The sequence below is a fragment of the Pseudomonas sp. KNUC1026 genome, assembly GCF_021650705.1.
Taxonomy (GTDB): Bacteria; Pseudomonadota; Gammaproteobacteria; order Pseudomonadales; family Pseudomonadaceae; genus Aquipseudomonas.
Map to the genome: position 1 here is coordinate 917,121 of NZ_CP087138.1, position 111,927 is coordinate 1,029,047.

At 62.2% G+C, this 111,927-nt stretch carries 99 protein-coding genes and 19 pseudogenes (2 of these 118 running past the window's edge); 60 read left to right on the forward strand and 58 right to left on the reverse strand.

The window, feature by feature from the left end:
* The 3 genes and pseudogenes from vapC to LN139_RS03960 form a co-directional block, all read right to left on the reverse strand.
* Positions 1-352: pseudogene (gene vapC / locus LN139_RS03950) on the reverse strand (type II toxin-antitoxin system tRNA(fMet)-specific endonuclease VapC); it reaches 61 nt to the left of the window's first position.
* Positions 352-581: pseudogene (gene vapB / locus LN139_RS03955) on the reverse strand (type II toxin-antitoxin system VapB family antitoxin). Before vapB ends, vapC begins: the two co-directional pseudogenes overlap by 1 nt.
* A gap of 84 nt (positions 582-665) precedes the next feature.
* Positions 666-1,940, reverse strand: coding sequence for a glucarate dehydratase family protein (locus LN139_RS03960; protein ID WP_236358851.1), 1,275 nt, complete (start codon positions 1,938-1,940; stop codon positions 666-668).
* Positions 1,941-2,041: 101 nt separating this feature from the next.
* Here LN139_RS03960 and LN139_RS24690 point away from each other — a divergent pair.
* The 5 genes and pseudogenes from LN139_RS24690 (at position 2,042) to LN139_RS03980 (ending at position 5,225) form a co-directional block, all read left to right on the forward strand.
* Positions 2,042-2,938, forward strand: a pseudogene (locus tag LN139_RS24690) (LysR substrate-binding domain-containing protein).
* A gap of 89 nt (positions 2,939-3,027) precedes the next feature.
* Positions 3,028-3,449 (forward strand): annotated as a pseudogene (locus LN139_RS25390) (PAS domain-containing protein); the annotation flags it as partial.
* Positions 3,450-3,567: 118 nt separating this feature from the next.
* Positions 3,568-4,128 carry a hypothetical protein gene (locus LN139_RS25395; RefSeq protein WP_442964462.1) on the forward strand — a complete coding sequence of 187 codons (561 nt, stop codon included), beginning with the start codon at positions 3,568-3,570 and terminating at the stop codon, positions 4,126-4,128.
* A pseudogene (locus LN139_RS25400) lies at positions 4,118-4,618 on the forward strand (methyl-accepting chemotaxis protein); the annotation flags it as partial. The gene LN139_RS25395 and the pseudogene LN139_RS25400, both read left to right, overlap by 11 nt.
* A 27-nt stretch (positions 4,619-4,645) precedes the next feature.
* Positions 4,646-5,225: pseudogene (locus LN139_RS03980) on the forward strand (tRNA-uridine aminocarboxypropyltransferase).
* Here LN139_RS03980 and LN139_RS03985 read toward each other — a convergent pair.
* The 7 genes and pseudogenes from LN139_RS03985 to LN139_RS04010 form a co-directional block, all read right to left on the reverse strand.
* A pseudogene (locus LN139_RS03985) lies at positions 5,213-5,865 on the reverse strand (HAD family hydrolase). The pseudogenes LN139_RS03980 and LN139_RS03985 overlap by 13 nt on opposite strands.
* Before the next feature lie 189 nt (positions 5,866-6,054).
* Positions 6,055-6,426 carry a TOBE domain-containing protein gene (locus LN139_RS25405; protein ID WP_442964410.1) on the reverse strand — a complete coding sequence of 124 codons (372 nt, stop codon included), beginning with the start codon at positions 6,424-6,426 and terminating at the stop codon, positions 6,055-6,057.
* A 195-nt stretch (positions 6,427-6,621) separates the two neighbouring features.
* A pseudogene (locus LN139_RS25410) lies at positions 6,622-7,009 on the reverse strand (ABC transporter ATP-binding protein); the annotation flags it as partial.
* A gap of 39 nt (positions 7,010-7,048) precedes the next feature.
* On the reverse strand, positions 7,049-7,852 hold the full coding sequence (locus LN139_RS03995) for an ABC transporter permease (protein ID WP_236358855.1): 804 nt from the start codon (positions 7,850-7,852) through the stop codon (positions 7,049-7,051).
* Positions 7,839-8,680, reverse strand: a pseudogene (locus LN139_RS04000) (ABC transporter permease). The gene LN139_RS03995 and the pseudogene LN139_RS04000 overlap by 14 nt, the downstream one beginning before the upstream one ends.
* A gap of 146 nt (positions 8,681-8,826) precedes the next feature.
* Positions 8,827-9,886, reverse strand: a pseudogene (locus LN139_RS04005) (ABC transporter substrate-binding protein).
* A gap of 94 nt (positions 9,887-9,980) precedes the next feature.
* Positions 9,981-11,357, reverse strand: coding sequence for an aldehyde dehydrogenase family protein (locus tag LN139_RS04010; protein WP_236358858.1), 1,377 nt, complete (start codon positions 11,355-11,357; stop codon positions 9,981-9,983).
* 105 nt (positions 11,358-11,462) lie between these two features.
* Here LN139_RS04010 and ptrR point away from each other — a divergent pair.
* Positions 11,463-12,316, forward strand: a pseudogene (ptrR, locus tag LN139_RS04015) (putrescine utilization regulator PtrR).
* On the opposite strand, the gene LN139_RS04020 reads toward ptrR, so the two are convergent.
* Positions 12,306-13,148, reverse strand: coding sequence for a DMT family transporter (locus LN139_RS04020; protein ID WP_236358860.1), 843 nt, complete (start codon positions 13,146-13,148; stop codon positions 12,306-12,308). The pseudogene ptrR and the gene LN139_RS04020 overlap by 11 nt on opposite strands.
* 243 nt (positions 13,149-13,391) lie before the next feature.
* Complete coding sequence (locus LN139_RS04025) at positions 13,392-14,165, reverse strand: NAD(P)H-dependent oxidoreductase (protein WP_236358861.1); 774 nt, start codon at positions 14,163-14,165, stop codon at positions 13,392-13,394.
* Between the two features lie 88 nt (positions 14,166-14,253).
* On the opposite strand from LN139_RS04025, the gene LN139_RS04030 reads away from it, so the two are divergent.
* On the forward strand, positions 14,254-15,150 hold the full coding sequence (locus LN139_RS04030) for a LysR family transcriptional regulator (RefSeq protein ID WP_236358863.1): 897 nt from the start codon (positions 14,254-14,256) through the stop codon (positions 15,148-15,150).
* Between the two features lie 52 nt (positions 15,151-15,202).
* Here the strand turns inward: LN139_RS04030 and LN139_RS04035 are convergent, their stop codons facing one another.
* Both LN139_RS04035 and LN139_RS04040 read right to left on the reverse strand, forming a co-directional pair.
* Positions 15,203-15,550: a hypothetical protein gene (locus LN139_RS04035; RefSeq protein ID WP_236358865.1), complete on the reverse strand. Its 348-nt coding sequence runs from the start codon at positions 15,548-15,550 to the stop codon at positions 15,203-15,205.
* A 67-nt stretch (positions 15,551-15,617) separates the two neighbouring features.
* Complete coding sequence (locus LN139_RS04040; RefSeq protein ID WP_236358867.1) at positions 15,618-16,694, reverse strand: AbrB family transcriptional regulator; 1,077 nt, start codon at positions 16,692-16,694, stop codon at positions 15,618-15,620.
* Between the two features lie 208 nt (positions 16,695-16,902).
* On the opposite strand from LN139_RS04040, the gene LN139_RS04045 reads away from it, so the two are divergent.
* Positions 16,903-18,060: an ATP-binding protein gene (locus LN139_RS04045; RefSeq protein ID WP_236358869.1), complete on the forward strand. Its 1,158-nt coding sequence runs from the start codon at positions 16,903-16,905 to the stop codon at positions 18,058-18,060.
* A 122-nt stretch (positions 18,061-18,182) separates the two neighbouring features.
* Here the strand turns inward: LN139_RS04045 and nadE are convergent, their stop codons facing one another.
* The 3 genes and pseudogenes from nadE to LN139_RS04060 form a co-directional block, all read right to left on the reverse strand.
* Entirely contained in the window at positions 18,183-19,010 is an 828-nt protein-coding gene (nadE, locus tag LN139_RS04050) for an ammonia-dependent NAD(+) synthetase (protein WP_236358871.1), read from the reverse strand.
* A gap of 21 nt (positions 19,011-19,031) precedes the next feature.
* Positions 19,032-20,226, reverse strand: a pseudogene (pncB, locus tag LN139_RS04055) (nicotinate phosphoribosyltransferase).
* A 2-nt stretch (positions 20,227-20,228) separates the two neighbouring features.
* A complete protein-coding gene (locus LN139_RS04060) occupies positions 20,229-20,870 on the reverse strand; it encodes an isochorismatase family protein (protein WP_236358874.1) in 642 nt (213 codons plus the stop codon).
* Positions 20,871-20,953: 83 nt separating this feature from the next.
* Between LN139_RS04060 and LN139_RS04065 the strand changes: the two genes are divergently transcribed.
* Entirely contained in the window at positions 20,954-21,625 is a 672-nt protein-coding gene (locus LN139_RS04065) for an NUDIX domain-containing protein (RefSeq protein WP_236358875.1), read from the forward strand.
* A gap of 51 nt (positions 21,626-21,676) precedes the next feature.
* Here LN139_RS04065 and LN139_RS04070 read toward each other — a convergent pair whose 3' ends face one another.
* From LN139_RS04070 to LN139_RS04095, 5 genes are all read right to left on the reverse strand, one after another.
* Positions 21,677-23,842 carry a TonB-dependent receptor gene (locus LN139_RS04070; protein WP_236358877.1) on the reverse strand — a complete coding sequence of 722 codons (2,166 nt, stop codon included), beginning with the start codon at positions 23,840-23,842 and terminating at the stop codon, positions 21,677-21,679.
* Between the two features lie 167 nt (positions 23,843-24,009).
* Positions 24,010-26,550 (reverse strand): M10 family metallopeptidase C-terminal domain-containing protein, encoded by a 2,541-nt coding sequence (locus LN139_RS24695; protein WP_268944816.1) that lies wholly within the window; start codon positions 26,548-26,550, stop codon positions 24,010-24,012.
* Positions 26,551-26,721: 171 nt separating this feature from the next.
* Positions 26,722-27,429: a hypothetical protein gene (locus LN139_RS04085; protein ID WP_236358879.1), complete on the reverse strand. Its 708-nt coding sequence runs from the start codon at positions 27,427-27,429 to the stop codon at positions 26,722-26,724.
* 2 nt (positions 27,430-27,431) lie between these two features.
* Positions 27,432-28,040 (reverse strand): hypothetical protein, encoded by a 609-nt coding sequence (locus LN139_RS04090; protein ID WP_236358881.1) that lies wholly within the window; start codon positions 28,038-28,040, stop codon positions 27,432-27,434.
* A gap of 1,036 nt (positions 28,041-29,076) precedes the next feature.
* Entirely contained in the window at positions 29,077-29,286 is a 210-nt protein-coding gene (locus tag LN139_RS04095) for a DUF6124 family protein (protein ID WP_236358883.1), read from the reverse strand.
* A gap of 704 nt (positions 29,287-29,990) precedes the next feature.
* Here LN139_RS04095 and LN139_RS04100 point away from each other — a divergent pair.
* A protein-coding gene (locus LN139_RS04100; RefSeq protein ID WP_442964345.1) for an IS5 family transposase occupies positions 29,991-30,844 on the forward strand; the annotation gives its coding sequence in 2 pieces (ribosomal slippage) (positions 29,991-30,332 and positions 30,335-30,844; 852 coding nt in all).
* Between the two features lie 393 nt (positions 30,845-31,237).
* Here the strand turns inward: LN139_RS04100 and LN139_RS04105 are convergent.
* On the reverse strand, positions 31,238-32,503 hold the full coding sequence (locus LN139_RS04105) for a hypothetical protein (protein ID WP_236358885.1): 1,266 nt from the start codon (positions 32,501-32,503) through the stop codon (positions 31,238-31,240).
* A gap of 330 nt (positions 32,504-32,833) precedes the next feature.
* Here LN139_RS04105 and LN139_RS04110 point away from each other — a divergent pair, with 330 nt between their 5' ends.
* From LN139_RS04110 to LN139_RS04125, 4 genes are all read left to right on the forward strand, one after another.
* Entirely contained in the window at positions 32,834-33,472 is a 639-nt protein-coding gene (locus LN139_RS04110) for a patatin-like phospholipase family protein (protein ID WP_236358887.1), read from the forward strand.
* On the forward strand, positions 33,469-33,774 hold the full coding sequence (locus tag LN139_RS04115; RefSeq protein ID WP_236358889.1) for a hypothetical protein: 306 nt from the start codon (positions 33,469-33,471) through the stop codon (positions 33,772-33,774). The genes LN139_RS04110 and LN139_RS04115 overlap by 4 nt, the downstream gene beginning before the upstream one ends.
* Positions 33,775-33,787: 13 nt before the next feature.
* Entirely contained in the window at positions 33,788-34,681 is an 894-nt protein-coding gene (locus LN139_RS04120; RefSeq protein WP_236358891.1) for a nucleotidyltransferase domain-containing protein, read from the forward strand.
* Between the two features lie 197 nt (positions 34,682-34,878).
* On the forward strand, positions 34,879-35,193 hold the full coding sequence (locus tag LN139_RS04125) for a hypothetical protein (protein WP_236358893.1): 315 nt from the start codon (positions 34,879-34,881) through the stop codon (positions 35,191-35,193).
* 26 nt (positions 35,194-35,219) lie between these two features.
* On the opposite strand, the pseudogene LN139_RS04130 reads toward LN139_RS04125, so the two are convergent.
* From LN139_RS04130 to LN139_RS04145, 4 genes and pseudogenes are all read right to left on the reverse strand, one after another.
* Positions 35,220-35,851, reverse strand: a pseudogene (locus tag LN139_RS04130) (4'-phosphopantetheinyl transferase family protein).
* Positions 35,848-39,888, reverse strand: a complete 4,041-nt coding sequence (locus LN139_RS04135) for a Pls/PosA family non-ribosomal peptide synthetase (protein WP_236358895.1) — start codon at positions 39,886-39,888, stop codon at positions 35,848-35,850. Before LN139_RS04135 ends, LN139_RS04130 begins: the two are co-directional and overlap by 4 nt.
* 609 nt (positions 39,889-40,497) lie before the next feature.
* Positions 40,498-40,836 (reverse strand): hypothetical protein, encoded by a 339-nt coding sequence (locus tag LN139_RS04140; protein ID WP_236358897.1) that lies wholly within the window; start codon positions 40,834-40,836, stop codon positions 40,498-40,500.
* Positions 40,837-40,889: 53 nt separating this feature from the next.
* Complete coding sequence (locus LN139_RS04145) at positions 40,890-41,564, reverse strand: hypothetical protein (protein WP_236358899.1); 675 nt, start codon at positions 41,562-41,564, stop codon at positions 40,890-40,892.
* Positions 41,565-41,878: 314 nt separating this feature from the next.
* Here LN139_RS04145 and LN139_RS04150 point away from each other — a divergent pair, with 314 nt between their 5' ends.
* Positions 41,879-43,138, forward strand: a complete 1,260-nt coding sequence (locus LN139_RS04150) for an IS256 family transposase (RefSeq protein WP_236355438.1) — start codon at positions 41,879-41,881, stop codon at positions 43,136-43,138.
* A 442-nt stretch (positions 43,139-43,580) separates the two neighbouring features.
* Here LN139_RS04150 and LN139_RS04155 read toward each other — a convergent pair whose 3' ends face one another.
* Both LN139_RS04155 and LN139_RS04160 read right to left on the reverse strand, forming a co-directional pair.
* Positions 43,581-44,162 (reverse strand): hypothetical protein, encoded by a 582-nt coding sequence (locus LN139_RS04155; protein ID WP_236358900.1) that lies wholly within the window; start codon positions 44,160-44,162, stop codon positions 43,581-43,583.
* Complete coding sequence (locus LN139_RS04160) at positions 44,135-44,611, reverse strand: hypothetical protein (RefSeq protein ID WP_236358901.1); 477 nt, start codon at positions 44,609-44,611, stop codon at positions 44,135-44,137. The genes LN139_RS04155 and LN139_RS04160 overlap by 28 nt, the downstream gene beginning before the upstream one ends.
* A 304-nt stretch (positions 44,612-44,915) precedes the next feature.
* On the opposite strand from LN139_RS04160, the gene LN139_RS04165 reads away from it, so the two are divergent.
* The 8 genes from LN139_RS04165 (at position 44,916) to LN139_RS04200 (ending at position 50,161) form a co-directional block, all read left to right on the forward strand.
* A complete protein-coding gene (locus LN139_RS04165) occupies positions 44,916-45,644 on the forward strand; it encodes a GNAT family N-acetyltransferase (protein ID WP_236358902.1) in 729 nt (242 codons plus the stop codon).
* A 98-nt stretch (positions 45,645-45,742) separates the two neighbouring features.
* Positions 45,743-46,531 (forward strand): nucleotidyltransferase domain-containing protein, encoded by a 789-nt coding sequence (locus tag LN139_RS04170; protein WP_236358903.1) that lies wholly within the window; start codon positions 45,743-45,745, stop codon positions 46,529-46,531.
* Between the two features lie 79 nt (positions 46,532-46,610).
* Positions 46,611-46,982, forward strand: a complete 372-nt coding sequence (locus tag LN139_RS04175; RefSeq protein WP_236358904.1) for a hypothetical protein — start codon at positions 46,611-46,613, stop codon at positions 46,980-46,982.
* Between the two features lie 33 nt (positions 46,983-47,015).
* Positions 47,016-47,552: a DUF4303 domain-containing protein gene (locus LN139_RS04180; protein ID WP_236358905.1), complete on the forward strand. Its 537-nt coding sequence runs from the start codon at positions 47,016-47,018 to the stop codon at positions 47,550-47,552.
* Positions 47,553-47,586: 34 nt separating this feature from the next.
* The gene (locus tag LN139_RS04185; RefSeq protein WP_236358906.1) at positions 47,587-48,051 is read left to right on the forward strand and encodes an Imm26 family immunity protein; all 465 of its coding nucleotides are present in this window, start codon (positions 47,587-47,589) and stop codon (positions 48,049-48,051) included.
* A 32-nt stretch (positions 48,052-48,083) separates the two neighbouring features.
* Positions 48,084-48,719: a suppressor of fused domain protein gene (locus LN139_RS04190; protein ID WP_236358907.1), complete on the forward strand. Its 636-nt coding sequence runs from the start codon at positions 48,084-48,086 to the stop codon at positions 48,717-48,719.
* Between the two features lie 7 nt (positions 48,720-48,726).
* Positions 48,727-49,404 carry a hypothetical protein gene (locus LN139_RS04195; RefSeq protein WP_236358908.1) on the forward strand — a complete coding sequence of 226 codons (678 nt, stop codon included), beginning with the start codon at positions 48,727-48,729 and terminating at the stop codon, positions 49,402-49,404.
* Positions 49,405-49,465: 61 nt separating this feature from the next.
* Positions 49,466-50,161 (forward strand): hypothetical protein, encoded by a 696-nt coding sequence (locus LN139_RS04200; protein WP_236358909.1) that lies wholly within the window; start codon positions 49,466-49,468, stop codon positions 50,159-50,161.
* 72 nt (positions 50,162-50,233) lie between these two features.
* Here the strand turns inward: LN139_RS04200 and LN139_RS04205 are convergent, their stop codons facing one another.
* Positions 50,234-50,665 (reverse strand): DUF2628 domain-containing protein, encoded by a 432-nt coding sequence (locus LN139_RS04205; RefSeq protein ID WP_236358910.1) that lies wholly within the window; start codon positions 50,663-50,665, stop codon positions 50,234-50,236.
* A gap of 341 nt (positions 50,666-51,006) precedes the next feature.
* Here LN139_RS04205 and katB point away from each other — a divergent pair.
* Positions 51,007-52,534: pseudogene (gene katB / locus LN139_RS04210) on the forward strand (catalase KatB).
* Positions 52,535-52,592: 58 nt separating this feature from the next.
* Complete coding sequence (locus LN139_RS04215; protein WP_236358911.1) at positions 52,593-53,135, forward strand: ankyrin repeat domain-containing protein; 543 nt, start codon at positions 52,593-52,595, stop codon at positions 53,133-53,135.
* 66 nt (positions 53,136-53,201) lie between these two features.
* Here the strand turns inward: LN139_RS04215 and LN139_RS04220 are convergent, their stop codons facing one another.
* From LN139_RS04220 to LN139_RS04235, 4 genes are read right to left on the reverse strand one after another with little or no spacing between them, the layout of a single operon-like run.
* Positions 53,202-54,470, reverse strand: a complete 1,269-nt coding sequence (locus LN139_RS04220; RefSeq protein WP_236358912.1) for a lactonase family protein — start codon at positions 54,468-54,470, stop codon at positions 53,202-53,204.
* 13 nt (positions 54,471-54,483) lie between these two features.
* Positions 54,484-55,827 (reverse strand): MFS transporter, encoded by a 1,344-nt coding sequence (locus LN139_RS04225; protein ID WP_236358913.1) that lies wholly within the window; start codon positions 55,825-55,827, stop codon positions 54,484-54,486.
* Between the two features lie 57 nt (positions 55,828-55,884).
* On the reverse strand, positions 55,885-56,622 hold the full coding sequence (locus LN139_RS04230) for a transporter substrate-binding domain-containing protein (RefSeq protein WP_236358914.1): 738 nt from the start codon (positions 56,620-56,622) through the stop codon (positions 55,885-55,887).
* A 3-nt stretch (positions 56,623-56,625) separates the two neighbouring features.
* Positions 56,626-57,678: an Ldh family oxidoreductase gene (locus LN139_RS04235; RefSeq protein WP_236358915.1), complete on the reverse strand. Its 1,053-nt coding sequence runs from the start codon at positions 57,676-57,678 to the stop codon at positions 56,626-56,628.
* A 132-nt stretch (positions 57,679-57,810) separates the two neighbouring features.
* On the opposite strand from LN139_RS04235, the gene LN139_RS04240 reads away from it, so the two are divergent.
* Positions 57,811-58,701 (forward strand): LysR family transcriptional regulator, encoded by an 891-nt coding sequence (locus LN139_RS04240; protein ID WP_236358916.1) that lies wholly within the window; start codon positions 57,811-57,813, stop codon positions 58,699-58,701.
* Between the two features lie 9 nt (positions 58,702-58,710).
* Here LN139_RS04240 and LN139_RS04245 read toward each other — a convergent pair whose 3' ends face one another.
* The gene (locus LN139_RS04245; RefSeq protein WP_236358917.1) at positions 58,711-59,997 is read right to left on the reverse strand and encodes a sigma-54 interaction domain-containing protein; all 1,287 of its coding nucleotides are present in this window, start codon (positions 59,995-59,997) and stop codon (positions 58,711-58,713) included.
* A 248-nt stretch (positions 59,998-60,245) separates the two neighbouring features.
* Here LN139_RS04245 and LN139_RS04250 point away from each other — a divergent pair, with 248 nt between their 5' ends.
* The 8 genes from LN139_RS04250 (at position 60,246) to LN139_RS04285 (ending at position 67,205) form a co-directional block, all read left to right on the forward strand.
* Positions 60,246-61,124 carry an MBL fold metallo-hydrolase gene (locus LN139_RS04250; protein ID WP_236358918.1) on the forward strand — a complete coding sequence of 293 codons (879 nt, stop codon included), beginning with the start codon at positions 60,246-60,248 and terminating at the stop codon, positions 61,122-61,124.
* A 31-nt stretch (positions 61,125-61,155) separates the two neighbouring features.
* Positions 61,156-62,427, forward strand: a complete 1,272-nt coding sequence (locus LN139_RS04255) for an NAD(P)/FAD-dependent oxidoreductase (RefSeq protein ID WP_236358919.1) — start codon at positions 61,156-61,158, stop codon at positions 62,425-62,427.
* 28 nt (positions 62,428-62,455) lie between these two features.
* Positions 62,456-63,247 carry a sulfite exporter TauE/SafE family protein gene (locus tag LN139_RS04260; protein WP_236358920.1) on the forward strand — a complete coding sequence of 264 codons (792 nt, stop codon included), beginning with the start codon at positions 62,456-62,458 and terminating at the stop codon, positions 63,245-63,247.
* Positions 63,248-63,278: 31 nt separating this feature from the next.
* Positions 63,279-63,713 carry a YeeE/YedE family protein gene (locus LN139_RS04265; protein WP_236358921.1) on the forward strand — a complete coding sequence of 145 codons (435 nt, stop codon included), beginning with the start codon at positions 63,279-63,281 and terminating at the stop codon, positions 63,711-63,713.
* A 2-nt stretch (positions 63,714-63,715) separates the two neighbouring features.
* Positions 63,716-64,132: a DUF6691 family protein gene (locus tag LN139_RS04270; protein WP_236358922.1), complete on the forward strand. Its 417-nt coding sequence runs from the start codon at positions 63,716-63,718 to the stop codon at positions 64,130-64,132.
* 108 nt (positions 64,133-64,240) lie between these two features.
* Complete coding sequence (locus LN139_RS04275; protein WP_236358923.1) at positions 64,241-65,368, forward strand: ABC transporter substrate-binding protein; 1,128 nt, start codon at positions 64,241-64,243, stop codon at positions 65,366-65,368.
* On the forward strand, positions 65,365-66,432 hold the full coding sequence (locus tag LN139_RS04280; protein ID WP_442964379.1) for a FecCD family ABC transporter permease: 1,068 nt from the start codon (positions 65,365-65,367) through the stop codon (positions 66,430-66,432). The genes LN139_RS04275 and LN139_RS04280 overlap by 4 nt, the downstream gene beginning before the upstream one ends.
* The gene (locus LN139_RS04285) at positions 66,432-67,205 is read left to right on the forward strand and encodes an ABC transporter ATP-binding protein (RefSeq protein ID WP_236358924.1); all 774 of its coding nucleotides are present in this window, start codon (positions 66,432-66,434) and stop codon (positions 67,203-67,205) included. The genes LN139_RS04280 and LN139_RS04285 overlap by 1 nt, the downstream gene beginning before the upstream one ends.
* Positions 67,206-67,328: 123 nt before the next feature.
* Here the strand turns inward: LN139_RS04285 and LN139_RS04290 are convergent, their stop codons facing one another.
* Complete coding sequence (locus LN139_RS04290) at positions 67,329-67,823, reverse strand: REP-associated tyrosine transposase (RefSeq protein WP_236358925.1); 495 nt, start codon at positions 67,821-67,823, stop codon at positions 67,329-67,331.
* Positions 67,824-68,017: 194 nt separating this feature from the next.
* Here LN139_RS04290 and LN139_RS04295 point away from each other — a divergent pair, with 194 nt between their 5' ends.
* Positions 68,018-68,728, forward strand: a complete 711-nt coding sequence (locus tag LN139_RS04295; protein WP_236358926.1) for a helix-turn-helix transcriptional regulator — start codon at positions 68,018-68,020, stop codon at positions 68,726-68,728.
* Positions 68,729-68,813: 85 nt separating this feature from the next.
* A complete protein-coding gene (locus tag LN139_RS04300; protein ID WP_236358927.1) occupies positions 68,814-69,185 on the forward strand; it encodes a VOC family protein in 372 nt (123 codons plus the stop codon).
* On the opposite strand, the gene LN139_RS04305 is transcribed toward LN139_RS04300, so the two are convergent.
* Genes LN139_RS04305 through LN139_RS04315 form a run of 3 tightly spaced genes read right to left on the reverse strand, consistent with a single transcriptional unit; the run spans position 69,182 to position 72,343 of the window.
* Positions 69,182-70,360: a vWA domain-containing protein gene (locus tag LN139_RS04305; RefSeq protein WP_236358928.1), complete on the reverse strand. Its 1,179-nt coding sequence runs from the start codon at positions 70,358-70,360 to the stop codon at positions 69,182-69,184. The genes LN139_RS04300 and LN139_RS04305 overlap by 4 nt on opposite strands.
* Before the next feature lie 13 nt (positions 70,361-70,373).
* The gene (locus LN139_RS04310; RefSeq protein ID WP_236358929.1) at positions 70,374-71,219 is read right to left on the reverse strand and encodes an AAA family ATPase; all 846 of its coding nucleotides are present in this window, start codon (positions 71,217-71,219) and stop codon (positions 70,374-70,376) included.
* Between the two features lie 47 nt (positions 71,220-71,266).
* A complete protein-coding gene (locus LN139_RS04315) occupies positions 71,267-72,343 on the reverse strand; it encodes a DUF748 domain-containing protein (RefSeq protein WP_236358930.1) in 1,077 nt (358 codons plus the stop codon).
* 126 nt (positions 72,344-72,469) lie between these two features.
* Here LN139_RS04315 and cysK point away from each other — a divergent pair, with 126 nt between their 5' ends.
* Together cysK and LN139_RS04325 are read left to right on the forward strand one after the other, a co-directional pair.
* Complete coding sequence (gene cysK, locus LN139_RS04320) at positions 72,470-73,441, forward strand: cysteine synthase A (protein ID WP_236358931.1); 972 nt, start codon at positions 72,470-72,472, stop codon at positions 73,439-73,441.
* Positions 73,442-73,549: 108 nt separating this feature from the next.
* Positions 73,550-74,488, forward strand: a complete 939-nt coding sequence (locus LN139_RS04325; RefSeq protein WP_236358932.1) for an aspartyl/asparaginyl beta-hydroxylase domain-containing protein — start codon at positions 73,550-73,552, stop codon at positions 74,486-74,488.
* A 109-nt stretch (positions 74,489-74,597) separates the two neighbouring features.
* Here the strand turns inward: LN139_RS04325 and argC are convergent, their stop codons facing one another.
* Positions 74,598-75,539: an N-acetyl-gamma-glutamyl-phosphate reductase gene (gene argC / locus LN139_RS04330; protein WP_236358933.1), complete on the reverse strand. Its 942-nt coding sequence runs from the start codon at positions 75,537-75,539 to the stop codon at positions 74,598-74,600.
* Positions 75,540-75,689: 150 nt separating this feature from the next.
* Between argC and LN139_RS04335 the strand changes: the two genes are divergently transcribed.
* From LN139_RS04335 to LN139_RS04375, 9 genes and pseudogenes are all read left to right on the forward strand, one after another.
* On the forward strand, positions 75,690-76,004 hold the full coding sequence (locus LN139_RS04335) for a hypothetical protein (protein WP_236358934.1): 315 nt from the start codon (positions 75,690-75,692) through the stop codon (positions 76,002-76,004).
* A gap of 72 nt (positions 76,005-76,076) precedes the next feature.
* A complete protein-coding gene (locus LN139_RS04340; RefSeq protein ID WP_236358935.1) occupies positions 76,077-76,289 on the forward strand; it encodes a hypothetical protein in 213 nt (70 codons plus the stop codon).
* A 259-nt stretch (positions 76,290-76,548) separates the two neighbouring features.
* On the forward strand, positions 76,549-77,787 hold the full coding sequence (locus LN139_RS04345; protein WP_236358936.1) for a D-mannose isomerase: 1,239 nt from the start codon (positions 76,549-76,551) through the stop codon (positions 77,785-77,787).
* Between the two features lie 204 nt (positions 77,788-77,991).
* Positions 77,992-78,519: a superoxide dismutase [Cu-Zn] SodC gene (gene sodC, locus LN139_RS04350; protein ID WP_236358937.1), complete on the forward strand. Its 528-nt coding sequence runs from the start codon at positions 77,992-77,994 to the stop codon at positions 78,517-78,519.
* A gap of 117 nt (positions 78,520-78,636) precedes the next feature.
* The gene (locus LN139_RS04355) at positions 78,637-79,845 is read left to right on the forward strand and encodes an aminotransferase-like domain-containing protein (RefSeq protein WP_236358938.1); all 1,209 of its coding nucleotides are present in this window, start codon (positions 78,637-78,639) and stop codon (positions 79,843-79,845) included.
* Between the two features lie 126 nt (positions 79,846-79,971).
* On the forward strand, positions 79,972-80,571 hold the full coding sequence (locus tag LN139_RS04360; RefSeq protein WP_236358939.1) for a porin family protein: 600 nt from the start codon (positions 79,972-79,974) through the stop codon (positions 80,569-80,571).
* Positions 80,572-80,635: 64 nt separating this feature from the next.
* A complete protein-coding gene (locus LN139_RS04365; RefSeq protein ID WP_236358940.1) occupies positions 80,636-81,313 on the forward strand; it encodes a response regulator in 678 nt (225 codons plus the stop codon).
* Positions 81,310-82,650 (forward strand): ATP-binding protein, encoded by a 1,341-nt coding sequence (locus LN139_RS04370; protein ID WP_236358941.1) that lies wholly within the window; start codon positions 81,310-81,312, stop codon positions 82,648-82,650. Before LN139_RS04365 ends, LN139_RS04370 begins: the two co-directional genes overlap by 4 nt.
* Positions 82,651-82,915: 265 nt before the next feature.
* Positions 82,916-84,232 (forward strand): annotated as a pseudogene (locus LN139_RS04375) (dicarboxylate/amino acid:cation symporter).
* Between the two features lie 173 nt (positions 84,233-84,405).
* Here the strand turns inward: LN139_RS04375 and LN139_RS04380 are convergent.
* Positions 84,406-85,509, reverse strand: a complete 1,104-nt coding sequence (locus LN139_RS04380; RefSeq protein ID WP_236358942.1) for an NAD(P)-dependent alcohol dehydrogenase — start codon at positions 85,507-85,509, stop codon at positions 84,406-84,408.
* Between the two features lie 154 nt (positions 85,510-85,663).
* On the opposite strand from LN139_RS04380, the gene LN139_RS04385 reads away from it, so the two are divergent.
* Both LN139_RS04385 and LN139_RS04390 read left to right on the forward strand, forming a co-directional pair.
* Complete coding sequence (locus tag LN139_RS04385; protein WP_236358943.1) at positions 85,664-86,539, forward strand: AraC family transcriptional regulator; 876 nt, start codon at positions 85,664-85,666, stop codon at positions 86,537-86,539.
* Complete coding sequence (locus LN139_RS04390; protein WP_236358944.1) at positions 86,536-86,913, forward strand: c-type cytochrome; 378 nt, start codon at positions 86,536-86,538, stop codon at positions 86,911-86,913. The genes LN139_RS04385 and LN139_RS04390 overlap by 4 nt, the downstream gene beginning before the upstream one ends.
* Positions 86,914-87,203: 290 nt before the next feature.
* Here the strand turns inward: LN139_RS04390 and LN139_RS04395 are convergent, their stop codons facing one another.
* The 9 genes and pseudogenes from LN139_RS04395 to LN139_RS04440 form a co-directional block, all read right to left on the reverse strand.
* Complete coding sequence (locus tag LN139_RS04395) at positions 87,204-88,196, reverse strand: succinylglutamate desuccinylase/aspartoacylase domain-containing protein (RefSeq protein ID WP_236358945.1); 993 nt, start codon at positions 88,194-88,196, stop codon at positions 87,204-87,206.
* A complete protein-coding gene (locus tag LN139_RS04400; protein ID WP_236358946.1) occupies positions 88,193-89,542 on the reverse strand; it encodes an MFS transporter in 1,350 nt (449 codons plus the stop codon). Before LN139_RS04400 ends, LN139_RS04395 begins: the two co-directional genes overlap by 4 nt.
* A gap of 176 nt (positions 89,543-89,718) precedes the next feature.
* A complete protein-coding gene (locus LN139_RS04405) occupies positions 89,719-90,009 on the reverse strand; it encodes a LysR substrate-binding domain-containing protein (protein WP_236358947.1) in 291 nt (96 codons plus the stop codon).
* 154 nt (positions 90,010-90,163) lie between these two features.
* A pseudogene (locus tag LN139_RS04410) lies at positions 90,164-90,634 on the reverse strand (LysR family transcriptional regulator); the annotation flags it as partial.
* Positions 90,635-90,682: 48 nt separating this feature from the next.
* Positions 90,683-91,318, reverse strand: coding sequence for a LysE family translocator (locus LN139_RS04415; RefSeq protein ID WP_236358948.1), 636 nt, complete (start codon positions 91,316-91,318; stop codon positions 90,683-90,685).
* Between the two features lie 210 nt (positions 91,319-91,528).
* The gene (locus tag LN139_RS04420) at positions 91,529-93,628 is read right to left on the reverse strand and encodes a TonB-dependent siderophore receptor (RefSeq protein ID WP_236358949.1); all 2,100 of its coding nucleotides are present in this window, start codon (positions 93,626-93,628) and stop codon (positions 91,529-91,531) included.
* 293 nt (positions 93,629-93,921) lie between these two features.
* Positions 93,922-94,938, reverse strand: a complete 1,017-nt coding sequence (locus LN139_RS04425) for a tetratricopeptide repeat protein (RefSeq protein WP_236358950.1) — start codon at positions 94,936-94,938, stop codon at positions 93,922-93,924.
* A 91-nt stretch (positions 94,939-95,029) separates the two neighbouring features.
* Positions 95,030-95,368 carry a low molecular weight protein tyrosine phosphatase family protein gene (locus tag LN139_RS04430; RefSeq protein ID WP_236358951.1) on the reverse strand — a complete coding sequence of 113 codons (339 nt, stop codon included), beginning with the start codon at positions 95,366-95,368 and terminating at the stop codon, positions 95,030-95,032.
* A 342-nt stretch (positions 95,369-95,710) separates the two neighbouring features.
* Positions 95,711-96,970: an IS256 family transposase gene (locus LN139_RS04440; protein ID WP_236355438.1), complete on the reverse strand. Its 1,260-nt coding sequence runs from the start codon at positions 96,968-96,970 to the stop codon at positions 95,711-95,713.
* 129 nt (positions 96,971-97,099) lie between these two features.
* Between LN139_RS04440 and LN139_RS04445 the strand changes: the two genes are divergently transcribed.
* Positions 97,100-97,534: a DUF1810 domain-containing protein gene (locus LN139_RS04445; protein ID WP_236358952.1), complete on the forward strand. Its 435-nt coding sequence runs from the start codon at positions 97,100-97,102 to the stop codon at positions 97,532-97,534.
* A gap of 319 nt (positions 97,535-97,853) precedes the next feature.
* On the opposite strand, the gene LN139_RS04450 is transcribed toward LN139_RS04445, so the two are convergent.
* The 3 genes and pseudogenes from LN139_RS04450 to LN139_RS04460 all read right to left on the reverse strand — a co-directional run bounded on the left by LN139_RS04450 (position 97,854) and on the right by LN139_RS04460 (position 101,152).
* Entirely contained in the window at positions 97,854-98,954 is a 1,101-nt protein-coding gene (locus tag LN139_RS04450) for a polyamine ABC transporter substrate-binding protein (protein WP_236358953.1), read from the reverse strand.
* A 12-nt stretch (positions 98,955-98,966) separates the two neighbouring features.
* Positions 98,967-99,998, reverse strand: a complete 1,032-nt coding sequence (locus tag LN139_RS04455) for a histone deacetylase family protein (RefSeq protein ID WP_236358954.1) — start codon at positions 99,996-99,998, stop codon at positions 98,967-98,969.
* Positions 99,999-100,158: 160 nt separating this feature from the next.
* Positions 100,159-101,152, reverse strand: a pseudogene (locus LN139_RS04460) (AraC family transcriptional regulator).
* 255 nt (positions 101,153-101,407) lie between these two features.
* Between LN139_RS04460 and LN139_RS04465 the strand changes: the two are divergent.
* The 6 genes from LN139_RS04465 to LN139_RS25090 all read left to right on the forward strand — a co-directional run bounded on the left by LN139_RS04465 (position 101,408) and on the right by LN139_RS25090 (position 106,108).
* The gene (locus LN139_RS04465) at positions 101,408-101,893 is read left to right on the forward strand and encodes an AAA family ATPase (RefSeq protein ID WP_236360262.1); all 486 of its coding nucleotides are present in this window, start codon (positions 101,408-101,410) and stop codon (positions 101,891-101,893) included.
* A 157-nt stretch (positions 101,894-102,050) separates the two neighbouring features.
* Positions 102,051-102,296, forward strand: a complete 246-nt coding sequence (locus LN139_RS04470) for a DUF3630 family protein (protein WP_236358955.1) — start codon at positions 102,051-102,053, stop codon at positions 102,294-102,296.
* A gap of 95 nt (positions 102,297-102,391) precedes the next feature.
* Positions 102,392-103,573 carry a T6SS effector BTH_I2691 family protein gene (locus LN139_RS04475; RefSeq protein WP_236358956.1) on the forward strand — a complete coding sequence of 394 codons (1,182 nt, stop codon included), beginning with the start codon at positions 102,392-102,394 and terminating at the stop codon, positions 103,571-103,573.
* Positions 103,570-104,550, forward strand: coding sequence for a hypothetical protein (locus LN139_RS04480; RefSeq protein WP_236358957.1), 981 nt, complete (start codon positions 103,570-103,572; stop codon positions 104,548-104,550). The genes LN139_RS04475 and LN139_RS04480 overlap by 4 nt, the downstream gene beginning before the upstream one ends.
* Positions 104,523-105,200 (forward strand): hypothetical protein, encoded by a 678-nt coding sequence (locus tag LN139_RS04485; RefSeq protein WP_236358958.1) that lies wholly within the window; start codon positions 104,523-104,525, stop codon positions 105,198-105,200. Before LN139_RS04480 ends, LN139_RS04485 begins: the two co-directional genes overlap by 28 nt.
* Positions 105,201-105,643: 443 nt before the next feature.
* Positions 105,644-106,108, forward strand: a complete 465-nt coding sequence (locus LN139_RS25090; protein WP_329611007.1) for a DUF6708 domain-containing protein — start codon at positions 105,644-105,646, stop codon at positions 106,106-106,108.
* Between the two features lie 244 nt (positions 106,109-106,352).
* On the opposite strand, the pseudogene lldD reads toward LN139_RS25090, so the two are convergent.
* Positions 106,353-107,490, reverse strand: a pseudogene (gene lldD, locus LN139_RS04490) (FMN-dependent L-lactate dehydrogenase LldD).
* A gap of 132 nt (positions 107,491-107,622) precedes the next feature.
* Between lldD and LN139_RS04495 the strand changes: the two are divergent.
* The 3 genes and pseudogenes from LN139_RS04495 (at position 107,623) to LN139_RS04505 (ending at position 109,544) form a co-directional block, all read left to right on the forward strand.
* Positions 107,623-108,497, forward strand: a pseudogene (locus LN139_RS04495) (LysR family transcriptional regulator).
* A 93-nt stretch (positions 108,498-108,590) separates the two neighbouring features.
* Complete coding sequence (locus tag LN139_RS04500) at positions 108,591-108,902, forward strand: cupin domain-containing protein (protein ID WP_236358959.1); 312 nt, start codon at positions 108,591-108,593, stop codon at positions 108,900-108,902.
* Positions 108,903-108,953: 51 nt separating this feature from the next.
* Entirely contained in the window at positions 108,954-109,544 is a 591-nt protein-coding gene (locus LN139_RS04505) for a hypothetical protein (RefSeq protein ID WP_236358960.1), read from the forward strand.
* Between the two features lie 15 nt (positions 109,545-109,559).
* Here LN139_RS04505 and LN139_RS04510 read toward each other — a convergent pair whose 3' ends face one another.
* Positions 109,560-110,045, reverse strand: coding sequence for a GNAT family N-acetyltransferase (locus tag LN139_RS04510; protein WP_236358961.1), 486 nt, complete (start codon positions 110,043-110,045; stop codon positions 109,560-109,562).
* 54 nt (positions 110,046-110,099) lie between these two features.
* Here LN139_RS04510 and LN139_RS04515 point away from each other — a divergent pair, with 54 nt between their 5' ends.
* Entirely contained in the window at positions 110,100-110,501 is a 402-nt protein-coding gene (locus LN139_RS04515; RefSeq protein WP_236358962.1) for a hypothetical protein, read from the forward strand.
* A 32-nt stretch (positions 110,502-110,533) separates the two neighbouring features.
* Here LN139_RS04515 and LN139_RS04520 read toward each other — a convergent pair whose 3' ends face one another.
* The 3 genes from LN139_RS04520 to LN139_RS04530 all read right to left on the reverse strand — a co-directional run.
* On the reverse strand, positions 110,534-110,911 hold the full coding sequence (locus LN139_RS04520) for a hypothetical protein (protein WP_236358963.1): 378 nt from the start codon (positions 110,909-110,911) through the stop codon (positions 110,534-110,536).
* Positions 110,912-111,140: 229 nt separating this feature from the next.
* Positions 111,141-111,575, reverse strand: coding sequence for a hypothetical protein (locus LN139_RS04525; protein WP_236358964.1), 435 nt, complete (start codon positions 111,573-111,575; stop codon positions 111,141-111,143).
* Between the two features lie 14 nt (positions 111,576-111,589).
* Positions 111,590-111,927: the 3' portion of a hypothetical protein gene (locus LN139_RS04530; RefSeq protein WP_236358965.1), read on the reverse strand. 190 nt of this gene lie beyond the right edge of the window; only the last 338 of its 528 coding nucleotides appear in the window; its start codon lies off the right edge, out of view; it ends in the stop codon at positions 111,590-111,592.

The following is a 111,927-nucleotide window of genomic DNA, read 5'->3' on the forward strand; positions in this document are numbered from 1 at the left end:
CGAACGTTGTTAGTCACGACCGTCAAGCCCAAAGATCTGGCATGACCAGCAATCATGTTGTCGAACGGGCCTATGGGTGTGCCAGCTTTCGCTAACTCTGCACGAAGCTGGCCGCTATGGCTGGCTGCGTGTCATCAAAGCTCAAGACCTCGAGCCGCGCTGCAAGGCCTTCGACAACCGCGAGGTTGCGCACAGGCAACTGAGACTTTTCGGCGCCGTAGAACAACTCCATCAGGGTGACGCTGCTGATGCACAGCTGCCCATGATGCTGATTGAAAAGCGCCCTCACGTGTTCCGGTTTGTTTTTGATGGTGAAAATGCAGATGTTGGTATCGAGCATGAACTTAAGCATCAGAATGCTTCACGCTCTTGCATGGCAGGCTGCTCACGGCTTTCCATGAAATCAAGACTTACAACGGGCTCCTGAACCACAGGTCCCAGCTTTCACCGGCAGGAGTCAAGATCCTCGTACGCCCGATTGCAACGATGTCTACGCGCTTGACGTCTTCTGGCAATGCCGCTGCCTTGGGCAGGCGAACGGCTTGGCTTCTATTACTGATGAATACGGCGCCTTGTTCCATTGTGCATTCCCTCGAACCTATTTATAGCCACAATGATCGAAGGCGTTGGTGGATATGTCAATGCCATATCCACTGCTTTGCCAATCAATACCTCGGCTTCACCTGCACCCAATCCGGCTTGTACTTGCGCATCTGCCGCACATCATCACGCGAGGTGATGCCGCAGCGCAGGTACTGCTCATGCAGCTTGGCCAGTTGCTCATGGTCCAGCTCCAGCCCAAGCCCCGGGGTGCTGCTGATCTTCACCGCGCCGCCGACGATCGGCAGCTTGCCGCCCTTGATCACTTCCTCGTCCGGCTCCTGCCAGGGGTAGTGGGTGTCGCAGGCGTAGTCCAGGTTCGGTGAAGCGGCTGCCACGTGGGCCATGGCCATCAGGCTGATGCCCAGGTGCGAGTTCGAATGCATGGATACGCCCAGCCCCCAGGTATGGCACATGTGCGCCAGCACCTGTGTGGCGCGCAGGCCACCCCAGTAGTGGTGGTCGGCGAGCACGATCTGCACGCTGTTGAGCTCGACGCTGCGGCGGAACTCGTCGAAGTCGGTCACCACCATATTGGTCGCCAGCGGCAGGCCTGTACGCTTGTGCAGCTCGGCCATGCCATCCAGCCCCGGGCAGGGATCTTCGTAATACTGCAACGCATCACCGAGCACCTCGGCCATGCGCACCGAAGTCTCCAGCGACCAGTTGCCGTTGGGGTCGATGCGCAGCGGGGTCTCGGGGAAGGCCTTGTGCAGCGCCTTGATGCAGTTCACCTCATGTTCGGGGTCAAGCGCGCCGGCCTTGAGCTTGATGCTCTTGAAGCCGTACTGGTCGATCATGCGCCGGGCCTGTTCGACGATCTGCTGCTCATTGAGCGCCTCGCCCCAGCGGTCGGCCGGGTAGGGCGCAGCCGATGTGCTCGGCGACTCGAAAAACAGGTACGCCGAGGACGGCACCTCGTCGCGGGCCTTGCCGCCGAGCAGGTCCACCAGCGGCACGTTCAGCGCATGGGCCTGCAGGTCGAGAAAGGCCACCTCGAAAGCTGCGTAGGCATTGCTCACCGCCTTGCTCGCGTGCGAGCCGGGGGCCAGTTCGGCACCGGCCACGCTCTGCGGTTTGTGCTGAGCGACTGCGGCCTGCACCACGGTGCGCAGCTGGTTGAGATTGAACGGGTCCAGCCCGATCAACTGATCCTTCACCGCGTTCTGAATCGCCAAAGCCGGCGCATCACCGTAGCTTTCGCCCAGGCCGATGTAGCCGTTGTCGCTCTCGATCTCGATGATCGAGCGCAGCGCGTAGGGCTCATGGATGCCACTGGCGTTGAGCAGCGGGGCATCGCGGAAGGCAATAGGGGTGACGGTAACGCGGGTGATTTTCATCGAAGGCTCCGGCAATTGTTGTTCTATGCCGGCGAGCATGGACGCCTGGATTGATCGCGTCTATTTCAGTTAGGCATGCAATTGATACCTGGATTGAATCAGTGTTCGAGCTCTCCCAACTGCGTTGTTTCACCACCGTCGCCACAGAACTCAACTTCCGCCGCGCAGCCGAGCGGCTGAACATGACTCAGCCACCGCTCACCCGGCAGATCCAGTTGCTCGAACACCAGATCGGCGCAGCGCTGTTCACCCGCAACACCCGCAGCGTGCGCCTGACCGCCGCCGGCCGGGCGTTCTTCCTGGAAGCGCGAGAGCCTGCTGGCCCAGGCCGAGATGGCCGCGCAGTCGGCGCGGCGTTTCGCCCAGGGCGACATCGGCTCGGTGGCCATCAGCTTCGTCGGCAGCGCCCGTGTACGTAGTTTTTGCCCAAGGTGGTGGCGCACGCTCGTGAGCGCCAACCCAACGTGCACATCGCGCTGCTGGAAATGAACACCGCCCAGCAGCACGAAGCGCTGCGTGCCGGCCGCATCGACCTGGGCATCGTGCGCTCGCCCTTGCAAGAGCCGGGCGTGTGCGGCGAGCGCCTGGTGCGCGAGCCCTTCGTGCTGGCGTTACCACGCGTGCACCCCGGCCGATGCCGATGAAATCGGCGTGCAGGCGCTGGAGGCGCAACCCCTTCCGATGTACTCGCACGACGCCTACGCGCCGTTCAACGAGCTGCTCACCGGCATGTTCCGCTCCGCCGGCGTGGCGCCTGCCTACGTACAGTGGCTGGGCTCTTCGCTGACGATGCTGGCGCTGGCGAACGCGGGCCTGGGCCTGGCCCTGGTGCCGCGCTGTGCGACCAACGTGGCGTTCCGCGAAGTGGTGTTTCGCGACATCATGCTGGAGGCAGGGTGTGCAGCGAGCTGCACCTGATCTGGCGCGACGACAACGACAACCCGGCCATGCGGCTCGCCGTCGGAGGCGATTCGAGACAGTTTCCAGCCAGGCGGTGAGCGTTAAAAGTGCAGCGCTCAGCTAAAATGCCCCTTTTGCCGGCTAGCCGGCATTTTTCGAAGGCCTTTTTTGCAAGGAAGCTCTGACCATGCGTACCAACCTGCCCGTCACCGATCAGGAGCGTACCTTCCACGCCGTACAGCGGTCGATCTCCACCACTGAGCCCCGACAGCCGCATCACCTTCTGCAACGACGCCTTCGTGACCCTGAGCGGCTTCACCTACGAAGAGCTGCTCGGCCAGCCGCACAACATCGTGCGCCACCCCGACATGCCCGCTTCGGTCTTCGAGCACATGTGGAGCACCCTCAAAGAAGGCAAACCGTGGATGGGCGTGGTGAAGAACCGCGCCAAGAACGGCGATTACTACTGGGTCAACGCCTACGTCACCGCTATCTACGAGCACGGCCGCATCGCCGGGTTCGAGTCGGTGCGCACCCTGCCCAGCCGCGACCAGGTGCGCCGCGCCACGGCACTTTGCGCTCGGCTGCGCGCCGGCAAAGGCGCAGCGGCAGCCCCGGCGCGCCTGGGCCACGGCCTTGCCGCCAGCGCCCCGTACCTGGCCACCGCTGCCGGCAGCCCTGGCCCGGTTGCGCCTGGCTGCCGCCGGCGGCGACACTCGGGCTCACCTTGCTGGGCGTGGCCGGTTGCGCCCGCGCTGCGCTGTTCCTCCCAGGGCCGCGCCGCGCGCGCCGCAGCCTGGCCGACCACCCCAAGGCGTTCACCAGCCCGCTGGTGGCGTTGACCTACAGCGACCAGCCCGGCGCCCAGGCGCAGCTGGACCTCGCCCTGTTCAGCGAAGAGGCCGGCTTGCAAACCGCGCTCACGCGCCTGGTGGACGCCGGCGAGAACGTGCGCCAGCGCGCCGCCGAGTCGTCGAAGCTCTTCCGGCAGCCAGGCCCCAGGCGCTGGAGCGCCAGCGCGGCGAAACCGATCAGTCACCGCCACCGCCGTCGCCGAAATGGCCGCCACCATTCAGGAAGTCGCACAGAACGTGCAGGCCACCGCCTCCGCCGCCACCGACGCCGACCGCCTGGCCCGCGCAACGGCAGTGGCCTTGCCAGCGAAAGCCTCGGCGCGATGCAGCAGATGGCCGAATCGGTGAGTGACATCGGCCAGGCGGTCGACGCCCTGGCCGAGCAGACGCCAGAGCGTCGGCAGCGTGGCCGACGTGATCACCGGCATGGCTGAGCAAACCAACCTGCTGGCCCTCAACGCCGCTATCGAAGCCGCGCGGGCCGGCGAGCAGGGCAGGGGCTTTGCAGTGGCGGCCGACGAGGTGCGCCAGCTGGCCTTGCGCACGCGCAGCTCGACCGAGCAGATCCACCAGATCATCACCAGCCTTCAGGAAGGCGCCGACCGCGCGGTGGCCGCTGCCGGGCGCGGTGAGCAGATCTCCAGCCAGAGCATGCGCAGCGTCGAAGCGGTCGAGCGTGCGCTGGACGGCATCACCGAGGCCCGCTGGCCCGCATGGCCGCCATGAGCGGGCAGATGGCCACCAGCCTGCGAACAGCAAAGCCACGTGGCCGAAGACATCAACCAGCAGATCGCCCGCATCGCCCAGCTGTGCGACGACAGCGCCAACCAGGCGCGCGGCAACGGCGCGCGCATCAGTGAGGAGCTGGAGCGCGGTCTATGGCCGGTTACCTGCACAGGCCTGGCCGAGCGCTTCAGCCGTTGAAGCCTTGGCCTGATCACGGGAGGGATAATGGCGCGGGTGTGCTGTGAACGCTGCGGGCGGCCCGAGGGGCACTGCCTGTGCGGGTTGATCCCGCATCTTCAAAGCCGCACGCGGGTGCTGGTGTTGCAGCACCCAAGCGAAGCGGGTCACGCGCTCAACACGGCGCGCCTGGCGGTGCTGGGTTGGCCAATGCCGAGCTTGTGGTAGGCGAGCGTTTCGAGCCTTCACTGTGGCAGCGGCCGGGTTACCGGGCGTGCCTGTTGTTCCTGGCGAGCCAGAGCCTTGCACCGAAGCCGATGAACGCCCTCGGCTGCTGATCGTGCCCGACGGCACCTGGCGCAAGGCGCGCTCGCCGCTGCACCTGAACCCCGAGCTGGCAGCGCTGCCGCGGGTCAGCCTCAGCGCTGGCGGCCCGTCCAGACTACCGTTCGCGCAAGGCGCCGGGGCCGGCGCGCTGGCCACCGTCGAGGCCATCGTGCAAGCCCTGGAGCAACTGGAGGCACCGGCACAGTTCAGCGACCTGCTCAAGCCTTTCGATGCGCTGATCGAAGGGCAGATTCGCGCGATGGGTGCCGAGACCTACGCGCGTAACCATCAGCGCCAGTGATGAATGGGCCAGCCGGCCTGTTCAGCGTGGGCGCGCAACACCGGATCAGGGTTTACCGCCTGCGGGTGGGCGACGGTTTGCAGCAGCGGCAGGTCGTTGCGTGAGTCCGAGAAAAACTGGCGCCTTCCAGGCTTTCGCCCTGTTCGGCCAGCCACTGCTCCAGGCGCGCCACCTTGCCTTCGCGGTAAGTGAGGATGCCTTCGGTGCGGCCGCTGTACACGCCATGGGCGATTTCGCAGTCGATCGCCAGCACATCGTCGATGCCGATCCGCGCGGCGATCGGCGCCACCAGAAACCGCGCCGTGGCCGAAATCACCAGAATGCGGTTGCCCAGGCTGCGGTGGTGGGCGATCACGCGGGTGGCGTCGCTATGAATCAGCGGCTCTATCACCTCCTCGACCCATGGCTCCACCAAGTGCTCCAGCTCCTCTTCGGTGCGGCCGATCATCGGCTCCAGGGCAAAGGCCATGAACTGCTCCATGGACAGCGAGCCTTCGTGGTAGGCGCGCATCAAGGCTTCGCTTCGCTCGACGAACGCGGCCGGGTCTACCCAGCCCAGCCGCGCCATCTGTTCGTTCCACAGCGCCGAGCTGTCGCCGTCGATCAGGGTGTCGTCCAGGTCGAAAATCGCCAAAGGCATAGAATCAAAGCTCCTTCCACGCCAGCGCGACGTTTCGCAAATACGACCAATGATATGCGAGTGGTTTTTGTGCCCAGGCAAGGCGCCGCGACGAGTCGTAGCCGGGCTACGGCGAGGAGCGGCAACGCAGCATGGGTGCAGAAAACGCCGCAGATTATGGTCGTTATTTGTGAAACACCACACTAGAGATCAGGCCACTTCGCGCAGCGCCGCCGGGTCGATCAGCAGGCGCACGCGGGTGCCATCAGCATACAGGTCCGAGGCCGCGCGGTTGAGCACATCCACCCGCAGTGTCACGCCATCGGCCTGCACCCGGTAGCGGATCACGTTGCCCAGGAGGCTGTGGCCGAGAACTTGCGCCTGGCCGTCGGGCTCCGGCACCAGGGTGATGGCCTCAGGGCGGATCGCCAATTGGCCGCTGGCCGGCCGGCCGAGCAGGCGGCTGGCGCTGGCGGCGTCGAGCAGGTTGTAGTTGCCGATGAACCCTGCGGCGAAGGCGTCCACCGGGGCGGTGTAGAGGCTCTGGGCATCGCCGCTCTGGACGATCTGGCCCTTGTTCATCAGCACGATGCGGTCCGACAGGGTCAGGGCTTCTTCCTGATCGTGGGTCACGAACAGTGTGGTCAGCCCCAGCTCTTGCTGGATGGCGCGGATCTGCTCGCGCAGGTGCCGGCGGATGCGCGCATCGAGCGCAGAGAGTGGTTCGTCGAGCAGCAGCAGGCGCGGCCGTGTCACCAGCGAACGGGCCAGGGCCACGCGCTGGCTCTGGCCGCCGGAGAGTTGATGCGGGTAGCGCCCGGCGAAGGTGTCGAGTTCCACCAGCGTGAGCGCCTCGGCCACGCGCTGGCGCCGCTCGGCATCGGCGACCTTCTGCATGCGCAGGCCGAAGGCGACGTTCTGCTCCACGGTCATGTTGGGAAACAGCGCGTAGCTCTGGAACACCATGCCGATGCCGCGTTGCTGGGGGCTCAGCTGCAGCGATGTCCTGGCCGGCCAGATGGATGCGCCCGCCGTCCACTGCCGTAAGCCCGGCGATGCAGCGCAACAGGGTGGACTTGCCGCAGCCGGAGGGGCCGAGCAGGGTGATGAACTCGGCCCTGGGCCACGCTGAGGTTGATGTCGGTGAACACGCTGGTGTCGCCATAGCGTTTGTGCAGGTCTGTTGACGCTCATGAAGCTCATGTCAGTGGCTGCCTTGGTCGCGGTTGAGGAAAGTGGCGAGCCAGGTCACCACCAGCACGAAGAAGAAGTAGGAAATCACCAGCGCGCTGTTGATGTGCCCGGTGCTGTTGCGCATGTTGTTCAGGTACACCTGCAGGGTTTCGTACTGGGTGCCCACCAGCAGGTTGGCGAACACGAACTCGCCGAACAGGAACGAGAACGACAGCAGCAGCGCCACCAGCAGCCCTTTGCGCAGGTTCGGCAACACCACCAGCAGCGCCGCCTTCAAGGGGCTGGCGCCCAGCAACTGGGCGGCGTCCATCAGGTCGCGCAGGTTGATCGCCTGCAGGTTGTTGGAGATGGCCCGGTACATGAACGGCAGCGCCACGGTGAAGTAGCAGCCGATCAGGATCCACGGCGTGCCGGTCATGGCCATGGGGCCTGAGCCATACAGCTGCAACAGGCCCACCGCCGAGACCACCGGCGGCACCGCGAACGGCAGCAGGATCAGCACGTTCATCAGCCCGTCCAGCTTCGGGAAGTGATAGTGCACCGCGAACAGCAGCGGCAGGATCAACAGCGTGGCCAGCACCAGCGCGCCTACGCACACCAGCACCGAGTGGCCGAATGCTGCGAGAAAGCGCGCATCGCTCCACAGCGCCAGGTACCACTTCAGCGTGAGCCCACTGGGCAGCACGGTGGCCGACCAACTGGTGGCCAGCGAGTAGAGCAGGGTGCCGGCCAGCGGCAGCAGCAGGATCAGGAACAGCAGCCACACCACTGTGCGGTGGTACAGCCGCGCGGCGCGGGTTTCAGCGTTTTGCATGGTAGCTCCTGCGCAGCATCCACTGATGCACCAGCGTCACCAGGGTCATCATCCCTACCAGGATGATCGCCAGGGCACTGGCCATGTTCGGGTCCAGGGAAATGTCGCCGGCCACCATCGCCGCGATGCGGATCGGCAGCACGTTGAAGTTGCCGGTGGTGAGCGCGTACACGGTGGCGTAGGCGCCCAGCGCGTTGGCCAGGAGGATCACGAAGGTGCCCAGCAGTGCCGGGCAAGCACCGGCAGGCCGATGTGCCACCAGTAGCGCCAGGTGCTCGCCCCCAGCAGCGCTGCGGCTTCACGCCAATCGGCGCGCAGGCCGTCGAGGGCGGGGTAGAGCAGCATCACCCCCAGCGGGATCTGGAAGTAGGTGTACACCAGGATCAGCCCGCTCTTGGAATAGAGGTTGAAATCCCCGAGCAGCCCGCTTTGCTTGAGCACCAGGGTGATGGCGCCGTTGAAGCCCAGCAGGATGATGAAGGCGAAGGCCAGCGGCACGCCGGCAAAGTCGCTGGTCATGTCGGCGAAGGCAGTGACGAAGCGGCGCAGGCGCGAATCCACCCGTGCCAGCGATACGCTGCCGATCAGCGCGATGGCCAGGCCCAGCAGGCTCGACCAGAGGCTGATCTCCAGGCTGAACTGCATAGCCTGGCGGTAGAACTTCGAGCCGAAGGCGCGGGTGAAGTTGGCCAGGCTCCAGGCGTCGTCCACCTGCACGCTGTGCAGGGCCACCCAGGCCAGGGGGGCTAACTGGAAGACGGTGAAAAACAGGGCAAAGGGTAGAAGGCACAGCAGTGCCCAGCCCTTGACGGGGGATTTGGTGTTCAAAGTGAGGTGGGCTCCGGCGGGTTCTGGAAGGGCGCGTCGCCCGCTACACGGCGTCCGGCAAGCCGGCCTCCCACAAAGGCTCACACTTACCCTTTTGGGAGGCCGGCTATGCCGGACGCCGTGTAACGGCGACGCCCCTGCTCAACTCACTTCATCTCGACGATAACCTGCTCGTTCCACTGTTGCGGCAGGGCCTTGGAGCTCTTCTCCCAGGCTTCGGCGTTCTGGATCGGCTTCACGTTCTTGTACTGCTCGTTGGGCAGCAGCTTGGCCTGTACATCTTCCGGCAACTTCAGATGCTCGGCGCGGATCGGCCGGGCATTGCCGCGAGCCAGGTTGATCTGCCCGGCGTCGCTGAAGATATATTCACGCGCAAGCTTGGCCGCGTTGGGGTGCTTGGCGTACTTGTTGATCACCGTGGTGTAGCCGGAGATCACCGAGCCGTCCGACGGGATCAGCACTTCGAAGCGTTTGGGGTCGATCTGTTCGCGGTAGCTCAGGCCGTTGAAGTCCCACACCACGCCCACTTCCACTTCACCCTTTTCCAGCGTCTGGATGGTCGGGTTGGCCAACGACAGCCGGCCTTGCTCGGCCAGCTTGGTGAACAGCGCCAGCCCCGGTGACCAGGTTGCTCTCATCGCCCTTGTAGGCCATGGCCGCAGCCAGCACGCCGTTGGCGGCCTGGGCTGCAGTGCTCACGTCACCGATGGCGACCTTGTATTTGCCTTTTTCCAGGTCATGCCAGCTTTTCGGTACGTCGTCGCCTTTGACCAGGTCCTTGTTGATGATGAAGGCGATGGTGCCGGTGTAGGCCAGCATCCAGTGGCCGTCCTTGTCCTTGGCCCAGTCGGGCACCTGGTCGAAGGTGCTGGGATGTACGGCTGGGTCACGCCCTTGGCCTTGGCGATCAGGGCCGAAGGCAGCGCCGACGTCACCGATGTCGGCGCTGGCGTTGTCTTTCTCGGCATCGAACTTGGCGATTTCCTGGGCCGAGCTCATGTCGGTATCCACGTGCTTGAGGCCGTAGAGGCGCGCCAGGTCGTCCCAGGTGCCTTTCCAGTTGGCCCAGCTGTCGGGCATGCCCACGCTGTTGACCTGGCCTTCTTTCCTGGCCGCGCTTTCCAGCGCCGAGAGGTCGGCGGCCATGGCCAGCGGGGAGAGGGCGAGGGTGGAACCGAACAGTGCAGCCAACAAGCGCTTATTCATCCGTTGCTCCTGGGGAAAAGGTCGTGAACCGGCGGACTTCTAGTTGAAATATAGCCGCCGGCTCTAAACCTAGGAGCGTAATGTGACGTTTGCGTTACCGCCGCCCCACCCACACGGTCTGCACGTTGCAGAATTCATGAACGCCGTAGCTGGACAGCTCTCGCCCATAGCCACTTTGCTTCACGCCGCCGACCACGATGCGCGGGTCTGATGCCGCGTTGCCGTTGATGAACACCCCACCGGTTTCCAGGCGTGCGGCCAAGGCTTCGGCGGCAGCTTCGTCCGGCCCCCAGATTGTCGCGCACAGGCCGAAGTCGCTGTCGTTGGCCAGCGCCAGGGCATGCTCGGCGTCACGGGCGGTGATCAGCGCCGCCACCGGGCCGAATAGCTCCTGGCGGAAGGCCGTCATGTGCGGTTGCACGTTGGCCAGTACCGTGGGGGCGTAGTAGTTGCCGTCGCCTGGCAGTGGCTCGCCGCCCAGCAGCAAAGTGGCGCCCTCATCGATCGAGGCCTGTACCTGGCCATGCAGCTCATCACGCAGGTCGTAGCGCGCCATCGGGCCGATGTAGTTCGCCTCTGCAGTGGGGTCGCCCACCCTGAGCGCGCGCACTGCCTCCAGGAACCTGGCCTGGAAGGCTTCGGCAATGCCTTGCTCGACGATCAGGCGCTTGGCGGCCATGCACACCTGGCCGGTGTTCTGGTAGCGGCCGACCACGGCCGATTGCACGGCGGCGTCGAGGTCGCAGCCTTCGAGCACGATGAACGGGTCGCTGCCGCCCAGTTCCAGGATGCACTTTTTGAGCACGGCCCCGGCCTGCGACGCGATGGCCGCGCCCGCCCGGCCGCTGCCGGTGACTGCAACTGCCGCGATGCGCGGGTCGGCGATGGCACGCGAGACGCCAGCGGGCTCCACGTTGATGACCTCGAAAGCGCCGGCGGGCAGGTCGGTGTGCTCGAACACCTCACGCAGCAGGTACGCGCTGCCCATCACGTTCGGCGCGTGTTCGAGCACGTAGGCGTTGCCGGCCAGCAGCATCGGCACTGCACCGCGCAGCACCTGCCACAGCGGGAAATTCCACGGCATCACCGCCAGCACCGTGCCCAGCGGGCGGAATTCCAGCCAGGCGCGCTGGCCGGCGACCGGTGCAGGTTGCGGGGCGAGAAAGGCCGGGCCGTGCTCGGCGTACCAGTCGCTCATGGCAGCGCATTTCTCGACTTCGGCGCGGGCCTGGGCGATGGGCTTGCCCATCTCGGCGGTGATCATTTGCGCCAGCGGTTCGAGGCGTGCGCGCAGGGCCTGAGCCAGTTGCTGCAGCACCTGCACGCGCTGGGCGACTGGAGCGCCAGCCCACTGGCGCTGCGCAGCGGCGGTGCCGGCCAGCGCAGCGTCGAGCTGGGCGTCGCTTTCGAACGGGTAGCGGGCGAGTTCTTCACCGCTGTGGGGGTTGCGGGAGATGGCGTAAGCGGTCATGGCGGGGCCTCCTGTGTGGCGATGAGGCAAGCCTAAGGCCGCTTGAGCTGTTAGTGATACTGAATAATACTGAGCGAAATATTCTTTCAGAGAGAATTAACGGCCGTGGACCTTTCCCAACTCGAAATCTTCCAGGCGGTGGCCGACAGCGGCAGCGTCAACGGCGCGGCCGAGCGGCTGCACCGGGTGCCGTCGAACGTGACCACGCGGCTCAAGCAGCTCGAAGCCGAGCTGGGCAGCGACCTGTTCATCCGCGAAAAAATGCGCCTGCGCCTGTCCCGGCCGGTGCCGGCTTTCTTGATTACACCCGGCGGATTCTGGCGCTGGTAGAGGAAGCGCGGCTGTCGGTGAGTGGCCAGGAGCCCATGGGCGTGCTGGCCCTCGGTGCGCTGGAAAGCATCGCGGCGGTGCGCATGCCCCAGGTGCTGGCGACCTTTCACCAGCGTTACCCAAAGGTCGAGCTCGACCTCTCCACCGGCCCCTCCGGCGAGCTGCTCGACGCCGTGATCGCTGGGCGCATGGCCGGGGCCTTCGTCGACGGCCCGGTGCACCACCCGGCGCTGGAAGGCTGCGCGGTGTTCGAGGAAAACCTGGTGCTGATCTCGGCGCTGGAGCACCCGCCGATTCGCCGCGCCAGCGAGGTGAACGGCCGCAACATCTACGCGTTTCGTGCCAACTGTTCGTACCGGCGCTCGTTCGAGGAATGGTTCATGCGCGACCAGGCAACGCCGGGGCGGATCTTCGAGATGGAGAGCTACCACGGCATGGTCGCCTGCGTGTCGGCCGGCTCCGGCCTTGCGCTGGTGCCGCGCAGCCTGCTTGAGACGATGCCGGCGCAAGCCTCGGTGCAGGTGCACGAGGTGGGCGGCGCCTTCAGCGGCATTCCCATCTGCCTGGTGTGGCGCCGGGGCCTGCAGACCCCGGCGCTCAGCGCGCTGGTGGCGCTGCTCAGCCCTTGAACACCAGCGCCAGGCCGCCCAGCACCCCGGCCATGCCCAGCAGCGCCAGCCCGCTCAGGGCATTGCCCAGCACCAGCCAGTCCAGCAGCGCCGTGACCACCGGCACCAGGTAGAACAGGCTGGTGACGTTGACCAGGTTACCGCTGCCGATCATGCGGTACAGCAGCAGTTGCGCGCCCACCGAAATGGCCAGGCCCAGCCACAGCATCGGCACGATGAAGCCCGCCACCCATTCCACATGGAACGGCTTGAACGGCACGCAGGCCAGGCACATCAACAGGCTGACCGCGTACTGCAACGGCAGCACCTGCGTCGGCGGCAGCGCCAGGCGCTTTTGCAGGATGGCGCCGCCGGTCATGCACGCCAGCGCCAGCAGCGCGAAGGCCACTCCTAGCCACGACAACTGCGCCTTGAGCACGCCCTGCAGTACCACCAGCGTCAGGCCCGCCAACGCCAGCAGCAGCCCCAGCCAGCGCAAGGCCGAAGCGCGCCGCTCCATCAGCAGCAAGGTAAGGATGGGCTGCACCCCCAGCACTGTGGCCAGCACGCCAGGGGTGATGCCGTGCTCCAGCGCCAGGAAGTAACACAGCGAATAGCCGCCGATCAGCAAGGCGCCGGTACGCACCACCGGCCAGCGCTGGCCCTTGGGCGGCAGCCAGCGGCGGTGAAACAGCGCGAGCAGCGCCAGCCCCAGCAGGGCGGCGGTAAAGCGCAAGGTGAGGATGGCGAAGGCCGAGCTGTGGTCAAGGCCCCAGCGGGAGAAGATCGCCGCGCTGCCCCACAGCAGCACGAACAGGGCAGTAGGGCCCCAGGTGTGGAGATAGGAACGCATGTGATACCTGCTTTGAAATCGTCCAGCTATACCCGCGCGCAGCTGTACCGCCTCGAATCAGAGGCTGGCGCGCGGGAACGGAGAAAGGGTCAGCGGCCCGAAGCGGGCGGCGCGACTGCGGCGATGGCCACAACGGCGCACTGAACGACCACGATCGACTGGGCGTTGGCAGGCATGAAGGGTTTCCGAAGGAAAGTGATGTGCCGGGACTGTAAGCCAGAAACCGCAGGCCCGGCAAGCACGTCAATCGGCCAGATGGATGCCGAAGCCTCCAGCGCCCGGCTTGTGCTCGGGCTTGAGCTCAAGCGCCGGAATCGCGTAATCGCCGCCGTTCTGCCGGCGGAAAGGGATCGGTGCGGCGCTGAACAGGCTGGCCAGGCGCTCGCCCAGTTGCGCTTCGATCTGCGCGAAGCGCGCCTCGTCCACGCGGCTGGTGCGATGCACCAGAAACGGCGGCAGCACGTCGAAGCCGGGGTAGTGCAACACGCCGTGGTGAATGGGGAACAGCAGGTCGTCGATCGGCCCGTTGATGCCGCGTGCGCTGTAATGGCTTTCCCAACCACCGGTGGTCACCAGCAGCATCGCGCGCTTGCCGGCCATCCGGCCTTCGCCGTAACGGTCGCCCCAATGCTGGTCGGAGTGCTCGCCCACGCCGTAGGCGAAGCCATAGGCGTAGACCCGCTCCACCCAGCCCTTGAGGATCGCAGGCAGGCTGAACCACCAGAGCGGAAATTGCAGGATCAGCGCGTCGGCCCAGTCGAGCTTGGCTTGCTCGGCGCTGATCTGAGGGTGCTGCTCGCCGCTGTCGAGGCCTTCGAGCGAGGCGAGCGAGGGGTCGAACGGGCCGTCGCCGGGCGGGAAGTCCTCGGCATCGAGGGTAGCTTTGAAGCCCATGGCGTAGAGGTCACTCACCTGCACGCTGTGGCCCGCCGCTTCCAGTTGCCGCACGGCGCTGCGCAGCAAGGCACCGTTGAGCGATTGCGGTTCGGGGTGGGCGAAGACGATCAACACATTCATCAGGCAGGCTCCTGTGGCAAAGATGCTGCAAAGGGTGCCAAGCGTGCTTATATAGCGGAAATGAATGGCTCAAATCCCAGGCATAACCGTGATTGATTTCGCAAGGCTCGACCTCAACCTGTTGCTCACCCTCGACGTGCTGCTCGACACCTTGAACGTGACCCGCGCCGCCGAGCGCTTGAACCTCTCGCAGCCGGCGGTGAGTGTGCAACTGGCGCGCTTGCGCGAGCATTTCGATGACCCGCTGTTGCTGCCCGGCCCACGCGGCATGCGCCCTACGGCAAGGGCGTTGGCGCTGGCCGACCCGCTGCGCGCAGCGCTCGAAGCCTTGGGCCAGGCGGTGGCGCCGAGCGCGCCGTTCGACCCGGCGCACGCCACGCTCACCTGGAAGGTCGCGGCCACCGACTACGGCGAAACGTGCCTGGTGCTGCCGGCCCTGGCCCGGCTGCGCGAGCAGGCGCCGGGCACGCGCCTGGCGATGCTGGAGCTCAACCCACCGCGCCTGGCCCAGGCGGCCGAGCAGGGCCTGCTGGACCTGGCCTTTCATACGCGCGAAGGCTCACCGCCCGGGCTGCACTGCCGTTCGCTTTTTCATGAGCGCTATGTGCTGGCGGGCCGCGCGGGCCACCCGGCTTTGGCCGGGACGCTCAGCCTGGAGCAGTTTGCGCAGTTGGAGCATGCAATCGTGTCGCCCGATGGCGGCGGCTTTGCCGGGGTGACCGACCAGGCACTGGCGAGCCTCGGCTTGCAACGCCGTGTGGTGCTGTCGGTGCCGCACTTTCTGTTCCTGCGCGCTGCGCTGATGCACACCGACCTGGTGGCCATGGTGCCGCTGCGCCTGGTGCAGGGTGAGCCAGGCCTGGCGCTCGCCGAGCCGCCCCTGCCGGTGCCGGGTTACGAGATGGTGATGCTGTGGCCGGAGCGGCTGCACCGTGACGGCGCCCACCGCTGGCTGCGTGAATGCATCCTCGCCGGGTTGCAGTAGCCCGCAAACACAACGGCCGCCTTGCGGCGGCCGTGTGCGGTGGCGAACAGGCTCAGACGAAACGCTGCCTGGCCTTGCCACGGGGCAGGCGGCTGCCGGTGCCGTCCAGGCGCTGCTGCCAGGCGGCGGCCACGCTGAAGCCGCCACTGCGGGCCGGGCGTGCCACGGCAGGCGCGGCTGCAGGCGCAGCTACGGGCGCCGCCACCGGGGCGGCTTTTGGCTTGCGCAGGTCGGCCAGTGTAGGGGTGGCCTTTTTGGCAGGCGCCGTTTCCTGTGGCTTGCCCAGCGACCGCTGGCAGCTTTTGCAGGATACGTCGGTGGCACTGGCGCTGGCGCTGAGGGTGGCGCTGCTGCGCCCGCAAGCGCTGTCCTGGCCGTTGGTTGAGTAGTGGATGACCAAACCGTGAATCTCCAAGGCGTTGAAACGGCGCGCATTTTTACATATTTCGCAGCAATTGGCAGACCGCTCAGCGTGTGATGCGAATAATCTGCCGCGCCACGAAGGCGCCAGTGAGGATCACCGCGAACAGGCGCAGCGTCTGCATGGCCAGCACCAGGCCGACGTCGGCGTGAATGTCGACTGCGATGATCGCCATCGAATCCAGCCCACCTGGGCTGGTGGCCAGGTACATGGAGAGAAAATCCGTACCCATCCAGCGCGCCAGCACCCAGGCCAGCGCCGCGCACAGCACTACCAGCGCGAGCGACCCCGCCAGCATCGCAGGCAGCCGACGCCATACGTAGGCGACCGTGGCGCGGTCAAAGCGCAGGCCGATGTAGCAACCGATCACGCCGTACGCCAGCGAGAGCAGCCAGCCCGGCAGGCTCACCGGCAGCACACCGGCCAGTTGCAGCCCGCCGCCGATCACCATCGGCACCAGCAGGGCGCCGGCCGGCACCCAGTTGCCCAGTGCCACCCCCACGCCCAGCACCGCGAGGTTGGCCAGCAGCACGCCGATGTGCGGTGCGGCCATCGCCATGGCGGTGCTGTGGCTGTCGCTGCCACCGCCATTGACCCCCAGCCAGCGGCTGATCAGCGCGCCTGCCATCACCACGCACACCACCCGCACGTACTGCATGGTGGCGACCACCCGTGGGTCGGCGCCGTGGTCTTCGGCCATCGCCACCATCGCCGAAGCTGCGCCCGGCGACGTGCCCCAGGCCGCGGTGCTACCGGGGATGCCGCCCAGGCGCACCATGCCCAGCGCCACCACCACACTGAGCAAGGTCGTGACCACTGTGGCGGCGACCATCGCCGGCCACGCATCGGCCACCGCACCCAGCACCGCCCAGGTCATCGAATGGGCCACCAGCAAACCCACGCAGCCCTGGCTCAGGCGAAACGCCTGGCGCGGCAGGCGCAGGTTCACACCGCTGACGCCAAAGCCGATGGCCACCAGCATGGGCCCGATGAATTGCCCGGCAGGCAGGTTGAGGTGATTGAGCAGTTGGCTGGCGCTTGCGGCCAGCAGGATCAAGGCGAGCCAGCGAACGCTGCTGGGCCAGGTACGAAGGGACAGCGATACGGCGGGGGGCAAGGGCATCTCCGAGCCTGGGTGAGGTCGGGGGCCAGGCTTGTGGGCAATTATCCGGGGGCTAACCGATTCGGTCTATTTGCAAAAAGGAATGGATTGATCGATTTGGGGAATGAATTTTGTGACATTTCCGAAATGCGTACCCATCGGAGGGCTCCCTATAATCACTCTATAATTGCTTTATAATTCTCTGTAATCGTATTTCGGAGTTCAGTCCATGTCCGCCACCTTCTACCATCGCCCGGCACTGGCAAGTCGGCTTTCCAAGCTCATCCTCAACGTTGCGGTGGGCAGCGCAGCCGGCTCCGGAGTTTTCCTGGCAGCCCCGAGGCGCACGGGCAAATCCACGTTCGTGCGCGAAGACCTGCGCCCGGCATTGGAGGAGGCCGGTGCTATCGTGCTGTATGCCGATCTCTGGAAAGACCTCACCAAAGACCCTGGCGCGGTGATCGTCGAGGCGGTGCGTGAAGCGGTCGGGCGAAGCGAGGGGTTCATCACTCGGCTGGCAAAGTCCGCCGGCATGGAGAAGGTCACCGTCGGGGGCCTCAACTTTAGCCTCGACAGGATCGGCCTGGGCAAGGACATCGACCTGACCAGCGCACTGGTGGCGCTCTCCGACGAGTCACGCAAGGTTATCGTGCTGATGATCGACGAGGCCCAGCAGGCGATCACCACAGAGCAAGGCGCCGCCGCATTGTTTGCGCTCAAGGCGGCCCGGGATGAACTCAACAGTTCCAAGCATCATGGGCTGCGTGTGGTGTGCACCGGTTCCAACCGGGACAAGCTGGCAATGCTGCGCAATAGCAAGGACCAGGCTTTTTTCGGCGCCTCCATGGTGGAGTTTCCGACGCTGGACCAGGCCTTCATCGACTGGTTCTGCGCCAATGTCGACCTCCCTGCGGCCCTGGACCCGGCCACGGTGTTCGAGCTGTTCGAGGAGTGCGGCTTCCGCCCGGAACTGCTGGGCGCGGCGGCAGACGAAATTCGCTTCGACTTCTCACTCGATCCCTCTCAAGTGGCCGTGCGCTTCGCAGAATGCGTTCGCGCGCAGGCCAATGAGCTTCAGGCCAATCTGAAAAAGGTCATTCATAGCCTGACGCCTGTTCAGTCGGCGGTGCTGCGGGTGATGAGTGTCAAGGGAGACGACTTCGCGCCTTTTGAAGCGCCGACCATGGCGCTCTATGCCAAGGCGATGCAGCAGGCGGCCGTCTCTGAGCAACAAGCCAAGGCTGAGATCTCCAATGTGCAGCAGGCACTGATCGCCTTGCAGGAAAAGAACCTGGTGTGGCGAGCCTCACGCGGGGTTTATGCCGTGGATGAACCGGTGACCGTCGAGTTGTTGCAGGCAGCAGGGATGCTGGAAGGACTGGATTGAGGCGTTTCGCCGGTTGCACGTCGCCCGGCGAGCCGGCCTCCCACCAAGGTTCGGCGATGAGGCTCAGCTCAGAGGGTAGGAGGGCGGCAAGCCGCGCGACGTGCAGTGGGCGACTGCATCACTCACGGCGCAAACGGCAACACCCGCTTGTGCTGAGTCTTGTCATAGGTGCGCACGATGATGTCATACGCTTCCTGGCTCACCGCCTCACCATGCAGGAAGGCATCGATCTGCGCATAGCTCACCCCGTGGGCGTGCTCGTCCGGTTTACCGGGGTTGAGCTCTTCCAGGTCGGCAGTCGGCACCTTCATCACCAGGCTTTCCGGCCCGCCAAGGAATTGCGCGATCGCACGCACCTGATGCTTCACCAGCCCGCTCAGCGGGGCCAGGTCGCAGGCGCCGTCGCCGAACTTGGTGAAGAAGCCCATCACCGCTTCGGCGGCATGGTCGGTGCCGATGACCAGGCCGTCGTAGGCGTTGGCGATGGTGTACTGCGCAACCATGCGAATGCGCGCCTTGGTGTTGCCCATCACGAAATCGCGGCGAGCCGGGGTCAGGCCTTCGAGGTGGCTGACGGTCTCGGCCAGGCCTTTGACGGCGCCGGCGATGTTCACTGTGGCTTCTTCATCGGCGGCGACAAAGCGCATGGCCGCAGCGGCATCGGCCTCGTCGTGTTGCACGCCGTGGGGCAGGCGCACGGCGACGAAACGGTAGGCGCTGTCGCCGGTTTCCTTGCGCAGTTCCTCGACGCTCAGCTGCGCCAGGCGCCCGGCGGTGGAGGAGTCCACACCACCGCTGATGCCCAGCACCAGCACCTTGAGCCCGGAGGCCTTGAGGGTGTTCTTGATGAAGGCCTTGCGCCGCTCGACTTCGGCGGCCAGGGCGGCCTGGTCCTTGAACGCGGGGGTGACAGCCAGCGCAGCGGCGATTTCGGCTTGGCGGTTGCTCATGTCGGTCTCCTTGAGGGCGGGTCAGACGCGGAAAACGTGTTTGAGGTAGGCGACGAAGTTTTCGTCGCGGCATTGGGTCTTGCCGGGGCTGTCGGAGATCTTCGCCACCGGCTGGCCGTTGCAGGCCGTCATCTTGATCACGATGTTCAAAGGCTTCACCCCCGGGATGTCGCAGGTGAGGTTGGTGCCGATGCCGAAGCTTACATTGATCCGCTGGTGCAGTGCGCGATCGAGCCCCAGCGCCTTCTCGAGGTTGAGCCCGTCGGAGAACACCAGCGTCTTGCTCAGTGGGTCGATGCCGAGCTTTTCATAGTGGGCGATGGCCTTTTCCGCCCACTGCAACGGGTCGCCCGAGTCATGGCGCAAGCCATCGAAGAGCTTGGCGAAGAACAGGTCGAAGTCGTTCAGGAAGGCATCCATGGTGATGCAGTCGGTCAGCGCGATGCCGAGGAGGCCACGGTACTCGCGTACCCAGCAGTCCAGCGCGGCGTTCTGGCTGTCGATCAGCCGCGGGCCCAGTTGCTGGTGGGCCATCAGCCATTCGTGGGCCATGGTGCCGAGTGGGCGAACGTCCAGCTCGCGGGCCAGGTGTACGTTGCTGGTGCCGACGAAACGGCCGGGGAAGTCATGCTTGAGCACGTTGACCACCTCTTCCTGCACCCGGTAAGAGAAGCGCCGGCGAGTGCCGAAGTCCGCGACCTGAAAGCCTGCCAGCTCCGCCGGGCTGGCTTCACCGCGCAGCCAGTCGAGCTTGCTGTAGAGGCGCTCGCGCACCTGCTCGATCACGACATCGCGGTGTACGTAACGGTTGCGCACCTCGCTGATGATCGCCAGCAGCGGCACTTCGTAAAGGATCACGTGCAGCCACGGCCCGCGCAGGCGCACGCAGAGCTGGCCGTCCTCGACGCTGGTGTGCACATAGCGCAGGTTGAAGCGGAACAGGCTGAGGAAGCGGATGAAGTCCGGCTTCACGAACGGGATCTTCTCCAGCCAGGTCAACTGGTCGGGGGTGACGCTGATCTCGGCCAGCCGCTCGATCTGGTAGCGGATCTCGGCGAGGTCAGGGCGTGAGGTCCTCGGCGTTGCGGCAGCGAAATTCCCACTCCACCTCGGCGTTGGGGTAGTTGTGCAGCACGGCCTGCATCATGGTGAGCTTGTAGAAGTCGGTATCGAGCAGGTTCTGCACGATGCGGTCAGCGAATACGCTCTCGGTCATGTTCATTGCTCCTTGCGATCAAGCGCTGCGTCCAGTTCCGGGGCGCTGGCGCATAAAGTGATGCCGGCGGCGCGCATCTGGGCGCAGGCCGCGTCGGCGGTGGCTTGGGCGATGGCGCGGCAGGCGGGGAGGTACACCAGCACCTCCAGGCCTGCCTGGCGCAGTTGCAGGGCGGTGGTCTTCACGCAGTAGTCCAGCGCCAGCCCGCCCACCAGCACGGTGCTCACGCCCTGGGCGCGCAGGTACTCGATGGCACCGGTGCTGCGCCGCTCGGCCAGGTCGTGGTAGCAGGCGCCGTAGGGGTGCAGCCCAGGCTCTACGCCTTTCCACACGAAGTAGTCGTAAGCCAGCGGCTCGGGTAATTCATCGAGCAGCTCGAAGCCCGGCGTGCCCGGTACGCAGTGGCTCACCCAGGTGAGGTCGGCGTCGGGCAGCGCCAGCGGTTGCAGCATTTCGGCGTGCGAGCCCACCACCCATGGCGCACTCGGCGAGTGTGCATCCTTGCTGCCCAGGCGCAGTTGCGCACGGCTGGCCAGCAGGTTGAGCTGCGCACCGATCAGGTGGCCCTCCGGCACCGGCAGCTCAGCAGGGCACAGAGGCGTGAAGCCTTTTTGCGCGTCGACGTCGAAACTGGCGATGGTCATGAGGGCTCTCCGCTGTGAATGGGGTAGACACATATTTCACCTGATGTAATATGTAGTCGAGTTATTTCTGAAACGAGGCCGCGATGAGCGATGCACTGATACTGGCCGGGGTCGACATCGTCGCCTTGCGCCTGGCGCCCACCGGGCTGGAGCTGCTGTTGATCCGCCGCGCTAACGCGCCCTTCGCCGGGCAGTGGGCCTTGCCCGGCGTGCTGGTCAACGGCCGCTGCGCCGACCCCAGCCTCGACGCCGCGGCTGCCCGCGCGCTGGATGAAAAGGCGCGCGTTACACCTCAATACCTGGAACAGGTAGCCACCGTCGGCAACGGCGAGCGCGACCCGCGCGGCTGGACGATGAGCAGCGTGTACCTCGCGCTGCTCGCACCCGAAGCCCAGGTGGAAGGGGAGGACCTGGCGTTCTTCCCGCTGAGCGCCTTGCCCGAATTGCCTTTCGACCATGACGACCTGGTGCAGCGTGCGCGGGAGCGTTTGAGCAGCAAGGCCGTTTACAGTTCCTTGCCGCTGCTGCTGCTGGCCCCGTGCTTCACGGTGACTGAGGTATTGGGCGCGTTCGAAGCGGTGCTGGGCGCGGCGGTGCAGCACACCAGCCTGCGCAAGCGGCTGGAGCGGATGAAGCAGGAAGGCTGGGTGCGCGAGACCGGCGACAAGCGCTACCCGAAGATGGGCCGGCCGCAGCAGGTGCTGGAGCGGGCCAACAGCGAGGTGTTCCTGTTCGATCGCAGTGTGTTGGCGTGAACGCTGGCCGGCTTGCCCGCTGCCGGTGAGGCGGGCAAGCCGACCTTCAGGTCAGAAGTCCACCGTGCCCGAGAACTTCACCAGCCGTGGCTCGCCTTGGGTGAGGTAGCCGCCGTTGGCCGAGGCCCAGTAGTTCTTGTTGGTGAGGTTTTCCACGTTCACGCGCAGGGTCACGTCCTTCTGCGACACCTTGAAGCGGTAGCGGGCGCCGGCGTCATAGCGGTTCCAGGCCGGCAGCTTGAGGTTGTTGGCCTGGTCGGCGTACTGGGTGCCTGTGCGCATGGCGCGGGCATTGAGGGCCACGCCCGGCAGGCCGGGGACGTCCCAGTCGACGCTGGCGTTGAGCTGGAAGGTCGGGACGCCTACGGCATCGTTGCCGTCGGCAGCACCGTTTTTGGTGTCTTTCAGCTCGGAGGTCATGCGAGTGCCGCCGGCGATCACGCGCAGGCCTTCGATGGGTTCGCCGAACAGGCTGAGCTCGACACCTTTGTTGACCTGCATGCCGTTCTGCACGTAGATACGGCCGTCCGCGTAGCCATCGGTAGGGCGCTCGATGCGAAACGCGCTCAGGTCTGCGCCGAAGTTGCCCATGTCCAGTTTGATACCGGCTTCTACCTGTTTGGTGCGGCCCGGCGGGAAGGTGACGCCGGCATTGTCGATGTCGGCCCCCGAGGCCGTGGCGCCTTTGGCCAGGCCCTCTATGCGGTTGGCATACAGCGATAGCGTGTCGGTGGCCTTGTAGACCGCCCCGTAGACCGGGGTAGTGATCGATTTGTCGTAAAACGCATTGCGGCCCTGATTGGCGGAATTGCCGTTGTAATCGTAGCCCTCCACACGCAATTGCTGGCTGCGCAGGCCGTAGGTCAACAGCAGGCGGTCGTCGAACAGGCCGACGGTGTCGGCCACCGAAAACCCTCTGTTGCGCGTCTTGCCGGTGACGCCGGGGTCGCTCATGTCGCCGGCCTGTGTCGAAGTGGGCGTGGGCCTTGGCAGCACTGGAGTGCTGTAAATGTTGGTATTGCCACGGGTATAGAAGGTGTAGGCATTTTCCTGTTGCGCCCACAGCGTGGTGGCGCCCACCGCGATCTGATGGCTGACCGGCCCGGTTTGCACGCGGCCGTTGATGCCTGCTGCCAAGCTGGTGTTGTCTTCGTTGTGGCGAATATCGGAACCTGTGATGGTCGCCGCACCGCTGTTGCCCACCAGCACCGGTGTGCCGTAGAAGCCTGTTTCCCGCGTGTGCTTGGCCCCGCCGGCTACATACGCTGTCCAGTTCTCGCTCAGGTCCCACTCGCCGCGCATCATGCCGAAGGTGTCTTCGGTTTCCGTGAAGGTCCACGGCTGGCCGTAGTTGTGGTCGGCATCCGGCGCGGTCGGGATCGTCGTCGCGGTGCCCGGCCGCACACTATTGCGCAGGTGATTGACGCGCTGCTTCTGGTAGCCGAAATCAGTAGAGACGCGCATGCCGTCGCCCCGGTAATCCAGCCCGGCCACGAAGAGCTTGGTGCGCTGGTCCTGATCGTCGACCGCCGTTTCGCCCTCGCGCTGCGACAGGTTCAGCCGCGCGCCGAAGCGGTTGTCTTCCCCGAAGCGCTGGCCCAGGTCGAGGTGCTCGCCGATGCGGCCATCTGTGCTGATGTCCTGGGTGTAGCGGCGGGTGGGCGTGTCGCCGGCGCGCTTGGGCTGCAGGTTCACGCTGCCGCCCAGGCCCGTGCCGGTGGGGGAGGCACCATTGAGGAAGGCACTCGGGCCTTTGAACACCTCCACCCGCTCGATGGCATCGGTGGAGAGGATCTGCCGAGGCAACACGCCGTACAGGCCGTTGTAGGCGATGTCGTCACTGGCCAGCGGCAGGCCACGGATCACGAACACCTGCGACTGGTTGCCAAAGCCGAACGATTGGCGCACCGACGGGTCGTTGGCCAGCACATCGCCCACGTCCTCGGCCTGCTGGTCTTCGATCAGCTTGGCGGTGTAGCTGTTCATGGTGAAGGGCACGTCGTGCACGTCCTGATTGCCCAGCACCCCCATCTGCCCACCCCGGGCCACCTGGCCACCGCCGTAGGTTTCCGGCAAGGGGTTGGCCACCGGTTTAAGCGCCGTGCCGCTGATGTCGGTGGCATCCAGCTCGATCACCGAGTCGGCGGCATTGGCCATGAGGGAAAAGGAACAGCACAGCGCCAGCGCTGTGGGGCGGGAGGGGAATGCGAGAGCCATGGGTGTACCTGATAGCTGAGGGAAGGGGGCCGTGAGGCGGCCGGTCAGGCTATCAGGTGGAAATGCAAATTAATATTAATTAGGTTTTGTTTTGAGAGCTGTCTTGCTTTTCAGCGTTTTGCGCCATTGGCGGGGCAGCCTGTTCCCGGGCCGCCCCGCCCATTGGCTCAAGCCGCGTGATCAGCCTGCGTGGCCGTCGCCACCCCCAGCACCTCTATCGCATCATCGGTCGCCGCTGCGCTGGCGAAGCCGAAGTTCACATAGGACAGGCTGCCCGTCTGGTCGCCCGACAACGTGACCTGGAAGAACCTGCCCTGGCCATCACCCTGAAGGTCGCGTACGTAGGTGCGGTCCAGCTCGGCGTTGTAGTCGATCTTCAAGGTGCCGTTGAAGCCATTGCCGATACCGGTGTAGCCCAGGTCACGCACCTGGAGGCTGTCGGTGCCGTTGTCGAAGTCGGTGATCAGGTCCGAATAGCTTTTGTCGGCGGTGCGGTAGCTGTCTTCCACGCTGTGGTAAACGAAGGTGTCGCGGCCAGAGCCCCCGGTCAGGCGGTCGGCGCCAAGCCCGCCGGTGATGGAATCACCGTTGGCGCCGCCCATCACCACGTCGTTGCCAGCGCCTGCGTCGATGTACTGCGTGGCGTTAGAGCCGACGATGGTGTCGCTGCGTTCAGTGCCGGTGATGTACACCGGCTGGTTGCTGTAGGGGGTGACCTCATGCTCGGTGGCCGGTGCAGTGAAGCGGATGCTGTTCGGGCTCAGGTCCAGCAGGTGGTTGCCTTTGAGCGCAACCTGGAAATGATTGCCGGCGTCGTCCTGCTCCCGTGAGCTCAGGCGGGTCACGTCGTGGCTGCTGTCGTAGCTGACCGCAAGCGTCGTTCCGCGGCCGTCGCCCAGGCCGGTGAAGCCCAGCGCGCTCACATCGATCAGGTCGCCGTCCTCGGCGTTGAAATCCACGATCAGGTCACGGCCGTTGTCCTTGCCGGCAGCATCAACCTGGCTGTCGCTCAACCGGCTGTACACGAAGGTATCGGCACCCGCATCGCCCACCAGCCGGTCTGCCCCTTTGCCGCCTTCGAGGCGGTCACCGCTGCCACGGCCGTACAGCGCGTCGTTGCCATCGCCGCCCAGCAAGGTCTCGCGGCCTTGGGTGGTGCCATGGAGCGTGTCGTCGCTCGCCGTGCCCTGCACGATCGGCAGGAAGTTGGCATCGGTCAGGGTGCTGCGGTAATCGCCCTTGAGCATCAGCGCGAAATGCTGGCCTTGGGCATTGGCGTCGAAGTTCTCCAGGTACGTGAGGTTCTGGCCGGCGTCGTAGCGCAGCGCCACGGTGCCGTGGCGGCCATCGCCCAGCCCGGTGAGCCCGAGTGAGGTGAGGTCGAGGCTGTCATGGCGTACGTCGAAGTCGCCGATGGTGTCGGCCGATTGGCCGCTGGCACTGCGGTAGCTGTCGCCGATGGCCGTGAAGCGGAAGGTGTCGTCGCCCTTGCCGCCATTGAGCAGGTCGGCGCCGGCGCCACCGACCAAGGTGTCGTCGAGCACGCCACCGTACAGCGTGTCGTTGCCGGCACCGCCGTAGACCTCATGGTCGTAGGCACCTTCACCGCTGCTGATCCTGTCGTCGCCGGTCGAGCCATAGCTCACCTGGGTGTGAGTGTTGTCGAAGGCTGCGCTGGCGCCACCGAGCAACTGCGTAGCGGTTTCATAGGTGCTGCTGATGAGGTTGCCACCAACGATGTTGGCGTCGCTGCCGCCGCGTTCCTCCACGGCCTGGCCCTTGGTCGCCCCATTGGCGCCGTCGGTTTGCCCACCGAAGCGGTTGCCCTCGATACGGGTGCCGTGGCTGTCGGCCAGCACCAACTCGGCCGAGGCGGTGTGCTGCGCGTTGCCGCTGATGGAACTGGCGGTAATCTGCGTGCCCTCGGCGTTTTGCAGGCTCACACCGGCCCTGTCGTTGTCATCGGCGAGCAAATGGTCGAGTACCACGCCGGTGGCATTCTCCACGCGCACGCCGTCCCGGAAGTTGCCCGAGGCGCTGCTGGCGACCAGCGTCGGTGCGTTGCCCTGCGCATCGCCGCGCAGCACAAAACCGTTGCCGAAGTTGGACAGGCTCACGATCCCAGCAAGCTCCACAGCGCCGGTGACTTCCACGCCATTACCGCCATTGTCGCTGAAGCTGCTGTCGCTGATGCGGCTGTTCACCAGCCCTTCGGCGATCACGCCACCCCGCTGGCTGCCCAAAGAGTCGGCATTGCTCAAGGTCACCTCGCTGCCTTGCGCGCGCAGATCGAAGCCGATACCTGTGGTATTGGCGATGCTCACGTTATGCAGCGAGGCCTTTACTCCATCGCCCACCGCCCAGCCATTGACCACGCCGGTAGGAAGGCCAGCATCGATCCCGATGTTGAACGCCGACGTGTTGTCGCCGCTCAGGCGTACGATCGCGTCGATGTCGCCGGTGGTGTGATCGGTGTCCAGCCAGAAGCGCGTCTGGTAGGGGTCCTGCCCGGCCAGGGTGACGTCGGCCTTCACATCCAGCACCACGCCACCGCCCTGCTTGTTCAGCACGTAGTCGCCCGTGGGCACGTACACCGTACCGCCCCCCGCAGCCGCCGCCGCGTCGATGGCGGCCTGGATCGCCTGGGTATCGTCGGTGGCCCAATCGCCGACCGCGCCGTAGTCCTTCACGTTGAATATCTGTGCCATGGGTTGCTTCCAATGGATGGGAACGGAGGGTGCCTGCCAGCACGGGCCGAGGCCGGTGCTGGCATGGCGACAGTTCCCCTCTAGGGGCGACGACAGCGGGAAGGTCGCTGGGATATGGAGTGCGGGAGGGCGGAAAGTTCCGGGTGGGGTAGGGGGTATACGGCGGGCGGTTCAGTCTTCCTTCACGTTGAGCGTTTGAGTGTCGCCCTGACTTTTGAGAAAGCCCGCTTTGGGGAGCCGGAAGGAGTTGAAGCTGACGTGGGTGTCGCTGACGTTCAGGCGTTTGATCAGGTAGAACATGTCGTCGGATTCGGTGATGACGCAGCCTGTGCGGGTTTCGCCTTGGTAAAACAGCGTTTCCTCTGTGCAGTGCTTGATCACGCTGATAGCGGCGCGGCGGCCGGATTCTGACGGGTCTCGCAGGACGGCCTTCCAGACAGCGAACACTAACAGAGCAACGCAGACGAGAATCCCGGCCCACCTGAGGTCGAAATCGAGTTCTTTTACTCGCGCCCTGACGCGTGCCCGAATGCCTGTCACTTCAGAGGCTGAGTGCACTCTGCCAGGCTTCTCTAAAAGTCCCAGTAGCACCGTGATGCCTCCCAACAGGGCGGCTATCAGGAAAAACAACATAAAGGCGGTCCCCAAGCCGGCACCGCCGTAGGAGAGCAGCACCTGGGTGCTGAGGTTCAAGCGAGCGAGAGGGATATCGAGTGTGTTGTAGAACTTCTCAAGGTGGGCATAGCCATTGATTGTCAGCAGCCCGCCCGTGACGGCGATCGCCAGGGTGACATCGATGGCGAGCAGGCGGAAAAGTGCAGGCAACTTCCGGTGCCGCTGGGCGCTTTCGCGGGCGGCGCGTATGTGGTGTTCGGACATATTCAGGGCTTGTCCCAACATTTGGGAATGACTGCACAGGCGTTGTACTGCCGATCCATCGAAGCCATGCGCTCGAGATGCGCACCGGTGATGTCTCTGAACGATTGATTGGCAGTAAGCATGTAACGAAGGGTGCGCAGCTTCATACGCTCCAACCACTGGCTGCGCGCAGGCTCCGGAAGCTTGTCGCTGTTGGTGGCCAGGGCCTGGAGCGTGGTGTCGTCAGCACGGCTCAGCTCATCCCGAAAGCTTGCCAGGTATTGGGCGCGGGGCGCGTCGGCCTGATGGTTCAGCTCGTATTGCATCGTTTCCAGGTTCTTCCGGTACAGCGCCCAATAGGCTGGCGGCAGTTTGGAACCGTACTTGCCCTGCATTTCCGCGATCCGCGGGCCTATCGTGCTGCCGTCCAGGGCAGGCTTGCTATCAGGCTTGGCCACCGGATCGCGGCCGACCGCTTGCTCGATCCAGGCCTCACGCGCAGGCGTCGAAGCCAGTACAGGCCCCAATGGCTCCAGCTTGACCGGTTCGGATGGGGCACTTGCCGGCCCGGCGCAACCAGTGGCCAGCAGGGCGCAGAACAGAATCGAAAGAATGCGGGTAGGCAGGAGCATGTGTCGTCCATGAGCTAGGGTAAATGAAGGCGCAATGATATCACCGAGCTTGGCACACACCAATCACTCGCCCCGTTTGCAACGATGCCAAACAACGCCCCATTTCCAACCGTAGGAGAGCGGCTACGCCGCGCGACGCGACCCTCTCAACCTCATCACCCAACCTGCCACCCTCTATCAGCCCTATCGCCAAAAACAGCATGTTCGCGCACTTCAATTTGTGGGAGGCCGGCTGCGCCGGGCGACGAGGCCACCAAAGCCAACCACTTTTTCGACTTAGCGGCACCATCCCCAAGCCCCCAGCATTTCCACCAGGGTCAGTGTCTCTGTCATCTCAAGGTCAAGGATCGGCGCTGTCGAGGGTTCAATCCCGAGCAGCCGCCTGCATCTTCAACGCCGCCTCCAACTTGGCCCGCGCCATCTCAATAAGATGCACATGCACAGCCTCGAAGGCTTTGTCTCGCGACTCAACCCGTGGGAGGCCGGCTGTGCCGGGCGACGCGGTCACGAAAACCAACCACTTTTTTGCCCTGGCGGCGCCATCCCCAAGCCCCCCAGCATGTCCACCAGGGTCCGTGCCGGTGTCATCTCAAGCTCAAGGATCGGCGCTGTCGAGGGTTCAATTCCGAGCAGCCGCCTGTATCTTCAACGCCGCCTCCAACTTGGCCCGCGCCATCTCAATAAGATGCACATGCACAGCCTCGAAGGCTTTGTCTCGTGACTCAACCTGTGGGAGGCCGGCTGCGCCGGGCGACGCGGTCACGAAAGCCAACCACTTTCTGACCTGGCGGCACCATCCCCCTGCATTTGCAACGCTGCCTCCAACTTGGCCCGCGCCATCTTAATAAGATGCACATGCACAGCCTCGAAGGCTTTGTCTCGTGACTCAACCTGTGGGAGGCCGGCTGCGCCGGGCGACGCGGTCACGAAAGCCAACCACTTTCTGACCTGGCGGCACCATCCCCAAGCCCCCAGCATTTCTACCAGAGTCAGTGCCGGTGTCATCTCAAGCTCAAGGATCAGCGCTGTCGAGGGTTCAATTCCGAGCAGGCGCCTGCATTTGCAACGCCATATCCAACTTGGTACGGGCCATGTCAATCAGATGCACCACCGCGAAGGCATGATCGCGCCGGCTGCCTTGCTGATCGTCAGCGCTTTCATACGCCGTGGCGCGGGCGCAGCGCAGGAGTTCATCGGCGTCGGTGAGGAGTTGTTCGAGGGTGAGCGGTGGTGCGTTCAAGGTCATGGCGCGGCTCCCAGAGTTGTGGAGTTGCCAGAGGCCTTCCTACGGGCTTTGGGTGGCAACTGTACGCGGGGTAGGAATACCGGAACTCTAGGCAACCGGCCACGCGTGAGCGTGCCCGCGCACAGCTGCCATAACGCACTGCGGCAAGCGGAGACCGCTGGCAGTGACGGATGGTTGGCACGTGCGCGCCTAGTTTTGTTCCGGGTTCCTACGCCCAGGCCACTGGATTGACAGTGGCGGCGGTAAGGGTAGCGGGGGTTGGGGGAGGGGGCAATCGTTCTCTGTGGTTCAACCAGAACGTGGGGGGCGTTCAGTCGCTGCTGCTGCCCATGAAGACCCATCTTTGGTCGGGGGTGTGGATGTCGAAGGCGAAGTCCCAGAAGACAGGGTAGGCCGGGTGGCCTTTGTCGAGCCAGAAAGACGTGATGGAGGTGGCGTGAGCAAGATTGACGCGTTCGAGCAGGATTTCTATAAGGGCAAGGATCTCTGAGCGCTTCGTTGGTAGGTCGATAGGGCCGGATCCGCTGTCACCTGGGTGAAGCAGAGCGTCTGTGATCTCGATTCGGGCTTCGTCGAGGGTTACGGGAAAGCTGTTCCCAATGACAACGCTAGGCTCTGTACGTAATTGGCAGAAACTCAGCCAAACCCACACCGCAGAGCAGTTGCCGTAGAGTCTCCCGCCATCCAGGGAAAGGAATCCTCTAATGGCCAGTCGGTACGATATTTCGGATGAAGCTTGGGATTTGGTAGCGGATCTTTTCACAGGTCCGCAGCGCAAAGGTCGCCCCCGTCGTGATGATCGGCAGATGCTCAATGGCATCCTGTGGGTACTCTGTTCGGGAGCACCATGGCGCGACATGCCGGAGGATTTCGGGCCCTGGTCAAGCGTCTATCAGCGCTTTCGCGATTGGCGAAACCAACGTGTCTTCAGCCAGATGCTCAAACGGCTGCAACTGAAGCTCAACGAAAAAGGCCGGATCGATCTGAAGACCTGGATGATCGATTCAACCGCCATACGTGCCTCCCGCTCGGCCTCCGGCGCGGGTAAAAAAGGGGGCCTGACGAACCCGCCGATCATGCTCTAGGCCGCAGCCGCGGAGGCTTCACCACCAAGATTCATATGCTGTGCGACGCTAACGGCATTCCTCTTCGCTTTCTGCTCTCCGGTGGCAACGCAAGCGACATCAACTACGCCCAACCCCTCCTGGACGGCGCCCATCTTCCGACTGTACGTGGCCGGCCACGCAAGCGCTGCAGATGGCTACTAGCAGACAAAGGTTATGACGCCGAGGCGCTGCGCCAATACTGCGACCGCTATCGAATGCAGCCCGTCATTCCCCTTCGGATGATGAAGCGCAAGCCGAAACCGGGCTTGCCTCGCCTGTTCGACAAGCCCAAATACGCGCAGCGGAACATCATTGAGCGGATGTTCGGCTGGCTCAAAGACAACCGCAGAATTGGTACGCGCTATGACAAGCTGGCAGAGAGCTTTGCCGCTATGGTTTCGCTGGCGTGCTCGTTGCGGTGTTTAAAACAGTTGGTTTCGTACAGAGCCTAGTGGTAAAGAGCTCGGACAGCTGGACGTCAAGCGAGCGGTTCAGGTCGAGAGGGCCGTAGATGTTGATCCAGACGTCGTAGTTGAAGCCGTATAGAAGGTGTTCGAGTTGGAGGATTTCGGGTAGGCGGTTGTCGTGGGTGATGCGCATTTGGGGGCCTTTGAGTCAGATTCAGAGCATAACGTAATCATGATCGTTTCAACGACGGAGAAAAGCTTAATGCGGCTGCAGCCGGCCAAAGGCGGCCATCCGTGAGCGGTATATCTCGACACATTGCTGCCGTTCACCGAGGACACCTATCGGCCAAAGACAAACTTTCTCAAGAGGGCCGCCTCCCATTTGGACAGAAAGCAGCTAGAGGGGAGTGTTCAAAGAGGTAAGAGAACTGCGAAAATTCACATCGTGCGAAAAGCGGGGATATTGGAATTGTATTTTTCTTTGTCTTTTTCTTTGGCATGAAGATATCCAGTAATTCCGCCATCTTGGGAGACCTTAACTCCTAGACCTAATTTTCCGAGCTCGATTGCCGCCGCTGTTCTGCCACCACTAGTGCTGCCCCCAGGTAGCTTCAATATTGCACCAACAGCGAGAATTTTTCCGGTATGGTCCATAACCGTTGACCCATCGATCGCGACCAATTCCTGCCTTAACGCACGCGGGAGTTCGTGGAATAGTCGGCCACCGATAATTCTTTGGATCGTGGCGGCCTTATCTGAGTTAGTTGGCTCAAGTCTATCACCTGTATTTACTAACTCAGTCCAACTCTGACTAGCTCGATGACGTACAACCCCTATGCAGGCACCCGTGCGGGCAAACGATGCATCCAATAAAGTCTCATAGATCGCTAACCGCACATTTGGGTTCTTGGGAACCGACATCTGGCTGACAACCGGATCATGAGTCAAAAAATGCCAAGTTCCACTTCGCCTTGCGAATAGCAACTGCCCATGAATAAATATAAGGACTTCACCTAGACGATTTAGCACTAATGCAATTCTGCCTACGGCACCATTTGTCCATTCCGCTATAGCTCTATGCCTCCAAGGAGAGATTTTTTCGGTAGCTGGAGGAAGGTCAAGCACGTGATGTTTAACGAACTCTAGATCTTGGTTGAACTCAATAAGGGTGTCAATACCATTGGAAAGCACTGCACCAAAGTCACTACTTCCAATGCTTTGCAATGTGATACTGGAGGGGTTCTGGGTATCTGGTGAAATTCCAATTGCGCTGCAGATGGGAGCCCCTTCATAAAGTCTCGACGCCCAAAGGGATATCTGATCTATCGCCGACAAAATAATTTTATATCTTCCTTCAGGTGCGATTGCCTTTGCAATCACTCGCCTCTGAAATGTCGAGAGGAATTCATCTTTGAGATCCTGCGTGAGTATGCTTTCCATGCTACTCAGGCAGTCAACGAAAGCCTGGATTAGATTAAATTCCCCAGCCGGACTGGTCGCAGGTGAAAAGCTCTGGTCGCGCCTGATATGCAGCCGGTATCCGTCATTTTTATTAACCTTAAAGCCAATGGTTTGTTGATTTACTACAAAGGCAACAGTTTTTTCACTAGTGCTGGATTTCCCCACTTGTGGATCAAGTCTAGCGCCTGAAAAAAATGGTAGCAAATAGCGCTCAGAAATTTCTCGAAGCAGTGGCTCATCCATGATTTATTATCCCTCTATTTATTAGCTCGTAAGATCCAGTGATAGCAAGGTTGAGGCGAGATTGTGCCAATCAAAAACATATGGATTATGGAGTTTCATCATCACCAAAAATTTTTTACTAGTGGCGTCAGGACTGGCAGGCACGCTCGTGTAAGTCTAAAAGGATAGCTTAACATTTAAAATCTATTTTTCCAGCCCTGAGCGAAATTTATACATTGACACATGACGTAATTTTGTATTATGTGAGTTTAACAGCGTATGCTTCACGGGCATCCTACAGATTCAGGGATAGGATGTGCATTCTAAGCCAGCCAATGGAAGATTTTTGAAATGCTAGAAACAGGACAGGCAGCATCCGCCCCCCTTCGGATTTTGTCGCTAGATGGTGGCGGCGCCAAAGGGTTCTATACTTTAGGGGTGCTAAAAGAAATTGAGGCCATGGTAGGGGGTGAGCTGCATAAGAAGTTCGATATCGTGTTCGGCACGAGCACAGGCGCCATCATTGCGGCGCTAATTGCACTCGGTTACAACATCGACTCAATTCTGGGCATGTATCGAAAACATGTTCCGGCAGTGATGTCGCAAAAAACGGCGTCGGCCAAATCGGCGGAATTGAAGAAGCTGGCAAACGAAATTTTCGGTAATGCCACATTCAGCGATGTGAAAACTGGAGTCGGGATTGTCACAGCCAAGTGGATGACTGAGCGTCCAATGATTTTCAAAGGCAGTGTTTTGCAGGCACACGGACGAAAGAATACGTTCGTTCCTGGTTTTGGCGTAAACATTGCTGATGCGGTGAAAGCTTCGTGCTCTGCCTACCCCTTTTTGAGCGCACTACAGTTAGAACCTCGAGTGGTGAGGACATCGAACTTCTCGATGGCGGCTATTGCGCGAACAATCCAACTCTTTACGCAATCGCAGATGCTGTACAGGCCCTCAAATACGAGCGTCAGAACATCCGAGTTGTGAGCATTGGAGTAGGTGTTTATCCAGAGCCAAAGCCGGGGCTAAAAATGTGGCTAGCTAAGAAATATCTAGTTAGCGTGCAGTTGCTACAGAAAACCTTGGAAATTAACACTCAGTCGATGGATCAATTGCGCCAGATTCTTTTCCACGATGTCCCGACCATTCGGATTAGTGACTGCTACACCGCACCTGAAATGGCCACCGACCTTCTGGAGCATGATCTCAGTAAACTGGGGATGCTGTTCCAGCGTGGCCGAGAGTCATTTGCTTCACGAGAAGAGCAACTTCACGATTATTTGGTTTAGCCAGGAGGGGCAGATGCCAATACCCGAATCTCAACTCGAAACCTGGTCTCACCAAGGGTCCATCGCCCAGTCGAGCAGCACATATAGCTCGATAAAGGGCGTGCTGGAAGGTGCCACAACGCCATATGCCAATAAGAAGTTCAAGGTTTTTCTCCAAGGCTCTTATGGAAATGACACGAACATCTACACTGAGAGCGATGTAGATGTCGTAATTAGACTCGATGATTGTTTTTTCAGCGATACCGATTGGCTATCTGAGGAAGAGAAGACTGTACATAGGCATGCTTTCAGCACTGCGGCTTACACGTATGTTGACTTCAAGCGAGATGTATTATCTGTGCTTCAAGCGCAATATGGGGAAGCGCTGGATGCCAGAGGAAAGGCCATTACCATCGACGCTAGCGGTTCGCGGCGAAAGTCCGATGTAATCGCGGCAGTCCAGTTTCGGAAGTACTCAAAATTCAGATCTTCAACCGACTCCGCATACATTGAAGGGATATGCTTCTTCAACGCGGATGGCGAGCAAATAGCAAATTATCCGAAGCAGCACTCGGCAAGCATGATCTCCAAGCATCAAGCGACGTCTGGGTGGTTGAAACCTATGGCGCGGGTGTTAAAGAACATGCGCAGTAGAATGATGAGCGAAGGTTTGATTAAGGCCGGTACTGCCCCCTCGTACTATCTAGAAGGCTTATTATACAACGTGCCAACCGACAGGTTCAGAACGAGCTATTCGGACTGCGTGGCCAATGTTGTGAACTGGTATCGCGTGGATGCGAATAAACCTGAGCTTGTGTGTGCTAACGAGCAGTATTACTTACTGCGTGATGGCCATCACACGTGTTGGCCGCAGGACCAATGCGATGCTTTCATAGAGGCGGCTGTCAAACTCTGGAACGGTTGGTAAGTCGAGGGGGCGGCACAACAATTCAGGAGGACTTTGTCAAGGGCTGCTGCTGGCCGATGAACGGCCGCTTCGGGTAAATTGCAGCCGGTCACGACATACCGCCATCGACCCATGAGGTCTTTCGCTTTTGCCCGGATAAGAGTTCTTGTAACCTTACAAACTTTCCAGCAATCTTGCTCTCAGATTTGGCATAACTTATGAATACTCACCAGGCAAAGCTACTCGCGCTCACACTGCTTGAAATCAAGAAGTTGCTTGCCGATTATCTAGGCAGAGATGTGGATGCTCCTATGAGCGTCCGTGTCGCGGCGCATATGGCCTATGCGCTCCACAATGAGGCAGAGGCTGTGTTCAACAACACAGATTTCGAGATCGGCGATGCAAGCGTGAAAATCCATGCAATCGATCAGATTCTGGGCGTCACTGACGGTGCCTCATTACTGGACAGGTTTAACATCGAGACCAAAAACATTCTGAATAGCGGTCAACCCTTCACAAAGCCAACACAGTGATTTCACTGTCTGTCAGCCGACGGGCGTTAACCGCCCGCACACAAAAAATCTGACAGTCCCGTATCAGCACATACAGACCCCAAAGCCACCACACCCACCATCCCCTCTCCCAATGCAACCTCCACCCCCACACCCTGCAACCCCCCCACCGTCCTCCATTCCTCAAGCCCCAAACCATGCAACTTCAAAAACGCTTCGCGCCTGCACCATGCCTTGGCAAAGGCCACCGCACGCGTCGGCTCGGGCATGCCTGACAGCACACTGGCAACTTCAGCCCCCAGATAATCCAGCGCGACAGCATGCCAGTCCGGCACAGTCTGAACCTGCATCAGGTCCACGCCCACTGCGCCGTGGAGATTGACGGCAGCCAGTGAGAGCCCAGCCTCGTGGCTGACGGAAAAACCAGGCTCCGGCAGCCCGTCGATAAGCAAGCGCGGTGCGAAACCTGGGGCGCTGATGATCTGGATCGCGTCCGAGGGTATTTCGAGCCACTGCTCCACGGCAGTGCGCACGCAAGCCCGAATCCGGTTTCTGGCTTCATCTCTTGCACAGCCTGGCCTGGTGACGCAGCTGACCAGCAATACATCCTGCCGAGGGAAAGGCTTTGGGGGGCGAGCCGGCCATCTTCGCCGAACGCCCAGCTCGCCCCGGGCTTCATGCCCTGTCAGGTGACGCGGGGCAACCGGCCCATCGGCTGGCGGCAGGGATATGCTCGCCCTTCATCACCAGGGTCAGTGCGCCAAGGTGCGCATCGTTGCCGACGACCGCGCTATACAACACAGCGCTGCGTGGCCCCATGTACACGCGTTCGCCGATGCTGACGTGATCGATCTTCATGATTCGGTCTTCGAACAGGTGGGTCTGCGGGCAGGCGCCAGCATTCAGTTCGCTGTCTGCGCCGATGCTGACGCAGTCGAATTCGGTGATGTCGGTGGTGTCCATGTAAACCCCGCGACCGATCCTGCAGCCGAGCACATTGAATGCCAGCGGCAACCAGGGTGTGCCGCGCAGGTAGCGCATGAAGTTTGGTGCGGCCATGCCTTCATACAGGCTGGTGATGCCTTCCGACAGCCATACGAATGGCGTCCACATGGGGTCGGCGCGTTTGCGATAGCGGCCCATGACCAGCCACTTCAAGGCAGCGACCAGCACAAAGTTACCCACGCTGTACGCCATGCCGATGACTGCAAGGTAGGCCAGCACGGCGCCCCAGCGCTCGTCTTCGGCCAGTGGCATCAGGTCGAGCATCACCGTGTAGCCGACGGCGATCAACACCGCGTGCGGAGTGATGATGCGCATGCCTTCGACCAGGCCTCGGGCCAGGCGACGCAGCCGTGAAGGCTTGAACGTCAGTGACTCGGGAGCGCTAGTCACTTGCTCACGGGCAGGCAGATGGATCGGTGGTGAACCCAGCCACGTGTCGCCGTCGGCCATTTTGCTGTTGTGCGGCGCGCAGGAATGAACGCCGATCAGGACGTTTTCCGGCAGTACTGCGCCGTCCGCGATGTATCCGCCGTTGCCGACAAAGCTGCGATGCGAGACGACCGTAGGTTGCATGGTCATCCAGCCGCCGTCGATGCGCTCATCACCGAGCATCACCGCATCGGCGATAAAGGTTTCATCGCCCAGGGTCAGCATGTCCGGGATGACGCCCTGTGCGCTGGAGATCTCGGCGTCGCGCCTGACTTTCGCGCCTAACAGCCGATACCAGAAGGGCGAGTACACCGTGGCGTAGATGCCGGACAGCGTATTGAGGCTCGCTTCCTGAATCTGGCTGATCAACCACTTGGCGCAGTAGGTATTGCTATGCACCGCATAACGGCCCGGTTTGAGGCGTGGGAAGACGACCCAGCGCAATGCCGCAGACGCCAGGACAGTCGCAACGATCAGCACCGCACTGGCCGGGAGCGCGAGCAGGAAATAGCGCGCCAGTTGTCCTGCTGGCCCGCTGCCCTCGAACCATGGCAAGACATTCTGCACGTCGAACCAGTCGATCAGGAAAAAGGTCGGGAAGACCGGGATGAAGAACAGCGTCGCGACCAGCAGAACGCCGAAGACGAAGAACAGTTTTTCTGCCCGCAAACGCGCAGGGCTGGTGACCGGCCGCGCAGGTTGGCCGAGCGTATCGAACGCGCCGATATCACGCGCTGGCGAGCCTTGCCAGATGCGCCCAGCCGGAACCTCCCGGCCGTCGGCCATGGCCGACTGGGCTTCCAGATGCCCCCACGGGCCTACAGCAGTATTGCCTTCCATGATCACGTAAGAGCCGACACAGGCATTGGCCTGCAAGGCGATACGCCCCAGATGCAACTGGCCCCGTTCTACGCGCGCATTTTCGAAACTGGCACCGTTGCCGACGCTGACGCCGTCGCCGATTTCCAGCAGGTCATGAGCCCGTACCGTAGCCCCGCCGATGATCACGTCCTTGCCTATCTTCGCGCCCAGTGCGCGCAGCCACAGGGGATAAAGTGAAGAGCCGCTCAGCAGATAAGTCGGCGCCGACTCGACCATGCGGTCTGCGGCCCACCAACGAAAGTAGGTAACGCCCCACAGCGGATAGATCCCGGGCTTCAGGCGGCCGACGATCAGCCACTTGGCCGCCAGCGCGATGAAGAACTGCAGAACGGTGGCAATCAGAAACACCGAGATAGACGCGAACGTCGCCAACGCAACAGAGTCATCGGGCGAGCCGGTGAGCAAGTGATAGGTAAAGAACGGTGCGAGCCATTGGGTCATCCGCAGGCTGACCATGACCGGCAATGCCAGCGCCTGAGCCACGCCGCAGCGCCAGCGACGCCAGGCTGATGGAGGCGTCCAAGCCACCGGAGCGTCCACCTCTTGCGGCGCCTGGTCCAGCACTTCGGCAATCGCCCCGATACGCTGATGCTGGTAAATGTCGCGCACCGTGATTTGGGCGAAGCGCGGGTTGGCACGCAGCGCCGAGGCCAAACGCGCAGCAAAGAAGGAATGCCCACCCAGATCTGTGAAAAAGTTCGCATCGCGGCGGATCGGTACGCCGGGGAAGAGGGTGCTCAGTGCGGCGAACAGTGCAGCCTCACCTTCGGTTTGCGCCACATCGGACTCTGCGCTGGCGGCCTGGGCATCGACCGTCAACGGGCGGGTCTTGAGCGCTTTGCGATCGATTTTGCCGGAGGTGAGGCGCGGCATGCTGTCGAGCAGTTCGAAGTGCCCCGGGACCATGTACGGCGGCAACTGCCCCTGCAAGGTTTTGCGCAACTGGCTTGTGAATGCTGAAGGCGTCGACGTGTCGCTCACCAGGTAAGCAATCAGCTGATCGACGCCCGCCTCGTTGCGCAACAGGACTGCAACCGTGCCCACGCCAGGCTGTTGCGCCAACAGCGATTCGATCTCACCCAGTTCGACGCGAAAGCCACGGATCTTTACCTGATCGTCGGCACGCCCGAGGCACTGCACCTGCCCATCATCGTCGATCCGGGCAAGGTCGCCGGTTCGATACAGGCGCGCATCGTGATAGCCGGTGGACCATGGGTTCGGCAAAAATTTTTCTTGAGTCAGGTCCGGCCGGCCAAGCATACCCTCGGCCAGGCCGGGGCCAATGATGCACAGCTCGCCGACTTCGCCACGCGGCAGCAGGCTGGGCGCCAGGTCGCTCCCTACCGCAGGGTCATTAGCGATGATCAACAGCCCGTAATTGGGCAACGGTGTGCCAATCGACACTGGACGGCCACGCGACAGGCGCGCCAGGCTGGCCGACACAGTGGCTTCGGTAGGGCCGTAGGTGTTGAACATCTGCCGGTTCGGCGTTGCCCAGCGCTCGACCAGCGACTCAGGGCACATCTCGCCCCCCAGGTTGATCAGGCGCAAACCGGGAACGTCTTCGCTGAACAGCGCCAGCAACGTCGGCACCGCATGCAAGACGCTGATGCGCTGTTCATTCAGCAAGCGCGGCAGGGTTTCCGGATCACCGCTGGTTTCCTTCGGGCCTATCCACAGCGTCGCGCCGACCAGGTAGGCGATCCAGATTTCTTCGAACGACATGTCGAAGGCTACGGAAAAGCCCTGGTACACCCGGTCGCTGGCCCGAATGCCCAGTATCGCGTTCTCGCTGCGCAGAAAATGGCAGATGCTGCGCTGGGAAATCAGAATGCCCTTGGGCTTGCCAGTGGAGCCAGAGGTGTAAATCACATAGGCAGGAGCGTCGGGATGCACCCCACTGCGGCGCACCAAGGCAGTGCCGGTCGGCGTCAGCAATTGTTCGGCAGTCCACACCTGCAGGCCCGTATCAGCCAACACCGGCATCAACGCCTGGCACGACACCAGCCCGACTGCGCTGGCATCCTCCAGGCAAATCTGCAGACGCTCTACCGGCGTGTCCTGATCCAGAGGCAGCCACGCGGCGCCCGCCTTGGCAATACCGGCCTGCATGACCAGCAGCTCAATGCCACGCGGCAGCCACAGACCGACAATGTGCCCCGGCCGAACCCCCGCACTGATCAGCGCAGACGCCACCTGATCGGCCTGCCGGTCCAATTCGCCATAACTGATCTGACGCTCGCCAAAGATCAATGCCACCTGCTGAGGGTTGCGCCGGGCACTGGCTTCGAGCAAATCGGCCAGCACTTCCTCCCGTAGCAGCTCAGGTTGAATCGGACCGTAAATCACGTCCAGCGGTTGTGGGTTCTGGACCAGCATCGACAGATTGAGGTTATTCATGGCAGCAGGTATTAGCTCGTCTGAAGGAGGGGCCTGAGACTTTCTGGTTATGAGCCTGTCCGTGTGCGATTGGCGCGAATTCCAGGGTCGTTGCGTGTCCGCAAAACGTCGGTTTCGATGCGTTTGGCTGGAGCTCTCACCGGCGTAGGAGAACAGGCTGACAAGGCGAATATGTCAAAGGCTGGCTGTATGAATCCTGAACGACGAAACGAAGGTGGCGGATTGCCCACATCGCTGGGTGTTACAGCAGGCGCCACGAGGTCCCGCGCGTTGCGGGGTTGAAAGACTGCACTTGACGCTCCCTCAAACCTCTCAGGCCATCGCCAATACGCTCTGCTGGAATCGGGTAGAAGCCATATTGCCGAAACCCCGGCGTTCCAGCGCGGCTCGCGAAATGTCATCAGGCTTATCGCGTGAAGCTGCCGGTTATCGGGGCGGGGGCGGCCTTTGCGCCGCGGACCTGTGAGAAGATCCGCTATCAGATCCCAAGTTTCATACGAAATATCGTACCGACTGGCCTAAGGTTCGGGTTTGGCTGGGTTTCTGCCAATGACGTACAGAGCCTAAGGACATCGAGGTATTACAAATTAAAATTTGGTAAGTGTGATTTCATTTAACACTATCTTCCGCAATTTTACCTATGAAATCAGGAATAAGCCGCTCACTGAAGCCGGCTATTACAGCAAGCAAGAACATTTTGTTATTACTTTGGCTCAATAGCTCCAGCAATAAGCCGGACTTGCTGGCTACCAACGCGATAACACCAAATGCACATCCTAAACTGATGCGCACACCTCCTTGTAATAAAATAAGATCAATCGACTCGTACAATTCTACCTTTAAACTCTTCGCTCTTTGCAAGACCGAGATCATCGCGCCCAGAGCTCCACCAAAAATGCCAATCAAAAGTGCTTGAAAATTTATTCCAGCAACACCGAAAAAGTACAACCTAGCCCCTGCGGCAAACAACAGGACACAAATGCTAATCAAAAAAACGACTACTACAAGCTTAAATCTGGCTGCATCAATAACACATTTATCAATATATTTTTTGCAGGCTCGAAAACATCCTCTTCACAATCAACCCCTTTGCTCAAACCCACTACCAAGCACGAAGCCAGCTTGCCGTAGAATTTTTTCAGCTTTGACTTCGGAATAACGACCAATCCAAGTGATTTTACATTATAAAAATCAGAGAATACGCCTGCATTGACTTCAGATACTTTCTTTATCCAGTGCTCAACGCCAAACTCACTGATCCAAACGATATAGTTCTCGCGACGCTCCACAACATTTTTTACGGAGGGGGTTTCCCTTATAAAGTCTTCAAGGTTCTCAATGGCTTTTTTTGTAACAGCTTCATCAGCACAGAAAATCGCGGTTAAAATGGTGCTTTTATAAGATTGAAGCGATTCTGCATGTACTCCTTTGAATCTTCTTTTTGCCTGAATCAATAATTGGTCTAGATGTGCAATGTTGGCACTTTGTTGTGTTGTAGCGTCAATGGCAGCATAAGAAACGCCAGAATGTCTTTCGTATATCAGATGCTTGGCAGTTTGCGAAAGAATTCGCAGAATCTTATCATCAGCGATGAAGTCACCAACATCAACTACTCCAAAATCTTTCAAGGTCGATATTTGGTGTCGTTTCGGCTCGATACCTTTGTCTTTACTCACAAACATCCTCCAGAATTATCAATGTGAAATTCCTCATCAAGAATTTCGTTGGAGATATACATTACCCAGTTCCGTTTTTTCGGCTAATTCAGGCTCTATGTTTTTTAACCCAATCGAAATCATTGTGCTTTTTTATTGCTGATAAAAAATCAAACGACGTACAACCAACGCCCATGGCGGCCTTCCTCAGCTGGGTATGACCGGGTGCTTGTCGAGTTAGCCGGCGGTGCGTCTCAGTAGTTTGGATAAGTGGTAGACAGCGGGACTATCAGTAATTTTGTGTTCGGGCATCACATGCGTTTAAGGTGCATGACATGCCAAGCAAAAAGACCCCGGCCGGCAAGGCCAGAAAAGACCTCCCAGAGATCCCCAAAGACCTGGTCGAACAGTTCGTCAAAGGCCCGATGACAGCTGAGGCGATCCAGGACATCTCGATGGCCTTCAAGAAGGCGTTGGTCGAGCGCGCACTGGGTGCGGAGCTTGGCTATCACTTGGGCTATGCGTCCGGCGAGACGCGCCCGGAAGGCACCGATAACCAGCGCAACGGCACCAGCGGCAAGACAGTGCTGACTGACGATGGCCCGCTCAAGCTGGACATTCCCCGCGATCGCGACGGCAGTTTCGCGCCCATCCTGATTCCCAAGCATGAGCGCCGCTTCACAGGGTTCGACGACAAGATCATCGCCATGTATGCCCGTGGCATGACGGTACGCGAGATCCGTGCGTTTCTGCTGGAGCAGTACGGCACGGACGTCTCTCATGACTTCATCAGTTCTGTTACTGACGCCGTGATGGAAGAAGTGGGTGCATGGCAACAGCGGCCTCTGGAGCCGATGTATCCGGTCATTTTCTTCGATGCCTTGCGGGTGAAGATCCGCGATGAAGGTGTGGTCCGCAACAAGGCGATCTACTTGGCGCTGGGCGTTTTGCCGGACGGCACCCGTGACATTCTGGGTATCTGGATCGAGAACACCGAGGGTGCGAAGTTTTGGTTGAAAGTGTTCAACGACTTGCGCAACCGAGGCGTTGAGGATGTGCTGATTGCCGTCACGGACGGACTCAGGGGCATGCCAGAAGCACTGGCGGCTGTTTACCCTGAAACGACTCTGCAAACCTGCATCGTCCACCTGATCCGCAATAGCCTTGAATACGCCTCCTGGGACAAACGCAAAGGGCTGGCCAAAGCTCTGAAGCCGATTTATCAGGCACTCAATGCCGAGGCCGCCGAGCAGGCATTGAACGACTTCGAGGCTGGGCCCTGGGGCAAGCAGTATCCGACGGTTGTTGCCGCGTGGCGGCGGGCCTGGGATCGCGTGATCCCGTTCTTCGTGTTCCCGCAGGCAATACGCAAGGTGGTCTACACCACCAACGCCATCGAGAGCATCAACGCCCAGTTGCGCAAGATCATCAAGACGCGCGGGCACTTCCCGAATGACGAAGCGGCGACCAAGCTGATCTGGCTGGGACTGCGAAACATCACCGCCAACTGGGGCAAGGCTGCGCATGACTGGAAAAGTGCGATGAATCAATTTGCGATCCTGTATGAAGATCGCTTTACCAGGCCAACCTGGTGATTTCACTGTCCGTCAGGTGACGGGCGTTAACCGCCCGCACACAAAAAATCTGACAGTCCCTAGACAGCGGCTTTTACGTACTCCCTAGTGTCACCATCCCAATCTTCAATGATTTCGAGCTGGCTTTGAGCAGTGCTATTCGCTCCATGAATTCTGCTACCTCTGTAGCCCCACATTGCGCGGCAGTTGCCGACCATTTCTCCTCAGACGTTCTCTCCTGGATGGAAAGTCCGGCCTTTGCTTCTGCAATTAGTGTGGTGAGTTTTCCCATCGTTTACGCTTCAAGTAAGGCTGTGTATGCGCTATAGATTTTCAGGTTTCCATGCCTGCTTCAGGCCGGAAGCGGCCACCTTCTACAGCGCATTTCCATACACTGATAAGCTCATATCAATGGTATCGAACGCACAACACCTCCCCTGGAAATCTCATCTGCCAGCATCCCTTACTCTTCGAAAATCCCACTCACCAACCCAATCCCCAATACCTCACGCCTCACCTCAATCTCCCGATCAACCCCCCGCTTACCACTCACCAATCGCACAGCCTTCAACCCCGGCATCGGCTCATCAAGCAACCCCAACAAATCCAACCCCGGCGTCTTATAGATCGATAACTTACTCACCGGCGCCTCGCCTAACCCCTCAATCCACCCAAGCGACTTCAAATTTTCCAACCGCAACGCCCTCAACCGGCTACCCACCCCCAAAACCAACTCACTCAAGTGCGGCTGATCCTCAATCTCCAGCACTTCAAGCCCGGGAAAGCGCCCAAGCTCCAACGCCTGCAACCCCTTTACCCGCAACAGGCTCAAGTGCGTAACGCTGTCACTGAACAACTCCGGCATGCCTTCGCGGCTACCAAACCCGATAGAAAGCTTCTGCAAAACAGGCAACCCCGAAACCACCTCAAACGTTGTAGTGGCTGGCTGTCGATAAAGGCTGAGTTCGTTCAGCCCGGTAAGTGCTTCGAGCGGCTTTAGCCCTTGAGTTTTGGCGCTCAGGTGCAGTGCCCGCAGGTCAAGCAACCGGCTGAGGGGGCCAGGTCCAGCTTCGGCCCCACTTCCTGCGCAACCCGCAGCATGGTCAGGTTTTGCAGGTTGCCCAATGCCAGCAGCGGGTTCAGATCGAGCTTGTCCACGCCAAGTGCCAGGCTGTGCAGGTGCGCAAGGCTTGCCAGCCGTTCAAGCCGTTCGGCGTGATACAGGCAATCCAGAGTCAAGGCTTGCACCTGGGGCAGGGCTTCGAGTGTGTCACCGTCGAAGGGCTGGTCGGCGGCGTAGTGCCCGTAAAAGCGCACGTCGAGGCGATGGCCATGTTGTGCGCACAGGGCGTCCAGCGCAGCCAATACCGGTGCCGGGTATTGCTCAGGCGCCGAGAACTGCACCACGACGTGTTCATTACTGTTGCCGAGCAGTTCAGCCACGGTGGTTTGCAGGTCGTGCAGCGAAGGGGACTGGATGCGCTGGGGCAACATGGCGGGGCTTCTCATGCGTAATGGGGGGCTTGCTTGTGTTCGGCTTCCCGGCGAGTCGAGTGTTCGGCGTCGGCCGGGCGGTAACACTGAGCTTGGGATTTGAGCGGGGGCACCGGATTGCGCTTGGCATGCCGGCGATTACGGTAAAGCGGAGAGGGCGGGGCCATCCTTGACGTCCATGACAAGCGTGCGGGCTGGCGAGAATGTAGCTCACCGGCTGGCTATATGCCAGTGTCTGCCACGCGGCTTAGCTGATCTCGCCCACACCGCTACAATCGCAGCACTTCACCTTGAGCTTCCACCCATGCAAACCCTGGAAAACGCCGCCTTTGCAGCCTGGCCCGCCGCCCTTGATGCCGAAGTGCACGGCTGGTGCCTGCGCCTGGACACCGGCTACACCAAGCGCGCCAACTCTCTCAACCTCACCGACCGCTCGCAGCCGCTGACGCACACCCAGCTTGAGGCGATCGAGCAGCAGTTTGCGGCCAGAGGATTGAGGCCGGTAATCCGGCTCACATCACTGCTGAACCTGCCCACCCTGGAGCCTTTGCTGATCGAGCGCGGTTACCGATTCAGCGATGCATCGCATGTGCTGTGCCGCGTGCTGCAAGCACCCACCGCTGAGCCCCAGCCTTCGGTTCATTTGCTGGGCGGCCCGGCGCAGTGGATTCCGGCGTTCGCGCAATTGAGCGGGCAGGGTGATGAGCAGGCTCAGGCGCACCAGGCGATTCTCCAACGCATTGCGCACCCGGCTGCGTGGGCGGTGTGGGAGGAGGGTGGTGTGCCTGGCTGCTGTGGGCTTGGCGTGGTGGTGGGGGAGCAACTGGGGTTGTTCGATATCGTCACGGGCGAGGCTTTTCAGCGTCGTGGGCTGGCCGAGCGGTTGTGCCGGGCACTGTTTGGTTGGGGTTGGGAGCAGGGCGCGCGCCAGGTGTTTCTTCAGGTGGCAGCAGATAATCGGCCGGCACTCGCGCTGTATGAAAAGTTGGGCTTCGAGCGGGCGTATGGTTATGGGTACTGGGTGAAGCCCTGAGTGCGCAGTGGCGACGTTGCTGGCACAGGCGGTCACTGGACAACCCGAGGTCAGGCCAGTAGCGTTTGCCCGACTTATCGCTACCTCGGAGAGGGTTCATGGTTTCCATCGCTGTTCAGGAAGAGGTCCGAAACCGCCTCCGCCGCGCTGAGGATGAGCATGAAGTAAAGGTCGTACTTGCCGTGGAGTCAGGCAGCCGTGCCTGGGGGTTCGAATCGCCCAACAGTGACTACGACGCCCGGTTCATCTACCTGAATAAACCCGACTGGTACCTTTCCGTTGGCCTTGAAGAACAACGTGACGTGATCGAGTACCCCATCGTTGACGAGATGGACATCAATGGCTGGGACCTGCGCAAGGCGCTCAGGCTGTTCTGGAAGTCCAACCCTGGCTTTATGGAGTGGGTGCAGTCCAGCATCATTTATGAGCAGGCTGGGTCTTTCCACGCCCGAGCCAAGGAGCTGCTGCCCCACGTGTACTCGGTGGAGAAGGGCATCTATCACTACCGCAGCATGGCCAAGACCAATTACCGAGGTTACCTGCAGGCCGATCAGGTGCCCCTGAAGAAATACTTCTACGTGCTGCGGCCTTTGCTGTCCGTGCGCTGGCTGGAACAGTTCGGCACGCCGGCGCCCATAGAATTTGAAAAACTGCTGGGGCTCATCGAGCGCGAGCCGGATGTTTTGCAGGCGATCGATGAGTTGCTGGCGACCAAACGCGCGTCGGCCGAGATGGGGTTGTCTCCTCAGATTGCGCCGATCCAGCAGTTTGTCGAGCGCGAACTCAATCGGCTCGAGATCGTTAAGCCGAGCCGTGGTGAACCCAGGGAAATCGAGCCTTTGCTGTCGGAGTTGTTTCGCTCGGTCTTGAGGGAAACCTGGGGGTGAAGGTATTGCGGTTACGTGCCTTTGCGATATCTCGCTTCGATTGAAAGCACGAGCGCCTGGTAGAGGGAAATGAGCCAAGATGAGCATTGATACTGTCGAACGACTCCTTGAATGGGTCGAGGCCTGCGACAACATGGCAGCCGTTTTCCAAAAGGACATGGACTGGGACGCAGAGCTGGATGCGCGGGATGACGATACCTTTGATCGCAGGTGGGTCGAGGAAAACAGGAAAGTATCATCAGGCACAGGGTGTGAAAGCGAGCTATTGAAATTGAATGTATTGCGGGAGGCGGTATTCAAGAAGGTTTACCGCATTACCAGTAACCCGGAACTGGCAGGCTGCGCCTCGGATGACTTCGGCCTGATAGGTGAAAAGATCATGAAGCATGTCGAGTCGGATTGGGTCGATTGGCTGTTGGGCAGTTACTTGTCTGGCCATTTCCCATCTTGATTCGATCAAGCCAAAGCATCCGAGGAGCGATCAATGGATTGGATTGAGTTCGCGGACAACGTCTTTATCGCCGCCAAGGAAACTTTTTTGGAAATCCAGAAAAAGCACGAAGCGGAAGTTTTTTATGCGTTTGCCCTATACACCGACAGCAGTGCCATGTCGCTAGGCTGCTCCGCCAACTCCCTTCAGGCGCTCGAGCAAAAACTGAGGCATGAAGACTATGAAGGCGCGGCCGCTGAAGACCTCGCTTATATCAAGTGGTCATCCTCTGAATGGGCTTACGAAGGCATAGGCGCCGAGCGCTTTGCCGAGGCGTGCCGGCAGCTGAGGGCGACCAGCGAACCGGGTGATGTCGATTCGTTGTGTGAAAAGCTGGAAGCCGTTCTGGCCCAGGTGCTGTCGAGGTTGAACGATGAAGGTGTTTTCAAATCGAACCGGCAGGCTGCCAAGCCCGTGATATTCGTGACAGTCACTGACGACGATGACGCGGAGCGTATGGAGAACGAGACTGCCGCCAAGCTGAATGAGGGAGCGGCCCTGTTTGAATTTTTAAACCGCTACGAAACATGACAACTTGGAAGTCGAATGCCGAAGGGGTGTAAGGATGCAAATTAATTTTTCCGACTGGAACAAGAAGCCGAAAACGCTGCTTCGCTATATAAAGCCCGGCGATATATTCTGTTTTTTGTCAGGCGAGAATCGCTACCACTTCGGCAGGGTCATGACCAGAAACAGGCTTGGCCACGTTGCTGAAGTGTTTCGCGATCACCTGAGCATTCCCGATGCTTCCCGGCTACCTGCATTCGAGCGCTTGTGGCAGCCATTGATACTGGATTCATACAGTCTGTTCGATAGAAAACTCGAAGGTGACTGGAGAATAGTCGGGCACCAGCCAGGGTACAGCCCGGATGGTACCGACGATATTTTCTTCACCTTGGGCGTCGAAGGTTCCTGCAAGCGCGTCGATATATTCGATAACGAAGTGCCAATCACCCGGGAAGAGGCAAAGACCTTGCGCGATTATTCTCCCATGGGGGATTTCGACGTTAAAGAAGCGCTGGGCCTATAACATAAATACCCCGGCTATTCTGGATAATCAAAATGAGCAAACCCAGCGACTTCAACAGAGCCGTAGCCCGCCATACACGCGATGTGTTTGGTGGGGAGCCTGCGGTTCAGGAATGTACAAACGAAACACACCCCGGCATTGTGGCAATTCTTTCCAGCCCGGACACCATTGAGCCGGGCATCACGTCGATAGGGACCATCGGCCTTTCGGAATTTTCAATGATTGGCCGAGATGGCCGGCCACTGGAAACCCGCGTCGAGCTGTGTGCAGCGGCGCCAACGGTGGAAGAGGTATGGAAGAACGTACTGGCCTCCTGTGTGTTTCAGATCAAAAGTGAAAAGATCACGGTAGCGCCAGGTAAGGTGTTGCCCAATATCTTCCTGAACTATGCGCGCGACACGCCGATGCCCCACATCTATCTGACCATTCCCTTCCTTTGGGGGGATGGCCATTTAAGGAGCTGGTCAAAGACGGCGTACGGGTCAATTGGTTGCAGTGCATCGCTATTCATGATGTTGAGCGTGCATTCGTTCAAGCGTTCGGCGGCGAAGAATTTGAAGAGCTCTTGCAGGCCCAAGGCATCGATATTTTTGATAGCACGCGTAACGCGGTCAAATTTTAAAGGCTCGCTTGTGAAGGCCGGCTTGCGTAAATCATTTGAAAGGTGAGGTTGCTATGGGATTTGATGAGTTGAAACTGCAGGTTACCTCACGATTGAAGAACTACACCGTTTACTTCACGCCGGCTGAAGTGCCAGCGGATACCCCGTGGCCCGAACAATGGCAGGGCTTCGGCCTGGTAAAGAACGCAAAAGCCACGCTGCCCGCCGCGTGGAGCCTTTTTTCCGACAGGTTGCCGGCGGTCTGTGAGTGGCTTGAGAAGTGTGTAATCGGAACGGTTCTGGCCATCGGCGAAAAGCCCTACCTCGGGTATGTCTATCTGGAGGAAGGGCAGGTCTACCTTCACTTGGGCGGCGCTCCTTTGGAGAGTGCTGCTGCCGCAAACCGGGCCCAGGTCCCCAGCCTGCTTACCGACTTTTACCTTCATTTGCACAATGGGTTCGGTTTCTACATCGGCATGACCATGGGCCCTTCGCCGGTCGAAGATTTCGTCTGCGTACAAGATCTGTGCGATGAGGAGCTGGATGACCTTCCGCGCCTGGTGAGCTTTTTTTCCAACGGGGCAGGGGACTACATGGCGATGGGCATGAGTTCATCGCGCGAAGTGGGTTATGTGTGGTGGCATGAGAACCCCACGGAGCCAGAAGCCGATATCGACGTTTGGGCTGTGATGAATGCCTGGATGGCGATTTTTCAGGAAAACTGCGACTCCAACGAGATCGAGTTTTCCTGAATGTGGGATTACGAATGATATTGGGAGCGCAGGGATACCCGTGATAACAAAAGAAAATGTGATGGGCGAGTTCGGTGTTTTCGACACCCTGGCGCACAACGTATTCCACGCCACTTTGAGCACTGCCGCCCACCGCTACGATTATTGGCTTGCCTCGCAGGGCTCGCACGCACTGGTTGTAGCCAGCCAGGACATGGCTGATGCCGATACGGCTGTGGCTGTTCTGGAAAGTGCACCGAAGGCGTTGCAGGCCGGTAAACCGAATCTCTTCGAGCTGCGTGCCAACCAGTTTGGTTTCACTCACGTTCTCGCCGTGCCAGGGGATTACCACGGCCACATGAACGGCCATGCCAATCTGAAGCGTGAATCCCTTTTCCTCTGTGTGCCCATCCGGCGATTCGAGTTTTCAGGAGAGGAGTCAGCTGCCGAGTTTCGAATGATGAACGGGCATCTGGTGCCTGTGCTGGACTGGAGCCGGCTGCCCAGCCCCAAAACCATCCTCTATTTCGATAACCCGAAAACCGGTGGCGGTACGGAAGATAGCGTGGTGGTGCGCTATGAGTCGCTGTTGCATGAGATCGAAAACCTGAACGGCGTGGCGGGCGGGTTCATCGAAATCACGAACTACAAAGGCGGCGTGATCGAGTTGCTGTCTCCGGAAGAAGGTGTGTACGAGCTCATTCGCAACCGTGCACACGGAGAGTTTCTAGAACATCCAGCGCTGCTGGCGAGCGTTCAGGCCTTTTTGGCAGGTTGATTTTTCGAGGCACTGCAGGCTTCGTTCATGGATGCGGTTTGGCCAACTTGAGTTGGCCAAACATGGCAGCCATCAGATCCAGCGCATGCCTTCGAAGGGGTTCCAGCTTTTCGAGCCTTTGACGCGCGTCAGGTAGTAGCTGTAGTTGGTGCTCAATGCGTACATCATCGCCATGGCGACGCTGATGCCCATCTGGAGTGCCTGCGCAATCGTGATATTGAAGGTAGCTTCAATGATTACCTCAACGACCCCGATGGCGACGAAGATCCCGATAAAGCTCAGATTCTTGCGCCACATCCCCAGCACGAACAGGTAAATGATGCCGAAGAAAAAGGCGATGATGTTCATCTGAATCAGCCGCTGCTTGTTTCTCGGCAGCGCCTTGAGTGCAGCCTGGTACTCCGCCGATTTCGGCTCACCGTGGGCCTCGAAAAACGCAAAGCGCTCTTTCCATTTTTCATTCAGCGAGCCAGTGGAGGCGAGGGGCTGTTGGGTACTGCTCATGGTCAAACTCCTTGAGGTGGCCCGGGGCAAATGAGGTTTCGCCCGGGAATCCTTGAATTGCGGCTGCCAGGTTCATTCGGCGGCCGGCACGATGATGAGCATGGCGATCATCGCCGGGGTGCCTGCCGTTTTTGAGCGGCAAAGGCACGCACGTTGCGCGCCTGTCGACTGGCGGCTTTCGCAAAAGTTCAGAAGAGGCCCTGCAACAGGGCGTGAAACTGGGCACTGTTCCACACATATTTCTCAATCACCCCTATAGCCTCTTCCAATTTAGTACTCCCGTCCTGCGTCGCTACCCTCATGGTGCTGTTCATATCCATAAAAACCGTGAGGGATTCACCATGAAAATCAGAACCTTATCAAGGTACGCGCTGACCGCGTTGGCCTTGAGCATGCCGTTGGCGCATGCCGTCGCCGATACCTTGACCCGCGATAACGGCGCGCCCGTGGGTGACAACCAGAACTCGCAAACCGCCGGCCCTAACGGCCCCGCACTGCTGCAAGACGTACAACTGCTGCAGAAACTTCAGCGCTTCGACCGCGAGCGCATTCCTGAGCGGGTCGTGCATGCGCGCGGCACCGGGGTAGCACGGCGAGTTCGTCGCGTCGAGCAACATCAGTGAATTGAGCAAGGCCAAAGTCTTCGTGCCCGGCACTCACACGCCGGTGTTCGTGCGGTTCTCTTCGGTGGTGCACGGCAACCATTCGCCCGAAACGCTGCGCGACCCGCGCGGCTTTGCGACCAAGTTCTATACCGCTGACGGCAACTGGGACCTGGTAGGCAACAACTTCCCGACTTTCTTCATCCGCGACGCCATCAAGTTCCCGGACATGGTCCACGCGTTCAAGCCAGACCCACGCACCAACCTGGACAACGACTCGCGACGCTTCGACTTCTTCTCCCATGTGCCGGAAGCAACGCGCACGCTCACCTTGCTGTACTCCAACGAAGGCACACCGGCCGGCTATCGCTTCATGGACGGCAACGGCGTGCACGCCTACAAGTTGGTCAACGCCAAGGGCGAAGTGCATTACGTGAAGTTCCACTGGAAGAGCCTGCAAGGCCTGAAGAACCTGGACCCCGCGCAAGTGGTGCAAACCCAGGGCAAGGACTACTCGCACATGACCCACGACCTGGTGAACGCCATCAACAAAGGCGACTTTCCCAAGTGGGACTTGTACATTCAGGTGCTCAAGCCTGAAGACCTCGCCAAGTTCGACTTCGACCCACTCGACGCCACCAAGATCTGGCCAGACGTTCCTGAGCAGAAGATTGGCCAGATGGTGCTGAACAAGAACGTCGACAACTTCTTCCAGGAAACCGAGCAGGTCGCGATGGCCCCGGCCAATGTGGTGCCAGGCATCGAGCCGTCGGAAGACCGGCTGTTGCAGGGCCGCGTGTTCTCCTACGCCGACACGCAGATGTACCGCCTGGGCGCCAATGGCCTGAGCCTGCCGATCAACCGGCCTGTGGTGGCTGTGAACAACGGCAATCAGGACGGCGCGCTGAACACGGGCCACACCACCACCGGCGTGAACTACGAGCCGAGCCGCTTGAATCCGCGCCCGGCCGATGACAGCGCCCGTTACAGCCAGATGGCCCTGAGCGGCAAGACCCAGCAGGCGAAGATTCAGCGTGAGCAGAACTTCAAGCAGGCCGGTGACCTGTACCGCTCCTACTCGCCGAAAGAGCAGCAGGACCTGATCAACAGCTTCGGCGAGTCGTTGGCCGATACCGACACCGAGAGCAAGAACATCATGCTCTCGTACCTGTACAAGGCCGACCCCGCCTACGGCACAGGCGTTGCCAAAGTGGCCAAGGGTGACCTGGCCAAGGTCAAGCAACTGGCCGCAAGCCTCGAAGACTGACGCGCCCGCTCACCGGCCATGCCGTCGCGGCCGGTGAGCGCTCAGGAGGGAACAGGTGATGCGAACGATCATTTCAGGGCTGGTGGCGGTGTTGCTGGCTAACGCAGCGATAGCCGATCAAGCGCCAGCCGCTGACACCCGGCAGCAACTCCAGGCGATCTACTTCGACGCCGCCCGCCAGGGCAGCACCGAGAAGCTGGGGGCGTTCATCGATGCCCATTACAACCTCGATACCCGTGACGAAAACGGCTACACGGCGCTGATCCTGGCGGCCTATCACGGCCAGCAGGTGGCGGTGGAGCAACTGCTCACGGCAGGCGCCGACCCGTGCAGCAAAGACAAACGCGGCAACACCGCCCTGATGGGCGCGATTTTCAAGGGTGAGCTGACCATCGCCCGGCGGCTACTGAATGCCGACTGTGCGCCGGATGAGCGCAACAATTCAGGGCAGACAGCGGCCATGTACGCGGCGCTGTTTCAGCGCAAGGACATTCTCGATGCGCTTGAGGCGAAGGGGGCCGACATGGATGCCCGTGATTCGATGGGCAACGATGTGCGCTCGTTGGAAAAGGGGCAGTTCAGCCCGCCGCCGGTGAGGTGAGAGCGGCGCTCCCACCCGTAAGCTCCGTAGGAGCGCGGCTGTGCCGCGCGACGCGCAAGCCTTCGGTCAGCCCCACCCCTCGACCATGCCACACCAGAACATCGACTGCCCGCCCACATCGAAGTCGTACTTGCGGATGAACGCCAGCGTCCCATCGGCGTCGATGCGAAACACCGACAACCCCGCCGACACCGTTTCAAGTGCATTGCCCCTGCGCACCACCACTGGCAGGTTGTGCTCCGCCACCAGCATCCGCCCCGAAGGATCGATATGAAAAGTGCGGGGGTGAATGCCGTGGGTGTCGATGTGCTGTTTGAGCGTTGGCTGCCCCGTCTGCGGATCGATCACATAGACGGCAATGCTGTTCTCGCCACCCTTGAACACAGCAGTGCCTTGCACGTCCTCGGTCTGTTCGGCGCGGTTGGCGCAGTACAGGAAGCGGCCGTTGGGGTGGACATGAATGGGGCCTGCCGCCTGGCGTGCCCGGTGTTCCTGCTTTGGGTCGAGTGTGGTCCGGGTGAACAGAAAGTCTGGCTCGACCCGGCCGTTGTCGATCCGCAGCAGGGACACCTGGTTCTGCGTTTCGATGGAGAGGTAAACCCATGGCCGCGTCGGGTGAAAGTCCACATGCCGGGGCCCGAAACCCCGGCCCTGGTCCCGGGTGACCGAATACTCGCTGGAGAGCTGGCCATCGGCATAGCGAAACACCTTCAGTGCCCCAGGCTCCTCCGCATGATCCGGCGTGCCCTCGTTGCCCCGCGTCACCAGAATGGCCAGTTCATTGGAAGGGGCGACGCGAGCCTGATGGGCGTAGATGCCTGCGTCGATGGGCGCGTGCTGCGCCACCTCGCCTTTCAACGTTCCATCCTCGTTGATGGCATACACCCGCAACGCACTGGGCTTACTGAACGCGACCAGGGCGTTTGCCGACGGAATATCGGTGCTCAGATGAATCGGGCGGCTGGGCAGGGGCAGGGCGGCGCCGTGCAACGACAACCCGCCCGTGCGACCGACCTTGATTGCCACCAGGTGATGCGAATTGCCAGCCGCAGCGCCGTTGCCCGGCTGGGTATTGCTGGTGGCCACGTAGAGGTAGCGCCTGGACTGATGCGGCCAAACATACTGCACGCTGTCGGGCAGTTGGATCGCCCCCACTTGCGTCAGCGTCATTGCCTCGGCATCCACTTCGAACTGCATCAACCGCGGGCCGATGTTGGCGTACAGGTAGGTTTTCTTCGCAGGTTGCGCGGGCGCGGCAAAAGCCGAAGCCGGCTTGATCACAGCGGCGGCCAGGCCGCTGGCAATGGCGCTCAACACGGTTCTTCGATTGGGCATGGTGAGCTCCGTCTTATTGGACTTTTTGAAGTTCGGGGCAGGCAGTGGGTTCGTTGCGGGCACGGCGCACCAGCAACCAGGCGAACAGCGTCGACATGCAAAGAAAGCCCGCCATGGCCAGCAAGCCAACGGTGAACGAGCCCGTCAGCTCCTTGAGCCCGCCAACGATCGCAGGCCCGAAAAAGCCGCCGGTTGTGCCGATGGTGTTGATGAAAGCGATGCCGCCGGCAGCGGCGATGCCGGTCAGGAACTGGGTAGGGATGGCCCAGAAGATCCCGCGAGCGGCCGTCACGCCCAGCAACGCGGTGGTGATGCCCAGCAGGGCGATGTCCATGCGGCCCGGCACCAGGGCGATCAAGAAACCGGCAACGGCCAAGGCGCAGCACAGCGTGAGGTTTTGTGCCTTCTTGCCGGAGTGGTCGGCGGCGCGCGCCCACAGGATCATGCCGACACTGGCGATGAAGTAGGGGATCGCCGTGACGGCACCGACCTGCAGATTGGTCAGGCCGTATTCCTTCAGGATCAGCGGCATCCAGATCTGAATGCCGTAGGAGCCCACGGTGAAGCCCAGGTAAATGACCGCGCATACCCACACCCGCACATCCCGCAGCGCCGCCGGGAAGTGGCTCACCGTCCGCTCGCCTTCCTGGGGCTGCAAGCTGCCGATGATCGCGCTTTTCTCTTCTGCGGTGAGCCAGTTCGCCTGCTGCGGTGTGTTGGTCATCACCCCCATCAGCACCGCGCCAACGATCACTGCCGGGGCGCCTTCGATGATGAACAGCCACTGCCAGCCGGCCAGCCCCCACAGGCCATCCATCCCCAGCAACAACCCGCCCAGTGGCCCACCGATCAACGAGGAAACGGGTATCGCCACCAGCAGCCAGGAGAGAATCCGCGCGCGGTACTCGGAGGGAAACCAACTGGACAGGAAAAACGCCACACCGGGAAAGAACCCGGCCTCTGCCACCCCCAGAATGAACCGCAGCACGTAAAAGCTCATCGGGCCGGAGACGGCCGCCATCAGGCAGGCGACCAGGCCCCAGGAGATCATGATGCGCGACAGCCACAGGCGCGCGCCGTAGCGGTACAGCAGCAGGTTCCCGGGGATCTCGAACGCGCAGTAACCAACGAACAGAATCCCCGCACCCCAGCCGAACTGCGCGGCCGACAGGCCGATGTCCCGGTTCATTTGCAGTGCGGCGAAGCCGATGTTGGTGCGGTCGAGGAAGTTGATCATGTAGGCCAGGATCAGGATCGGCAGGAATCGCCAGATCACTTTCTTGAAGGCGCGTTTGCGCAGCGCCTCGGCATCGTTGGGCGCGGCTTCCAGGCCCGGATGTCCAGCTGTCTTGTTCATGGCAGTTACCATCGGTTCATTGTTGTTGTGATCGACAGGGTTGCGCAGTGGCCGGTATCACGCCGGCTGAAGGGGCGCCACCGTCGCCCCTGAAATTCCATGCCGGTTCAGCGCTTCCAGTACCCAGCCTTGAGCCTTGGCGGTTTCCACGAACGCCCGCAGCTCGGCGATGGCCGCCGCGCCTGCTTTTCGCGGTACGCCCATGGCCTGCTGGATGACCATGAACCGCCCTGGCAACAGGCGCAGGCCGGGATGGCGCTGGGCATCGAACATCAGCTGTTGCCTCACGCCAGCGGCGACGTCGGCGCCGCTGGCGAGGAACTGGTCGACCACCCCGGGTGAGGTAGGGCATCGCTCAACGGTGGCATTGGCCAGCGAGCGGCTCAGGTACAGGTCGTAGGCGCTGCCTTTGCCCACCACCACACGTGTGCCGGTAGCGTCCACCTGATCATTGCTCATCAAGGGCGATGCCTCCTTGACCAGGTAGCTGCCCTCGATCAGCACATAGGCTTCGGTGAAGGCGATCTGCTGGGCACGCTCGGGGTCGATGGCGAAGAAGCCGAAGTCGGCCTCGCCTGCGCTGACGGCTGCCACCGACTCACCGGCGCTGGGGAACACTTTCAGTTCCAGAGCCAGGCCCAGCCGTTTGGCGAATTGTATTGCCAGGTCAACCGATACCCCGGCCGCCCGGCCGTTGCCGTCGAGCCTGGCCAGGATCGGGTTGCCGACGTTGATGGAGGCGCGCAGCGTGCCTGTCGGGGCCAGCGCCGCTGCGAGTTCAGGGGAAACAGGCATGGGTCACTCCTTGCCAGCGCGGCTGGCGTAACGGTCGAGCAACGCGTGTGTCGAGGCGTCGAGCGCCAGGCCAGTCTTCAGGTGGCGCCGCATCTTGCCCAGTTCGATCTCGCCCGGGACGATCACCGGCGCCTGCTGATCGATGGCAGGGCTGCCATGCAGGATCGCCGCGAAATCACTCATGCGCTCAGCGAGCCAAGCGGTGCTTCCCAGCCGAGCCGTGTCGATGAGAATGAAGAAGTGGCCCAGGTTCTGTGGCTCATCCGGGGCGTCCACCCAGGACTTCACGTGGGTCAGGTACGCCGCGTTGGACAGCAGGCCGGCGAACAGGTCGACCATCAGCGCCAGCCCGTACCCCTTGTGCCCGCCGATGGGCAGCAAAAAACCATCGAGGGCGGCACGCGGGTCGGTGGTCGGCTTGCCCGCAGCGTCAGTCGCCCAGGTCTCGGGAATCGCTTCACCGCGTTTAAGCGCGTTACGGATCTTGGCGCGGGCGACCACGCTCATCGCCATGTCCAGCATGAAGTGCTGGCCTTCGGGGTGCGGCACGCCGAAGCCCAGCGGGCTGTTGCCCAGCCGCGCGTCGGAGCCTCCGGTCGGTGCGATGGTGGTGGTGGCGTTGCTGCCGATGATGCTGGCGAACCCCTTTTCGGCGGCCAGGTATGAATAGGGCGAGATCGGCCCGAAGTGGTTGCTGCCATTGGCCAGCACCACGCCCACGCCCTGAGCCTTGGCGATGCGCATGGAGGCCTGCAGGGCGCGCATGCCCACCAGCGGCCCCACCGCGTTGTTGCCCTCGATGCGGGCGATCGCTGGCGCGAGCGAGTGCTCCTGCACCTGCGCATCGGGATCGATGCCGCGTGAAGCGAGCCGTTCCCCATACGATTCGATCCGGCTCAGGCCGTGGGTCGTCAAGCCGAACAGCTCGGCGAGCACCAGCACTTCGGCCACCTGCGCAGCCTCATCGCAACCCAACCCAAGGCCGCGAAAGGCGTCTGTGCCGAGCGTGCGCAGCTGGGCTGCCGATAACAACGAGGGCGCTTCGTTTACATTCATCGATCTCACTCCGTTCTTTTTATGGGCACAGGCGGGTGGCCAATTCAGCGATGTCCGCTGTGCACTGCCAGAGTGAAAGCGCTGTGCTTTAATGTAAAACGCAAAAATCAGTGAGACTTTTGAGGTAAACGCATGAATCTGGATCTGGGTGATTTGCGCAGCTTCCTCGCTGTTGCCGACCACGGCTCGTTCAGCGCCGCCGCGCAGGCCATGCACCTGTCGCCCTCGGCGCTGTCGCGGCGGGTCGACAAACTGGAAGCGGCGCTGGGCATCAAGCTATTCGAGCGCACCACCCGGCGCGTGGAGCTTTCCACCGTCGGCCGGGGTTTCGTGCCCCGCGCGCGCAATGTGCTCAATGAGCTTGAAGCGGCATTGATCGGCTTCCAGGACCTCTCGACCCGGCTTTCCGGCGAGGTCACCATCGCCTGCGTGCCGTCGGCGGTGGCCTACTTCCTGCCCGAGGTGATTCGCCAGTACCACGCGCGCTATCCGGGGATCCGCATCCGGGTGATCGACGAATCATCGTCGGTGATCCTCACCGAAGTCGCCCGTGGCGACGCGGACCTCGGGCTGACCTACATCGGCGCGCAGGACGCGGATATCACCTTCGAGCCACTGCTCGAAGAGGCCTTCATCGTTGCGCTGCCGGCCGGGCACGCACTGGCTGAGCGAGCCTCGCTCACCTGGGCAGACCTGGCCCAGCACGACTACATCAGCCTCGCGCAGGGCAGCGGCAACCGTTTTCTGATCGACCAGGCCCTGGCCAATCACCCTGGCCGCCCGCGCTGGTTCTGTGAGGTCAAGCATGTGAACGCCCTGGTGAGCCTGGTGGCGGCGGGCCTGGGTGTCGGGGTGGTGCCCAAGCTTGCGATGCCGAGCCAGGATCACCCGCTGCTGGTGACACGGCCTTTGTCGAACCCGTCGATCAGCCGCACCATTGGGGTGATTTCACGCAGGGGCCGCACCTTGTCGCCGGTGGCCAAGCTGCTGTTCGACATGCTGATGGCGCGACAATCGATGTAGCCGGCCGGCTTATTTCAGGCCGCCCTCTTTGAGCCGCCGATACAGCGTCCGCTCACTGATCCCCAACTGCCGCGCCAGCTCCGCCCGCGACCCGGCAAACCCTTCCAGGGCCTGAACCGGTGCCTGGCCTGGCAGGGCGGCGGGTGCCGCCAGCTGTGGCAGTTGCACGCTGCGGATCACACCGTCATCGGCGAACAGGCTGGCGCGCTCCAGCACGTTACGCAGTTCCCGGATGTTGCCCGGCCACGGGTAGTGCTGCAGCTGCGCCAAGGCCTGGGGGCTCACGGTCAGGCGGCGTTGGCCGATGTCGCCGCGTTGCAGCAGCGAGTTCACCAGCAGGCCGATGTCTTCGCGGCGCTGGCGCAAGGGCGGCAGAGTGATGGGGAAGGCGCTGATGCGGTAGTAGAGGTCCTGGCGGAATTCGCCGCCGGCCATCATCGTTTCCAGCGGTTTGTGGGTGGCGGCGATCAGCCTGAAGTTGGCGTGGCGCGTTTCGATGCCGCCCACGCGGCGGTAGGTGCCGGTTTCGATCAGGCGCAGCAGTTTCACCTGCATGGCCAGCGGCACGTCGCCGATTTCATCGAGGAACAGCGTGCCGCCCTGAGCGGTTTCCACCAGGCCCGGCTTGCGGCTGGTGGCGCCGGTGAAGGCGCCTTTTTCGTGGCCGAACAGTTCGCTTTCGAACAGGGTTTCGGCCAGCCCCGAGCAGTCGACGATCACGAACGGCGCGGTGGCGCGGTCGCTGGTTTCGTGCACGGCGCGGGCGAACAACTCCTTGCCGGTGCCGGACTCGCCCAAAAGCAGCACCGGCAGCCGGGTGGGCGCCACGCGCTGCAGGTCGGCCAGCGCCTGGTTGAAGGCCGGGGAGCTTCCCACCAGCCCTTGGCCGCTGGGGCGGGCCGAGGCGCTGCGCACCTGGGTCAGGCGCTCCACGTAAGCGGTGATCTCGCCGTGCTCGCCCAGCACCGGGCGCAGCTCCACGTCCACATGCTCCGGCCCGCGCGGGGTATGGTGGATGTGCAGCACGCGGTCGGGGGCGCGCAACTCGCGGGCCTTTTTCATCGGGCAGTGTTCGCCGGCCTGGTCGCAGGGCACGTCGTAGTGGTGCGAGATGCGGTAGCACTTGTGCCCCAGAAACGGCTTGCCGTCGCTGCCGAACTGGCGGCGATAGGCGGTGTTGGCGGCGAGGATGTTGTAGTCGGGGTCGAGCACGATCATCGGCTGCGGTTCGTGTTCGAGAAACGACACCAGCGAGCGAACGGTCTCGGGGGCCGGCGGCGGGGTTTCGGCGGGCATGGCGAGTGTTCCTGAGGTGGGGAAAGGGCTGCGCGAAGTCTGGGCGTGCACTGCCATGGCTGTCAAATTGGCAGTGCTATGGCAGTCGAGGCTGCCACATCGAAGCGGGAGGTCAATGAATGCTCTGATAAATCTTCATATAAATCAGTTGGTTAATTGGTTTTTGAGGTGGCGGCCAAGCCTGGCCGGTTTATTGCTCCAGATCAACCACGCTCGCGGCTTGAACAAAGCCCACTGGGAGACATGCAATGAACGCAACGCTTCACGTCGAAGGGTTTTTCGACCCGGCGACCCATAACGTCAGTTACCTGGTGCTGGACACCTCAACCCAGCAGTGTGCCCTGATCGATTCGGTGCTCGACTACGACCCCAGCGCCGGCCGCACTTCCACCGCCTCGGCAGACCGCCTGATCGCGCGGGTGCGCGAGCTTGAGGCCAGCGTGCAGTGGTTGCTGGAAACCCATGTGCATGCCGACCACCTGAGCGCCGCGCCCTACCTCAAAGCACAGCTGGGCGGCCGCACCGGCATCGGCCAGCAGATTTCCACGGTGCAGCAGGTGTTCGGCGAGCTGTTCAACGCAGGGCAGGAGATGGCCCGCGACGGCAGCCAGTTCGACCACCTGTTCACCGACCAGGAGGCCTTCGCCATCGGCAGCCTCAGTTGCACGGCGCTTCACACCCCTGGCCACACGCCGGCCTGCATGACCTACGTGGTGCGCGCCGGCGATCGGACCGCAGCCTTCGTGGGCGACACGCTGTTCATGCCCGATTACGGCACCGCCCGCTGCGACTTCCCAGGTGGCGACGCGAGCACGCTGTTCCGCTCGATCGACAAGGTACTGAGCCTGCCCGCCGACACCTGTCTCTACACCTGCCACGACTACCAACCCGGCGGCCGTGCCGTGCAATTCGCCAGCACCGTGGCCGAGCAGCGTGAGGGCAATGTGCACCTGCGCGGCGGCGTGAGTGAGCAGGCCTTCGTGGCGATGCGCAACCAGCGTGACGCCACCCTCGGCATGCCCACGCTGTTGCTGCCTTCGGTGCAGGTGAACATGCGCGCGGGGCAACTGCCGGAGCCCGAGGCCAATGGCACGCGCTACCTGAAGATCCCGCTCGACGTCGCCTGAGCGCGGCCCCTATCGCTACAGGAGTTCCAACATGAGCAACAACCCTGTCACTGGCGGCATCCGTGTCGCCGAATCGGCCCACACAGTCGTGATCGTTGGCGCGGGCGCGGCGGGCATCGCCACGGCCGCCAGCCTGCTGGCCCGCGAGCCGGGGCTGAACATCGCCCTCATCGACCCTGCCCGCACTCACTATTACCAGCCCGGCTGGACGTTGGTCGGCGCAGGCGTGTTCAAACCGGCCAGCACCGCGCGGGCGATGGCCGAGGCCCTGCCCGAAGGCGTGCACTGGATCGATTCGGCCGTCACAGCCTTCGAGCCTGAGCGCAACGCCGTGATCCTCGAAGGCAACCGCACGGTGACCTACGAGCAACTGATCGTGTGCCCGGGCCTGAAGCTCGATTGGCAGGGGGTCGAAGGCCTCGCCGAGGCCTTGGGCCGCAACGGCGTGACCTCCAATTACCGTTACGACCTGGCGCCCTACACCTGGGAACAGGTGCAGAAATTGCGCGGCGGGCGGGCGATCTTCACCCAGCCGCCGATGCCGATCAAATGCGCCGGGGCGCCGCAAAAGGCCATGTACCTCGCCGCTGACCACTGGCGCCGGGCCGGCGTGCTGGATGATATTCAGATCGAGTTTTACAGTGCCGCGGCGGTGCTGTTCGGGGTAAGCGCCTACGTGCCGGCACTGATGGAGTACGTGCACCAATACGGCATCGGCCTGAATTTCGGCCAGTCGCTGGCAAGCGTCGACGGCCCGGCACGCAAGGCGACCTTCCGCTGCACCCAGGCCGACGGCAGCATGGCGCTCATCACCCGCGAGTTCGACCTGCTGCACGCGGTGCCGCCACAGGTGGCCCCTGATTTTGTCCGCGAAAGCCCCTTGGCCGATGCCGCCGGCTGGGTGGCGGTAGACCCTGCCACGCTCTGCCACACGCAATGGCCCAACGTGCACGCTCTGGGCGATGTCGCCAATACCAGCAACGCCAAGACTGCCGCCGCCGCGCGCAAACAGGCGCCGGTGGTGGCGCACAACGTGCTGGCGGCGCTCGGCAAGCGCCAGGGCCAGGCGCTCTACGACGGCTACGGCTCGTGCCCGCTCACCGTGGAACGCGGCAAGATCGTGCTGGCCGAGTTCACCTACGGCGGTGCGCTCAAGCCCAGCTTCCCGGCCTGGCTGATCGACGGCACCCGGCCGTCGCGGCTGGCCTGGTTGCTCAAGGAGCGGGTACTACCACCGCTTTACTGGCGCGGCATGCTCAGGGGGCACGAATGGCTGGCCAAACCTGCACTGGCGGGCGCATGAGCGCGCATCGGTACGCCGGGAGGCCGCTATGGCCCTGACGGCACTGCTGGGTTTGATCGTCGGTGTGATCCTGGCGCTCACCGGTGCCGGCGGCGGCATCCTTGCCGTGCCGCTGCTGCTGTTCGGGCTGGGGATCAGCGTCGCCGAGGCCGGGCCGATCGGCTTGCTGGCGGTGGGGATGGCGGCAGCGGTGGGGGCGGGTATGGGGCTGCGGGCCGGCACCGTGCGCTACAAGGCCGCGCTGTTGATGGCGGCGGCGGGCATCGTTTGTTCGCCTGCAGGGCTGTGGCTCGCCCATCGCCTGCCGGACCGGCCGTTGACGCTGCTGTTCGCCATGGTGCTGTTTTACGTCGCCACCCGGGTGTGGCGGCGCACCTTGCCGGCCCGCCCCGGCAGGTGCTTCAAGGCGCCGCCCTGCATTCTCGATGCCCAGCGCGGCAAGCTGAACTGGACCGGCCCCTGCGCCTGGGCGCTGGCCCTGGCGGGGCTGGTGGCGGGTGGGTTGTCGGGCCTGCTCGGGGTCGGCGGGGGCTTTGTGATGGTGCCGGCGCTGCAGCGTTACAGCAATTTGAGTGCGCAGTCGGTGTTGGCCACGTCGCTGGCGGTGATCGCGCTGGTGTCGCTGGCGGGAGTGGCCACCAGCTCGCTGGCCGGGCATGTGCAGTGGACCATCGCCGCGCCTTTCTGCGCGGGGGCGCTCGCCGGAATGCTCGCGGGCCAGCAGGTGGCGGCGAGGCTCGCCGGGCCGTACCTGCAACGCGGCTTTGCGGTGGTGTGTGCACTGGTGGCGCTGGGGTTGTTCATCAAGGGGCTGCGGTGATGGTTTGTTCAGGGCAAAACGGAGCGCAGACGTGACGATTGACTGGTTGCATTTCACACCGTGGTCGGCCTTGGCCGGCGGCGTATTGATTGGCCTGGCGGCGAGCCTGTTCGCTGTCGCCAATGGCCGGATCGCGGGCATCAGCGGGCTGCTGGGCAGCCTGTTGCAGCGGGGCGCGGAGGGCAGGCTGGAAAAGGCCCTGTTCCTCATCGGCCTGCTGGTGGCGCCGTTTGCGTGGGCGCTGGTGGCGGCACCTGTTCGGCCGAGCTTTCCGGCAGGCGTAACGGGGCTGGTTGTGGCCGGGTTGCTGGTGGGCCTCGGTACCCGCTATGGCTCGGGCTGCACCAGCGGCCATGGCGTGTGTGGCTTGGCGCGGCTGTCGCGGCGCTCACTGGTGGCCACGGCCTGTTTCATGGCCAGCGCGGGGCTTACCGTTTGGCTGGTGCGCCACGTGTGGGGAGGTTGAGCATGCGCTACGTAACCGCGTTGTTGGCTGGCCTGCTTTTCGGCCTGGGCCTGTTGTTGGCCGGCATGGCCGACCCTGCCAAGGTGCTGGCCTTTCTGGATGTGGTGGGCTCCTGGGACCCTTCACTGGCGCTGGTGATGGCGGGTGCTATCGGCACCGCTCTCGGCCCGATGGCCTGGGCACGGCACCGTCAGTGTTCGCTGCTGGCGCGGCCGATGCAATTGCCGGCCCAGCGCCAGGTGGATGCGCGCCTGGTAGGCGGCAGCCTGGTGTTCGGCGTTGGCTGGGGGATTGCGGGGGTGTGCCCTGGGCCTGCCCTGGTGCTGTTGCCGGGTGGCTATTGGCAGGTGCTGGTGTTCGTGGCGGCGATGTTGGTGGGGATGGCGCTGTTCAGCTTGGCCCAGCGGTGGCAACGCTGAGGCCGCCTCAACACAAAGCATTACTGAATGTAAGAGATTTCATCTTGATGAGAACGCTTCCTATGTAAAAATGCCTGTCATTTACCTGCCCCCCTTCGAGAGGTCTACATGCGTCATTCCGCTCCACGCCGCCTGTTCGGCGCCCTGGCCCTTGCGCTGCTGTCCCATGGCGCAATGGCCGCCACCACCGTCACCGACATCGCCGGCCGCCAGGTGCAGATCCCGGACAAGGTCGACCATGTGCTGCTGGGCGAGGGGCGGATGATCTATGCCGTGGCGGCGCTGGACAAAGCCAACCCGTTCGAGCGCGTGGTCGGCTGGCAGGGCGAGCTCAAGGAAGTGGATGCGCCGGGTTACGCCGCGTTCAAGGCCAAGTTCCCACAGATCGACACCATCCCCACCATCGGCCAGACCTCCGAAGCCAGCGTGAACCCCGAGCGGGTGCTGGACCTGCACCCCGACATCGCGATCTTCGGCGTTGCCGGCCACGGCCCGGGCGTGAAGAACCCGGTGGTCGAGCAATTGCAGCAGGCCGGCGTGCCGGTGCTGTTCATCGACTTTCGCGAGCACCCGATGCAGAACACCGTGCCGAGCATGAAGCTGCTCGGCCAGGCGCTGCACCGCGAGAAAGAGGCCCAGGCCTACATCGACTGGTACCAGCGCCATTTGGCCAAGGTCGAAAGCGTGGTGAGCCAGGTGCCGCAGGCCAAGCGCCCGTCGGTGTTCATCGAGCTGCTGGCCGGCTACGGCAAGGGCGGCGTCGCCTGCTGCCACAGCGCAGGCAAAGGCAACATGGGTGAATTCATCGAAGCCGCCGGCGGCAACAACATCGCCTCGCCGCTGATCCCCGGCCCCATTGGCGACATCAACCTGGAGAAGCTGATTGCGGCCGACCCGCGTTTCTATCTCGCCAGCGGCACGCGTGATGAGGCCAGCACCGAGGCTGGCTTGAAAGTGGGGCAGGGCGTCAGCCAAAGCGCGTCGCGCGCCAGCCTGCAGACCCTGGTGGAGCGGCCCGGCATCAGCAGCCTCACCGCCGTGCGTGAAGGCCGCGTGCACGGACTGTGGCACAACTACTACAACTCGCCTTACAACGTGCTGGCGGTCGAGGCCATGGCCAAGTGGTTCTACCCCGAGCAGATGAAGGACGTGGACCCGGCCAAGAGCTTGCAGGAGCTGGGGCAATTTCTGCCGGTGCAGCCGCAGGGCGCCTACTGGGTGGACCTGAAGCCGTGACCTTGCCGTTCGACCCCGGCGCCGCGCAGGCGCCGGTGCAGGAAGACTACCGCCGCGTGCTGCGCCGCCGTTCGTTGCTGCTGGCGGCCTTTGCGTTGGCCATCGCCGCCTCGCTGTTACTGGACTTCACCCTGGGGCCGTCGGGCATGAGCCTGAGCGAGCTGTGGCAGGCGCTGGTGCACAAGGGCAGCGTCAGCCCCGGCCAGCAGGTGATCGTCTGGGGCATCCGTTTGCCGCAAGCGCTGATGGCGGTGCTGGTGGGCGCGGCGCTGGGGCTGGCGGGGGCGGAGATGCAGACCATCCTCAACAATCCACTGGCCAGCCCCTTCACCTTGGGCGTTTCCCATGCCGCCGCCTTTGGCGCGGCGCTGGCGATCGTGCTCGGCTGGGGGATCCCCGGCGTGCCGGATCAATGGCTGGTGGCAGCCGATGCCTTCGTCTTCGCGCTGCTCTGCACCCTGGCGCTGGACGTGCTGGCGCGGCTGCGCAAGGCCGACACCAACGTGGTGGTGCTGTTTGGCATCGCCCTGGGCTTTACCTTCGGCGCGCTGGTGTCGCTGGTGCAGTTCGTCGCCAGTGAGGACGCTTTGCAGGCGCTGGTGTTCTGGACGCTGGGCAGCCTGGCGCGGGCCGACTGGTTCAAGGTCGGGCTGCTGGCGGCGGCGTTGCTGGTGTGCCTGCCGCTGGCGCTGCGCCGCGCCTGGCAACTCACGGCGCTGCGCCTGGGCGAGGACCGCGCGGCGAGCTTCGGCATCGACGTGAAGCGCTTGCGCATGGGCACTCTGTTGCGGGTGAGCGTGCTCTCGGCGCTGGCGGTCTCGTTCGTCGGCACCATCGGCTTCATCGGCCTGGTGGGGCCGCACATCGCGCGGATGCTGTTCGGTGAAGACCACCGCTTCTACCTGCCGGGCAGCGCACTGGCCGGTGCGTTGATTCTGTCGCTGGCCTCGGTGGTGTCGAAGAACATCCTCCACGGGGTGCTGGTGCCGGTGGGCATCGTCACTTCGCTGGTGGGCGTGCCGTTCTTCCTGTTCATCGTGCTGCGGCGCAAGGGGGTGCAGTGATGGCCTTGGCAGTCGAAGGCTTGAGCGTGCGCTATGGCAAGCGTGCGGTGATCGAGCACCTGAGCGTAGCGGGTATCGAGGCGGGGCAGGTGACGGCGTTGCTGGGGCCCAATGGCAGCGGCAAGTCGACGCTGCTCAAGGCGCTCGCGGGCCTGGCCAAGGCCGACGGCCAGGTGCTGCTGGGTGGCCGCGACATGCTCAGGGCAAGCTTCGCCGAGCGTGCCGAGCAGGTGGTGTACCTGCCGCAAAGCCTGCCGGCCAGCGTGCACCTGCGGGTGTTCGAGTCGCTGCTGGTTGCACGCCGCGCCTCCGGCGGGCGCCAGGCCGATGAAGAAGGCAGCGCCTGGCGCCTGTTGCAGCGGCTGGGTATCGAACACCTGGGCATGCGTTTTCTCGACGAGCTTTCCGGTGGGCAAAAGCAGCTGGTGGGCCTGGCCCAGGCGCTGATCCGCCAGCCGCGCGTGCTGTTGCTGGATGAGCCGCTGTCGGCGCTGGATCTTAACTACCAGTTCCACGTGATGGCGCTGATCGCTGAGGAAACCCGCGAGCGCGGCATGATCACCCTGATCGTGCTGCACGACATCAACATCAGCCTGCGCCATACCGACCGGGTGTTGATGCTCAAGGGCGGTGCGCTGGTGGCCAACGGCGCGCCTGCGCAGGTGATCACCGCGCAGAGCCTGGCCCAGGTCTACGGCGTGCGCGGCCGCGTCGAGCGCTGCTCGCAGGGGCATGCGCAGGTGATGATCGACGGGTTGGTGGCGGGGGTGTGAGCGGTGTTGCCGCCCGTTGCACGTCGCCCGGCAAGCCGGCCTCCCACAATTTGATCTGTGCTGATCCTGAAGAATCCGGCTGATCACAAAGTGGGAGGGCGGCTTGCCGCGCGACACTTGGTCTTACAACCGATACCCGTCCAGGCGACCCAGCACACCACTGGGATCACCCGGCCACACACAATCCCACAGTGGATAGTGGCCCACCTCACGCACCAGCCCGGCTCGTACGGGGTTGGCTACGATGTACCGAGCCACGGGCAGTGCGTCTTTCAGCTGTCGGATGGCCTTGTCGTGATACCCGTCCTGCCACAGGCCTGATGGCCGGCCGGGCATTGCCCTGCAGGCGCGGTTCTTGAGCTTGCGAACCAGTTCGGCCAGTGAGTTCTGGCGTAACGCGACCAGCCAGTGCAGATGGTCCGGCATCAGCACCCAGGCCAAGGTGTCGCTTTCACCAAGAACCTCCGCTTTGCGCATCGCCTGGATCACCGGCTGGCCGCTGCGCCAGTCGAGAAACAACCGTTGCCGCCTACTGGTGACCAGCGTCAGCAGGTAAAGCATGCCGGGGATTGAATCGCGGTGGGCGCGCAGGCGGCGCGAGCCGGTGGGCTGGTTCATGGTTGCCTTCCTTGGCAGATGACTGGATGCCTGAGAGTAGGATGTCGCGCGGCAAGCCGCCCCCCCACCGGTGCTTGGCGTGATTGCCAAACATGACCGACGCAGATCACCCCATGGGAGGGGACGCACCAAGCGCCAAGCCACCCAGGATATGTCACTATCCCCACCCTCCAAACCAACCCAAAGCCCCAACCATGTCCCGCGCCGAACGCCTGCTCGAACTCCTTCAATGCCTGCGCCGCCACCGCTACCCGGTCAGCGGCCAGGCCCTGGCCGAAGAGCTGGACGTGAGCCTGCGCTCGCTGTACCGCGACATCGCCAGCCTGCGCGCCCAGGGCGCGCAGATCGACGGCGCGGCAGGGCTGGGCTACGTACTGCGCCCAGGCTTCGAGCTGCCACCGCTGATGTTCAGCAGCGGCGAGTTGGAGGCCTTGATGCTGGGCATCCGCTGGGTCACCCGCAGCACCGACCCGGTCCATGCCCAGGACGCCCGCAACGCTCTGGCGCGGATCCGCGCCGTGTTGCCCGCCGGGCTGCGCCACGAGCTCGACAGCTGCACCCTGTTGATCGGCCCGCCGGTGGGTGGCAAGCGCAAGGGCAGCGAGCACTTGCCGGTGTTGCGCGAGGCGATCCGCAACCAGCGCAAGGTGCTGATCACCTATCAGGATGAGTCCGGCCGAGAAACCGAGCGCCTGCTCTGGCCCTTCGCGCTGGGTTACATGGAGCAGGCGCGCATGCTCATTGCCTGGTGCGAGCTGCGCCAGGCGACGCGGCACTTTCGTGCCGACCGGTTGCTGGCAGTCGAGCCGCAGGCGAACAGCTATCCCATGGCCCGCCAGCAATTGCTCAATGAATGGGCGCGCGAGCAGGGCATCGAACTGGAACCGCCTGCTGCCGAAAACTGACAGCGGCGCCGTGCAAGCTACCTGAACTGGCCGGCCAGCCCGCCGCGAACCGCGCGCCGGGGCCGCCAGCTTCAAGGAGCCTGCAATGAACCTGCCCAACCTCAACGTGTTCTACGTCGACGACATCCAGCGCAGCACCGCGCTCTACCGCAGCATCCTCGAATTGGAACCTGTTGAAGCCTCGCCCGGCTTCGTGCGGTTCATCCTGCCCAGCGGCCTGAAGATCGGCCTGTGGCATCGCCCGGCCGCAAGCCCGGCGGTGCAGGGCAGTGGCGGCAGCGAGCTGGGCTTCACGGTCGAGAACCGCGCGGCGGTGCAGCACGTCCACCAGCAGTGGCAGGCGCTGGGGTTGCGCATCGTGCAACCGCCCAGCGAGGTGGATTTCGGCTACACCGTGTGCGCGTTCGACCCGGATGGGCATTGCCTGAGGGCGTATTGCGTAGAGGATGCCGCCTAACGCCCCAGGCAACGAATCCCATCCTCCAGCCCCGCCAGTGTCATCGGGAACATCCGCTCCTGAATCAGCTCCCGCACCAGCGCGTTGGAGGTGCTGTATTGCCAGGCGTCGGTGGGGTAAGGGTTCAGCCAGATCAGCTTGCTGAAGTGCGCCGCCAGCCGCTTGAGCCACACCGCGCCGGCTTCTTCGTTCCAGTGTTCGACGCTGCCGCCGGCCTGGGTGATCTCGTACGGCGCCATGGCGGCATCGCCGACGAACACCACTTTGTAGTCCGAGCCGTAGGTGTGCAGCAGGTCGAAGGTGCTGATGCCTTCGCTGTGCCGGCGCAGGTTGTGCTTCCACAGGGTTTCATATGGGCAGTTGTGGAAATAGAAATGCTCGAAGTGCTTGAACTCGCTGCGGCAGGCTGAAAACAGCTCCTCGCAGATCCGCACGTGCGCGTCCATCGAGCCGCCGATGTCCAGCAGCAACAACAGCTTGATGGTGTTACGCCGCTCGGGGCGCAACTGGATGTTGAGCAGGCCGCCGTCGCGCGCGGTGCTTTCGATGGTGCCGCCCAGGTCCAGCTCCTCGGCGGCGCCCTGGCGGGCGAACTTGCGCAGGCGGCGCAATGCCAGCTTGATGTTGCGTGTGCCCAGCTCGACCTGGTCGTCGAGGTCGCGGTACTGGCGCTGGTCCCATACTTTCACCGCCTTGCCCTTGCGCTCACCGGCATCGCCCACGCGAATGCCTTCGGGGTGGTAGCCGCCTGAGCCGAACGGGCTGGTGCCACCGGTGCCGATCCATTTGTTGCCGCCGGCATGGCGGCCTTTCTGCTCTTCCAGCCGTTGGCGGAAGGCTTCTATCAACTTGTCGAGCCCGCCTAGGCCTTGCAGCTGTGCGCGCTCTTCGGCGCTGAGCGAGCGTTCGAAGGTCTTGCGCAGCCAATCGTCGGGGATGGCGCCTTCGAGGGCATCGGCCACTGCCTGCAGGCCGCTGAAATAGGCGCTGAAGGTACGGTCGAAGGTGTCGAAGTGGCGCTCGTCCTTGATCAACAGCGCACGCGAGAGGAAATAGAACGCGTCCATGTCCATCTCGGCCAGGTTGCGTTCGAGCGCGCCGTGCAGGTCGAGCCATTCGCGGATCGACACCGGCACGCCGTTGCCCCGCAGGGCGCTGAAGAAATCGAGCAACATGCCAGCGCCCCCGTCAGCGGCCGGCGCGCCGGCTCATGAAGGCCAGGCGTTCGAGCAGTTGAACGTCCTGTTCGTTTTTCACCAGCGCCCCGGCCAGCGGCGGGATGGCCTTGGTCGGGTTGCGCTCGCGCAGCACGCTGTCACCGATGTCGTCGGCCATCAGCAGCTTGAGCCAGTCGACCAGCTCGGAGGTGGAAGGCTTTTTCTTCAGGCCCGGCACCTTGCGCAGGTCGAAGAACACTTCCAGCGCCTCGCTCACCAGGGCTTCGCGGATGCCGGGGTAGTGCACCTCGACGATGCGCTGCAAGGTCGCGCGGTCGGGGAAGGTGATGTAGTGGAAGAAGCAGCGGCGCAGGAAGGCATCCGGCAGCTCTTTCTCGTTGTTGGAGGTGATGATGATGATCGGCCGGTAGCGCGCGCGGATGGTCTCGTCGGTTTCGTAGACGTAGAACTCCATACGATCCAGTTCCTGGAGCAGGTCGTTGGGGAATTCGATGTCGGCCTTGTCGATTTCATCGATCAGCAGCACCACCCGCTCATCGGCCTCGAAGGCCTCCCAGAGCTTGCCCTTCTTCAGGTAGTTGCGCACCTCCTGCACCCGGTCTACGCCCAGTTGCGAATCGCGCAGGCGGCTCACCGCGTCGTATTCGTACAAGCCCTGCTGGGCTTTGGTGGTGGACTTGACGTGCCAGGTGATCAGCCGGCAGCCCATCGACTCGGCCAGTTCTTCGGCGAGCAGCGTCTTGCCGGTGCCCGGCTCGCCTTTGACCAGCAGCGGCCGCTGCAGCGTGATCGCCGCGTTGACCGCCAGTTTCAGGTCGTCACTGGCCACATAGCGGTCGGTGCCTTCGAATTTCATGGGGCTGCCTCGTGCGCAAAAGAACCGATCATAGCGCCGCCTCGCGCTCAAGGCGAAGGCGGCGATTTTTCGTAGCGTGCGTTGAAGGCTTGAATGAAACCGTTACGCAGGATTTCAAGAAACGCCTGGAAGGCACCCACGTTCTGCTGATGCACATTGCCCGAAAGCGGCACGCGCGTAGCGAACTGATTGCGCTGCTGGTTCTTCAGCACTGTTTCGGAGGCGCCGACCACTGCTTCCCAGACCGAGCGGAAGATGCTCTTGTTCTTGTTCTCCACGTCCTGCTGCCAGTTGAAGACGTCCACGTCGCGCAAAAGGGGCTTGATGTAACCGTTGACCTGGCCTTTGTTGGCCTCGGCCTCGATGACGACGTCGCCGTTGCCGGAGTTGAAGTCGAATTTGCCATAGGCGCTGGCGAAGTCATTGAGCCGGCGCAGTTCGATGCCGGTTACGCGCAGGCGGAATTCGAAATCCTCGAAGTTGTTCAGCGGGTCGAACGTGGCCTTGGTATCGAGCGGCGCTTCGCCGAACAGCTTTGCCTTGCCCTCGAAGCGGGCATCCCGCGTGCCTTCGGGGTTTTCGATATTGGTGAGGTTGTAGAGGCTGGCATTGACCTGCTCGGCCTTGAGGTCCACCGGTGGCTTGGAATTGAAGTTGCGGAAGGTCACGGTGCCGTCATTCACCCGAACTTCGTTGAGAGTGAAAGGCGCGATTTTTTCCAGTTGCTGGCGCCAGTCGGTGCCGGAGCCGGTCTGGCTGGCCTGTTTGTTGCCCGTGCCACCGTCGACGAAGTTCAGTTCCGGTTTCTCGAAGGTCACCTCAGCGACCACCGCATGCTTGTGCCACAAGGCGCCCCAGCTCACCGCCAGGTCGATGCCCGGCGCGTCGAGCAGCGGCACCGGCACCTTGCCATCGCGCTTGGTGATGTTCAGCCCCTCGATCCGGTACGCACCGCGCCACAGCGCCAGCTCCACCCGCTCGACGTGCCCGGAGTATTCGCCCATGTCGGCCAGCTTGCGGTTCAGGTAGTCGCGCACCAGCGACGGCAGTGCCAGGTGCAGCACCAACAGCAGGGCGGCCAGGCCCAGCACAATCCACAGTGGCCAGCGATAGCGGCGTTTCATCGGGCATTTCTCGGGGCGGTGAATCAGTGGACTGCGCGGGCAGTCAGACGTTCTGATCACTGGACGCCCGCAGCAGCACGGGCTTAACCTTCTGGCCCTGAACCGCTCACGCACAAGGACCCTCCCATGAGCCGCATCCACGCCGACAACGCCCATTCCATCGGCAACACGCCGCTGGTGCAGATCAACCGTATCGCGCCCCGTGGGGTCACGATCCTGGCCAAGATCGAAGGGCGCAACCCCGGCTATTCGGTCAAGTGCCGCATTGGCGCGAACATGATCTGGGACGCCGAAAGCCGCGGCAAACTCAAGCCGGGCATGACCATCGTCGAGCCCACTTCCGGCAACACCGGCATTGGCCTGGCCTTCGTGGCTGCCGCCCGTGGCTACAAGCTGCTGCTGACCATGCCGGCTTCGATGAGCCTGGAGCGGCGCAAGGTGCTCAAGGCGCTCGGCGCGGAGCTGGTGCTCACCGAGCCTGCCAAGGGCATGAAGGGCGCGATCGAAAAAGCCCGGGAACTGGCCGCCGACAGCGAGCAGTACTACATGCCTTCGCAGTTCGACAACCCGGCCAACCCGGCCATTCACGAGAAGACCACTGGCCCTGAAATCTGGCGCGACACCGACGGCGCGGTCGATGTGCTGGTGGCCGGTGTGGGCACCGGCGGCACTATCACCGGCGTGTCGCGCTACATCAAGCACACCGAGGGCAAGGCGATTCTGTCGGTGGCGGTGGAGCCGACCGGCTCACCGGTCATCACCCAGGCCCTGGCCGGCGAAGAGATCAAGCCGGCACCGCACAAGATCCAGGGCATCGGCGCGGGCTTCGTGCCGGGCAACCTTGACCTGTCACTGGTCGATCGCGTCGAGCAGGTCACCGACGAAGACGCCAAGGCCATGGCGCTGCGCCTGATGCGCGAGGAAGGGATCCTCTGCGGGATTTCCTGCGGCGCGGCGATGGTGGCGGCGGTGCGCCTGGCACAGAAGCCGGAGATGCAGGGCAAGACTATCGTGGTCATCCTTCCCGACTCGGGTGAGCGTTATCTCTCCAGCATGCTATTCAGCGACCTGTTCACCGAACAGGAACTGCAAGCCTGAAGCGCGGATGAAAACACTGACCCTGGGCAACTGTAACGGGGTTTGACGGGGTGCCAAGGGGCGGTTTCAGGTTTATGATGCCGCCCTGCCTATCCCAAGGAGCCCCGCATGACCCTCTCGTTCGCCGCCAAGGTCCTGGTGCTGGCGCTGTTCATCGTGCCCACCCTGTACGTGCACCTGCGCGGCAAGGCGCGCTTGCCGGTTCTGCGCCAGTTCGTCAACCATTCGGCGCTGTTCGCCCCCTATAACAGCCTGATGTACCTGTTCTCTGGCGTGCCGTCCAAGCCTTATCTCGACCGTTCGCGCTTCCCCGAGCTCGACGTGCTCAAGCACAACTGGCAGGACATCCGCGAAGAGGCCATGCGCCTGTTCGACGAGGGGTATATCCGCGCGGCGGAAAAAAACAACGACGCAGGCTTCGGTTCGTTCTTCAAGAAGGGCTGGAAGCGCTTTTACCTGAAGTGGTACGACAAGGCCCTGCCATCGGCCGAGGCACTGTGCCCGCGCACCGTTGCGCTGGTGAACTCGATCCCCAACGTGAAGGGCGCCATGTTCGCGCTGCTGCCCGGCGGCAGCCACCTGAACCCGCACCGCGACCCCTTCGCCGGCTCCCTGCGCTACCACCTGGGCCTGGCCACGCCCAACTCCGACGCCTGCCGTATCTATGTGGATGGCCAGCCTTACGCCTGGCGCGATGGCGATGACGTGATGTTCGATGAAACCTACGTGCACTGGGTGAAGAACGAAACCGAGCACACCCGCGTGATTCTGTTCTGCGACATCGAGCGCCCGCTCTCAAGCCCATTGATGACCCGCATCAACCGCAGCGTCAGCGCCTTTCTCGGTCGCGCCACCGCGCCGCAGAACCTGGACGACGAACGCGTAGGCGGCATCAACCAGGCCTACGCCTGGAGCAAACGTTTCAGCGACGGCATGAGCGGCAAGGTCAAGCAATTCAAGCGCAAACACCCCAAGGGCTACCGCATTGCGCGGCCGGTGCTGGCAGTGGTTGTGGCGGGGTTGCTGGGCTACTGGCTTTTTAGCTAAGGCTAAAAAGAGCTGCTAGCTGCGAGCTTAAAGCTGCAAGTTGAAAAGCGGATCTCTGTATTGGCACAGATCCGCTCTTTCTTGGAGCTTGAGGCTTGCAGCTACAAGCTCAGAGCCCTTCGGGCTCTGCCGCCCCCAGGTGCACGTTCATGCACTGCACCGCCGCCCCGGCAGCGCCCTTGCCCAGGTTGTCCAGGCGGCAAGCGAGGGTGATGCGGTCTTCGTTCCCGAACACGAACAGGTCGGCACGGTTGGTGTCGTTGCAGCCCTGCACGTCGAAGAAACCGCCATCGAGGTTGCCGGCATCATCAGCCCACGGCATCACGCGGATGAACTGCTCGCCGGCGTAGTGCTTGGCCAGTGCGGCTTGCAGTGCCTGCGGGGTGGCGCCGTTGGCGAGCTGCGAGCGGTGCAGCGGGATGCTCACTGCCAGGCCCTTGAGGAAGTTGCCCACGATCGGGCTGAACACTGGCACATTTTCAAGGCCGGTTTGCACGCGCATTTCCGGCAGGTGCTTGTGCTGCTGGCTCAGCGCATAGGGGCGTGGGCTGTGCAGTGCGGCGCCGCCGGCCTGGTAGTCGGCGATCATCTGCTTGCCGCCGCCGCTGTAGCCGGTGATGGAGGTGGCGCTGAGCAGGGCGCTGGCCGGCAGCAGGCCGGCGTCGATCAGCGGGCGCACCAGCAGGATGAACGCAGTGGCGTGGCAGCCGGGGTTGGCGATGCGCTTGCTGGCGCGCAGTTTTTCACGCTGGCCGGGGGCGAGCTCCGGCAGGCCGTACACCCAGGCGGGGTCGGTGCGGAAGGCGGTACTGGCGTCGATCACGCAGGTGTCGGGGTTTTCCAGCAGGCTTACGGCCTCGCGCGAGGCAGCGTCGGGCAGGCACAGGAAAGCAAGGTCGGCTGCATTGAGCAGGCGGCCGCGTTCGACAGGGTCCTTGCGCTTGGCGTCGTCGATGCGCAGCAACTCGATGTCGTCGCGTTTGCTCAGGTAATCGAGCAGGCGCAGGCCGGTGGTGCCTTCCTGGCCATCGACGTAAATCTTGTGAGTCATCTTCAAGCCCCTTGGTGTCGCGCAACGCGCTGTCGAAGAAGTGGGTAGGAGTGTAACGCCTGCGCGTGCTTGTGAGAAACGGCGTGTGAACAGGCGTGCAGCCGGGGCGGTCCGATGGTGTATAGCCCACGGATTTACTGGAGCGCAGCGATGGACATCATCCTCGAAGAACACGAACTCGCCAGCGCCGATTTGCGTGGCGCGCTGGAGTTGTGGGTCACAGGCCCCGGCGGCCCGCAGGCGCCGCTGAGCGAAGCCGGGCAATTCTGCCTGTGGCGCGGCCGCCCGGTGGTCAGCCACGACATGCTCAGCGAGGGTACCCATGAGCAGAACGTGCGCCGCTTGTGGGTGCGCCTGGCGCAACCGGCCGACCTGGAAGCTGTGCGCCTGGCCGAGCACCACGTGCGCGAGCGCATTGCGGCCCAGGGGCTGGAAGGCGAGTTCTACCCCACCGAAGGCCACTGATCGGCCAGGCCGAACGCCGTGGATGCACGCAGTGCCAGATTCTTTGTACCCCTTTCGATCAGGAGAACGACCATGCCCCAACATCCCGAACAACCGCATTCGCGCAATGACCTGCCGGGTGATGCGCCCGATGAGCGCACACCTGCGCATGATCCGGATTCGCCCGATCTCGAAGACCCTCAGACCGACCCCGAAGGCCCCGCCGAGGTCCCCAAGGGCAAGCCCGACCCGCAGGCAGACCGCCGAGCGCCCGGCAGCGAATACCCGCCCTATAGCAAGCCCTGATTTCATTGAGGCGTTGGCTTGCCAGCGGGAGGCCGGCTTCCCGGATGCCGTGTAACGGACGCCGTGTAACGGACGCCGTGTAACGGACGCCGTGTAACGGGCGGCTGGCGCCGCGATAGCTTCGAGTCTGCATGTCGCGCGGCAAGCCGCCCTCCCACCTGGTGAACTGCGCCCTTTTCCTGCCCAGAAAAACGTTTCAGTTGGCGATGCCCACCCCCAGCGGCTAAGGTGCGGCCATCACAACAACAAGGAAGCCACCATGCCCTTGGCCCATCTACAGCACCTGCCCACCCGCAGTTGGCTGCTCAAGCCCGCCCACCACCGCTGGCTCGAAGAAGAAGGCAACCGCCTGCTGGCCTTCGCCCGCGCCGCCCGCATGGCAGGCGGCTTCGGCTCGCTCGACGAGCACGGCCGGCTCAGCGCTGATACAGGCCCGGACACCACCTTCACCGCCCGCATGACCCACTGCTTCGCACTGGCCCACCTGCAAGGGCTGCCTGGCTTCGGCGAGCTGGTCGACCACGGCGTTGCCGCCTTGGCTGGCGCCCTGCGTGACGAGCAGCACGGAGGCTGGTTCGCCAATGCGCGGCGCGAAGACGTGGGCTACGCCAAGCAATGCTATGTGCATGCCTTCGTCTGCCTGGCCGCCAGCTCCGCAGCGGTGGCCGAGCGCCTCGATGCCACCGAGTTGCTCACTGCCGCCGCGCAGGTGTTCGAAACGCATTTCTGGTCCGCCGACGAGCAAGCTTTCCGCGAAGCCTTCAGCCATGACTGGAGCGAACAGGAGCCGTACCGCGGCGCCAACAGCAACATGCACGGCGTCGAAGCCTGCCTGGCCCTGGCCGGTGCCCTCAACGACCCACGCTGGCTCGACCGCGCCCTGGCCATCGCCCAGCGCCTGGTGCACGGCCACGCGGCGCAGGGCGTGATCGAGCACTTCGACCTCAACTGGCAAGCACTGCCCGTTTACAACCGTGACCAGCCCGAGCACCCGTTCCGCCCGTATGGCCTGACCCCAGGCCACGCCTTCGAATGGGCACGCCTGCTGCTGGAGCTCGAAGGCGCCCGCCAGCGCCGTGGCATGAGCGCCCCGACGTGGCTGGCCGAGGATGCCGCCGCACTGTTCGACCACGCGCTGAGCTGCGGCTGGGCGGTCGATGGGCTGCCGGGGATCGTCTACACCGTCAGCAGCACCGGCCAGCCGGTGGTGCGCGAGCGCCTGCACTGGGTGGTGGCCGAGGCCTGCGCGGCGGCGGCGAGCCTGTTGCAGCGAACTGGCAAGGCCGAGTACGAGCGCTGGTACCGCACCTTCTGGGACTTCATCGACCAGCACCTGATCGACCGCGAGCGTGGCAGCTGGCACCACGAGCTGGCGCCGAACAACCAGCCCGCCGGGCGTCTGTGGCCGGGCAAGCCTGACCTCTACCACGCCTACCAGGCCACGCTCATTCCGCGCATGCCGTTGGGCTGGACGCTGGCGCAGTGGTGTTGCCGGTAAGGCAGCAATCCTTTCATGGACTAAGCTCTGTATGAAATGTATTCCAGCGAAGGCCAGGCAAGGCGAAAACAGGCGAGGAAGCGGAGTTTACTGGTTGTAAATGAGCATTCCGAGCCTGTTTTCAACGCAGCATGGGCGAGCTGGGATGCATTTCGTACAGAGCCTAAGCTGCCTGAGCTCTCATTCATAACAAGGTTGAACACAATGAAAACATGGATCGCCCTCTCGCTCGCGCTGGCCGCCAGCGGTGTAGCCCATGCTGCCGACACGGTGAAAGTCGAACTCAAGGAAGCCACCGCCCAAGGCGAGGGCAAGAGCATCGGCAGCGTGACCCTCTCCGAAAGCCCGTACGGCGTGGTCTTTACCCCGTCGTTGGCGGGCGTTGCGCCCGGTGTGCACGGCTTCCACGTACACGCCAACGGCAGCTGCGCACCCACCCAGGCCGATGGCAAACCAGTCCCCGCCGGTGGCGCGGGCGGCCACTGGGACCCGGACAACACCGGCAAGCACAGCTTCCCCTGGGATGACGGCGGCCACCGCGGCGACCTGCCGGCGTTGATCTTCACCGCTGACGGCAAGGCCGAGCAGCCGGTGCTGGCGCCGAAGATCAAGCACCTGGCCGATCTCAAAGGCCACGCGCTGATGGTGCACGTGGGCGGCGACAACCATTCCGACCACCCGGCTGCGCTCGGCGGTGGCGGGGCGCGCTTTGCCTGCGGTGTGATTCAGTAACCTGCGCCCGACGTCATGCCGCAGTGGCATGACGTCGGGAGTAATGCTCGCTTGTGGCACGCCGCGGCCGGCTCGGATACTCCGGTATTCATTGAGCTGCCCAACGAGCCCGCCTCCATGGCCGAATTGCCCACCTACCGCTTCGCCCCCGCCTTCGAGGCGCCCACCGGCTCCGCCATTCGCGAACTGTTCAAATACCTCTCGCAACCGGGGATGATTTCCTTCGCTGGCGGCTACCCGCCACCGGCCTTGTTCGACCGGCAGGGCCTGGCCGAGGCCAGCGAACGGGCGCTGCGCGAAGCGCCGGTGGACTGCCTGCAATACGCCGCCACCGAAGGCCTGCCGATGCTGCGCGAGCAGTTGCAGGCCCTGATGCAGCGGCGCGGCGCCGAGGTGGCGCTGGATGAGCTGATGGTAACTACCGGCTCCCAGCAAGGGCTGGACCTGCTGATCAAGGTGCTGCTCAGCCCCGGCGACCGGGTGCTGGTGGAGCGGCCGACGTATCCGGCGACCCTGCAAGCCTTGCGCCTGGCCGGTGTGCAGCCGGTAGGGGTGGCCACCGATGGCGAAGGCCTTGCCACTGACGCGTTGCGCGAGCAGCTGGCTGGCGAGCGGCCAGGGCGCTTTCGCTTGCTGTACTGCGTACCGAATTTCGCCAACCCTACGGGTGCCTGCCTGCCAATGACGCGGCGGCTCGAGCTGCTGGCATTGGCTGCCGAGCACGACTTTCTGATCATCGAGGACGACCCGTACGGCGCCCTGCGTTTCGCCGGCGATCCTGTGCCCTCGCTGCTAGCACTGCAACACCAGGTACCGGGCGCCGCCGGGCGAGTGGTGCATCTGTCGAGCCTGTCCAAGATCGTCGCGCCGGGCCTGCGCGTGGGCTGGATGGTCGCGCCTGTGCCGGTACGCCAGCGCTGCACCATCGCCAAGCAAACGGTCGACCTATGCACCTCGCCCTGGGCCCAGCGCATCGCCGCCGAGTACCTGGCCGCCGGCAGCCTGGAGCGGCACCTGCCGCTGCTGGTGGCGGGTTATCGGGCCAAGGCTGAACGTATGCTGGCGGGGCTGGCCCGGCTGGGCAGGCAGTTCGAGATGACTGCGCCACAGGGCGGCATGTTCATCTGGGGACGGTGCAGCGGTGGGGTACAGGCCAGCGCGCTGTTCACCCAGGCGGTCGCGCAGAACGTGCTGTTCGTGCCCGGCCAGGCGTTCTTCGGGGATGAGCCTGACCCGCAGGCCCTGCGCCTCTCGTTCGCCGCGCCGGATCTGGCAGCCATCGACGACGGCCTGGCGCGCCTGCAACGAGCCTTCGAGGCTCTGTAACAGTGGTTTCGGCGTGATCGGCAGGCGGTTCAGCGCAGGTTCAGGGAAGGTTCAGGGAGCGTTCAGCGCCAGGCTCATAACCTGAGCCCATCCCAACCACGGGCACTGCCCGACAAGGAGCGCCAAATGAAAGCCCTGCAAAGCCTGCTGATCGCCACCGCGTTCTTCGGTGCGTCCACCCTGGCCCACGCCGACACCAGCAACTTCGCCGGCATCACCTACGGCCAGACGAGTGACCAGCTGGACAAGTCCAACGCGCTGGATGCCAACCTCGGCAACCCCGACACCAACGGCGTGATCAAGCACGAAAACACCTGGGGCCTGCGCGCCGGCCAGCAGAACGAGCAAGGCCGCTACTACGCCACCTACGAATACAACGCTGGCGACCATCAAGGCCTGAAGCTGCGCCAGCAGAACCTGCTCGGCAGCTATGACGTGTTCTACCCGGTGGCCAACGGCACCAAGCTGTTTGGCGGCGGCACCCTGGGCGTGACCGAACTGACGCAGAAATCTGCCGGCTTCGACCATGACAGCGGGGTTGGCTATGCGGTCGGCGCCCAGGCCGGTATCCTTCAGCAGGTGTCTCAGAATGTGTCGGTCGAAGCGGGCTACCGCTACCTGCGCACCAACGCCAAGGTCGACTTCGACCAGGGCGGCGACAAGCTCGGCTCGGCCCGCATGGACAGCTCGGCGCAGCCGTACCTGTCGGCCAACTACCAATTCTGATCCACGCCCGCCACGCACCGAGGTCGCTCGCCTCGGTGCGTGGCCGTTCGCACAAGGGGAATGCATGAAGATTCTGGTGGTTGAAGACGAAGCCCTGCTGCGCCATCACCTGCGCACGCGCCTGGCCGAGAGCGGCCATGTGGTGGAAGCGGTGGCCAACGCCGAAGAGGCGTTGTACCAGGCCGAGCAGTTCAACCACGACCTGGCAGTGGTCGACCTGGGCCTGCCCGGCATGGGCGGGCTGGACCTGATCCGCCAATTGCGCTCGATGGGCAAAAGCTTTCCGATCCTGATCCTCACCGCTCGCGGCAACTGGCAGGACAAAGTCGAAGGCCTGGCCGCCGGCGCCGACGACTACGTGGTCAAACCCTTTCAATACGAAGAGCTCGAAGCGCGCCTGCACGCGCTGCTGCGCCGCTCCAGCGGCTTCACCCAGGCCAGCATCACCGCAGGCCCCCTGCAATTGGACCTGGGCCGCAAGCAGGCCAGCCTTCACGAGCAGCCCTTGGGCCTGACCGCCTTCGAATACCGCATCCTCGAATACCTGATGCGCCACCACCAGCAGGTGGTTGCCAAGGAGCGGCTGATGGAGCAGCTCTACCCCGGCGATGAAGAACGTGACCCCAACGTGATCGAAGTGCTGGTGGGGCGCATCCGCCGCAAGCTTGAGGCCGAGCCGGGCTTTCGCCCGATCGACACCGTGCGTGGCCTGGGCTACCTGTTCACCGAGCGCTGCCGATGATGCGTTCGCTGCGCCTGCGCCTGATGCTGGCCGCAGCGCTGTTGGCGGTGCTGTTCATGGTGGGCCTGTTGCCGGCGCTGCAAAGTGCGGTGAGCCTGGCGTTGCGCGAGGCCATCGAGCAGCGCCTGGCTTCGGATGTCACCACCCTGATTTCCTCGGCGCGGATGGAAAGTGGCCAGTTGCGCATGCCGGCCCTGTTGCCCGACGAGCGCTTCAACCTGCCCGACGGGCGCTTGCTCGGCTACGTCTACGACCGCCACGGCAAGCTGGTGTGGCGCTCGCGCGCGGCCACCGAACAGCATGTCGAATACACCCCGCGCTACGACGGCCAGGGCAACGTGTTCTCCCGCGCGCGTGGCGACGATGGCCGCGAATACTGGATCTACGACGTCGAGGTGCAATTGCTCGGCGGGCAGAGCGCGGCCTACAGCTTCGTCGCGTTGCAATCGGTGGACGACTACCAGAACACCCTGCGCAGCCTGCGCGAGCACTTTTACCTGGGCTTTGGCGCGGCGTTGCTGGTGCTGTTGCTGCTGCTGTGGGGCGGCCTGACCTGGGCCTTGCGTTCGCTGCGGCGCATGAGCCTGGAGCTGGATGAAGTCGAAGCCGGGCGCCGAGAAGGGCTGTCGGACGACCACCCGCGTGAGTTGCTGCGCCTGACTCGCTCGCTCAACCGTTTGCTGCGCAGCGAGCGCGAGCAGCGCGGGCGTTATCGGGATTCCCTGGGCGACCTGGCGCACAGCCTGAAGACGCCGCTGGCGGTGTTGCAGGGGGTGAGCGAGAACCTCGCCCAGCACGAGCTGGAGCAGGCGCTGATTCTGCAACAGCAGATCGAGCGCATGAGCCAGCAGATCGGCTACCAGCTGCAGCGCGCCAGCCTGCGCAAGAGCGGCCTTGTGCAGCACAGGGCGCCACTGCGGCCGTTGCTGGAAAGCCTGTGTGCGACGCTGACCAAGGTGTACCGCGACAAACCGGTGGCGGTCAGCATGGAGCTGGCCGACCCGGATTGGGTGCCGATGGAGGAGGGCGCCTTGCTGGAGCTGCTGGGCAACCTGCTGGAGAACGCCTACCGCCTGTGCGTGGGCCAGGTCCGCCTGAGCCTGCATGATGAGCCCGGCTGGCGGGTGCTCAGCGTGGAAGACGACGGCCCCGGCGTGCCCGCTACCCAGCGCGAGCGCATCCTGCGCCGTGGCGAGCGCCTCGACACCCAGCACCCAGGCCAGGGCATCGGCCTTGCGGTGGTCAAGGACATCATCGACAGCTACGACGCCCAACTGGTGCTGGACGACTCGCCACTGGGCGGGGCTGCCTTCCACATCCGCCTGCGCCTGGCGTGATGCCGCCACTGGCGAAAATCCGCCATCGTGCAGCCAGTGGAAACACTGCATGGCGGAATCTCGCCACCTCTGCTTGACTCCTGTGCTCCATGCAATGCTCGAAACACCCGGCCATGCTGGCCGCAGGCCGTTTCGGGCGAACTGGCACGCCCTTTGCAATGCATTGAGCAGCCCGCCGCGTGGCCGGCCCCCAAACAACTACAAATCCAAGGTGTCGTGAGCGTTTGGCAATGGATTGTCAGACGATGCGCTAGAGGAAACTGCTATGACGACTCGTCAGCCTCTGTATAAATCGCTGTATTTCCAGGTGATCATCGCGATCATCATCGGTGTCCTGATCGGCCACTACTATCCTGATGCCGGTAAAGCCCTCAAGCCGCTGGGCGATGGCTTCATCAAGCTGATCAAGATGGTCATCGCTCCCATCATCTTCTGTACCGTCGTCAGCGGCATCGCCGGCATGCAGAACATGAAATCGGTCGGCAAGACCGGCGGTTACGCACTGCTGTACTTCGAAGTGGTTTCCACGCTGTCGCTGATCATCGGCCTGGTCGTGGTCAACCTGGTTCAGCCAGGCGCTGGCATGAACATCGATCCCGCCACCCTCGACGCTTCCAAGATCGCCAGCTATGTGGCGCAAGGTAACGATCAGAGCGTGATCGGCTTCATCCTCGGCATCATCCCCGACACCATCTACAGCGCCTTCGCCAAAGGCGACGTGCTGCAAGTGCTGATGTTCTCGGTGCTGTTCGGTTTCGCCCTGCACCGCCTGGGTGCCTACGGCAAGCCGCTGCTGGACCTGATCGATCGCTTCGCTCATGCCATGTTCAACATCATCAACATGATCATGAAGCTCGCTCCGCTGGGCGCGCTGGGTGCGATGGCGTTCACCATCGGTGCCTACGGCGTCGGCTCGCTGGTGCAGCTGGGCCAGCTGATGATCTGCTTCTACGTCACCTGCGTGCTGTTCGTGGTGCTGGTGCTGGGCGCCATCTGCCGCGCACACGGCTTCAGCGTGCTGAAAGTGGTGCGCTACATGCCGTGAAGAGCTGCTGATCGTACTGGGCACCTCCTCGTCGGAATCGGCCCTGCCACGCCTGCTGGCCAAGATGGAGCGCGCAGGCGCCAACAAGTCGGTGGTCGGCCTGGTGATCCCTACCGGTTACTCGTTCAACCTGGACGGCACCTCGATCTACCTGACCATGGCTGCCGTGTTCATCGCCCAGGCGACCAACGCGCACATGGACATCTGGCACCAACTGACCCTGCTGGCCGTGCTGCTGCTGTCGTCCAAGGGTGCTGCAGGCGTGACCGGCAGCGGCTTCATCGTGCTGGCCGCTACCCTGTCGGCCGTCGGCCACCTGCCGGTTGCCGGCATGGCGCTGATCCTGGGCATCGACCGCTTCATGTCCGAAGCCCGCGCCCTGACCAACCTGGTCGGCAATGCTGTCGCTACCCTGGTGGTTGCCAAGTGGGTCGGCGAGCTGGACGAAGCCAAACTCAAAACGAACTGGATTCCGGCGGCGCGCCGCTGGAACTGAGCCTTCCGCAGGACGACCTGAAAGTGGCTGAAACCCGCTGATCGGTTGGGCTTGAGAAGAAACCGGCGCCAGTGATGGCGCCGGTTTTTTTATGGGTGCTTTTTGGCCTTGAGGGGCTGCGTCGCGCGGCGAGCCGCCCTCCCACCAGAAAGCTCAGCAGCGCAGATCACCCGGTGGCAGGGCGGCCTCCCACCAGAAAGCTCAGCAGCGCAGATCACCGGGTGGGAGGCCGGCTTGCCGGGCGATGCGCCGTGCAACGGTCGAAGCGCAGGCCTCGAGCCTGCATATCGATCACGAACCGATACCGCACATCACCCTTGAGCGTGCGCTCGAACGCTTCGTTGATGTCCTTGAGCGCCAGGGTCTCGATGTCACACACGATCCCGTGCTCTGCGCAGTAGTCGAGCATCTCCTGGGTTTCACCGATGCCGCCGATCAACGAGCCGACCACCGCGCGGCGTTTGCCGATCAGGTTGGCGGCGTGGATGGCCGGTTCGATCGGTTCGATCAGCCCCACCAGAATGTGGGTGCCGCCGAAGCGCAGGGTTTCCAGGTAGGGGTTGAGGTCGTGCTGCACCGGGATGGTGTCGAGCAGAAAGTCGAAGTGCCCGGCCACGGCGGCCATCTGCTCCGGTTCGCCGGACAGCACCACCGCGTCGGCGCCCAGGCGCAGGGCTTCGTCGACCTTGCTGGCCGAGCGGGTGAACACCGTGACTTCAGCGCCGAGCGCCTTGGCGAACTTGATGCCCATGTGGCCCAGGCCGCCCATGCCCAGCACGCCGACCTTGTGCCCGGCGCCCACGCCGTGGCGGCGCAGTGGTGACCAGGTGGTGATGCCGGCGCACAGCAGCGGCGCGGCGGCGGCCAGGTCCAGGCCGTCGGGCATCTTCACCACGAAGGCGTCGCTGACCACGATGTGGTCGCTGTAGCCGCCCTGGGTGAGGGTGCCGTCGTGGCGGTCGTAGCTGGTGTAGGTCATGGTCGGGCCTTCGTCGCAGTACTGCTGCTGATCGGCCGCGCACGCCGGGCACTGGCGGCAGGCGTCGACCATGCAGCCCACGCCCACGGCGTCGCCGACCTTGAATCCGGTGACCTGGCTGCCCACCGCAGCGACCCGGCCGACGATCTCGTGGCCCGGCACCAGCGGGTAGTTGGCGATGCCCCATTCGTTACGGGCCTGGTGGATGTCGGAGTGGCACACCCCGCAGTGGAGGATGTCGATGGCCACATCATCGGCGCGCAAGGCACGGCGCTCGAAACTGAACGGCACCAGGGCGCTGGTGGGGGAGAGGGCGGCATAGCCGTGGGTAGGGCGCATCGATAACTCCAGAGGCAAGCTGAACAGGGCGCGCAGTGTGGCGCTGCAGGCCGCTGGCGGCGATGGCGAAAACTGCACCCGGCATGCTGAAAACTCCACGGCGGCGGTATTTTTTGCGATCATGCGCGCCTTATGTGTTTGCCTTGCCCTGCCCATGCCCGCCGAAGATACCCTGATCCAACTGCTGCGCCCGCTGGCGCTGCGCAACGGTTTTTTGCCCACTGCCATGGCCGAAGTGCAGGTGGTGGTGGCCCAGCAGACGGTCTCCCGTTCGCCGCAGATCTACGACCCCAGCCTGATGGTGATCGCCCAGGGCAGCAAGCTTGCCTACCTGGGCGAGCGCACCCTGGAATACAGCGCCGGGCACTACCTGGTGCAGGCATTGCCGGTGCCGTTCGAATACGAAACCTTCGCCACGGCCGAGCGGCCCTTGCTCGGCGTAGCCATCTCCGTAGACCTGGCTCTGCTCTCGGAACTGGTGCAGGCGCTGGGCCCGGATGCCAATGGCCCGAACGAACGGCAAACGCCGCAGAGCATGGCCAGCGCCCCGCTGGATGCGCCGATGCGCGAGGCGGTCGAGCGGCTGCTGCGCTGCCTGCATCATCCGGATGAGCGCGAGGCGCTCGGCCAGGCACGCTTGCGCGAGGTGATCTTCGCCGCCTTGCGCGGGCCGCAAGGTGGCGCGCTGCGGGCGCTGGTCGAACAGCGCGGGCCGTTCGCCCGGCTGGCGGGGCCTATGAACCACCTGCACCGGCACTTTGCCCAACCGCTGAACGTCGAAAGCCTGGCACGCCAGGCGCACTTGAGCGTGTCGGCCTTCCATGCGCAGTTCAAACGCCACGCCGGCGTGACGCCGTTGCAGTACTGGAAACGCCTGCGCCTGATCAAGGCCCAGCAATACCTGATGGCCGGGGAGGGTGTGGCACAGGTCGCGCTGCGAGTGGGCTACCAGAGCGCCTCGCAATTCAGCCGCGAGTACAAACGCTGCTTCGGCCACAACCCGTCCACCTCATCGCTGGAGATGCCGTGAAGCGTGCCCTGATTCTCTGTCTGCTGTTGCTCGCTGGCTGCGGCCAGGGTGGCAGCGGTGCTGGCCCCGGCAATGCCGAGAACGGCGAGAAGCTGTTCACCCGCACCTGCGGCGGTTGCCACAAGGCAGGCCCGGATGCGCGCAACAGCTTCGGGCCGCAGCTCAACGGCATCATCGGCCGGCAGGTCGGCGCCTTGCCTGACTACAGCTATTCGCCGCAGATGAAGGCCGCCGGCTTCGTCTGGGACGAAGCACGGCTCAAAGCCTATCTGGCCGCCCCCGACAAAATGGTGCCGGGTACCAAGATGTACTTCTGGGGGCTTACCGATGAGCAGAAGGTGGCCGATATCCTGGCGTACCTCAAGGCACAGTGATGTGCCTGTTTTTCCATTCGATCGAGCAATAGGGTGTCGAACGCAATGAGAGTTCTGGGGATTGCCCTGTGCGCCTTGTTTGGCCTGGTGCTGGCTTTTTTAGGCCTCGCCAATTTTCTCAGCCTGCTGATTCTGATGATGTCGCCTTACATCAGCCCTTATGTGGTCGGCGAGATGACCGCTCAAGCCATGGGCGTGGGCACGTTGATCGCGGGGCCATCGTCAGTTGGATGGCCGCCCGCAGGCTGTTCAGGAAATACAGAAGCGAACAGGGATAACGGCACTTGGCGTCACAGGCTGCCCGGCGCGATCTCCCGTGCCAGCCGCACCACCGTCACCCCCGGCGCCAGCTGGCGCAGCGAAGGCTGAATGAGCACGCAGTGGTCGTGTGGCGTGGTGACGGGCTCGCCGCCGTCGTAGGCGATGACGGTACCGGCTGTTTCGATGGTCTCCAGCCCTTTGAAGTCTTCGACGAAGCGGAAGTCCTCGGTGCGTGCCACCACCGCCTGGGTGACCTCCAGAAAACGCTGCGCCGCCGGCAGCGGCAGCTGAGCCCACTGCGCAACGTCCTGCTCGTCGACACTGCCGGCCATCAGCAGAAAACGCAGCACCGTATCCATCGCTACCGCCTGGCTGTGCGCGGCGAAGTGCTGGCCGGTTTCCACCAGCAGGGCATTGCGCGGGCTGGCTTCATCAGCGAAATCGCCGTAGTCGCGCAAGCGCCGGCCGTTGGCGTGGCCGGCGTCGACGATCACCGTTGCCGGCGTGCCCAGGCGGGCGGCCAGTGCGCGGCCCTTGGCGGTGGGCCCGCACATCATCAGCGGGGCACTGGCTTCGTGCATGGAGTGGATATCCAGCAGCAGGTCGGCCTGGCGCACCCAGGGGCGCAGCTCGCGGGCACGGGCCAGTTCGCGGCTGTGCTCGGCGCCGTCCAGGCGCGGGTCGAGCCACACCCGGTTGAGGTCTTCGTCGAGAAAGCGCGTGGCGTCGGCGTCATCGGGGTCGAAGGCGGCATAGGCCTGCACGTTGACGAACACCAGGCTTAGTTGCCCACGGCGTGGGCGCAGCCCTGCGCTGAGCAGGGTGTCGAGCACCAGCGCGCCGCTGACTTCGTTGCCGTGCACCAGCGCGCTGATCATTACGTGCGGGCCCGGCTCGCCGCTGTCGAAACGGTGCAGGTATTCCACGCCATCGGTGCCTCGCCGCCAACGGCTGATGTCAGGGAAGGCGACCTGCACCGGGTAAGGGGCGAGGCGGTGTCGAGGGTGGGATGATGCGCTCATGGAAGGTCTCCGGCAGGTGGCCAATGAAAGGCATGGCAAAAAGGTTCAGGGGCGGCATGGCGCATGCGCCGGCCCAGCAGCAACACGGCTGCCAGGCTGATGCACGCGGTGGCGATCACGTAGCCGCTGGGGGCCATGCGGTTGCCGGTGGCGTCGATCAGCCAGGTCACGATCAGCGGAGCGAAACCGCCGAACAGCGTGACCGAAAAGTTGTAACTCAGCGCCAGCCCGGTGCCGCGCACGCGGGTGGGGAACACGTCCGAGAGCATTGCCGGGATCGGCCCCAGGCTTGCAGCGATCAGCATGCCCACCAGTGCCTGCACCATCAGCAGGGTGGTCACCGTGGGGCTCTGGTTGAGCCACAGAAACAGCGGCCACGAAGAGAGCCCGATCGCCAGCATCGCCAGGGTCAGCACACGAAAGCGCCCATAGCGGTCGGACAGGCTGCCGAACACCGGCGCCAGCACCATCAGCGACAGCCCCGTGACCAGCGCGCCGAGAAACGAGGAGGTGGCTGGAATCTGCAACTGCTTGATGGCGTAGGTGGGCATGTACAGCTTGTGCACGTAGTTGAACGCCGTGGCGCCGGCAACCACACCGATGGCCAACAGCAAGCGACCCGGGGCCTGCACCAGTACTTCGCGCAGAGGTGTGCGTTCGGTGCGCCCTTGGGCAGCCTCGGCGCGGAACTCCGGGGTTTCGTCGATCTGCGCGCGGATGTAGAGCCCCACCGGGCCGATCAACAGGCCCAGGCCGAAGGCCACGCGCCAGCCCCAGTCGTTGAGCTGGGCATCGCTCAGTGTTGCGCTGAGCAGTGCGCTCACGCCGGCAGCCAGCACCGTGGCCAGGCCCTGGGTCGAGAGCTGCCAGCTGGCGAAAAAGCCGCGCCGCTCGCTGCCGCTGTGCTCGACCATGAACGCCGTCGCCGCACCGAATTCGCCGCCGGTGGAGAAGCCTTGAAGCATGCGCGCCACCAGGATCAGCGCCGGCGCCGCCAGGCCGATGCTCTGGTAGCTGGGCACGAAGGTGATCATCGCGGTGCCGATCATCATCAAGCCGATCGACATCGTCAGCGAGGCCTTGCGCCCTGCGCGGTCGGCGTAGGCGCCGAGCACCATGGCGCCCAGCGGGCGCATCAGGAAGGAGACGCCGAAGGAGCCGACGCTGAGCAGCAGCGAGGTGGTTTCGTTGTCGGCGGGGAAGAACAGGCGGCCGATGACCACGGCGAAGTAGCCGTAGATCAGCAGGTCGTAGAACTCCAGAGCGTTGCCGAAGCTGGCGGCGACGATTTCCTTCCAGGGGTTGCGCCGCGCGGTGGCGGGCGCATCGAGCGTGTGGCTGGTCATGGCGTGTTCCCGGTGCTTGGCCGGCGCTCGGTGGCGCGGCCTGTTGCTGTTGTGCCGCTCACGGTGCCGCAGCGCAGGCGCGCCAGGCAATTGCCGATTCGGCACAACAACGGGCCGGGGCGGCACGGGCCTTCAAGGTCGGGGTTGGATGCCGAGCTGAGCCGCCGGCAGTGGGTTCAGGTGCCCTGAGTTGGTGCGCTGCTCAAACCTGCCCAGATGCGCTGCAGGGCTTCATGGCGGTTGGATTTGAGCTTGTGCAGCATGATCTGGAACTGCGCATGCAGCGATGCGTCGCCAGCGATGCACAGCTCGCCGCTGGCCAGCGCGCGGGCCACCACCCGCCGTGGCAGCCAGGCAAGCCCGGTGCCGCGCTTGGCCATTTCCAGGATCGCCTCGTAAGCGTCGGCCTGGTAGACCATCTTCAATGCCGGGCGCCAGTTCAGCCCCGCCAGGTGCCGGGCCAGCACCCCGCGCAGCGCCAGGCTCGGCGAAAACGCCAGCCACTGGGATCGGCCCGCCGGCCTGTTCCGGGCCTAGCCACCAGCGCGGCTGGCCGTCTGCGCCGGGGGCGCTCACGGGCACCAGCTCTTCATCGCTCAGCGCCAGGCTGTCGACCCGTTCGGGGTCGATCAGCACTTGGGTGAGGGGGCTTGAGAAGATCAGCAGCACGTCTACGTCGCCCGCTGACAGGCGCATGATTGCCTCCTGCGAGCCGCCGGTAACCAGTGATACGGGAAAGGTGCCGAAGCGCGGTGTGAGGCTGGCATACCAGTCGGGGAAGAAGTCGCTGGCCAGGGTGCGGCCGGTGGCGATGCGCAGCGGCTCGTCACGCCCCTGGCCGAGAATCTGGAACTGCGCGCGAGCCGCCGTGAGCAGCTCGATGGACTGCCGCGCCGCCTCCAGGAACAGCGAACCGGCCGGGGTGAGCGCCACCGGCTGGCGCCGCTCGATCAGGGCGGTGCCCACCCAGTCCTCCAGTGCCCGGATGCGCCGGCCGAACGCCGGGTGGGTCACGCAGCGGTTTTCGGCGGCGCGCGACAGGCTACGGGTGCGCGCCAGTTCGATGAAGTCTTCCAGCCATTCCAGTTGCATAGGGGCACCTGCGTGGTCGAGGTGCGCGCCACTATACGCTAAGGCTGCTCAGCGCCGGCTTTCGACCGCCATGCGCAGCGCCAGCCCCGCCAGCACCGTGCCCATCAGCCCGCGCTGCACCGCCTGCCAGCGCGGCTTGCGCGCCAGGAACACCGCGATTGAGCCGGCCATCACCGCGATCAGCGCGTTGATGCTCACGCTCACCACGATCTGCGTGCTGCCCAAGGCCAGCGACTGCGCCAGCACGCTGCCGTGGCCGGTGGGGTCGATGAACTGTGGCAGCAGCGACAGGTACATCACGGCGATCTTGGGGTTCAGCAGGCTGGTGACCAAGCCCATGGTGAAGAGCTTGCGGGCGCTGTCCGGCGGCAGTTGCTTGACCTGAAACACCCCACGCCCGCCGGGCTTGAGTGCTTGCCAGGCCAGGTACAGCAAGTAGGCTGCACCCGCCAGGCGCAGCGCGTCGTAAGCGAACGGCACCGCCATCAGCAATGCCGTGATGCCCAGTGCTGCGCAGAGCATGTAGGTGACGAAGCCCAGCGCCACGCCGATCAACGACACCAGCCCCGCGCGGCGGCCCTGGCAGATGGAGCGAGAGATCAGGTAGATCATGTTGGGGCCGGGGGTGAGCGCCATGCCCAGTGAGATGAGGGCGAAGGCAAGGAGGTGGGAAGGATCGGGCATGGGGGCTCCTGGGGCGATCGGGGATGGCATCGATCCTAGGGCGCCTGTGGTGTCGCGGGTTAGATACAGATGATGGCAAAAAAGGCCGTACAGTGATGTAGCGGTAGGAGAGCGGCTCGCCGCGCGACGCGGGGGATCTGTGAGGGATGCTCGCAATCTCCAGGCCCTGCACGTCGCGCGGCGCAGCCGCTCTCCTACGATGTGGTTGGCCTAGAAGCTATAGGTAAACCCGGTCTGCACCGTGCGCGGTGCGCCGGGGTAGGCGTACAGGTTGAACGCCCCTTCCTCATACTCTTCGTTGAACAGGTTCTTTACCTCCAGGTTCACCCGCAGTTGCGGCGTTACCTGGTAGAAGGTCAGCACGTCGGCCACGGTGTAGCCAGCCATGCTGTAGGTGCTGTTGGCGGTTTGCCCGGCGCGTTCGGCTACGTGGCGCACGCCCAGGCCAAGGCCCAGGCCGTTGAGGCGGCCGTCGTGGAACTCATAGACGTTGAGCAGGTTGTAGCTGCTGCGCGGGATGTTGGCCAGGCGGGTGCCGGTGGCCAGGGTGTTGTCCTTCACCACTTCGGCGTCGACGTAGGAGTAACCGCCGATCACGCGCCACTCGGGGGTGATGTTGCCGGAGAGGTTCAGGTCGAAACCACGGCTGCGCACACGGCCGGCCGCCACGGAAAAGTTGGGGTTGGCCGGGTCCAGGGTCAGCACGTTGTCCTTGATGGTATGGAACACGGCCGCGTCGACGGTCAACTGGTCGCCCAGCGCCTTCCACTTCACGCCCAGCTCGTAGGACTTGCCTTCCTCTGCGTCGAAGCCTGCACCTTGTGCAGAGGCACCGGTGTTTGGCTTGAACGACTCGGAATAGCTGCCGTACAGCGCCACCGTTTGAGTCAGGTCGTACACAAGGCCATAGCGCGGGGTGACTGCAGTTTCGCTTTTGCTCCAGTCCACGCTGCCCGGCAGCTTGTTGTCGTAATCGTGCTCGTCACGCTCGATACGCGCGCCCACCAGCAACTTCAGGCGCTCGGTCAGGCGCATCTGGTCCTGCACGTAGGCCGAAGTGCTGTCGAGTTGCTCGTGGTCGTGGGTGGTGGTGCGGGTGAGTGCTGGCCGCGGTTGCCCCAGCACCGGATTGAAGATATCGATCGGGTAAGCCCCCAGCGCACCACTGGAACGCATGATGATCGACCGATAGTCGTACTGCTCGTACTCCACACCCGCCAGCAGCGTGTGCTCGATGCTGCCGGTGTTGAAGGTGCCGGACAGGTTCAACTGGTAATCGCGGTCGTTCCACTCCAGCTTGCGCCAGTTGAAGTTGCGCCCCAGCGTCCGGCCATTGGCCGCGATGCCGTTGGCTTCCACTGCGTTGCCGTGCAACTGGCCGTCGAGCCACTGCACCCCGCCGCTCAAACTCCAGTTGTCGTTGAGCTGGTGGTCGAAGCGCAACTGGCTGACGTTGTTGTCGTTGTGCAGCAGGTTGGTCGAGCCCTTTTCCCACACATAGGTGTCGCGGCTGCCAATACCGATTTGCGCCGGGTAGTGGGTGTTGCCACGGTCGAGCGGGTGGTTGTTGCGCATGTAGTCACCTTCGAAGGTGATGCGCGTGGCGTCGGTGGCCTGCCACTGGATCACCGGTGCCAGGTCGTAGCGCTCGGTCTCGACGTTGTCGCGGAACGAGTCGCCGCCTTCGCCCAGCACGTTCAGGCGATAGAGCAGGGTGTTGCCGCTGTCGAGGGCGCCGGTGGTGTCGAGGGTGCCGCGGTACATGCCCTGGTCGTCGATCTGCCCGCCGATGGTGGTTTTACGCTCGGCTTGCGGCTGCTTGGTCACCACGTTGAAGGTGCCGCCGGGGTCGCTGCGGCCGTAGAGCGTGGCGGCCGGGCCGCGCAGGATGTCGATGTGGTCAATGGTGTTGGCGTCGGGGGCGTTGGGGTAGCCGCGGTTCACCGGGAAGCCGTTGCGGTAGAACTCGCCGGTGGTGAAGCCGCGCACGGTGTAGGTGGTCAGCCCCTGGCCGCCGAAGTTGTTGGCCCGGCCGATGCCGCCGCCGTAGTCGAGGGCGTCTTGCAGGCGCGTCACGTTGGTGTCTTCGAGCACCTTGGCCGGCACCACGGAGACCGACTGCGGCACCTCGTGCAGGTCGGTGTCGGTCTTGGTCGCGCTGGCGCTGCGTGGCTGCTGGTAGCTGCCTTCGCTGTTCTGCGCGGTGCCCTGAATGTTCAGGGTAGGCAGGTCGACCGAGGCGGCCTCATCGGCCAGGGCAAAGGGTGCAACAAGGTTCAAGACGCACAACGAAGTCAACGCGTAACGCATCGAAAAGGCTCTTCAGGGGAGTGGGAGGGGGCAAAAGTGTCCGGGATGATACAGAGGCGTAATCTCATTTGCATCTGTTTCTCAAATACTCTTTTGCCCGCTACGCAACAAACCGCTCTGCCTGCGAGCTGCCTTGTTCCCGCCGGTAGGAGTAATGGCGCGGAGGTGTGTGGAAGAGGGATATCGATAAAGGCGGGCGGGTTGTCAGGCCGGCTGCATTTTTGCTGCCCCACCTGAAAGTGTCGGCGCAGGGGGCTAGCCATTCGCGGAGTTTGGGGTTACGGGCCAGGTCTTCAGGTTCGAGCAAACGCGCGCCGAAATCGGCGTGGCGCAGGAAATGGATGCCCAGGCATTGTTCCAGTTGGGCGGCGAGGTGGGAGCTTCAGGCTGTCGGGGGTGAGTTTGTTGCGGTAAAAGAACCAATGTTCCGGTGGCTCGGTAGAGAGAGTTATGCCGCAGACGGGTGGCGGATTTCCGGGATCTGGAAGGTGGTGAACCACTGGGCTATTTCGGGGTGGGTAGGCATGGTGGGTGTTCTGCTGGGCGCCTGTTGGAATGGATGAAGTTCGCAATGGAGCAAATATCGAGCGTCTAGGCATTATGCTCAAGCGATTATTGGCGATTCCCCATGCGTTTTTCACCCTGTAACAGTCATTGATATCCAGAGCCTTTTGATAGTATTCCGAGCGTCGTGCGCGGTTGCTGTCCCCTTGCAGGCGGTAGATTTCCGCCTGGTAGTCACGGCTATCGCCCCATTGCATGGCCAGGCCGAGGGCCTCTTCACGCCTGCACTCAAACTTTACAGTGGGCTGCGGAAAGTACTTCTCGTACATCGGCATGCGGGTCTCGATGGCCTGCAATGCTGCCTGATACTCCGGCGTATCGGTGTAAGGAATGCACCACGATGACATCTCAAGTGCTGGCGGAGCAAAGCCGTGGGCAAGGCTTTGCTCGAACAGAGGGCAAGCCTTTTCTGTCACGACTTCACTTGGATACACCATTATGTAGATCAGCCCTAGCCGATATTGGGCGACGGGATGATCAAAGGTGACCGCCTGCTCGAGTAGAGCAATCGCGGGCTTGAGCAGTGCGCCGGCTTCCTCGGCCAGAGCCATGGCGTGCTCTTTCTCCTCTGTGCTTGCCGTCGGAGTATCAGCCGGTATTGCCTCGAGTTTGCTGTTCGCTTGTTGTAGGTAAGGGACAGCCTGTTGGTAGAGGGCTTCACCGCGAGGATCGATATGAAACGTGCCAGCCATGCACCACTGCGACAGTACGCATACTGCCAAGGCATAGCTCCAACGACTGAACATGATTTGCTTTCCTGAGGCATGCTATTTGAGAGCTGCGTAGCGTACTGAGGATTTTTCCTGGTAGCTACCATTGGCAGAGGCGGGTGGAAGGTCATCGGGACTTTTGAGTATCGAGGAAGGCGGCCACAGTGTCTTCCAAGATGGCGATCAACTCTGGGTCCATGTAGCGGTAGTCGTCGGGAATATCCAGAACGTGTAGGCGTTTGTGTTCGAGCAGGTGCGAGTATTCCGCTTGTAACCGCTGTTGGTGTTTGCGCTCCATGACGAATATGACGTCGGCCCAGCGAATATCCGCCGGGCCGACGGGCTTGCGTGCATTCGGGCTGGTGCCTGCCGAGCGGGCTGCGAAGCCCGCGCGGCGGCGCCATATACTTTCTGCGGTGGGGCTGCGCCATTGGTTACGGCTGCAGATGAACAGAAGGTTGGTCATGGTTGATCCGGCAACTGTAGAGTGGAGCGAATGGGGTAGTAGATGCCGAGCTGGCGTGCTCTCTTCAGCTTTTCGGTGCGACCGTACATTAACTTCCAGCGCTGTTGTGGCTTGAATGCAGGTGGTTGTGTGGTTTTGGCCTTGCTGTGCTTATGGGCCTGGTGGCGTCTCCAGGCTCGGGTTCTTTGCGATAGATTGAGTCAAGGGATAAAAGCAAGCCCCCCAAGGAATTATTTGTCTACATCCAAGGTTCAATGAGCTGCGCGGAGGGTTAGCTCGTCCGGGACTGTCAGATTTTTTGTGTGCGGGCGGTTAACGCCCGTCACCTGACGGACAGTGAAATCACCAGGTTGGCCTGGTAAAGCGATCTTCATACAGGATCGCAAATTGATTCATCGCACTTTTCCAGTCATGCGCAGCCTTGCCCCAGTTGGCGGTGATGTTTCGCAGTCCCAGCCAGATCAGCTTGGTCGCCGCTTCGTCATTCGGGAAGTGCCCGCGCGTCTTGATGATCTTGCGCAACTGGGCGTTGATGCTCTCGATGGCGTTGGTGGTGTAGACCACCTTGCGTATTGCCTGCGGGAACACGAAGAACGGGATCACGCGATCCCAGGCCCGCCGCCACGCGGCAACAACCGTCGGATACTGCTTGCCCCAGGGCCCAGCCTCGAAGTCGTTCAATGCCTGCTCGGCGGCCTCGGCATTGAGTGCCTGATAAATCGGCTTCAGAGCTTTGGCCAGCCCTTTGCGTTTGTCCCAGGAGGCGTATTCAAGGCTATTGCGGATCAGGTGGACGATGCAGGTTTGCAGAGTCGTTTCAGGGTAAACAGCCGCCAGTGCTTCTGGCATGCCCCTGAGTCCGTCCGTGACGGCAATCAGCACATCCTCAACGCCTCGGTTGCGCAAGTCGTTGAACACTTTCAACCAAAACTTCGCACCCTCGGTGTTCTCGATCCAGATACCCAGAATGTCACGGGTGCCGTCCGGCAAAACGCCCAGCGCCAAGTAGATCGCCTTGTTGCGGACCACACCTTCATCGCGGATCTTCACCCGCAAGGCATCGAAGAAAATGACCGGATACATCGGCTCCAGAGGCCGCTGTTGCCATGCACCCACTTCTTCCATCACGGCGTCAGTAACAGAACTGATGAAGTCATGAGAGACGTCCGTGCCGTACTGCTCCAGCAGAAACGCACGGATCTCGCGTACCGTCATGCCACGGGCATACATGGCGATGATCTTGTCGTCGAACCCTGTGAAGCGGCGCTCATGCTTGGGAATCAGGATGGGCGCGAAACTGCCGTCGCGATCGCGGGGAATGTCCAGCTTGAGCGGGCCATCGTCAGTCAGCACTGTCTTGCCGCTGGTGCCGTTGCGCTGGTTATCGGTGCCTTCCGGGCGCGTCTCGCCGGACGCATAGCCCAAGTGATAGCCAAGCTCCGCACCCAGTGCGCGCTCGACCAACGCCTTCTTGAAGGCCATCGAGATGTCCTGGATCGCCTCAGCTGTCATCGGGCCTTTGACGAACTGTTCGACCAGGTCTTTGGGGATCTCTGGGAGGTCTTTTCTGGCCTTGCCGGCCGGGGTCTTTTTGCTTGGCATGTCATGCACCTTAAACGCATGTGATGCCCGAACACAAAATTACTGATAGTCCCGCTCGTCCACGTCCCTTGCAGTTCGCAACTAAGCTGTGCGCAAGTGCTTATGCTTTGACCATGAGGAGACCGCATCATGAATGACCCTTTCAACCTCTCTCGATTCATCGAAGCGCAGCGCCCAATTCTTAGTCGATTCATGGACGAGCTACAAGCTGGCCATAAAACTAGCCACTGGATGTGGTACGTCTTCCCGCAGTTGAAGGGATTGGGCTCAAGCGAAACCGCTATGCAGTTTGGCATCAATGATCTGCATGAAGCACGCGCTTATCTTGAGCACCCCGTTCTCGGTTCGCGACTGGTTGAGTGCGTCCAGGCTTTACTCAAGCACAGAGAGTTGAGCGCGTTGCAGATCCTCGGCTCGCCGGATGATCTGAAACTGCGCTCCTGCCTGACTCTGTTCAACGAAGCCCACCCCGAATCGGCCTTGTTTCAGCAAGCGCTCGATCAGTTCTACAGTGGCAAATCAGATGAAAGAACACTCCAGTTGCTGCGTGAGCGAATGAGCTAACCTCCCGCAGACTTTCGTGTCGTGCGCGGTTATCAACGAGTTTCCATGCCTCACCGACCACAGCACCTGGTTCTGAGCCATTCCCACCCGGCGCGGCTTATTGAAGCCTCGCAGCTGATTGCTGATCAAGTTCTCTGCGGCAATATCAGGCTTGCGTAGGAGCGCAGCTGTGCTGCGCGACGAGGCGGCCAAACCCAGCGATTTCATTGGCTGTAATGGCGCTATCGCGCAGCACAGCTGCGCTCCTACGGGTACAGAGCCCAAGGCTGATATTCCGCAAGCGCGCAGGCATCAACCCCGCCACCGGCAGAACCTCACCTCAAGCCCCCGACTTGATCCTCGTCCAAACCCGCGTCCTCACCCGCTCCGCCTTCTGATCCAAAGGCCGCAACGTATAAAGCCCCTTCATCGCCTCCTCACTCGGGTACAAGTTCGCATTATTCCGAATCGCCGGATCCACCAAATCCGTCGCATCCTTGTTCGGGTTCGGATACCCCACAAAGTCACTGATCGGCGCAATCACCTGTGGCTGCAGCAGGTAGTTGATGAACGTATAAGCATCCTCCGCATCCTTGGCGCCTTTCGGAATCGCCAACATGTCGAACCAGATCGGCGCACCTTCCTTGGGCAGGCGCATGTCGACCACCACGCCGTTCTTGGCATCCTTCGCGCGGTTGGCCGCCTGAGAGAAGCTGCCGGAATAGCCCACCGCCACGCAGATGTCCCCATTGGCGATGTCGGCCATGTACTTGGACGAGTGGAAGTAGGTGATGTATGGGCGAATCTTCAGCAGCAGCGCTTCGGCTTTTTCATAGTCCTTGGGGTTGTTGCTGTTCGGGTCCAGGCCCAGGTGTTGCAGTGCCAGCGGCAATATCTCCGAGGGCGAGTCGAGGAGGGCGACGCCGCATTGTTTGAGCTTGCTGATGTTTTCTTCCTTGAAGATCAGGTCCCAGCTGTCGACCGGTGCGTTGTCGCCCAGCGCGGCCTTGACCTTGGCCGGGTTGAAGCCGATCAGGATGGTGCCGTACATGTAGGGCACGGCGAACTTGTTGCCGGGGTCGTTGGCCTCCAGCAGTTTCATCAGTTTGGGGTCGAGGTGGTTCCAGTTCGGCAGTTTGCTGCGGTCCAACGGTTGGAACACGCCGGCTTCGATCTGTTTGGCGAGGAACACGTTGGACGGTACCACCACGTCATAGCCGGAGTTGCCGGTGAGCAACTTGGCCTCCAGCGCTTCGTTGGTGTCGAAGATGTCGTACACCAGCTTGACCTGGCTGTTCTGCGTTTTGAAGTCGTCCAGTGCCTTGGGGGTGATGTAGTCGAACCAGTTGTAAACGCGCAGGGTGCGCTCTTCGGCGTGGGCTGTGCCGGCAAGTACAACGGCGCACAGGGCGGGAGCGATGAAACGCTTGAGTTTGCTCATTCTTCTAGTTCCTCATTGGGCGTTCTGGAAACCTTCGAGTACGTTCACGGCGTTGATGCCGATTTCTTCCACCGCGTAGCCGCCTTCCATCACGAACAGCGTCGGCTTGCCGAGGCGGGCGATGCGCTCGCCCATGCGCAGGTAGTCGGGGCTGTCGAGTTTGAACTGAGAGATCGGGTCTTCCTTGAAGGTGTCGACGCCGAGCGACACCACCACCACATCGGCGCCGTAACGCTCGATCTCGCCGCAGGCCTGTTCCAGCGCTGCGCTCCAGTGTTCCCAGCCGCTGCCGGCGGGCAGCGGGTAGTTGAAGTTGAAGCCCTTGCCGGCACCTTCGCCCAGTTCGTCGGCATAGCCGAGGAAGAATGGGAATTCGGCTTCCGGGTGGCCGTGGATCGAGGCGAAGAGCACGTCGCTGCGCTCGTAGAAAATCGACTGGGTGCCGTTGCCATGGTGATAGTCGACGTCGAGGATCGCTACCTTGGCTAGGCCCTGGTCGAGGAAGGCCTGGGCGGCGATGGCGGCGTTGTTGAGGTAGCAGTAGCCGCCCATCAGGTCGCTGGCGGCGTGGTGTCCCGGTGGCCGGCACAAGGCGAAGGCGCTGTGGGCGCCGCGCTGGATTTCTGCCTGGGCGGTGAGGGCGACCTGGGCTGCGCTGTAGGCGGCTTGCCAGGTGCCGGCGGTGATCGGGGCGCCGCCGTCGAAGGTGTAATAGCCGAGCTGGCCGTGCAGGCTTTTGGGCATTACCTGGCGCAAGGTGCGCGCCGGCCAGGTGAAGGGCAGCAGGTCGCCGTCTTGGCCCAGCTCGGCCCAGCGCGCCCAGGCGCCTTTGAAGAATTCGAGGTAGGCGGCGTCGTGGATGCGGCGGATCGGTTCGAGGCCGAAGTCCTCGGGTTCACGCACCGGCCCTAGCGCTTGTTTGCGTACGCGGGCGAGCACGTGATCGGCGCGCGAGGGCATTTCGAAGCAGGGCATCAGTTGCCCGCCGATCAGCTCGCAGCGGCCGTGGTGCAGGTGATGATCGTCTGAGTAGACCGTCAGCATTTCTTGTTCTCCGTGAGCGTGGGCGTGAGCACCATTCTTGATGCCAGGCACGGTTCGGGAAACGGCGGGAACGGCCAAAAGGGGATCGATGTGGCCAAAAGCTCTGTCCTGATTTTGCCCCGTTTCGAAGCACGCTTGCACCGCTGGGTGGCACTGCCACTCAGGGGCGGAACTGGCTGGGGTTCACGCCGCTCCAGCGCACGAAGGCGTGGCGAAAGCTGGCGGTTTCGCTGAAGCCCAGTTCGTCGGCGATACGGTGGATGGGCCACTCGCCGCTGGCCAGCAACTGCTTGGCCTTTTCGAAGCGCAGCTCGTCGAGCAATTCCTGATAGCTGCAGCCCAGCTCGCGCAGGTGCCGGCGCAGGGTGCGTGCCGAGCAGTTCATCTGTTCGGCCAGCCCTTCAAGGCCGGGCGCGGCGCGCAATTGGGCGGCGAGCAACTGGCGGATGCGCCCCAGCCAAGCTTGGCGCCCGGTGAATTCCAGGTTCTGTTTCGCGGCAGCGTTCGGCCATGGCCTGGTGAGTGATGGCGTCGGCCAGCGGCAATGGCTCGGCCAGCCAGGCGCGGTCGAAGGCGAAGGCGTTGGCGGTGGCCGAGAATTGAAGCGGGCAGGCGAAGCTGCGGGCATAGTGGGCCTGGTAGTCGGGCGCCTCATGTTCGAAGCGTGCGGCGAGCAAGGGCAGGGGGCGGCCGAGGAGGTCGTCGCAAATGACCTTCAGCGACACCAGGCAGAATTCTGCGTTGAAGGCCCCGAGTTGCGCATTCCCTTGATAGCCCGTGGCTGTGAACCAGATACGCTCGGCGTCTTCCTCCAGGCTCAGTTCGAAGAGTGTTCCCAACAGCGCCGGGTAGCGCAGCGCCAAGCGCAGGGCGTCACCGAAGGTGGCACTGGTGAGTAGCGCGTAACCGAGCATGCCGTAGGCCGAAACATGCATGCGCCGGCCCAGCTCCAGGCCGATTTCCCGGCGCAGGGCCACGGCGTTGGCGCACACCTGCATCTCCTGATGGGTGCCGATGCAGGTGTCGGCACGGCTCAGGTCCGCGGGGCGGATGCCGCTGCCGGCCAGCAACAGGTCGTCGGGCAGGCCCTGTTCGCGGAAGGTCGTGAGCACCAGAGAGACGGCGTTGAGGGTGGTGAGGTGGGAGTGGAGCATGGCGGGGCCTGGCGGTGGGAATGCGGATGCAGGGGCAAGTTGCATGCCACCGGTTCAAGTGCAAGGTGGGCCGAACAGCATTGGTTTGTTGGGTTGGGATGCTGTGTCTGAGCGCGATGGTCGTCGGGATCATGCAATAGGGTAGCTATCGGCGCTGCACTGCAATCAAGTCGGCGCAGGCGGCGGTTAAATGCTTGGAAGTTGCTTCGGCGCTTGGCTATGAGCATCATCATGCTTCGACAAGGAGACGTCAAAATGCCCCAGCCTATGCTTCATCTCATGTGCGGCAAGATCGCTTCCGGCAAATCGACCCTGGCCAAATGCCTGGCAGCCGAGCAGTCGGCGATCTTGCTGAGTGAGGATCTTTGGCTCTCGCGGCTCTACCCTGATCAGATCAAGTCGGTGGCCGACTATGTGCATCTTGCTCGACAGCTTCGGGATGTGGTGGGGCCTCTTGCCATCGATATGTTGAAGGCGGGCGTAACGGTGGTCCTGGATTTCCCTGCCAACACACCCAAAGATCGCCGATGGTTATGTGGCCTGGCTGATGTTGCTGGGGTTTCCCATTGCGTTCACTACGTCGAGGTTGGCGATGACCTCTGCCGAAGCAGACTGCACCTTCGTAACGGCCGAGGCGAACATGAGTTTGCGGCGACCGACGCGGAGTTCGACCTGATCACCAGCTACTTTCGAGCGCCTGAGGCGGATGAGGGGTTGCGGGTCGAGATTCATGCGGCTTGACGGGTGGCTTGGCTCTGCATTCGGTTACCTGGCTGGTGGCGAGCGTTAATCTGCCGGGCAGCGATGTAATTGTTGTATCTGACAACAGGCGCTCGCCGGGCCCTGGTGATAGCATCTGCTCGCACACTCTATATGCCTCCGATTATTGGGCTCAAGCATGGCGATCATAGAGATATCAGAACACGCTGACTGGGCACTTTTCGAGCAGGTGGCCCAGAAGCTCGAGCAAGGGCTAGGTGGTTCTTGGAAGCAAAAAGCCGACGGGCTCGATCAGCGTTACTGGGATCTTGTGGTGGGCGAGCAGTTACTTACCTTGCACCTTGAGCACTATCTCGGCATTTCGGTTTGTATACCTGATAACGCCGATGAGATGGTTCAGCAAGTCCGTACGCTGATTGGGTAGTGTCCCCCTGGGTTTCAGAGCTTCGCCTATTCAGCCAACCCCTCCCGGCATGCTCCTATGCGCCTCCCCAGCAGCCGGAACGGGTTCCCCCCGCCATGAAGCAGCATTCTCCCCTCGAAATCCTCCTGGCCGAGAACGACCCGGTGCCGGTGGGCCGTTGTGCCACCTGCCAGCGCGCTGGCTTGCCGATCCTGCCGCTGCGCAGCGCCTTCGCCACGCCGGCCGGGGATATCGACGCCGATGTAACCACTGCGCAACTGGGCCAGTTGCGCACCTTGCGCCAAGGCTACCTGTACGTGCTGCTCGACGCCCAGGTATGGCAGGCCTATGAGGTGACCGAGCAAGGCCTGTTGCGGCAGTTCGTGCCGCTGCAGATGCCGCTCGCCCCGCCGGCGCCGGTCACCGAGCAGTGCATCCGTAACAATCACCAGCTTCCTGCCTCCTTCATCAATATCGACACCGCCCGCTACAGCAAGGCCTGGCTGGCTTTCGCCAATGATCCTTGGCCGGGTGAGGTGCTCGATCTTTATAAAAAGGCCGTCCAAGGCGGGTCGCCGCTAGGGGCGCGCTTTCGGGAAGTGGACCTTGCGGTCGCCCGCGAACAGCCGGCGCAGCTCGGCATCGCCATGGCGGCTAAGCACATGGGCCTGGATTCGGTGCTGGAATTTGCAACCCGACAGCTTGATAAATTCGCCAGCACTCACGGCTTCTGCTCGCGCTGGAAACTGCCCCACGTATTTCAGGCCTACATCCAGACACTGACCGAGCGCGAAAAACTGCCGCAAGGCGTGCTGGCGATCACCCTCGATGACCCGGTCGGCGTGCTGCAAGAGCTCAACGCCCAGCGCCTGGCGCGGTTCGAGGCCATGCAGCAATGGCGGGCCGAGCCGCAGCGGCGGTTTGAATACTTCACCTCGCAAACCCTGCTCGGGCTGCGCGCGGCCTATGAGCGTAGTGCAGAGGCGCAGGCGGAGGAGGCGGTCAAAGAGGAGCGTGCGCGTCGCGAGAAATGGAACAGTGGCTATTTCGGAGAAAAGGCAGCGCTGCCGCCAATCAGCGCCGCTGCGGTCACTGCACAGCATCGCAAGGAGGCGCTGGCCCGGCTCGATGAACGCTATGACGAAGGTGCCCGGGCGGCGGGCCGACCGAGCGGCTATCCGTTGAAGATCAGCCCTTGGGGCCGACCCAGGCCCTGTGGCAACGCCTGCTGGAGGACACCGACAGCCTGTTCTATCAAAGTCTGCTGGCCAAGCATCAAGCTTTGTTGGAACAAGTGAAAACCGGCCTCGCCGGCGATGAACTGTACAAGGTGTACGACAGTATCAAGGGCCTGATCACCAGCGATGAAGGCAAGAAGCTGATGACCGAGGCAGTGCAGAACGCCAGCGCCCAACTGCTCGCCGCCGCCAACAATGCCCAGCACACCCTCGGCCCCCGGCTCAGCCAGCAGGCACGGGCGCTGGTCGGCCATCTCCACAGCATCGCCATGCTGCGCTATGCAGGCCTGTACTTCACGCCCATGACGGTGCAGCTCACGGTTGGCGAATACCTGAAGTTGCTCAACAACACCCTGCGCCCCCGCACCGAAGCCTTCATCAAGACGCTGGACGACAACCTGCGCAAACCGGGCCAGGCGAAAGTACGCGCAACAGTCATGAACGCCGCGTTCACTGCGGCCATTTCCACTCGGAGCGAGAAGCTGATCACCGTCACACTCTGGACGCTGGAAAGTGCGGGTGCGCTCAACGCACGGCTTGCCCAGGCGGGCGAGCTCGCGCGTAACGGAGCAATGGCCAACGTGCGTGCCATCGGTATTGGGTTGGGCGGGCTGCAAAGTGGCCTGGCGAACAGCGTGCAGGAACTGAAGATCAACGCCTCCATGGCGCAGTTGCTGGCCAGGAATGCACTGTGGGACTTGCAGGATGCAGTAAAAGGATACAAGCCAGGGACCGCGCCGATGCTGCTGAGCTTGGGTGGGTTGTGGTTTCAGCAGGACAGCTTGCTGCGTAATTACAAAGCGCTGTTGGAGGTGGCAAGTGATGAACGGGCGGAGGCGCTGGCTGCGGTGGGGTCGGCGACCTTTGGGGTAGTGGGGATGGGGGTTGAGGCGGCGGGGTTTGCAGTGCAGGTGGCGCGGCCCGGGTGGGTGGTGGGCGTAGGGAAAATGCGCCAACAATGGGCACGGGGATTGCGAAACGAGGTGCGGCTATCGCGGCGTTGGCTGGGATGGCAGATGCTGTGCAATATGCCATAGCCTCCGCTAGAACGGAGTCGCAGGGAGATAACAGCGCCTCAACCTACTACCGCTACGCCGCGATTGCCTCTGGATTCTCAGCGTTCGCTTTTATATATGCGGCGTTCTGGACTGCTCTCGCATTAAGCGTTTTCATCGCCGGCACAATAGTCATGCTACTTGCATACGCCCTTTCCAAAAAAGCGAAGAACTTGGAATCGACGCCTATCGAAAACTGGGTAAAAAATAGTTGTTGGGGTTTGCCGGCAAGTCAGAGGCGCTGGCTGAAATCTGATCAGGCCGATAATGCAGTCAATGCTTTAAATATCGCGCTTATAGGTATCTCTGCGGATATCTCTATACGATTTCATGCGATCACGGGTGCTGCAGCGTCAAGCGAAGCTGTGAATCCGATCTTCAGGGATAATGCTTCTATACCAATGGGGGCATGGCTTGATTATGACATCACGCTTCCGCAATACGAAATATCACGGTCTTCATACACTTTTACGATTTTTAGCAGTGACGAATCACACCCCAAAAAGATACCTATCGCGAGCGGCGTAGCTAAGGGCGAATTAAAAATTATCAATCCTGATATCTTCGCTGACATTTTAAGCGATACTTCCAAGTCTTTTGTAGAGCGGTACGACACTGAAAGAATATTTTGAAAATCTCGGGATCGATACGCCTTAATGACATTTCTCTGCCCGCATCGCTTGAGATTTCGGTCGAGTACTGGACGAATAAACAGACCCATTCAGCTCCTTATCGAATTTTTCACAGAAACTGAAGAATTTAAAATGGCTTCAGACAGATCTAACTCATCAGCCCCTGCACTGGCTCCCCCATGCAGAGGATGGAAAAAAGACTTGGTAGCTCCCGAAAGTAAACTATCGATAGTTGATGTTCTAGAAGCACCATCATTAAACGCAAGGAATTCAATTTTTTTAGAGGTGCACAGATCAAGTTTATTGGTTCGTGGGTGGCTGGCTCCTTTCGGTTTAGCATTCGCGATAACGCTTCCCTACATGATTTACTGCACAATTGTAGACTGGCAAACTATTGGCATCGAATCCGACATTATTTCTATTTCACTTTCAGTAATGTTGCTATGGGGGCGCTACTGGCTTTCCGAACTGACGTCGGAACACCTCGGAATGAACCAATTCGCTTCAATCGTGCCCGTCAGAAAATTTACGCCTATAATCTTAAACCGCGTCTGTGGAATCCTTGGCATTCATGGCCTATCGAAATCGCAGTGTACGATTGGTCTCAGGTTCGTGCGGAACTTTGGTCTTGTGGCTCCGGGAGCCATCGCAAATGCGGCACAATGCTGTCAATCGTCAAGCCTGGCACAAACGAGGTCATCGATCGCTTTTCCTTGAACTACGAAACGTTGTCCGAAGCCCCCTGGCTTTATATTCACACCTATATGGAACAAGGCCCCGAAACTCTCCCACCCTTCGACACCCCCCGTGACCCAAACGAACTTGTCTGGTACAGCCCCTTCCGCAGGTGGGCGCCGAAGGTGCAATGGCCCGATGAAATCGACCGTGAGTCCACCACTGCGCCTTGAAGTTGCCTTCGCTCAAGAAAACCGCTCACATCACCTGGCCAGCTTCGCACCCACGCGCAACGCGGAAGGCCTCGCATGCAATGCGAACAGCTGATTGCCGACAGGGGCCAAGACCTTTAATCGTTGCGACGACCACCACATGGGCCAGTTATCTCGTTTGAAATCACCAGGCCCAAAGCTGATCCAGTCACTGCACATGCCACTGTGATGGTCGAGATGCCACAAGTTGGCCCTCTCGTCATTATCAACCTTGCACCAACGCAGCCCGGTCGATCTGCTTGATCGAGGTCACCCCCGTGAGCGTCATCGCCACGCGCATTTCCTGCGAAAAAATATCCAGCATATTTTCCACTCCGTGCTGCCCGTCAGCCGCCAGTGCGTACACCGTCGAGCGCCCCAGCAGGCAGGCCTTCGCACCCAGGGCGAGCATGCGCACCACATCCAGCCCGGAGCGAATGCCCGAGTCCACCAGCACCGTCAGATCGTCGCCCACTGCATCGGCAATAGGAGGCAAAGCCTTGGCGGTGGACGGCACCCCGTCCAGTTGGCGGCCGCCGTGATTGGAGACCACGATGCCATCGGCGCCGAAACTGACGGCATCCTTGGCGTCCTCTGAATCGAGAATGCCCTTGATAATCATCGGACCCTTCCAGAATTCGCGGATCCACTCCAGGTCCTTCCAACTGATGGAAGGGTCGAAGTTATTGCCCAACCAGCCCACGTAATCTTCCAGCGTGGTGGCTTTGCCCAGGTACTTGGAGATATTGCCCAAATCATGCGGGCGGCCAAGGACGCCGACATTTCAGGGCCCAACCTGGTTTGGTGGTGGCTTGCAATATCCGCCGCGAAGCGGCAAAGGGCCCGGACATGCCCGAGTGCGCATCACGGTAACGAGCGCCTGGTGTAGGCATGTCTACTGTGAACACCAGCGTGGCGACACCCGCTGCCTGGGCACGCTCCAGGGCATTGCGCATGAAGCCGCGATCCTTGAGCACGTAAAGTTGAAACCAGATCGGTTGCAGGCTTTGGGAGGTCACTTCTTCGATCGAGCAGACCGATACGGTAGACATGCAAAAGGGGATGCCTTTGGTGGCGGCCGCCCGGGCTGCCTGAACTTCGCCACGGCGGGCGTACATGCCGGTCAGCCCGACGGGGCTGAGGATGATCGGCAAACTTTGCTCTTTCCCGAAGAGCGTCGTCTTCAGGCTGAGGCTGTCGACGTTTTTCAGGATGCGCTGGCGCAAGCTGATGTTGGCCAGGTCCGCACTGTTGGCACGCAACGTGTGTTCGGCGTAGGCGCCGCCATCGATGTAGTCGAACAGAAAGCGCGGCAACTTGCGCCTGGCGGCTTCGCGGTAGTCGGATGCCGATGAAATGATCATGTCGTACAACTCCTGAGCCTCTGGAAAATCCCGGCGACGCTCTGCGTTGCTGGGTGAGTTTCACGATAAGGCGTTGTTGGGTATGATAAAAACAACTTTTTCTACTGAAAATAAGTCGTTATTGGAATACTCATGAATCTCAGAACACTGCAGGTGTTTGTAGAAGTGGTGCGCCAAGGGGGCTTCACCCAAGCTGCGGAAGTTGTGTCTTTGACTCAATCTTCGGTCAGCGAGGCAGTCAAGACGCTCGAAGATGAGCTAGGCACGCCATTGCTCAACCGCATTGGCCACAAAAGCGAGTTGACCGCCGCCGGTGAAATTGCCTACCGCCGCGCACTCGTACTGCTCGCCGAGCGCAACGACCTTCTCGCTGAACTCAACGCACTGCGCGACCTGAAGGGAGGCACGCTGCGGATCGGCTTGCCGCCTGTAGGGTGCGGGGTGTTGTTCGCTGAGATGTTCGCCGCGTATCGCAATCGCTACCCAAGCGTGAATATCGAACTGATCGAGCACGGCAGCAAGAAACTGCGTGAGTGCCTCGAAGCCGGAGAGGTGGACCTGGCTGCGCTGCTGATTCCGACCGACGACACCTTCGCTTACCAGGAGGTGCGCAACGAGCCATTGGTGGCTGTGCTGCCTGCCGCTCATAAGCTGGCGCGCCGTAAGCGGATGCACTTCGGTGATTTGTCGGATTCGCCGTTTATCCTGTTCGAGGCAGGGTTTGCGCTCAATGCAATGATCATGGCGGCGTGTGAGCGAAGAGGGTGGTGCCCCGCGTGACCGCTCGCAGTGGGCAGATCGACTTTATCGTCGATTCGGTCGCCGCCGGTGTCGGCGTCGCTTTTTTGCCGCGAATGCTTGCGCAAAAACACAAGCAAGCGGGCATTGCGCTGGTACCGCTCGATGAACCAGGCACCGATTGGCACATTGCATTGGCCTGGCGTGCCGGTGCACATTTGCCTCCCGCTGCAACGGCCTGGTTGGCGCTGGCCAAAGAGCTGAGATGATTGGCTGGCTTCAGCCCCCATGACGAAGCAGTGAACAGCCAGCCGTTCTGCTGAAATTGGCGCCGCTCACTGCCTGCCTGAGAACCCTGCCCAATGAAAGTTATCCGCAGCAAAGACTTCACCGCCACGCGCGCCTGGGGTGCTGAAGACATCGCCAACATGGACGGCACCACCGTCCGGCTCCATTGGACCGACCAGCCGTACAAGTGGCATGTCAACGACGGCGAAGAAGTGTTCGCCGTGCTCGACGGCACAGTGGATATGCATTACCGCGAGGCCGGCGTTGAGCGCGTCGTGGCATTGGAAGTGGGGGACGTATTTTTTGCAGGCGCCGGCTGTGAACACGTTGCGCACCCTCGCGGCGAGGCGCGGATTCTGGTGATCGAGCGTGAAGGCAGCGTTTGAGTCGCGTTTCCTGCATAGCCAGTTCATTTGACCCAACAAGGATATTTGCCAATGTTCGCGCCTGATGAAGCCCCGCACGCCCTTGCGCAGTTCGTCACGCGCTTCAATGCGTGGCCCTGTTCCCTCGGCCAACTGCATCTGCGCAAGAGCCCTGCCGACCTTACGGCCATTGCCCAGGCCCCCGCAGATCGGTTGCTGCGCAGCTACTTCCAATGGATCGACTTTCCTGGCCGCCCCATGATCGGTGGGGATTTCATGCTTCAGCTCTATGGCCCCGGCGACTTGCTCCGAGCGCAGAACGGATGGCAAGTAACGGGTAATGAAGATCCAGCGTGGGGCTGGAAACCCGGCTTCACGGTGTTCGCTGATCGCCATGGCGATGTGCTGGTTTACGATCGCCTGAATGAACACTCCGCTATCTTTGGCTCGATTCAAATGCGCTCATTCAAAGTGGCGGCAAATATTCTCGCGCTGATCGGTGCCCTGGAGGCGGGTATCGCAGTGGAATTGGACGAGTTCGAGGGTGCTACTCGTGAAGATGACGACAGCCACGTGCCTGGCTTTCTGGCCCGGGTCCGGGAGGTGGTCGGCGACGTCGATGGCGCGGATGTCGATGGGTTCATGAAGTTCTTTTTTGAGTGAGCGATTTGGGCTTGCTCAGCACCGGGTGCTATGCCACACCATTGCCTGAACGCTGATTTGCGGATGGCTTTCCAAAGGTTCCCATTCATCCAGAAATACGAACCCAAGCTTCAGATAAAAGTTTGAAGCTCGGGTGTTCTCAGGGGATACATCTAGAAAGACACCGTCGCAGCCTCTCTGGATTGAACGGGCCTTGACGGTATCCACCAGGCTTTTAGCGATGCCGGTTCCTCGAAACTGGGGCTCTACCCACATGCCGATCAAGTTGAAGCGGTTTGACTCGCTTACGGTTGCGCCAACCATTCCGACAGGCCTGCTACCCTGAAAAGCCAGCCAGAATTCGGTATTGATGGACGAGGCTCTCTGTTCCCACTGGCTACGATCATAGCCGGCCGCAGTGCGGTAACTGACAGCGAAGGCCGTTTGGGCATCCAGAAGTGCAGCCAGCCTGACGTGCTTCAACAGCATCCAGTCGGCTTTGGTTGTTGCTCGAATGTCCATGCTGTTCCGTTCGGCCTGAGCGTTCGCTATTCACATATTTGACGGAATACATTCATGATCGGCAGCCTGCCCGAAAGAGCACTCGAAGAGCTTGCCACGATGGCCGAAGTAGACGGCCTGGCGTTGAGCGATCTCGCACCCGTTTGCGAAACATTCGACGCTACGCCAGCAGATGTTCTTAATGCGCTATCCATTTCCGTTGCACAAGGCTATCTGGACGGTTCGCTCACCTATGAGTTCCGTGATGACGTGATGAACGGAATCATCAATGCTCTGTGTAAAGTGGGCGAGGCCGCAGACACGCCTCAACCCGCTTTTTCACTCTACCAGGCATTCGACCTGGGCGAATGGCGCCGGAAGGGCGACGGGCCGGAAACTGACCCGGGCGAGAAGTACTCGAAGCCAGCCGTTGTGGAGATACTGCGAAATCTGCGTTCCAGTTCACGAATGGGTTGAGTTCGCCCAGTTTGGCAGCCGGCCCGTGCTGCTCATTTGCCCATAGGCACGGCGGCCCATCCTTTGCCCTTATCTGGAGAAGCCCTATCACCTGCCATACAAGTAACCACCTGCAAGCGCTTCATGGCTGCCAGCGTTTCAGGGTTCACCGGCTGGCCGTAGAGTTGGGCGAGTTTGGCGCTGCGGGCTAGCGAAGCTTGGTAGTTTTGATTGGCTTCGGCTTCGCAGCTATCAATGTCGACTTTGAATTCGGACTGTTGGGCGGCGGCGTTCATTCCCTTCTTTTCGTATCGCGTGCCTTCATAGGTCTGGCGAGTGTAATCGACTGCTGTTGTGGGCGTATGTGGGGCTGAGGCACAGCCTGCGAGCAACGTGGCAGCAAGGGTTGTGGCGATGAACTTATTGGGCATGAGACTTCCTTGGCGACAGGGGATAGCACCTTCGAACTAAGCAATATATCGACGTTGGCCAATATTTCTGAATCAGTAGGCGGCCGTTATCCAAGCCAATGGCCATTCGGTTTGCAAGCTTCAGCCAGGCCTTGGAGAGATTCAGCTCGGCATAGGCATTGCTGGCCCCCCCGAGCCAAGCGCCTGCCACTGCCTTCGCACATCACAGCTCAACCAACTTGACGATACATCAAGCTGAAAGCCGGATGATTGAACTTATGACCGACTTGAGGCGTTTCGAGCCGAAGATTTCACCTAGCAACAACTCCACAGAGCGCGCATCTGTCACAGTTGCTGAAGGTCCGGATAATGGATCACGTTTCAACCCGATTTCTTCGGCGATTTTTTCATCTACTCGGAAGGACACAGGGTACAGGGTTATATCGTGTGAGAAACTGAATAGGTTGAATCTGTAGTCTTTGAGAAATTTACCCTTTATGTCGAACCTATAGGCGAAATCGTTCGACAGCCCGAGCCGCATCATGTCGAAGGCATCCAGCTGAATGAGCTCCGCATAAACCATGTCATTGGTGAGTTGAGGCAGGAGCCGTGCCTGCTCTTCCAGCAGCGCCTTCGTTGAAGGCAAGTCATTTTTTTCAAATTCTGTTGGCCATAAGTTCTTCATCAAAAACTCCTATTTCAGATCAACTGCAAAAAAAATGGGTAAATGGTCACTTGTCTTGGGCGTTTTTTGCTGTTTACCAGATCAAAGGGGCCGGCAGTTGTAAGGATTTTAAGCGAGGCCTTGTCAAGTTTGCGCGCGATCGAGGGCCTCAGGATGACCTGATCGAGTGTATTCCAATAGTGCGAAAGGGAGGAGGGGGATGAATGGTAGTAGGTGCCTGGCACACCACTGAAATCACCGAGCAAGTTCCACGACGGGTTATAGAAAAAACTGAATGAGTTTCCATGCAGCTTGCGCTCCATCCGAGCCGCAGTTGCCAGGCAGGGAAGCGAGTTCATTGCAGCGGCAGACA

What these genes read in the sequence shown, in the direction of transcription:
- LN139_RS04245 (WP_236358917.1), bottom strand. Translation starts at nt 59,997, where the DNA reads ATGCCCGCCGAAACCCCGCCGCCGGCCCCCGAGACCGTTCGCTCGCTG.
- LN139_RS04195 (WP_236358908.1), top strand. Translation starts at nt 48,727, where the DNA reads ATGGGATTTGATGAGTTGAAACTGCAGGTTACCTCACGATTGAAGAAC.
- LN139_RS04175 (WP_236358904.1), top strand. Translation starts at nt 46,611, where the DNA reads ATGAGCATTGATACTGTCGAACGACTCCTTGAATGGGTCGAGGCCTGC.
- LN139_RS04090 (WP_236358881.1), bottom strand. Translation starts at nt 28,040, where the DNA reads ATGCTCCTGCCTACCCGCATTCTTTCGATTCTGTTCTGCGCCCTGCTG.
- LN139_RS04180 (WP_236358905.1), top strand. Translation starts at nt 47,016, where the DNA reads ATGGATTGGATTGAGTTCGCGGACAACGTCTTTATCGCCGCCAAGGAA.
- LN139_RS04510 (WP_236358961.1), bottom strand. Translation starts at nt 110,045, where the DNA reads ATGGACATTCGAGCAACAACCAAAGCCGACTGGATGCTGTTGAAGCAC.
- LN139_RS04255 (WP_236358919.1), top strand. Translation starts at nt 61,156, where the DNA reads ATGAGCAACAACCCTGTCACTGGCGGCATCCGTGTCGCCGAATCGGCC.
- LN139_RS04505 (WP_236358960.1), top strand. Translation starts at nt 108,954, where the DNA reads ATGTTCGCGCCTGATGAAGCCCCGCACGCCCTTGCGCAGTTCGTCACG.
- LN139_RS04455 (WP_236358954.1), bottom strand. Translation starts at nt 99,998, where the DNA reads ATGCTGACGGTCTACTCAGACGATCATCACCTGCACCACGGCCGCTGC.
- LN139_RS04025 (WP_236358861.1), bottom strand. Translation starts at nt 14,165, where the DNA reads ATGAATGTGTTGATCGTCTTCGCCCACCCCGAACCGCAATCGCTCAAC.
- LN139_RS04230 (WP_236358914.1), bottom strand. Translation starts at nt 56,622, where the DNA reads ATGCCTGTTTCCCCTGAACTCGCAGCGGCGCTGGCCCCGACAGGCACG.
- LN139_RS04395 (WP_236358945.1), bottom strand. Translation starts at nt 88,196, where the DNA reads ATGAGCGCATCATCCCACCCTCGACACCGCCTCGCCCCTTACCCGGTG.
- LN139_RS04475 (WP_236358956.1), top strand. Translation starts at nt 102,392, where the DNA reads ATGAAGCAGCATTCTCCCCTCGAAATCCTCCTGGCCGAGAACGACCCG.
- LN139_RS04345 (WP_236358936.1), top strand. Translation starts at nt 76,549, where the DNA reads ATGCCCTTGGCCCATCTACAGCACCTGCCCACCCGCAGTTGGCTGCTC.
- LN139_RS04260 (WP_236358920.1), top strand. Translation starts at nt 62,456, where the DNA reads ATGGCCCTGACGGCACTGCTGGGTTTGATCGTCGGTGTGATCCTGGCG.
- LN139_RS04105 (WP_236358885.1), bottom strand. Translation starts at nt 32,503, where the DNA reads ATGGATGAGCCACTGCTTCGAGAAATTTCTGAGCGCTATTTGCTACCA.
- LN139_RS04040 (WP_236358867.1), bottom strand. Translation starts at nt 16,694, where the DNA reads ATGCCCTTGCCCCCCGCCGTATCGCTGTCCCTTCGTACCTGGCCCAGC.
- LN139_RS25090 (WP_329611007.1), top strand. Translation starts at nt 105,644, where the DNA reads ATGGGGGCGCTACTGGCTTTCCGAACTGACGTCGGAACACCTCGGAAT.
- LN139_RS04070 (WP_236358877.1), bottom strand. Translation starts at nt 23,842, where the DNA reads ATGGCTCTCGCATTCCCCTCCCGCCCCACAGCGCTGGCGCTGTGCTGT.
- LN139_RS04010 (WP_236358858.1), bottom strand. Translation starts at nt 11,357, where the DNA reads ATGACCGCTTACGCCATCTCCCGCAACCCCCACAGCGGTGAAGAACTC.
- LN139_RS25405 (WP_442964410.1), bottom strand. Translation starts at nt 6,426, where the DNA reads ATGAACAAGGGCCAGATCGTCCAGAGCGGCGATGCCCAGAGCCTCTAC.
- LN139_RS04270 (WP_236358922.1), top strand. Translation starts at nt 63,716, where the DNA reads ATGCGCTACGTAACCGCGTTGTTGGCTGGCCTGCTTTTCGGCCTGGGC.
- LN139_RS04335 (WP_236358934.1), top strand. Translation starts at nt 75,690, where the DNA reads ATGGACATCATCCTCGAAGAACACGAACTCGCCAGCGCCGATTTGCGT.
- LN139_RS04340 (WP_236358935.1), top strand. Translation starts at nt 76,077, where the DNA reads ATGCCCCAACATCCCGAACAACCGCATTCGCGCAATGACCTGCCGGGT.
- LN139_RS04295 (WP_236358926.1), top strand. Translation starts at nt 68,018, where the DNA reads ATGTCCCGCGCCGAACGCCTGCTCGAACTCCTTCAATGCCTGCGCCGC.
- LN139_RS04120 (WP_236358891.1), top strand. Translation starts at nt 33,788, where the DNA reads ATGCCAATACCCGAATCTCAACTCGAAACCTGGTCTCACCAAGGGTCC.
- LN139_RS04425 (WP_236358950.1), bottom strand. Translation starts at nt 94,938, where the DNA reads ATGTTCAGTCGTTGGAGCTATGCCTTGGCAGTATGCGTACTGTCGCAG.
- LN139_RS04170 (WP_236358903.1), top strand. Translation starts at nt 45,743, where the DNA reads ATGGTTTCCATCGCTGTTCAGGAAGAGGTCCGAAACCGCCTCCGCCGC.
- nadE (WP_236358871.1), bottom strand. Translation starts at nt 19,010, where the DNA reads ATGAGCAACCGCCAAGCCGAAATCGCCGCTGCGCTGGCTGTCACCCCC.
- LN139_RS04355 (WP_236358938.1), top strand. Translation starts at nt 78,637, where the DNA reads ATGGCCGAATTGCCCACCTACCGCTTCGCCCCCGCCTTCGAGGCGCCC.
- LN139_RS04485 (WP_236358958.1), top strand. Translation starts at nt 104,523, where the DNA reads ATGGCAGATGCTGTGCAATATGCCATAGCCTCCGCTAGAACGGAGTCG.
- LN139_RS04165 (WP_236358902.1), top strand. Translation starts at nt 44,916, where the DNA reads ATGCAAACCCTGGAAAACGCCGCCTTTGCAGCCTGGCCCGCCGCCCTT.
- LN139_RS04215 (WP_236358911.1), top strand. Translation starts at nt 52,593, where the DNA reads ATGCGAACGATCATTTCAGGGCTGGTGGCGGTGTTGCTGGCTAACGCA.
- LN139_RS04250 (WP_236358918.1), top strand. Translation starts at nt 60,246, where the DNA reads ATGAACGCAACGCTTCACGTCGAAGGGTTTTTCGACCCGGCGACCCAT.
- LN139_RS04200 (WP_236358909.1), top strand. Translation starts at nt 49,466, where the DNA reads ATGGGCGAGTTCGGTGTTTTCGACACCCTGGCGCACAACGTATTCCAC.
- LN139_RS04525 (WP_236358964.1), bottom strand. Translation starts at nt 111,575, where the DNA reads ATGAAGAACTTATGGCCAACAGAATTTGAAAAAAATGACTTGCCTTCA.
- LN139_RS04365 (WP_236358940.1), top strand. Translation starts at nt 80,636, where the DNA reads ATGAAGATTCTGGTGGTTGAAGACGAAGCCCTGCTGCGCCATCACCTG.
- LN139_RS04150 (WP_236355438.1), top strand. Translation starts at nt 41,879, where the DNA reads ATGCCAAGCAAAAAGACCCCGGCCGGCAAGGCCAGAAAAGACCTCCCA.
- LN139_RS04240 (WP_236358916.1), top strand. Translation starts at nt 57,811, where the DNA reads ATGAATCTGGATCTGGGTGATTTGCGCAGCTTCCTCGCTGTTGCCGAC.
- LN139_RS24695 (WP_268944816.1), bottom strand. Translation starts at nt 26,550, where the DNA reads ATGGCACAGATATTCAACGTGAAGGACTACGGCGCGGTCGGCGATTGG.
- LN139_RS04020 (WP_236358860.1), bottom strand. Translation starts at nt 13,148, where the DNA reads ATGCGTTCCTATCTCCACACCTGGGGCCCTACTGCCCTGTTCGTGCTG.
- LN139_RS04380 (WP_236358942.1), bottom strand. Translation starts at nt 85,509, where the DNA reads ATGCGCCCTACCCACGGCTATGCCGCCCTCTCCCCCACCAGCGCCCTG.
- LN139_RS04125 (WP_236358893.1), top strand. Translation starts at nt 34,879, where the DNA reads ATGAATACTCACCAGGCAAAGCTACTCGCGCTCACACTGCTTGAAATC.
- LN139_RS04500 (WP_236358959.1), top strand. Translation starts at nt 108,591, where the DNA reads ATGAAAGTTATCCGCAGCAAAGACTTCACCGCCACGCGCGCCTGGGGT.
- LN139_RS04205 (WP_236358910.1), bottom strand. Translation starts at nt 50,665, where the DNA reads ATGAGCAGTACCCAACAGCCCCTCGCCTCCACTGGCTCGCTGAATGAA.
- LN139_RS04190 (WP_236358907.1), top strand. Translation starts at nt 48,084, where the DNA reads ATGAGCAAACCCAGCGACTTCAACAGAGCCGTAGCCCGCCATACACGC.
- LN139_RS04085 (WP_236358879.1), bottom strand. Translation starts at nt 27,429, where the DNA reads ATGTCCGAACACCACATACGCGCCGCCCGCGAAAGCGCCCAGCGGCAC.
- LN139_RS04515 (WP_236358962.1), top strand. Translation starts at nt 110,100, where the DNA reads ATGATCGGCAGCCTGCCCGAAAGAGCACTCGAAGAGCTTGCCACGATG.
- LN139_RS04440 (WP_236355438.1), bottom strand. Translation starts at nt 96,970, where the DNA reads ATGCCAAGCAAAAAGACCCCGGCCGGCAAGGCCAGAAAAGACCTCCCA.
- LN139_RS04305 (WP_236358928.1), bottom strand. Translation starts at nt 70,360, where the DNA reads ATGTTGCTCGATTTCTTCAGCGCCCTGCGGGGCAACGGCGTGCCGGTG.
- LN139_RS03995 (WP_236358855.1), bottom strand. Translation starts at nt 7,852, where the DNA reads ATGCAAAACGCTGAAACCCGCGCCGCGCGGCTGTACCACCGCACAGTG.
- argC (WP_236358933.1), bottom strand. Translation starts at nt 75,539, where the DNA reads ATGACTCACAAGATTTACGTCGATGGCCAGGAAGGCACCACCGGCCTG.
- LN139_RS04420 (WP_236358949.1), bottom strand. Translation starts at nt 93,628, where the DNA reads ATGCGTTACGCGTTGACTTCGTTGTGCGTCTTGAACCTTGTTGCACCC.
- LN139_RS04465 (WP_236360262.1), top strand. Translation starts at nt 101,408, where the DNA reads ATGCCCCAGCCTATGCTTCATCTCATGTGCGGCAAGATCGCTTCCGGC.
- LN139_RS04065 (WP_236358875.1), top strand. Translation starts at nt 20,954, where the DNA reads ATGAGCGATGCACTGATACTGGCCGGGGTCGACATCGTCGCCTTGCGC.
- LN139_RS04325 (WP_236358932.1), top strand. Translation starts at nt 73,550, where the DNA reads ATGACCCTCTCGTTCGCCGCCAAGGTCCTGGTGCTGGCGCTGTTCATC.
- LN139_RS04310 (WP_236358929.1), bottom strand. Translation starts at nt 71,219, where the DNA reads ATGAAATTCGAAGGCACCGACCGCTATGTGGCCAGTGACGACCTGAAA.
- LN139_RS04415 (WP_236358948.1), bottom strand. Translation starts at nt 91,318, where the DNA reads ATGCCCGATCCTTCCCACCTCCTTGCCTTCGCCCTCATCTCACTGGGC.
- LN139_RS04385 (WP_236358943.1), top strand. Translation starts at nt 85,664, where the DNA reads ATGCCCGCCGAAGATACCCTGATCCAACTGCTGCGCCCGCTGGCGCTG.
- LN139_RS04315 (WP_236358930.1), bottom strand. Translation starts at nt 72,343, where the DNA reads ATGAAACGCCGCTATCGCTGGCCACTGTGGATTGTGCTGGGCCTGGCC.
- LN139_RS04430 (WP_236358951.1), bottom strand. Translation starts at nt 95,368, where the DNA reads ATGACCAACCTTCTGTTCATCTGCAGCCGTAACCAATGGCGCAGCCCC.
- sodC (WP_236358937.1), top strand. Translation starts at nt 77,992, where the DNA reads ATGAAAACATGGATCGCCCTCTCGCTCGCGCTGGCCGCCAGCGGTGTA.
- LN139_RS03960 (WP_236358851.1), bottom strand. Translation starts at nt 1,940, where the DNA reads ATGAAAATCACCCGCGTTACCGTCACCCCTATTGCCTTCCGCGATGCC.
- LN139_RS04235 (WP_236358915.1), bottom strand. Translation starts at nt 57,678, where the DNA reads ATGAATGTAAACGAAGCGCCCTCGTTGTTATCGGCAGCCCAGCTGCGC.
- LN139_RS04520 (WP_236358963.1), bottom strand. Translation starts at nt 110,911, where the DNA reads ATGCCCAATAAGTTCATCGCCACAACCCTTGCTGCCACGTTGCTCGCA.
- LN139_RS04360 (WP_236358939.1), top strand. Translation starts at nt 79,972, where the DNA reads ATGAAAGCCCTGCAAAGCCTGCTGATCGCCACCGCGTTCTTCGGTGCG.
- LN139_RS04470 (WP_236358955.1), top strand. Translation starts at nt 102,051, where the DNA reads ATGGCGATCATAGAGATATCAGAACACGCTGACTGGGCACTTTTCGAG.
- LN139_RS04300 (WP_236358927.1), top strand. Translation starts at nt 68,814, where the DNA reads ATGAACCTGCCCAACCTCAACGTGTTCTACGTCGACGACATCCAGCGC.
- LN139_RS04285 (WP_236358924.1), top strand. Translation starts at nt 66,432, where the DNA reads ATGGCCTTGGCAGTCGAAGGCTTGAGCGTGCGCTATGGCAAGCGTGCG.
- LN139_RS04225 (WP_236358913.1), bottom strand. Translation starts at nt 55,827, where the DNA reads ATGAACAAGACAGCTGGACATCCGGGCCTGGAAGCCGCGCCCAACGAT.
- LN139_RS04045 (WP_236358869.1), top strand. Translation starts at nt 16,903, where the DNA reads ATGTCCGCCACCTTCTACCATCGCCCGGCACTGGCAAGTCGGCTTTCC.
- LN139_RS04275 (WP_236358923.1), top strand. Translation starts at nt 64,241, where the DNA reads ATGCGTCATTCCGCTCCACGCCGCCTGTTCGGCGCCCTGGCCCTTGCG.
- LN139_RS04400 (WP_236358946.1), bottom strand. Translation starts at nt 89,542, where the DNA reads ATGACCAGCCACACGCTCGATGCGCCCGCCACCGCGCGGCGCAACCCC.
- LN139_RS04445 (WP_236358952.1), top strand. Translation starts at nt 97,100, where the DNA reads ATGAATGACCCTTTCAACCTCTCTCGATTCATCGAAGCGCAGCGCCCA.
- LN139_RS04110 (WP_236358887.1), top strand. Translation starts at nt 32,834, where the DNA reads ATGCTAGAAACAGGACAGGCAGCATCCGCCCCCCTTCGGATTTTGTCG.
- LN139_RS04370 (WP_236358941.1), top strand. Translation starts at nt 81,310, where the DNA reads ATGATGCGTTCGCTGCGCCTGCGCCTGATGCTGGCCGCAGCGCTGTTG.
- LN139_RS04160 (WP_236358901.1), bottom strand. Translation starts at nt 44,611, where the DNA reads ATGTTGCCCCAGCGCATCCAGTCCCCTTCGCTGCACGACCTGCAAACC.
- cysK (WP_236358931.1), top strand. Translation starts at nt 72,470, where the DNA reads ATGAGCCGCATCCACGCCGACAACGCCCATTCCATCGGCAACACGCCG.
- LN139_RS04060 (WP_236358874.1), bottom strand. Translation starts at nt 20,870, where the DNA reads ATGACCATCGCCAGTTTCGACGTCGACGCGCAAAAAGGCTTCACGCCT.
- LN139_RS04095 (WP_236358883.1), bottom strand. Translation starts at nt 29,286, where the DNA reads ATGACCTTGAACGCACCACCGCTCACCCTCGAACAACTCCTCACCGAC.
- LN139_RS04220 (WP_236358912.1), bottom strand. Translation starts at nt 54,470, where the DNA reads ATGCCCAATCGAAGAACCGTGTTGAGCGCCATTGCCAGCGGCCTGGCC.
- LN139_RS04135 (WP_236358895.1), bottom strand. Translation starts at nt 39,888, where the DNA reads ATGAATAACCTCAATCTGTCGATGCTGGTCCAGAACCCACAACCGCTG.
- LN139_RS04185 (WP_236358906.1), top strand. Translation starts at nt 47,587, where the DNA reads ATGCAAATTAATTTTTCCGACTGGAACAAGAAGCCGAAAACGCTGCTT.
- LN139_RS04450 (WP_236358953.1), bottom strand. Translation starts at nt 98,954, where the DNA reads ATGAGCAAACTCAAGCGTTTCATCGCTCCCGCCCTGTGCGCCGTTGTA.
- LN139_RS04290 (WP_236358925.1), bottom strand. Translation starts at nt 67,823, where the DNA reads ATGAACCAGCCCACCGGCTCGCGCCGCCTGCGCGCCCACCGCGATTCA.